At 64.6% G+C, this 98,268-nt stretch carries 92 protein-coding genes, 2 tRNA genes, 2 pseudogenes and 1 riboswitch; of the genes and pseudogenes, 40 read left to right on the forward strand and 56 right to left on the reverse strand.

All coding sequences use genetic code 11. The features are described 5' to 3' along the window. Positions 1-383: 383 nt before the first annotated feature. Positions 384-836, reverse strand: coding sequence for a hypothetical protein (locus tag AB4Z51_RS18485; RefSeq protein WP_441497761.1), 453 nt, complete (start codon positions 834-836; stop codon positions 384-386). Positions 837-1,203: 367 nt separating this feature from the next. On the opposite strand from AB4Z51_RS18485, the gene AB4Z51_RS18490 reads away from it, so the two are divergent. Then, entirely contained in the window at positions 1,204-2,022 is an 819-nt protein-coding gene (locus AB4Z51_RS18490; protein WP_441497762.1) for a hypothetical protein, read from the forward strand. 92 nt (positions 2,023-2,114) lie between these two features. Here the strand turns inward: AB4Z51_RS18490 and AB4Z51_RS18495 are convergent, their stop codons facing one another. After that, positions 2,115-2,459: a DUF3892 domain-containing protein gene (locus AB4Z51_RS18495; protein WP_441497763.1), complete on the reverse strand. Its 345-nt coding sequence runs from the start codon at positions 2,457-2,459 to the stop codon at positions 2,115-2,117. A gap of 523 nt (positions 2,460-2,982) precedes the next feature. Beyond that, entirely contained in the window at positions 2,983-3,636 is a 654-nt protein-coding gene (locus AB4Z51_RS18500; protein WP_441497764.1) for a helix-turn-helix domain-containing protein, read from the reverse strand. Between the two features lie 136 nt (positions 3,637-3,772). Here AB4Z51_RS18500 and AB4Z51_RS18505 point away from each other — a divergent pair. The 3 genes and pseudogenes from AB4Z51_RS18505 to AB4Z51_RS18515 form a co-directional block, all read left to right on the forward strand. After that, positions 3,773-4,675, forward strand: a pseudogene (locus tag AB4Z51_RS18505) (YifB family Mg chelatase-like AAA ATPase); the annotation flags it as partial. A 110-nt stretch (positions 4,676-4,785) separates the two neighbouring features. Then, positions 4,786-5,259: a hypothetical protein gene (locus AB4Z51_RS18510; protein WP_135213977.1), complete on the forward strand. Its 474-nt coding sequence runs from the start codon at positions 4,786-4,788 to the stop codon at positions 5,257-5,259. A 119-nt stretch (positions 5,260-5,378) separates the two neighbouring features. After that, positions 5,379-7,613: a PAS domain-containing hybrid sensor histidine kinase/response regulator gene (locus AB4Z51_RS18515; RefSeq protein WP_135213976.1), complete on the forward strand. Its 2,235-nt coding sequence runs from the start codon at positions 5,379-5,381 to the stop codon at positions 7,611-7,613. Positions 7,614-7,888: 275 nt separating this feature from the next. Here AB4Z51_RS18515 and coaA read toward each other — a convergent pair whose 3' ends face one another. The 7 genes from coaA to hisB all read right to left on the reverse strand — a co-directional run bounded on the left by coaA (position 7,889) and on the right by hisB (position 12,624). After that, a complete protein-coding gene (gene coaA / locus AB4Z51_RS18520) occupies positions 7,889-8,845 on the reverse strand; it encodes a type I pantothenate kinase (RefSeq protein ID WP_028150152.1) in 957 nt (318 codons plus the stop codon). Positions 8,846-8,870: 25 nt separating this feature from the next. Further along, entirely contained in the window at positions 8,871-9,191 is a 321-nt protein-coding gene (locus AB4Z51_RS18525) for a phosphoribosyl-ATP diphosphatase (RefSeq protein WP_028150153.1), read from the reverse strand. Positions 9,192-9,269: 78 nt separating this feature from the next. Next, complete coding sequence (gene hisF / locus AB4Z51_RS18530) at positions 9,270-10,043, reverse strand: imidazole glycerol phosphate synthase subunit HisF (protein WP_028150154.1); 774 nt, start codon at positions 10,041-10,043, stop codon at positions 9,270-9,272. Between the two features lie 10 nt (positions 10,044-10,053). Next, entirely contained in the window at positions 10,054-10,791 is a 738-nt protein-coding gene (gene hisA / locus AB4Z51_RS18535; protein WP_441497783.1) for a 1-(5-phosphoribosyl)-5-[(5-phosphoribosylamino)methylideneamino]imidazole-4-carboxamide isomerase, read from the reverse strand. Then, positions 10,788-11,438 carry an imidazole glycerol phosphate synthase subunit HisH gene (gene hisH / locus AB4Z51_RS18540; RefSeq protein ID WP_028150156.1) on the reverse strand — a complete coding sequence of 217 codons (651 nt, stop codon included), beginning with the start codon at positions 11,436-11,438 and terminating at the stop codon, positions 10,788-10,790. The genes hisA and hisH overlap by 4 nt, the downstream gene beginning before the upstream one ends. Next, on the reverse strand, positions 11,435-11,965 hold the full coding sequence (locus tag AB4Z51_RS18545) for a DUF2628 domain-containing protein (protein ID WP_028150157.1): 531 nt from the start codon (positions 11,963-11,965) through the stop codon (positions 11,435-11,437). The genes hisH and AB4Z51_RS18545 overlap by 4 nt, the downstream gene beginning before the upstream one ends. Positions 11,966-12,030: 65 nt before the next feature. Continuing rightward, positions 12,031-12,624, reverse strand: coding sequence for an imidazoleglycerol-phosphate dehydratase HisB (gene hisB / locus AB4Z51_RS18550; RefSeq protein WP_028150158.1), 594 nt, complete (start codon positions 12,622-12,624; stop codon positions 12,031-12,033). Positions 12,625-12,814: 190 nt separating this feature from the next. Here hisB and hslV point away from each other — a divergent pair, with 190 nt between their 5' ends. The 5 genes from hslV to AB4Z51_RS18575 are packed head-to-tail and all read left to right on the forward strand — an operon-like array spanning position 12,815 to position 16,999. After that, positions 12,815-13,375, forward strand: a complete 561-nt coding sequence (gene hslV / locus AB4Z51_RS18555; protein WP_028150159.1) for an ATP-dependent protease subunit HslV — start codon at positions 12,815-12,817, stop codon at positions 13,373-13,375. Between the two features lie 17 nt (positions 13,376-13,392). Continuing rightward, entirely contained in the window at positions 13,393-13,878 is a 486-nt protein-coding gene (locus AB4Z51_RS18560) for a GNAT family N-acetyltransferase (RefSeq protein WP_441497765.1), read from the forward strand. Beyond that, positions 13,875-14,492 (forward strand): DUF2585 domain-containing protein, encoded by a 618-nt coding sequence (locus AB4Z51_RS18565; RefSeq protein WP_135213973.1) that lies wholly within the window; start codon positions 13,875-13,877, stop codon positions 14,490-14,492. Before AB4Z51_RS18560 ends, AB4Z51_RS18565 begins: the two co-directional genes overlap by 4 nt. A gap of 49 nt (positions 14,493-14,541) precedes the next feature. After that, positions 14,542-15,846, forward strand: coding sequence for an ATP-dependent protease ATPase subunit HslU (gene hslU / locus AB4Z51_RS18570; RefSeq protein ID WP_063980271.1), 1,305 nt, complete (start codon positions 14,542-14,544; stop codon positions 15,844-15,846). A 28-nt stretch (positions 15,847-15,874) separates the two neighbouring features. Continuing rightward, positions 15,875-16,999 (forward strand): hypothetical protein, encoded by a 1,125-nt coding sequence (locus tag AB4Z51_RS18575; protein ID WP_135213972.1) that lies wholly within the window; start codon positions 15,875-15,877, stop codon positions 16,997-16,999. On the opposite strand, the gene AB4Z51_RS18580 is transcribed toward AB4Z51_RS18575, so the two are convergent. Genes AB4Z51_RS18580 through AB4Z51_RS18590 form a run of 3 tightly spaced genes read right to left on the reverse strand, consistent with a single transcriptional unit; the run spans position 16,996 to position 19,821 of the window. Next, positions 16,996-17,586 (reverse strand): Smr/MutS family protein, encoded by a 591-nt coding sequence (locus AB4Z51_RS18580; RefSeq protein WP_135213971.1) that lies wholly within the window; start codon positions 17,584-17,586, stop codon positions 16,996-16,998. The genes AB4Z51_RS18575 and AB4Z51_RS18580 overlap by 4 nt on opposite strands. Next, on the reverse strand, positions 17,583-19,136 hold the full coding sequence (mltA, locus tag AB4Z51_RS18585) for a murein transglycosylase A (RefSeq protein ID WP_166347141.1): 1,554 nt from the start codon (positions 19,134-19,136) through the stop codon (positions 17,583-17,585). The genes AB4Z51_RS18580 and mltA overlap by 4 nt, the downstream gene beginning before the upstream one ends. After that, positions 19,114-19,821: a Tim44/TimA family putative adaptor protein gene (locus AB4Z51_RS18590; RefSeq protein ID WP_063980275.1), complete on the reverse strand. Its 708-nt coding sequence runs from the start codon at positions 19,819-19,821 to the stop codon at positions 19,114-19,116. The genes mltA and AB4Z51_RS18590 overlap by 23 nt, the downstream gene beginning before the upstream one ends. 413 nt (positions 19,822-20,234) lie before the next feature. On the opposite strand from AB4Z51_RS18590, the gene secB reads away from it, so the two are divergent. Beyond that, positions 20,235-20,720 (forward strand): protein-export chaperone SecB, encoded by a 486-nt coding sequence (secB, locus tag AB4Z51_RS18595; protein WP_028150166.1) that lies wholly within the window; start codon positions 20,235-20,237, stop codon positions 20,718-20,720. On the opposite strand, the gene dnaQ is transcribed toward secB, so the two are convergent. From dnaQ to AB4Z51_RS18615, 4 genes are read right to left on the reverse strand one after another with little or no spacing between them, the layout of a single operon-like run. Next, the gene (gene dnaQ / locus AB4Z51_RS18600) at positions 20,717-21,433 is read right to left on the reverse strand and encodes a DNA polymerase III subunit epsilon (protein ID WP_441497766.1); all 717 of its coding nucleotides are present in this window, start codon (positions 21,431-21,433) and stop codon (positions 20,717-20,719) included. The genes secB and dnaQ overlap by 4 nt on opposite strands. Positions 21,434-21,460: 27 nt before the next feature. Further along, positions 21,461-22,060, reverse strand: coding sequence for a dephospho-CoA kinase (gene coaE / locus AB4Z51_RS18605; RefSeq protein WP_028150168.1), 600 nt, complete (start codon positions 22,058-22,060; stop codon positions 21,461-21,463). Between the two features lie 23 nt (positions 22,061-22,083). Further along, positions 22,084-22,692 (reverse strand): Maf family protein, encoded by a 609-nt coding sequence (locus AB4Z51_RS18610; protein WP_135213970.1) that lies wholly within the window; start codon positions 22,690-22,692, stop codon positions 22,084-22,086. A gap of 8 nt (positions 22,693-22,700) precedes the next feature. Next, the gene (locus tag AB4Z51_RS18615) at positions 22,701-23,540 is read right to left on the reverse strand and encodes a pyruvate, water dikinase regulatory protein (RefSeq protein WP_028150170.1); all 840 of its coding nucleotides are present in this window, start codon (positions 23,538-23,540) and stop codon (positions 22,701-22,703) included. A 459-nt stretch (positions 23,541-23,999) separates the two neighbouring features. On the opposite strand from AB4Z51_RS18615, the gene hemJ reads away from it, so the two are divergent. The 7 genes from hemJ to AB4Z51_RS18650 all read left to right on the forward strand — a co-directional run bounded on the left by hemJ (position 24,000) and on the right by AB4Z51_RS18650 (position 33,000). After that, the gene (hemJ, locus tag AB4Z51_RS18620; RefSeq protein ID WP_028150172.1) at positions 24,000-24,434 is read left to right on the forward strand and encodes a protoporphyrinogen oxidase HemJ; all 435 of its coding nucleotides are present in this window, start codon (positions 24,000-24,002) and stop codon (positions 24,432-24,434) included. A 247-nt stretch (positions 24,435-24,681) separates the two neighbouring features. Then, entirely contained in the window at positions 24,682-25,947 is a 1,266-nt protein-coding gene (gene rho / locus AB4Z51_RS18625) for a transcription termination factor Rho (protein ID WP_441497767.1), read from the forward strand. A gap of 317 nt (positions 25,948-26,264) precedes the next feature. Then, positions 26,265-27,623 carry a tRNA uridine-5-carboxymethylaminomethyl(34) synthesis GTPase MnmE gene (mnmE, locus tag AB4Z51_RS18630; RefSeq protein WP_441497768.1) on the forward strand — a complete coding sequence of 453 codons (1,359 nt, stop codon included), beginning with the start codon at positions 26,265-26,267 and terminating at the stop codon, positions 27,621-27,623. Between the two features lie 806 nt (positions 27,624-28,429). Beyond that, a complete protein-coding gene (gene mnmG / locus AB4Z51_RS18635; protein ID WP_441497769.1) occupies positions 28,430-30,310 on the forward strand; it encodes a tRNA uridine-5-carboxymethylaminomethyl(34) synthesis enzyme MnmG in 1,881 nt (626 codons plus the stop codon). 9 nt (positions 30,311-30,319) lie between these two features. Then, the gene (gene rsmG / locus AB4Z51_RS18640; RefSeq protein ID WP_135213966.1) at positions 30,320-31,090 is read left to right on the forward strand and encodes a 16S rRNA (guanine(527)-N(7))-methyltransferase RsmG; all 771 of its coding nucleotides are present in this window, start codon (positions 30,320-30,322) and stop codon (positions 31,088-31,090) included. 30 nt (positions 31,091-31,120) lie between these two features. Continuing rightward, positions 31,121-31,975: a ParA family protein gene (locus AB4Z51_RS18645; protein ID WP_441497770.1), complete on the forward strand. Its 855-nt coding sequence runs from the start codon at positions 31,121-31,123 to the stop codon at positions 31,973-31,975. A gap of 137 nt (positions 31,976-32,112) precedes the next feature. Next, positions 32,113-33,000 carry a ParB/RepB/Spo0J family partition protein gene (locus tag AB4Z51_RS18650; RefSeq protein WP_167767939.1) on the forward strand — a complete coding sequence of 296 codons (888 nt, stop codon included), beginning with the start codon at positions 32,113-32,115 and terminating at the stop codon, positions 32,998-33,000. Between the two features lie 128 nt (positions 33,001-33,128). On the opposite strand, the gene holA is transcribed toward AB4Z51_RS18650, so the two are convergent. The 3 genes from holA to leuS all read right to left on the reverse strand — a co-directional run bounded on the left by holA (position 33,129) and on the right by leuS (position 37,430). Then, positions 33,129-34,157 (reverse strand): DNA polymerase III subunit delta, encoded by a 1,029-nt coding sequence (gene holA / locus AB4Z51_RS18655; RefSeq protein WP_135214099.1) that lies wholly within the window; start codon positions 34,155-34,157, stop codon positions 33,129-33,131. 110 nt (positions 34,158-34,267) lie between these two features. After that, complete coding sequence (lptE, locus tag AB4Z51_RS18660) at positions 34,268-34,819, reverse strand: LPS assembly lipoprotein LptE (protein ID WP_135213964.1); 552 nt, start codon at positions 34,817-34,819, stop codon at positions 34,268-34,270. Then, complete coding sequence (leuS, locus tag AB4Z51_RS18665; protein WP_441497771.1) at positions 34,806-37,430, reverse strand: leucine--tRNA ligase; 2,625 nt, start codon at positions 37,428-37,430, stop codon at positions 34,806-34,808. The genes lptE and leuS overlap by 14 nt, the downstream gene beginning before the upstream one ends. A 191-nt stretch (positions 37,431-37,621) precedes the next feature. Here leuS and AB4Z51_RS18670 point away from each other — a divergent pair. Continuing rightward, positions 37,622-38,667 (forward strand): annotated as a pseudogene (locus AB4Z51_RS18670) (GGDEF domain-containing protein). Here the strand turns inward: AB4Z51_RS18670 and AB4Z51_RS18675 are convergent. Next, on the reverse strand, positions 38,664-40,367 hold the full coding sequence (locus tag AB4Z51_RS18675; RefSeq protein WP_441497772.1) for a diguanylate cyclase domain-containing protein: 1,704 nt from the start codon (positions 40,365-40,367) through the stop codon (positions 38,664-38,666). The pseudogene AB4Z51_RS18670 and the gene AB4Z51_RS18675 sit on opposite strands and share 4 nt — an antisense overlap. Before the next feature lie 109 nt (positions 40,368-40,476). Between AB4Z51_RS18675 and AB4Z51_RS18680 the strand changes: the two genes are divergently transcribed. Continuing rightward, positions 40,477-41,166 carry a YggS family pyridoxal phosphate-dependent enzyme gene (locus AB4Z51_RS18680; RefSeq protein WP_135213961.1) on the forward strand — a complete coding sequence of 230 codons (690 nt, stop codon included), beginning with the start codon at positions 40,477-40,479 and terminating at the stop codon, positions 41,164-41,166. A 30-nt stretch (positions 41,167-41,196) separates the two neighbouring features. Here the strand turns inward: AB4Z51_RS18680 and AB4Z51_RS18685 are convergent, their stop codons facing one another. Both AB4Z51_RS18685 and AB4Z51_RS18690 read right to left on the reverse strand, forming a co-directional pair. Next, a complete protein-coding gene (locus AB4Z51_RS18685) occupies positions 41,197-41,982 on the reverse strand; it encodes a 2-keto-4-pentenoate hydratase (protein WP_135213960.1) in 786 nt (261 codons plus the stop codon). Positions 41,983-41,988: 6 nt separating this feature from the next. Continuing rightward, the gene (locus AB4Z51_RS18690; RefSeq protein WP_167767937.1) at positions 41,989-42,558 is read right to left on the reverse strand and encodes a L,D-transpeptidase family protein; all 570 of its coding nucleotides are present in this window, start codon (positions 42,556-42,558) and stop codon (positions 41,989-41,991) included. Positions 42,559-42,762: 204 nt separating this feature from the next. Here AB4Z51_RS18690 and AB4Z51_RS18695 point away from each other — a divergent pair, with 204 nt between their 5' ends. Together AB4Z51_RS18695 and AB4Z51_RS18700 are read left to right on the forward strand one after the other, a co-directional pair. Continuing rightward, a complete protein-coding gene (locus AB4Z51_RS18695; RefSeq protein ID WP_007598630.1) occupies positions 42,763-43,449 on the forward strand; it encodes a response regulator transcription factor in 687 nt (228 codons plus the stop codon). A 59-nt stretch (positions 43,450-43,508) separates the two neighbouring features. Further along, positions 43,509-43,955: a cyclic nucleotide-binding domain-containing protein gene (locus AB4Z51_RS18700; protein WP_135213958.1), complete on the forward strand. Its 447-nt coding sequence runs from the start codon at positions 43,509-43,511 to the stop codon at positions 43,953-43,955. A gap of 14 nt (positions 43,956-43,969) precedes the next feature. On the opposite strand, the gene xth is transcribed toward AB4Z51_RS18700, so the two are convergent. The 13 genes from xth to AB4Z51_RS18765 form a co-directional block, all read right to left on the reverse strand. Continuing rightward, a complete protein-coding gene (gene xth / locus AB4Z51_RS18705) occupies positions 43,970-44,785 on the reverse strand; it encodes an exodeoxyribonuclease III (RefSeq protein WP_135213957.1) in 816 nt (271 codons plus the stop codon). 201 nt (positions 44,786-44,986) lie between these two features. Further along, positions 44,987-45,730, reverse strand: coding sequence for an outer membrane lipoprotein carrier protein LolA (locus AB4Z51_RS18710; protein ID WP_441497773.1), 744 nt, complete (start codon positions 45,728-45,730; stop codon positions 44,987-44,989). A gap of 150 nt (positions 45,731-45,880) precedes the next feature. Continuing rightward, on the reverse strand, positions 45,881-48,364 hold the full coding sequence (locus AB4Z51_RS18715; RefSeq protein WP_085403073.1) for a DNA translocase FtsK: 2,484 nt from the start codon (positions 48,362-48,364) through the stop codon (positions 45,881-45,883). Between the two features lie 9 nt (positions 48,365-48,373). After that, positions 48,374-49,588: an aminotransferase class I/II-fold pyridoxal phosphate-dependent enzyme gene (locus AB4Z51_RS18720; protein WP_167767936.1), complete on the reverse strand. Its 1,215-nt coding sequence runs from the start codon at positions 49,586-49,588 to the stop codon at positions 48,374-48,376. 321 nt (positions 49,589-49,909) lie between these two features. Continuing rightward, positions 49,910-50,314 (reverse strand): GFA family protein, encoded by a 405-nt coding sequence (locus tag AB4Z51_RS18725; RefSeq protein WP_135213955.1) that lies wholly within the window; start codon positions 50,312-50,314, stop codon positions 49,910-49,912. 137 nt (positions 50,315-50,451) lie between these two features. Continuing rightward, the gene (locus AB4Z51_RS18730; protein WP_135213954.1) at positions 50,452-52,050 is read right to left on the reverse strand and encodes a caspase family protein; all 1,599 of its coding nucleotides are present in this window, start codon (positions 52,048-52,050) and stop codon (positions 50,452-50,454) included. A 217-nt stretch (positions 52,051-52,267) separates the two neighbouring features. After that, positions 52,268-53,716, reverse strand: coding sequence for an ammonium transporter (locus AB4Z51_RS18735; RefSeq protein ID WP_085403070.1), 1,449 nt, complete (start codon positions 53,714-53,716; stop codon positions 52,268-52,270). 37 nt (positions 53,717-53,753) lie between these two features. After that, complete coding sequence (locus AB4Z51_RS18740; protein WP_008142813.1) at positions 53,754-54,092, reverse strand: P-II family nitrogen regulator; 339 nt, start codon at positions 54,090-54,092, stop codon at positions 53,754-53,756. A gap of 392 nt (positions 54,093-54,484) precedes the next feature. Further along, the gene (locus AB4Z51_RS18745) at positions 54,485-55,087 is read right to left on the reverse strand and encodes an ATP-dependent Clp protease proteolytic subunit (RefSeq protein ID WP_441497774.1); all 603 of its coding nucleotides are present in this window, start codon (positions 55,085-55,087) and stop codon (positions 54,485-54,487) included. 42 nt (positions 55,088-55,129) lie between these two features. Then, positions 55,130-55,486 (reverse strand): SRPBCC family protein, encoded by a 357-nt coding sequence (locus AB4Z51_RS18750; protein ID WP_135213952.1) that lies wholly within the window; start codon positions 55,484-55,486, stop codon positions 55,130-55,132. Between the two features lie 12 nt (positions 55,487-55,498). Further along, positions 55,499-55,813, reverse strand: coding sequence for an ArsR/SmtB family transcription factor (locus AB4Z51_RS18755; RefSeq protein ID WP_014490770.1), 315 nt, complete (start codon positions 55,811-55,813; stop codon positions 55,499-55,501). A 43-nt stretch (positions 55,814-55,856) separates the two neighbouring features. Then, a complete protein-coding gene (locus AB4Z51_RS18760; RefSeq protein ID WP_441497775.1) occupies positions 55,857-57,158 on the reverse strand; it encodes an ammonium transporter in 1,302 nt (433 codons plus the stop codon). 133 nt (positions 57,159-57,291) lie between these two features. Then, positions 57,292-57,630 (reverse strand): P-II family nitrogen regulator, encoded by a 339-nt coding sequence (locus tag AB4Z51_RS18765; RefSeq protein ID WP_008142802.1) that lies wholly within the window; start codon positions 57,628-57,630, stop codon positions 57,292-57,294. Positions 57,631-57,869: 239 nt separating this feature from the next. Here AB4Z51_RS18765 and AB4Z51_RS18770 point away from each other — a divergent pair, with 239 nt between their 5' ends. Next, complete coding sequence (locus AB4Z51_RS18770) at positions 57,870-58,781, forward strand: DUF4339 domain-containing protein (RefSeq protein ID WP_135213950.1); 912 nt, start codon at positions 57,870-57,872, stop codon at positions 58,779-58,781. A gap of 37 nt (positions 58,782-58,818) precedes the next feature. Here the strand turns inward: AB4Z51_RS18770 and tesB are convergent, their stop codons facing one another. Next, a complete protein-coding gene (tesB, locus tag AB4Z51_RS18775) occupies positions 58,819-59,682 on the reverse strand; it encodes an acyl-CoA thioesterase II (protein ID WP_441497776.1) in 864 nt (287 codons plus the stop codon). A 216-nt stretch (positions 59,683-59,898) separates the two neighbouring features. Between tesB and AB4Z51_RS18780 the strand changes: the two genes are divergently transcribed. Continuing rightward, positions 59,899-61,119 carry a ubiquinone biosynthesis hydroxylase gene (locus AB4Z51_RS18780; protein WP_441497777.1) on the forward strand — a complete coding sequence of 407 codons (1,221 nt, stop codon included), beginning with the start codon at positions 59,899-59,901 and terminating at the stop codon, positions 61,117-61,119. Between the two features lie 31 nt (positions 61,120-61,150). On the opposite strand, the gene AB4Z51_RS18785 is transcribed toward AB4Z51_RS18780, so the two are convergent. Further along, positions 61,151-61,348 (reverse strand): Trm112 family protein, encoded by a 198-nt coding sequence (locus AB4Z51_RS18785; RefSeq protein WP_011083431.1) that lies wholly within the window; start codon positions 61,346-61,348, stop codon positions 61,151-61,153. A 122-nt stretch (positions 61,349-61,470) separates the two neighbouring features. Next, positions 61,471-62,001 (reverse strand): TetR/AcrR family transcriptional regulator, encoded by a 531-nt coding sequence (locus AB4Z51_RS18790; RefSeq protein ID WP_135213948.1) that lies wholly within the window; start codon positions 61,999-62,001, stop codon positions 61,471-61,473. 105 nt (positions 62,002-62,106) lie between these two features. Here AB4Z51_RS18790 and AB4Z51_RS18795 point away from each other — a divergent pair, with 105 nt between their 5' ends. The 3 genes from AB4Z51_RS18795 (at position 62,107) to AB4Z51_RS18805 (ending at position 63,594) form a co-directional block, all read left to right on the forward strand. Then, positions 62,107-62,457 carry a hypothetical protein gene (locus AB4Z51_RS18795; RefSeq protein ID WP_085403062.1) on the forward strand — a complete coding sequence of 117 codons (351 nt, stop codon included), beginning with the start codon at positions 62,107-62,109 and terminating at the stop codon, positions 62,455-62,457. 220 nt (positions 62,458-62,677) lie between these two features. Next, entirely contained in the window at positions 62,678-62,956 is a 279-nt protein-coding gene (locus AB4Z51_RS18800) for a PepSY domain-containing protein (protein WP_135213946.1), read from the forward strand. Between the two features lie 44 nt (positions 62,957-63,000). After that, complete coding sequence (locus AB4Z51_RS18805) at positions 63,001-63,594, forward strand: cytochrome b/b6 domain-containing protein (protein WP_193560868.1); 594 nt, start codon at positions 63,001-63,003, stop codon at positions 63,592-63,594. Between the two features lie 189 nt (positions 63,595-63,783). On the opposite strand, the gene AB4Z51_RS18810 is transcribed toward AB4Z51_RS18805, so the two are convergent. Together AB4Z51_RS18810 and trxA are read right to left on the reverse strand one after the other, a co-directional pair. Next, positions 63,784-64,461 (reverse strand): LON peptidase substrate-binding domain-containing protein, encoded by a 678-nt coding sequence (locus tag AB4Z51_RS18810; protein ID WP_135213945.1) that lies wholly within the window; start codon positions 64,459-64,461, stop codon positions 63,784-63,786. A gap of 104 nt (positions 64,462-64,565) precedes the next feature. Next, positions 64,566-65,489 (reverse strand): thioredoxin, encoded by a 924-nt coding sequence (trxA, locus tag AB4Z51_RS18815; RefSeq protein ID WP_167767935.1) that lies wholly within the window; start codon positions 65,487-65,489, stop codon positions 64,566-64,568. 274 nt (positions 65,490-65,763) lie between these two features. On the opposite strand from trxA, the gene AB4Z51_RS18820 reads away from it, so the two are divergent. From AB4Z51_RS18820 to AB4Z51_RS18835, 4 genes are all read left to right on the forward strand, one after another. Further along, positions 65,764-65,838 (forward strand) — tRNA-Gly (locus AB4Z51_RS18820). Between the two features lie 76 nt (positions 65,839-65,914). Further along, entirely contained in the window at positions 65,915-66,901 is a 987-nt protein-coding gene (locus AB4Z51_RS18825) for an NAD-dependent epimerase/dehydratase family protein (protein WP_167767934.1), read from the forward strand. A 379-nt stretch (positions 66,902-67,280) separates the two neighbouring features. Then, positions 67,281-68,561, forward strand: a complete 1,281-nt coding sequence (locus AB4Z51_RS18830) for a PQQ-dependent sugar dehydrogenase (RefSeq protein ID WP_085403055.1) — start codon at positions 67,281-67,283, stop codon at positions 68,559-68,561. Positions 68,562-68,763: 202 nt separating this feature from the next. Beyond that, entirely contained in the window at positions 68,764-69,357 is a 594-nt protein-coding gene (locus tag AB4Z51_RS18835) for a c-type cytochrome (protein ID WP_135213942.1), read from the forward strand. A gap of 209 nt (positions 69,358-69,566) precedes the next feature. Here AB4Z51_RS18835 and panE read toward each other — a convergent pair whose 3' ends face one another. The 4 genes from panE to AB4Z51_RS18855 all read right to left on the reverse strand — a co-directional run bounded on the left by panE (position 69,567) and on the right by AB4Z51_RS18855 (position 73,364). Then, entirely contained in the window at positions 69,567-70,490 is a 924-nt protein-coding gene (gene panE, locus AB4Z51_RS18840; protein WP_135213941.1) for a 2-dehydropantoate 2-reductase, read from the reverse strand. Positions 70,491-70,613: 123 nt separating this feature from the next. After that, positions 70,614-71,222, reverse strand: a complete 609-nt coding sequence (locus AB4Z51_RS18845) for a 2-hydroxychromene-2-carboxylate isomerase (protein WP_135213940.1) — start codon at positions 71,220-71,222, stop codon at positions 70,614-70,616. 107 nt (positions 71,223-71,329) lie between these two features. Further along, entirely contained in the window at positions 71,330-72,679 is a 1,350-nt protein-coding gene (locus tag AB4Z51_RS18850) for an MATE family efflux transporter (protein ID WP_244623065.1), read from the reverse strand. 88 nt (positions 72,680-72,767) lie between these two features. After that, on the reverse strand, positions 72,768-73,364 hold the full coding sequence (locus AB4Z51_RS18855) for a DUF2239 family protein (protein ID WP_135213938.1): 597 nt from the start codon (positions 73,362-73,364) through the stop codon (positions 72,768-72,770). Positions 73,365-73,509: 145 nt separating this feature from the next. Between AB4Z51_RS18855 and AB4Z51_RS18860 the strand changes: the two genes are divergently transcribed. Then, complete coding sequence (locus AB4Z51_RS18860; protein WP_135213937.1) at positions 73,510-74,175, forward strand: glutathione S-transferase family protein; 666 nt, start codon at positions 73,510-73,512, stop codon at positions 74,173-74,175. Between the two features lie 32 nt (positions 74,176-74,207). On the opposite strand, the gene AB4Z51_RS18865 is transcribed toward AB4Z51_RS18860, so the two are convergent. Then, complete coding sequence (locus AB4Z51_RS18865; RefSeq protein ID WP_063980311.1) at positions 74,208-75,503, reverse strand: MFS transporter; 1,296 nt, start codon at positions 75,501-75,503, stop codon at positions 74,208-74,210. 87 nt (positions 75,504-75,590) lie between these two features. After that, positions 75,591-77,342 carry a gamma-glutamyltransferase gene (ggt, locus tag AB4Z51_RS18870; protein ID WP_441497778.1) on the reverse strand — a complete coding sequence of 584 codons (1,752 nt, stop codon included), beginning with the start codon at positions 77,340-77,342 and terminating at the stop codon, positions 75,591-75,593. A gap of 100 nt (positions 77,343-77,442) precedes the next feature. Between ggt and AB4Z51_RS18875 the strand changes: the two genes are divergently transcribed. After that, positions 77,443-78,828, forward strand: coding sequence for an MFS transporter (locus AB4Z51_RS18875; protein WP_135213935.1), 1,386 nt, complete (start codon positions 77,443-77,445; stop codon positions 78,826-78,828). 101 nt (positions 78,829-78,929) lie between these two features. On the opposite strand, the gene purH is transcribed toward AB4Z51_RS18875, so the two are convergent. The 3 genes from purH to AB4Z51_RS18890 form a co-directional block, all read right to left on the reverse strand. Next, on the reverse strand, positions 78,930-80,522 hold the full coding sequence (gene purH / locus AB4Z51_RS18880; protein WP_135213934.1) for a bifunctional phosphoribosylaminoimidazolecarboxamide formyltransferase/IMP cyclohydrolase: 1,593 nt from the start codon (positions 80,520-80,522) through the stop codon (positions 78,930-78,932). A gap of 25 nt (positions 80,523-80,547) precedes the next feature. Further along, a riboswitch (ZMP/ZTP riboswitch) is annotated at positions 80,548-80,629 on the reverse strand. Positions 80,630-80,688: 59 nt separating this feature from the next. Then, complete coding sequence (locus AB4Z51_RS18885; protein WP_354179003.1) at positions 80,689-82,407, reverse strand: heparinase II/III family protein; 1,719 nt, start codon at positions 82,405-82,407, stop codon at positions 80,689-80,691. 155 nt (positions 82,408-82,562) lie between these two features. Next, positions 82,563-83,909, reverse strand: coding sequence for an RsmB/NOP family class I SAM-dependent RNA methyltransferase (locus tag AB4Z51_RS18890; RefSeq protein WP_135213932.1), 1,347 nt, complete (start codon positions 83,907-83,909; stop codon positions 82,563-82,565). Between the two features lie 187 nt (positions 83,910-84,096). On the opposite strand from AB4Z51_RS18890, the gene AB4Z51_RS18895 reads away from it, so the two are divergent. Together AB4Z51_RS18895 and AB4Z51_RS18900 are read left to right on the forward strand one after the other, a co-directional pair. Continuing rightward, positions 84,097-84,294, forward strand: coding sequence for a DUF1674 domain-containing protein (locus tag AB4Z51_RS18895; protein ID WP_028151091.1), 198 nt, complete (start codon positions 84,097-84,099; stop codon positions 84,292-84,294). Between the two features lie 69 nt (positions 84,295-84,363). Further along, on the forward strand, positions 84,364-84,951 hold the full coding sequence (locus tag AB4Z51_RS18900) for a thermonuclease family protein (RefSeq protein ID WP_135213931.1): 588 nt from the start codon (positions 84,364-84,366) through the stop codon (positions 84,949-84,951). A gap of 54 nt (positions 84,952-85,005) precedes the next feature. On the opposite strand, the gene AB4Z51_RS18905 is transcribed toward AB4Z51_RS18900, so the two are convergent. Continuing rightward, positions 85,006-85,521 (reverse strand): L,D-transpeptidase, encoded by a 516-nt coding sequence (locus AB4Z51_RS18905; protein ID WP_135213930.1) that lies wholly within the window; start codon positions 85,519-85,521, stop codon positions 85,006-85,008. A 411-nt stretch (positions 85,522-85,932) separates the two neighbouring features. Next, a complete protein-coding gene (gene acs, locus AB4Z51_RS18910; protein WP_441497779.1) occupies positions 85,933-87,879 on the reverse strand; it encodes an acetate--CoA ligase in 1,947 nt (648 codons plus the stop codon). Positions 87,880-88,301: 422 nt separating this feature from the next. Between acs and AB4Z51_RS18915 the strand changes: the two genes are divergently transcribed. After that, positions 88,302-89,471 carry a DNA topoisomerase IB gene (locus AB4Z51_RS18915; protein WP_135213929.1) on the forward strand — a complete coding sequence of 390 codons (1,170 nt, stop codon included), beginning with the start codon at positions 88,302-88,304 and terminating at the stop codon, positions 89,469-89,471. 109 nt (positions 89,472-89,580) lie between these two features. Here AB4Z51_RS18915 and AB4Z51_RS18920 read toward each other — a convergent pair whose 3' ends face one another. Next, positions 89,581-90,036, reverse strand: coding sequence for an SRPBCC family protein (locus tag AB4Z51_RS18920; RefSeq protein ID WP_063980321.1), 456 nt, complete (start codon positions 90,034-90,036; stop codon positions 89,581-89,583). A 102-nt stretch (positions 90,037-90,138) separates the two neighbouring features. Here AB4Z51_RS18920 and AB4Z51_RS18925 point away from each other — a divergent pair, with 102 nt between their 5' ends. Continuing rightward, positions 90,139-91,233, forward strand: a complete 1,095-nt coding sequence (locus AB4Z51_RS18925) for an adenylate/guanylate cyclase domain-containing protein (RefSeq protein ID WP_167767952.1) — start codon at positions 90,139-90,141, stop codon at positions 91,231-91,233. An 88-nt stretch (positions 91,234-91,321) separates the two neighbouring features. Here AB4Z51_RS18925 and AB4Z51_RS18930 read toward each other — a convergent pair whose 3' ends face one another. The 3 genes from AB4Z51_RS18930 to tsaD form a co-directional block, all read right to left on the reverse strand. Continuing rightward, positions 91,322-91,735, reverse strand: coding sequence for an EVE domain-containing protein (locus AB4Z51_RS18930; RefSeq protein WP_135214095.1), 414 nt, complete (start codon positions 91,733-91,735; stop codon positions 91,322-91,324). 116 nt (positions 91,736-91,851) lie between these two features. Next, positions 91,852-92,832: an NAD(P)H-dependent glycerol-3-phosphate dehydrogenase gene (locus AB4Z51_RS18935; RefSeq protein ID WP_135213927.1), complete on the reverse strand. Its 981-nt coding sequence runs from the start codon at positions 92,830-92,832 to the stop codon at positions 91,852-91,854. Positions 92,833-92,834: 2 nt separating this feature from the next. Further along, positions 92,835-93,908, reverse strand: coding sequence for a tRNA (adenosine(37)-N6)-threonylcarbamoyltransferase complex transferase subunit TsaD (gene tsaD, locus AB4Z51_RS18940; RefSeq protein WP_135213926.1), 1,074 nt, complete (start codon positions 93,906-93,908; stop codon positions 92,835-92,837). A gap of 151 nt (positions 93,909-94,059) precedes the next feature. Here tsaD and AB4Z51_RS18945 point away from each other — a divergent pair, with 151 nt between their 5' ends. The 4 genes from AB4Z51_RS18945 (at position 94,060) to AB4Z51_RS18960 (ending at position 98,111) form a co-directional block, all read left to right on the forward strand. Beyond that, complete coding sequence (locus AB4Z51_RS18945) at positions 94,060-94,821, forward strand: uroporphyrinogen-III synthase (RefSeq protein WP_135213925.1); 762 nt, start codon at positions 94,060-94,062, stop codon at positions 94,819-94,821. Between the two features lie 65 nt (positions 94,822-94,886). Beyond that, entirely contained in the window at positions 94,887-96,122 is a 1,236-nt protein-coding gene (locus tag AB4Z51_RS18950) for a hypothetical protein (RefSeq protein ID WP_441497780.1), read from the forward strand. A gap of 37 nt (positions 96,123-96,159) precedes the next feature. Next, entirely contained in the window at positions 96,160-97,935 is a 1,776-nt protein-coding gene (locus AB4Z51_RS18955) for a heme biosynthesis HemY N-terminal domain-containing protein (protein ID WP_441497781.1), read from the forward strand. Between the two features lie 100 nt (positions 97,936-98,035). Then, a tRNA-Thr gene (locus AB4Z51_RS18960) sits at positions 98,036-98,111 on the forward strand. Positions 98,112-98,268 lie beyond the last annotated feature (157 nt).

Genomic DNA, 98,268 nt, shown 5'->3' on the forward strand with positions numbered 1-98,268 from the left:
CAAATACTAGGAGTGCATTTTGCACCCTTGGAGCGCTGGGCACAAATGGCCGTAGCGGGGGAATTTAGAAAGCAAAAACAATAGCCTAGCCGATAATAGGTCCGCTTCGGCCATATATGTGCTTACGACCGATGGGCTAGCGTCGGGCGAAGCGTAAACTCCCTGCCAAATCTCCCTGTCGGCCCCTAGGAAGCCCGTGGATGCGTTTGGCGCAAAGCCCAACCGATCCAGCGGTTAGGCGTAAGGGCTACCTACGGACTCCGCTGGGGCCCATAGGGGCCATCGGTGCGAGAGTGCCATGCGGGGCTCTGTTCCACGGGGCAGGGGCCCCAAGAGTTAGCTAAGGGGCCCCACCGGGTAAACCGCTCGCGCCTGACAGCGGCTTAGCCCTTCTTGACACAAGCATCCACGACAAAGGCGCACTGTTCCCCCGCAGTCAGCAATCCGCCTGTAGGACCCTGATAGTTGACTACGGCCACCGCACCATTGGTCATGACAACGTTGACGGTGCAGAACCGCCGCGTTGAAACGGCGGTGCCAAAGCCTGTCGAGTTAGCGCTGCCGTACACTTGGTTGCCGACGCGCGTTGCCTGTCCGGTGGAGCTTATGTCGGCGCTAGCAACCGTTGAGCTGTAGCCGTTACCCGAAGCGTAGGACCAAACCTCGGTTTGACCTTCAGCCGCCTTGCTGGCGGGGGGACCCATGCAGGCGAGGATTTGTTCTTTCGAAAATCCAACCATCTGAGCGCGCGCGTCTTGCGCAACCTGGGCACGCTGTATGGCGCATCCGGCGAGAACCATTGCGCAGCTCAGTATGGTGATATTCCGATTTCTCATGGTCGCCCCCAGTCCCCGACGACATGTAAAAGCAACTGATCCGCGAAGGCAAGGCGCTAGACACTTTTCCGGGTTTGCGTCGGCGCTCTGGCAGCATGAGACAGCGTAATCGCTTTGTTCTGTTGGGCCCGACCGGCAGCGGCAAAGCCGCCAGCACCTCGGCAGCGGCCTTCGGGCTTTAGTCCGCTTTTTGAAATAGGAGCCCCTGTCGAACCTGCCGAGGGCCCCATGGCACCGAGGGGGCCCCTTAGTCCACCTTCTGTCCTCCGTCTAGGAAGCGTTGACAAGAGGCGCGACGGACCGGTGAGAGCCTCGACGAACGGAGCGCGAGTGGGTAGGACGACGCAACCGCTGGAGGAGCCCGCTCGTGTCCCGCTACAGCCAACTCTACATCGACCAAACTGCGCCGTTGCCCGACAGCGCCCGCGCTCGACATCGGCTGGGGAAGCTCATGGAGAACGTGATGCCGGATGGCCACACGATCCACCTCAGCAACTTCCTTGAGAGCGAGCTGGGGATAAAGGTTGGAGCCACCTATCCATTCCATTGGCTCAGGCTGACCGAGAAATGCGCTACCCGAGACTTGCTCGACATAGTCACTTTGACAGCCAGGTATCTCAAGCTAGTTAGCGGGGCGACGCGTTGGCTTGATGAGACGCGCCGCATCTTCTCCGAAGAACGACTGGCCTATGAGATTGACGAAACCGCCGTTGTCCACCCAGCCGTTGACAGGGAGTTCTGGAGGAACCGGCAGGCGACCGTCGCGGGACTTCAAATGCCGCGATACGCGAACAGCCGCGCCGCCTTCGAACGTGTTTCAGATGAACTCGCAGCGGACCCTCCGAACGGCAAGGACGCTTGGAGGGCGACCTTTACAGCCGTTGAGGGGCTCTTCCGGTTGATGTTTCCGTCTGCGACGCAGCTTAACGCGGGAGCAGTCGAGACCCTTTTGGCGCCAGTCGTGCAAAGGCAGTACGCTAACGACCCGGTAGCGCTGCGCGCTGCAACCAAGCAACTTGCCTCATTGAAGGACTGGGTGGACGCATCCCACAACTATCGCCACGAGCCGGGCAGCGAAGAGCCCGTGCAGCCACCGATCGACCTCGCGGTCTTGGCCATCAGCAACGGGACATCGTTTCTACGGTGGCTGATCGTTCTAGATCAAATGTCATCCCCGAGGCCGTGAACTTAACACTGCATCCACTGTGAACGGAGAAGCTCATTTCAATCAAGGCTGCGCCGGTCTCGCAGTCGATGAGCAAAACCGGCGCGTTGCGCTTACGCCTTGGGGCACTCGGGGAGTGACAGCAGGTTGTTCGGCTGCTCCCCATCGGCCGCCGTCTTCAGATACTTGTTACCGAAGCGGCTGAGGGCGACGACAACCCAGACAGGGTCAGCATTGGGCGGCTTGACCCAGAAGTCCCATTGCCTCGTCTCAATCAGGATAATCGCGTCTTCCTGAGTGATACGCCAACCACCACCAGCTGTCCCACCTACGTGGGTGATGCGTTCGTGCGGGTTGTAGCGGTCGCTCTTGTTGATACAGCTAATTTGGGCGGTCTGCGTTTTGACAGTGACGTTCATAATATAATGACCTGTGTCTTGCGAGACAGGCTTGACCACCGGCTGTATCTCCGATTCTATCGGAGTTGCGTAACGACCAATGTCCCGCTTCACCTGTCTCACGGGTTAAGTAGCGGACAAGAACTGCCGAAGCCGTTGAACCTTGCCGGGTTTGGCGGCTTCATTCGTTCAAGTTCCGAACAGGTTGGAGGCTTCGTCCGATTCCGTCAAGCCTTAGTCGCCAGTATCCGGGGTTACCCCTACATATGGGGGATAAGTCGAATAACTCCTTCCTCGGCGTGCGTTAACCCCGCCGTGGGCAGCACAAAGCCGTCCCGGATTTGGTGACGACTGCCCGCCATCGCGAGTTGGGCTGAGGCCGGTGCCCTTTAGGCCCAATATTTGAAGCTGGGGGGTGGGGGACAAATCGAGGAGGGGCCCCTATCCGCAGAAGGGACCCGTAAATTTCCCAGGCTTTTCCATTGACGAAATCACCTGCTCCCAAGCCGGCTTGTTTTAGGTGAGTGAAAGAGCGAAAGCCCCCCTGACAGAGCCAGGAGGGCCCGAGATTTCACTATTGGGGCTAAACGCAAGGCTGGGAAGCATCTCCGCCGAACCGGATCGCCACCTCGATAGTGACGCAAGTTTCGTGGACGGACTGCTCGGCAGCGAGCGCCTTCCGTGCGAGAGCAAGATATTCAGCGCCCGTCATGCCTTGGGCCGGGCTCTGAGCCTGCGCCGCGTCAACGCGGTCCGAGGCGCCATCCGCGTGATTAGGACCTCCGGAGCCGCCCTCACGCAACCAGCTTTCGCTCACCCGATAGAGCTTTGCGAAATCCGCAAGCTTTCCGTCCCTCGGCATCCGGTTGTGGTACTCTAATCCCCAGACACTCTCTTTACTCCTGCCCACGGCAGAGGCCGCTTCAGCGATCGACAGACCACGCTGCTCGCGAGCCTTCTTGAGGCGCTGACCGAGGGTCTCCCCGTCATCGCCTTCGGCCACTGCCCATTTTCCAAGACACTCGCGGATCTCCGCCGACTGAAACTCTGACTGCTGTGCGAGATGTTCGCTGGCTTCCTTTTTCGACATGGGGCGAGGAAGACGCACGAAGACGACATCGGTGTCGCCCTCCTTCCGCAAAATGCCCTCGTACTGGGGCCGATTTGAAAACCGACAATGCATGGTGCCGTTACGGCGAGAAATGCCTGAGAAAAGGTAGGTCCGCTCAATTGCCATGAAACACTCCTGTTTAAATCGTGTGACTATACGCGCGTTCGTAACACTAGTTTCACGTATTTGCAACGAATTGTTTGCGATTACTTCAGTGCTAATTAATGGGAAGCGCTTCGCAGGTTGACATTCAAGAAATGACATGCTCATGATCGGCGCGCCCGGTGCCGGCAAGTCGATGCTGGCGGCGCGCCTGCCCTCGATCCTGCCACCGCTGTCGCCGGGCGAATTGCTCGAAGTCTCCATGATCGCCTCCGTTGCCGGCGAGATCGAGGGCGGCGCGTTGACCGCGCGGCGGCCGTTCCGCTCGCCGCATCACTCCGCCAGCATGGCCGCGCTCACCGGCGGCGGCATTCGCGCAAAACCCGGCGAGATCTCGCTCGCGCATCAGGGCGTGCTGTTCCTCGACGAGCTGCCCGAATTCGATCCGCGCGTGCTGGATTCGCTGCGCCAGCCGCTGGAGAACGGTGAGGTCTCCGTCTCCCGCGCCAATCATCGCGTGACTTATCCTGCGCGCTTCATGCTGGTCGCGGCGATGAATCCGTGCCGCTGCGGCCATGCGTTCGAGCCCGGCTATGCCTGCAAGCGCGGCCGCATCGACCGCTGCACCGGCGACTACCAGGCGCGCATCTCCGGTCCGCTGATGGACCGCATCGATTTGCGCATCGAGGTTCCCGCGGTGACCGCCGCGGATCTGATCCTGCCGCCGGCGGCGGAGGGCTCGGCGGAAGTCGCCGCGCGCGTGGCAGCCGCGCGCGACATCCAGCTCGCGCGTTACGCGGATGCGGGCCTGCCGCATGTTCGCACCAATGCCGAGGCACCGGCCTCAGTGTTGGAAGACGTCGCCAAGCCGGATGCGCAAGGCGCCAAATTGCTGCGCGACGCTGCCGAGACCATGCGGCTGTCGGCGCGCGGCTATCATCGCGTCCTGCGGGTGGCGCGCACGCTCGCCGATCTCGACGGCGCCGACAAGATCGGCCGGCTGCATCTCGCCGAGGCGCTGTCCTACCGCGCACTCGCGGAGGATGTGCGGCAGATGGCCTGATCATTCCGCGCATCAACCCGGCGGTAACGAGTTTCCTTTACGCTCTGCAAACCATAAGGCCCAAGCGCTCCCCTATGAGTTCCACACAGGGCCCGGGCGAGTAGAGTGTCATGTTGCGTTTCAAGATCCTGGCCTCGGTTGTTCCCCTGCTGGCGGCCGCGGTGTTCGCCCGCGGCGAGATCGGATCGGTCTCGCATCCCTGCATCGCACTGGGCGAGACTTCAGTCGAGCTGACATCCCTGTTCTGGACGGCCGGCGTCCATGTCGCCTTCACCGACGATCTGTCGCGAGCCACGGTGCGGGTTCAGATCACCGACGATCCGGACGCGGCGGACTTCGCGGTCGTGGACGACGGTCTCGGCTCCGACACGGATTCCTGTCAGGCCAATCCGGCGACGCGCCTCGTCACGATTGCCACGGAGCCGGTCGACGGCGGCCCGGTGATTTACCTGTCCACCGACGGGCCAGCCGATTACCGCATCTATGTGCGCTCGAAGACCTTTTCGCAGCGCGAGGCCGCGGCGCTGATCGTCGGTGCCAATGGCGGCCACCGCCCGCTCCCGCTCCAGGCCGCCTCGCTCTGAAGCGTTAACACCTCGTCAACCCTGTTTGGAGGCCGAACCAAAGCCTCAAGCTGTTCGCAAGGTCGGCGAGACATCGTCGCAATTGGCGACGCAGGGTTTCGGAGCAAGAGTCGGGGTCGATGGCGATGGATCGGACGTTCCGGATCAAGGTGCGCATGCGCCGCTTCAGGCGACAGCATCCCCGCATCGCGTTCGCGATCCGCTCCTTCATGATCTTCTCGGCGACGTTCGGCGGCGCCTATGGCTTCGTCTCCGGCAGCCGCTCCGAGAACTCCGGCTACGATCCCAATACGTTTGCRGTCGGCGCAAGCTTCCTGTTCGCGCTCGCCTGCCTTGGCCTTGCCACGCTCAGCATGCGGCTGCGCTTCGTCAACAAGCGGATGCGTAAGCTGGCCGCCCACAACGAGACGCTGATCGACCGCAATTGGGAACTGAAGGAGGCGGAAGAACGCGCGCGCAGCCTGTTCGAACAGCAGGGCGACCTGATCGTGCTGCGCGACCACCAGGGCCGCATCACCTTCGCCAACGACGCCTATTGCGCGCTCGCAGGACAGGCGCGCAGCGTGCTGGTCGGCACGCGTTTCGATTTCGACGTGCTCGAGCAGGGCGACAGCGCCCGCGAAAGCAACGGCACGCGCATTCACGACCAGAGGATCACCACCCCGCACGGCGCGCGCTGGATCGCCTGGCGCGAGGGCTATGTCCGTCTCGATGCCGGCCAGCCCGCCGAACTGCAGAGCGTCGGACGCGACGTCACCGACCGCACCGAGACCGAGCGCGCGCTGTCGGACGCGCGCGACCAGGCCGATGCCGCCAACCGCGCCAAGTCGCGCTTCCTGGCGATGGCCTCGCATGAGATCCGCACGCCGCTCAACGGCATCATCGGCATGGGCGGCCTGTTGCTCGACACCACGCTGACGCCGGAGCAGACGACCTATGCCAGGGCGGTGAAAACCTCCGGCGAAGCGCTGATGGCGCTGATCGAGGAGCTGCTCGACTATTCCAAGATCGAGGCCGGCAAGCTCGATCTCGACCAACGCCCGTTCGCGCTCTCGACCATGATCGAGGAGATCACCGAGCTGCTCGCGCCGCGCGCGCAGGCAAAGACGCTCGAGATCGCCGCCTATGTCGACGAGCGCCTGCCGCTCGAGGTCGTCGGCGATGCCGCGCGGTTGCGCCAGGTGCTGCTCAACCTCGCTGGCAACGCCATCAAGTTCACCGCGACCGGCGGCGTCGCGCTGATCGTCGAACCCGGCATCTGGCCGAACGAGATCAGTTTTCTGGTGCGCGACACCGGCATCGGCATCGCCCCCGAGGTGCGAACGCGCATCTTCCGCGAGTTCGAGCAGGCCGACGAGCGCGTCGCCCGCACCTATGGCGGCACCGGGCTCGGCCTTGCCATCAGCGAGCGCATCGTCAAGCGCATGGGCGGCCGCATCACCCTGGAGAGCGAGCCGGGCAAGGGCTCGACCTTCGAGGTCGCGATTCCGCTTGCGCCATCGCAATCCGGCGCGGGACAGACGGCGTTCCCAAGCCCTGACCTCACCGGCAAGTCGATCCTCCTGATCGCCGACGGCATCGAGGCCTCGCTGATCGCGCGGCGGCTGGAGCGCTGGGGCGGACAGATCTGCCTCGTCTCGGATGGAGCCGTCGCAGAGGCGCTGCTGCCGGAGCGCTCATGGCATGCGGTGCTGGTCGATCGTGCGATCTGCGCCGCCATCGCCGACCATCTCGGCGAGGTCGCGCGCAAGCATGCGACGCAGCGGCTGGTGCTGCTGACGTCGAGCTCGCGTCACGAGACATTTTCAGCTTCCTTCACCGGCTTCCTGATCAAGCCGCTGCGCGCGGCTTCGCTCGCGGCGCGTCTCGCGCTGACGCCGGAGGTCGCCTCGCCCGAACTGGCGCCGGAGCCGCCGGCCGCCTCCCCCGCCGGCGTCGTAGCGGCAAAGGGCCTGTCGATCCTCGTCGCCGAAGACAACGAGATCAACGCGCTGCTGATGCGCTCGCTGCTGACCAAGCTCGGCCACCGCGTCGTCATCGCCGTTCATGGCGAGGCGGCGCTGGAATCCTGGCTCGCCGCGTCATCCGCCGGCACGCCCTACGATCTCGTGCTGATGGATATCCAGATGCCGCAACTCGACGGCATCGAGGCGACAAAACGCATCCGCACGCATGAGGCAGCCAAAGGCGGCCACCACACGCCGATCCTCGCGCTCACCGCCAATACGCTGGTGGAGGATCGCTATGCCTGTTTCGAGGCGGGCATGAACGGGTTTCTGATCAAGCCGCTCGATCGCGACAAGCTGGACGAGGCGCTGGCCGGGCTGGCGGCGGCGCGGCATCTGGCGGTGTAGGAAGGTCTCTCCTCCGTCATTGCGAGGAGCCCTTGCGACGAAGCAATCCAGAATCCCTCCGCGGAAAGATTCTGGATTGCTTCGCTGCGCTCGCAATGATGATGTGGCTGCAGGCGTGCGCCAATCACCAATGCCGTAGGGTGGGCAAAGCCAACGGGTCGCGCGAATGCGCGCCCGATGACAGGCTCCGCGTGCCCACCATTCACATTCGACAATGCAGATAGACGGTGGGCACAGCGCGCTTCGCGCCTTTGCCCACCCGACGATACCGCGGCCTATAGCCGTCGCAGCGCCACGCTCGCCACCGTGTGGTCGGCGCCCTTCTTCAGGATCAGCGTCGCGCGGGGGCGGGTCGGAAGGATGTTGTCCTCGAGATTGGCGAGGTTGGTGCGTTCCCAGATCGCGATGGCGGTGGCGGTGGCTTCCTCGTCCGACAACAGCGCGTAGCGGTTGAAGTAGGATTTTGGATTGGTGAACGCGGTGTCACGCAGCGCCAGGAAGCGCTTGATGTACCATTGCCGCAGCGCCGCCTCGTCGGCGTCGATATAGACCGAGAAATCGAAGAAGTCGGAGACCACGGGCACCGCCTTGCCGTCGCGCGGCAGCTTGCCGGTCTGCAGCACGTTGACGCCCTCGACGATCAGGATGTCGGGCTGGTCGATCTCGGCCCACTGGTTCGGCACGATGTCGTAGGTCAGATGCGAATAGACCGGCGCGCGCACGTGGCGGCGGCCGGCCTTGATGTCGGAGAGGAAGCTGAGCAGCAGCGGCAGGTCGTAGCTCTCCGGAAAACCCTTCTTCTGCATGATGCCCTGCCGCTCCAGCACGGCGTTGGGATACAGAAATCCGTCGGTGGTGATCAGCTCGACCTTCGGACGCGGCGACCAGCGCGCCAGCAGCGCCTGAAGCACGCGGGCCGTGGTGGATTTTCCGACCGCGACCGAACCGGCGACGCCGATGATGTAGGGCATCTTGCGGTCGCGGATGTTGAGGAACTGGCGCTCCGCGTAATACAGGCGCTGCATCGCATCGACATAGATCGACAGGAGGCGCGACAGCGGCAGGTAGATGTCCTCGACCTCCTGCAAGTCCAGGCGATCGTGCAGCGAGCGCAGCCGGTCGAACTCGCCGGGCTCCAGCGTCATCGGCGTGTCGTCGCGCAGTCGCGACCACTGCTCGCGCGTATAGACGCGGTACGGATTATACTGCTGCTCGGGTGCGCGGATATCCATGACGCGACCTTTCCGTTGGGATCTACTAACCCTTGCGGGACGCCTTTTCTTCCAATCCGGACATATTCGTCCGCTTGTCCAGCGCGGCCTCGACCTCCTCCAGCTTTACGCCGCGGGCCTTGAGCAGCACAAGGAAGTGATAGAGCAGGTCGGCACTTTCAGCGATCAGATGCGCGCGATCGTTTTCGACTGCTGCGATTACGGTTTCGACTGCCTCCTCGCCGAACTTCTTGGCGCAATGCTCGGCGCCCTTGTCCAGGAGCTTGCGGGTATAGGACGCCTCGCCGCCGGCCGCCGCGCGGGCGTCGATGGTGTCGGCCAGATCGTGGATCGTGAAACGCGACATCGGAATTACTCAGAAACACACAAGGCCACGGAGGCCATTCTCCGCAGGCCTATGTAGCATTTTTATGATCGGGAGTCGTCAGGCATCGAGGCGCATGGCCAGTCCGCGCCGGGCCATGTGCTCCTTGGCTTCGCGAATGGTGAATTCCCCGAAATGGAAGATCGAGGCAGCCAGCACAGCCGTGGCGTGGCCGTCGCGGATACCGTCGACGAGATGATCGAGATTGCCGACGCCGCCCGAGGCGATCACGGGAACGGGAACGCTGTCGGCGATCGCCCGGGTCAGCGGGATGTCGAAGCCCTGCCGGGTGCCGTCGCGGTCCATGGAGGTGAGCAGGATTTCACCAGCACCGAGCGAGACCACTTCCTGGGCATATTCGATGGCATCGATGCCGGTCGAGTTGCGCCCGCCATGGGTGAAGATCTCCCAGCGATCGCCGCCCGGACGCTTGACCCGCTTGGCGTCGATCGCGACCACCACGCATTGTTCGCCGAATTTCTCGGCAGCTTCCTTGACGAACTCGCGCCGCGACACCGCGGCGCTGTTGATCGAGACCTTGTCGGCGCCGGCGCGCAGGAGCGTCTTGATGTCGTCAACCTTGCGCACGCCGCCACCGACGGTCACGGGCATGAAGCAGGCCTCCGCCGTACGCCGGACCACGTCCAGCATGATGCCGCGGTTCTCGTGGGTCGCGGTGATGTCGAGGAAGGTGAGCTCGTCGGCGCCGGCGGCGTCATAGGCGATCGCGGCTTCGACGGGATCGCCGGCATCGCGCAGGTCGACGAAGTTGACGCCCTTGACGACCCGGCCGTCCTTGACGTCGAGGCAGGGGATCACGCGCACCTTGAACATGTGTCAGCTCCTAGGCGGTGCGCGCGTTGCGGATCAAGGTGAGGGCGGCGGCGGGATCGAGCCGGCCGTCGTAAAGCGCGCGGCCGGCGATCGCGCCGGCGAGCTTCCTGGCGCGCGGCGTCAGCATCGCCTTGACGTCCTCGATCGAGGCGAGGCCACCGGAGGCGATCACGGGGATGGAGATGCTGTCTGCCAGCGCAATGGTCGCATCGAGATTCAGGCCCTTCAGAAGACCATCGCGCGCGATGTCGGTGAAGATGATGGCGGCGACGCCGGCGTCCTCGAAACGCTGCGCGATCTCCAGCACCGTCACCTGCGAGGTCTCGGCCCAGCCTTCGACCGCGACCTTGCCGTCACGGGCATCAAGCCCGACCGCGACGCGGCCGGGGAATTTTTTTGCAGCCGCCTTCACCAGTTCAGGGTCGCGCACCGCGGCGGTGCCGATGATGACGCGGGTGATGCCCTTGTCGAGCCAGGCTTCGACGGTCGCGAGATCGCGAATGCCGCCGCCGAGCTGTACCGGGATCTTGATCGTCTTGAGCATCCCCTCGATCGCCTGCGCATTCACCGGCTTGCCGGCAAAGGCGCCGTCGAGATCGACGACGTGGAGATACTCGAAGCCTTGTTCGACAAAGCTCTGCGCCTGGGCTGCGGGATTGAGGTTGAATACGGTCGCGCGCGCCATGTCGCCTTGCTCGAGGCRCACGCACTGGCCGTTCTTGAGGTCAACAGCGGGAAAGAGAATCACGGTTTCCATCGCAAAAAGTTCGAGATCAGGGCCAAGCCGAAACGCTGGCTCTTCTCGGGGTGGAATTGGGTGCCGATGGCGGTGTCCTTCGCGACGATCGCGGTGACGGGTCCACCGTAATCGGCGCGCGCGAGCACGTCCGCCTCGTTGGCGGCGTTGAGGTGGTAGGAGTGCACGAAATAGGCGTGCTGGCCCTTGGGGCCGAGCGGCAGCCTGTCCAGCACCGGATGCTCGCGCAGCAGGTCGAGCGTGTTCCAGCCCATGTGCGGGATCTTCAGGCTCTCGTCGCGCGGCATGATCTTCTCGACGTCGCCGCCGACCCAGTTCAGGCCCTCGGTGATGACGTGTTCCTTGCCGCGGCTCGCCATCAGCTGCATGCCGACGCAAATACCAAAGAAGGGCCGCGCCTTGACACGCACCGCTTCAGTGATCGCCTCGACCATGCCGTTGACGGCATCGAGCCCGCGCCGGCAATCGGCGAAGGCGCCGACGCCCGGCAGCACCAGACGGTCGGCGCCGTAGGCCTGATCCGGATCGCTGGTGACGAAGACCTTTTGCGGAATCTCCAGGCTGCGCGCGGCGCGCTCGAACGCCTTGGCGGCGGAATGCAGATTGCCTGAACCGTAATCGATGATCGCGACGCTCATCTTGACCCTCCCGGTTCTGGAAACAATCCAATGATGCCGCCCGACGGCAGCGGTGGCGGATTCGAGAATTGCTGACCCGGCACATTGCGGGTTGGCGGCGGGCCGCCGCGATCGACGGCCCATTGATCGTTGACGATGCCGCGCTGCTTCTGGCTCCAGCGCTCGAAGAACCGCCGCTCGGCGGTGTCCTCGTCGTCGGAGATGACGACGTCGAGCTGGCGCCACTTGCCGCGCGACAGCGTCCAGCGGCGCAGGCTCGAGGCCTCGAAACCCATCAGCACCGCGATGATCATATTGGCCAAGAAGATCGAGCTGCGGCCAACGCCGAGGCTATGCAGCCCTGCATCGAATGCAGCCAGGAAAATCACCCAGCCGATCAGCGCCAGCCAGAGCCTGTTCCAGAGCAGCCAGAACGGGCCGAGAACCATCGCCCAGAAATGAAAACCGTCGCGCACGAAGACGAACTTGTCAGTCGCGCGCAGATCGGCTCCGGCAGGGGAGGGAGCATGAACTGTGTAGACAGGCATGGTGATGCCCCGTTCCTAGGAATTCAGTGATACCGCAAGCGGCGCGTGCCGCGGGCCGAAAGACGTCAACCGCCGAGCGAGCCCTTGGTGGACGGGATTTCGCCCACAGCCTTCGGATCGATCGCGACGGCAGTGCGCAGCGCCCGCGCCAGGCCCTTGAAGCAGGACTCGGCGATATGGTGGCTGTTATCGCCATATAGGGTCTCGACGTGGAGAGTCACGCCGGCGTTCATGGCGAAGGCCTGGAACCACTCGCGCACCAGCTCGGTATCGAACTCGCCGATCTTGTCGCGGGGGAAGTCGGCCTTGAACACCAGGAACGGACGGCCCGAGATGTCGATGACCACGCGCGACAGCGTCTCGTCCATGGGCATGTGCACGCCGGCATAGCGGGTGATGCCCGCCATGTTGCCGAGCGCCTGCTTGACCGCCTGGCCGAGCGCGATGCCGGTGTCTTCGGTGGTATGGTGATGATCAATGTGCAAATCGCCGACCGCCTTGACCGTGAGGTCGATGCGGGAATGGCGGGCGAGGAGATCGAGCATATGGTCGAAAAAGCCGATGCCGGTCGCGATATTGGACACGCCGGTGCCATCGAGGTTCACGGTGACCTCGATGTCGGTTTCCTTGGTCTTGCGCTTGATCGTCGCGGTGCGCATTGAAAAGCGGTTTCCATTCTGGTTTTGGACCGAAAACGGCGGTCTTTTAACAGTCAAATGACGCCTTCGCTACTGCGGGAACGGCTGGCCGGGCCTCTACTTCTGCCTATGGTGAGCGAAATGGGCCCGGAGCGGCCCGTTGTACGGTCGGTCCCGACCGCCTAAATCAGGTCCGACAACGAGGTATTTGATGCAGGACTCCCAGAACAGCGCGCCGGGCTGGCACGGCACCACGATTTTGACGGTCCGCAAGGGCGGCAAGGTGGTGATCGGCGGCGACGGCCAGGTCTCGATCGGCCAGACCGTGATCAAGTCCAACGCCAAGAAGGTGCGAAAACTCGGCAAGGGCGACGTCATCGGCGGCTTTGCCGGCGCCACGGCTGACGCCTTCACGCTCTTTGAGCGGCTCGAATCCAAGCTCGAGCAGTATCCGGGGCAGCTGACCCGGGCCGCGGTGGAGCTCGCCAAGGACTGGCGGACCGACCGCTATCTGCGCCGCCTGGAGGCCATGATGATCGTGGCCGACAAGGACGTCTCCCTGGTGCTGACAGGCACCGGCGACGTGCTGGAGCCCGAGGCCGGGGTCATGGCGATCGGCTCCGGCGGCAATTACGCCCTGGCCGCCGCGCGGGCCCTGATCGACACCGACAAGGATGCCGAGACCATCGTCCGCCGCTCCCTCGATATCGCCGCCGACATCTGCGTCTACACCAACCGCAATCTGACCATCGAAAGCCTGGCGACCGGCTAGGCCAGACCGAACAGGACATGGCGCCCGCCTACACCTTCCGCCCGATGAGCACGGCCGATTTGCCGCTGATCCGGCGGTGGCTGGGCGAGGCGCATGTGCGGGAATGGTGGGGCGATCCGGACGAGCAGTTTGCGCTCGTGGGCGGCGATCTCGATGAGCGGGCGATGGACCAGTTCATCGTGTTGGCCGGCACCCACCCGTTCGGCTATCTTCAATGCTATCGCCTGACAGCCTGGAATACCGGCTTTGGGCCGCAACCGGAGGGCACCCGTGGGATCGACCAGTTCATCGGCGAAAGCGACATGATCGCGCGCGGCCACGGCTCCGCGTTCATCCGCCAGTTCGTCGACGGCCAGTTGCGGCAGGGCCTGCCACGCATCGTCACCGATCCCGATCCGCTCAACGCACGTGCCGTGCGCGCCTATGAGAAGGGCGGCTTCGTCCGCGACCGCATGGTTGAGACGCCGGACGGGACGGCGCTGCTGATGGTGCGCGAGCCGTGACGCTGATGAGCACGCACGAGAGCAAGGTCGCCGTACCGCCGTTCGCCTGGGTCGGCATCGCACTGCTGCTGCTGGCGCTGCAGGCCTCGATCCTGTTCGCGATGGGACGGGTGCCGATCTGCACCTGCGGCTATGTAAAGCTCTGGCATGGCGTGGTGAACAGCTCCGAAAATTCGCAGCACATCACGGACTGGTACACCTTCTCTCACATCCTGCATGGCTTCCTGTTCTACGGCTTGACCTGGCTGCTGTTCGCGCGCCTGCCCTTCCTACAACTGTCCTGGCCGGCACGGCTGATCGTCGCCATGCTGATCGAAGGCACCTGGGAGATCGTCGAGAACTCGCCCTTCATCATCGAACGCTACCGTGCCGGCACGATCTCGCTGGATTATTTCGGCGACAGCATCGTCAATTCGATTTCTGACAATCTGGCCATGATGATGGGGTTCCTCGCCGCGCGCGTGCTGCCAGTCTCGGTGACCGTCCTGCTCGGGCTCGCCTTCGAGATCATGCTCGCGCTTCACATTCGCGACAATCTGACGCTCAATATCCTGATGCTGATCCATCCGATCGACGCCGTGAAACAGTGGCAATCGGGCCCGCCCATCATCTGACGTAAAATGCGGCTTGTCCCGACCCGCATCTGATCCTAGCTAAGGTCCCATGACAGACTTCTCTCCCCGCGAAATCGTCTCCGAACTCGACCGTTTCATCGTCGGCCAGGCCGATGCCAAGCGCGCGGTCTCGATCGCGCTGCGCAACCGCTGGCGGCGGCAGCAGCTCTCCGGCTCCTTGCGCGAAGAGGTACTCCCGAAGAACATCTTGATGATCGGCCCCACCGGCGTCGGCAAGACGGAGATCGCGCGACGGCTCGCCAAGCTCGCGAACGCGCCGTTCCTGAAGGTGGAAGCGACGAAATTCACCGAGGTCGGCTATGTCGGCCGCGACGTCGAGCAGATCGTGCGCGATCTCGTCGAGGTCGCGATCGCCCAGGTGCGTGAGCGCAAGCGCAAGGACGTGCAGGCACGCGCGCAGCTCGCCGCCGAGGAGCGCGTGCTCGACGCGCTGGTCGGCGCCAATTCCAGCCAGGCAACGCGCGAATCGTTCCGCAAGAAGCTGCGCGCCGGCGAGCTCAACGACAAGGAAATCGAGATCGAGACGCAGTCCTCGGGCGGCGGCATGCCGATGTTCGAGATCCCGGGCATGCCTGGCGCGCAGATGGGCGCGGTGTCGCTCGGCGACATCTTCGGCAAGCTGGGTGGCCGCAGCAAGACGCGGCGCCTGACGGTGGAGAACTCGCACGAGATCCTCGTCAATGAGGAATCCGACAAGCTGCTGGATACCGACCAGCTCACGCTGGAGGCGATCAGCGCGGTCGAGAACAACGGCATCGTGTTCCTGGACGAGATCGACAAGATCTGCGCGCGCGACGGCCGGGTCGGCGGCGACGTCTCGCGCGAGGGCGTGCAGCGTGACCTGTTGCCGCTGATCGAAGGCACCACGGTCTCGACCAAGCACGGCGCGGTGAAGACCGATCACATCCTGTTCATCGCGTCCGGCGCCTTCCACGTCGCGAAGCCGTCCGACCTGTTGCCCGAATTGCAGGGCCGCCTGCCGATCCGCGTCGAACTGCAGGCACTGACCCGCGACGACATGCGGCGCATCCTGACCGAGCCCGAGGCCTCGCTGATCAAGCAATATATCGCGTTGCTGCAGACCGAGGGCGTGACGCTCGACATCACCGCCGACGCCATCGACGCGCTGGCCGACGTCGCGGTCGCCGTCAATTCCACCGTCGAGAACATCGGCGCGCGGCGGCTCCAGACCGTGATGGAACGGGTGCTGGACGAAATCTCCTTCACCGCCCCCGACCGCAGCGGCGAGACCGTCAAGGTCGATGCGGATTTCGTGCAGAAGCACGTCGGCGACCTCGCCAAGAACGCCGATCTGAGCCGGTTCATTTTGTAATTCCGCGCGGCCACGCTATGGATGCGGCGTGACCGCAAATATCCTGCAAAATCCCTGGCGTCTCCTGCTCGCGATCAACGCCGCGGTCATCGTCGGCGTGTTCGTCCACAAGATCCAGCTGCCGCCTTACGTCCCCTACATCCACCTCCTCGTCGACTATCATTTCGGCTTCATCAAGCGCGCACTGATCGGCGCCATCGTCGCGCTGTTCACGGACAAGGTGCCGGTTTGGCTGGTGTTCGCGCTCGGCGGAGCGACGTGGCTGGTGACGCTGGGGCTGTACGCAAGGCTATTCCAGAAAACGTTCGGCTTCACCGCGAGAACGCTGCCGCTGTTCGTCTTCATCGCGGGCTCGCCGTTCTTTCTCAAGAACTTCATGCACACGCTCGGCCATTTCGACATCTATGGCTGCGCACTGGCGATCATCCTGCTGCTGATGCCGGCAGGCTCGTTGCTGTTCGTCGCAACGGCCGCGCTGTTCGCGATCGTCCTCGTGCTGATCCACCACATTCATCTGCTGATGTATGTGCCGACGATCGTCACCATCGTCGTGATCAGGCACTACCTCGCTTACAGCGCCACCAGAGCGAATGTCGCGTTCGGTTTGGTCGCGCTGCTTGGCGTGAGCGCGCTGTTCTTCGCCGCGCAATTCCTGGGAACGATGCCGATCCCGGAAGCGGATTTCGTTGCGTATCTGAAGACCCGGATGGCCGATCCGGCGCGGACCGACCTGCTGCAATTCGCCTACATCTGGTACCAGCCGCTGGCGAAGGAGGTTTCGGATACCTGGGGCCGCCTGCCGCACAACATCCTCGGCGTGCCGGTGTTCGCCCTGCTGATCTGGCTGCACACGCCACTCTGGCGCTATTTCGCCGGCCTGATCGGCGCGCTCGCGGATGACATGCACCGGCGCCTCGTCGTCGCGGCGCTGATCGGCATCAGCCTCGCCTATCTCGTGATGTTCGCGATGGTGTTCGACTATTCGCGCTGGATCTCGAACTGGGCGGTCTGCCTGTTCCTGATCCTGCATGCGGTGAAGATGCTGCCGGCCAAATACAATGCACCGCTGATCGCGTCGGAGGATCAGAAGACAAATATCTTCGGCCTGATCCTCACGCTGATCCCGCGCGTCGGAATCGTCCGGCCGTTCTAATACCTCGCCCGGCGTATCCGCACATAGAGCGCGCCCTCGCCGCCGTGGCCGATATGCGCCTCCTCGAAGCCGACGACGAAGGCGCGGAATTCCGGCAGGCTCAGCCATTCCGGCACCTGGCGGCGGAGCACGCCGCTTTCGCCGCCGCTCCGTCCCTTGCCGGTGATGACGAGCACGAAGGTCAGGCCGTCGTGATGGGCGCGGTGCAGGAAGCCGGTCAGGGCCCGGTGGGCGCGTATCTGGGTCATGCCGTGCAGATCGAGCCGCGCCTCGATCTCACTACGGCCGCGCGACAATTTTGTGCGCTCGCGCTTGCCCAGCGGTGCCAGCGGCGGCATGGCCGGCTTTGCCACCCGCACAGCCGTCGCGGCAGCGATCGGCCGTGGCGATGGCGCAGATCGCGTGGCCGGCGCTGCCGGTGAAGGCTCAGTGCGCGGCGGGGCATGCGCCTTTGCCACGCGATGCTTCCGCAGCGGCTTGACCTGTTTTGCGACCGCATCCCACAGCGCGCGCTCCTCCTCGCTCAGCGCACGGCGGCGCGGCGAGGGACGAGGCTCCAGCACGGGCGGACGGGACGATCGCTTCATTGCTGCCGATGGGGACGATTCTTGACTGGCCGCCGCGGCTCCTGAACGGGCTCTATCACGGGACGCGGCACCGGCAACGGGACCGGATTGGCAACGGCGACGGTCTCACCCTTACCTTGCGCCACGGCTGCGGACGGAGCCGCCGGCTTGGTCTGATCCTTGGCCGAATCCTTGGCAGGATCGGTCTGCGGAAACAGCTTTGCGATCTTCTCCGAGGGACGCGGGTCCGGCACCGGCAACTTCGCGGCGCGCACCGTGGGATCGAGGCCCTTCGGCACCAACATGACGAAGTGCATGGGATGGCGCAGCCGTCCCGAGACGCGGCCGGCATCCGCGCCGGCGCCGAAATAGAGATCGGCGCGCGCGGGACCGATGATGGCCGAGCCGGTGTCCTGCGCGATCATCAGCCGGTGGAACGGCGTCTTGGAGCGTTCGGAATCGATCGGAAGCTCGCCCTCGATGAAGAACGGCGTGCCGTAGACGTGCAGCGCCTTGTCGACCGCGATCGAGCGGCCGGCAGTCAGCGGAATGCCCTGCGCACCCACTGCTTCTTCCTTGTCGGACAGATTGACCTCGCGGAAGAAGATGTAGGAGCGGTTCTGGCGGCGCAGATCCTTGGCGCCATCGGGGTTCTGCGCCATCCACTCCCTGATCTTCTGCATCGACATCTCCTCCTTCGGAATGATGCCGCGCTCGATCAGGACACGACCGACGGCCGTGTAGGGATAGCCGTTATAGGCGTCGTAATTCAGCCGGACCGTGCCGCCGTCGTCGAACTTGATCCGCGCCGAGCCCTGGATCTGGGCGAACAGCAGATCGGTCGGGTCCTTCAGCCAGGCGATCTCCAGCCCGCGGCCGGCGATCTTGCCGTCCTCGATCTCGCCGCGATCGTAATAGGGCACCAGCTTGCGGCGGCCGATCTTGCGATAGACCGGGCCCTTGTTGGGCAGGCTGACCGAGTCCTGCTTGTAGCCGCGCACAAACAGGTTCGACGGGCGACGATAGACCGGCACGTTGAAGGCGTCGGTCTGCGTCCGCGATCCCTCCAGCACCGGTTCGTAATAGCCGGTGACGAAACCGTCGGGTTCGCCGAGGCGCGAGATCCGCAGCGGCGCGAAATTCTCCTCGAAGAAGGTCCTGGCTTTGGCGTCGTCGGTGAGCTCGAGCGACTTGGCGGCCCGGCAGGGCTCGCTCAGCGAGCCGCCAAGCGCCTTCGGTTCGGCCGCACCGGTCTGCGCGTTGATCGTCCGGCAGCTCGCGCGGAACGTCTTGTAGGCGGCCAGATGGTCGTCGTCGCTCCAGCCTTTCACGTCCGTCCAGGTCAGCGGCAGATATTGCGCACCGGGGATTTCGAACGGCAAAGGGAGCTGCGGATAGGGCAAGGCGCGCGGCGGGGCGGCGGCAAGTGCCGGGAGATGATGGTGATGGCTGCGGTAGTGACGCCGCGCCGCTTCGGCGCCGAGCGAAAACGACGACAGCACGACGGCACCTGCGCAAAGCGCCGTCGCGCTGTTCTTCAGGAAATTCTTAATTCGCGCTTCCGGTGCCAACCAGCTTCCAGTTTGGATCGCGAGAGGTGATATCGCGGGCGAAGGTCCAGATGTCGGTGATGTCGGCGACCGTGTCCGCACTACCGTCGACGATATTGCCGCTCTTGTCGCGGGTGGCCGAGATCATCTGCGAGACGAATCGTATGGTGAGCTGAGCCGTGCGGTCCCGCAGCTCGGCGCCGACGAGCTCGGCCTTGTCGATCGAGACGAAACGCGTCTCGGTCTTCTGCTCATACTTCTCGCGTTCCTTGATGGCGGCGTCGAAGCTGTCATAGACCTCCGACGACAGCAGGTCGCGCAACGCGCGGCGGTCGCCATTGGCAAAGGCCAGCACGATCATCTCATAAGCGCCGCGGGCGCCCGAGATGAAATGGCGCGGGTCGAAGGTGGAATCCTTGTCGACGATGGCATCGAGACCCTGGGCGAGCGCGGTGCCCGGCTCGGTCAGGCCCTTCCAGCGGTCGGAGGGCGGAGCCGGCTCGGCGGTCGGCGCCAGCGGGGCCTGGTCGATCACCTTGCCCGGCATGGTCACGACGTTCTTGTCCTGGGCACCCCCCAGCGCATTGCGGGCGGCGGTGCGGTCGAACGGCGGCCGCTCGTTACCCGTCCGCTGTCCCAGCACGCTGCGCAGCCTCAGAAAGATGAAGACCGCCAGCGCCAGGAAGATGATGGTGTAGATGTCCACGTCGTATTCGCTTTCTGGTCTTCGCTGAAAGGGGCCGTCTCGGGTCGTCGCCGGGAAAATCAATCCGGCCAGTAGACCGTTCCATACGGGAACGGCAAGTCTACATCACCATTTTAGGTCCGCGCGTCTGGTCCTCGGGATGTAGGCACGAAATCTTGCCCGGCCAATGGCGCCTTTTGGCACAGCGCCGAGTGTAGCGCGTTTTATGCTTAAGGGGAAACCCGATCCTGCCCGGAAATCGCGCATCTTCAATCGTTTAACGCGCGATTTCGTCAGGAGGGCCGGGTGAACGTCACAATTGCGGGGGCGGCGCGGATACCCGATCCGGGGCCGTTCGTCCTTGTGGAGTGAGGCGGCCCTATGTTAGCCAACCGCCGCGAAATTCAGCCCAAATCGGGTAAGGAGAGACTCTCATGACCAACGGCAACGGCACCCCTCCCGAGGCGGCCCAGGCTGCCCAGCTCAACGTTCTGGCGCAGTATATCAAGGACCTTTCGTTCGAGAATCCGAACGCGCCGACCTCGCTCCAGCAGCAGGGCCAGCCGCCCCAGATCAACATCCAGATCAATGTCAGCGCCATCAATCTCAGCGAAACCGAGTTCGAGGTGACGCTGTCGGTCGAGGGCAAGGCCGAGACCGCCGGTAAGATCATGTTCTCGTTCGAGCTCGCCTATGCCGGCGTGTTCCGCATCACCAACGTGCCGAAGGAGAATTTGCATCCGCTGGTCATGATCGAGTGCCCGCGTCTGCTGTTCCCGTTCGCCCGCGAGATCATCGCGACCGCCGTGCGCGACGGCGGGTTCCCGCCCCTGATGCTGGATCCGGTCGACTTCGTCGGTCTCTATCGTCAGAACATGGAGCGGCAAATGGCCGCTCAGCAGACGAGCGGTCAGGCCTAAACAGCCGGAGGGGCGGCTGGAGCGGGCAGGAACTCGTTCCAGATCGCCTTGTCGCCGAGCGTTGCGATGAAGGCCCGATGGGCCTCGCGCTCGGCATCGGAAATCCGCGGCGCGAGCGGCACGGTCCGCTGCCGCCGCGGCACATCGCCAGCCGCATTGGCGCGAATGTCCTCGCCTTCCGAAGCGAGGAGCAATTGCGATTGCCGCGCCCCGACCAGATCGACATAAACTTCGGCCAAGAGTTCGGCGTCGAGCAGCGCGCCGTGCTTGGTGCGGTGTGAATTGTCGATCGAATAGCGCGAGCAGAGATCGTCGAGCCGGTTCGACACGCCCGGATGCTTGCGCCGCGCCAACAGCAGCGTATCGACAAGCCGCTCGCGCGGGATCGCGACACGTTTGACCTTGTCGAGCTCGGCGTTGATGAAGCCGATGTCGAACGAAGCGTTGTGGATCACCAGCGGCGCATCGCCGATGAACTCCAGAAACGGGTCGACGACCTCGTGGAACAGCGGCTTGGTCGACAGGAACTCGGCCGACAGCCCGTGCACCGCAAAGGCTTCCGCCGGCATGTCCCGTTCGGGATTGATGTAGACGTGATACGTCTGGYCCGTCGGCATGCGGTTGAAAATCTCGACGCAGCCGATTTCGACCAGGCGATCGCCGCGGAGCGGATCGAGGCCAGTGGTTTCGGTGTCGAGAACGATTTCACGCATGATCAAGAGGCCGTGTGAACCGGCGAATCAGGCTCGCCGCTGCGGCATCTTAACGACCTCGGCCAGAATGTGCGTGATTTGGGCGCGCACGGGTTCAAGTCCGTGTGACGTATCCACTACGAAATCGGCCCGCTTGCGCTTCTCGGCATCCGGCGTCTGCTTGGCGATGATCGCATCGAGCTTGGCCTCGTCCATCGTGCCGCGCTCCAGCACACGCTTGCGCTGGAGTTCCGGCGAGGTCGACACCACGACGACCGCGTCGACCCGCTTCTCGCCGCCGGTTTCGAACAGCAGCGGGATATCCAGGACCACGACGGGCGCCTTGGCTGCTTCCGCGTCGGCGAAGAATTTTTGCCGGGAGGCGCCGAGCATCGGATGAACGATCTGCTCGAGCTGCTTGATCGCGGCCGGATCATGCACGACGCGCGCGGACAATTTTGGACGGTCGACCTTGCCGTTCGCGGTGGTGCCGGGAAAGGCGGCCTCGATCGCCGGCGCGGCCTCGCCCTCATAGAGCTGGTGGACGGCGGCATCGGCGTCATAGACGGGAACGCCGGCCTCCGCGAACAATTTCGCGGTGGTGGATTTTCCCATCCCGATCGAGCCGGTCAGTCCAAGGATCCGCATCAGCAGGCAGCCGTTTCTGTCGTTCACACTGCAACTAGCCGTTCGCGCCGCAGGAACGCAAGCAACGGCAGCAGCGGCAGGCCGAGAATGGTGAAATGGTCACCCTCGATGCGCTCGAACAGATGGCTGCCGAGGCCTTCGAGCTGATAGGCGCCGACGCTGGTCGTCACCGCATCGCCGGCGGCGTCGAGATAGGCTGAAAGCTCCGTCTCGGTCATCGGCCGCATGGTCATGCGGGCCACCGAAACATCCTCGAAAACGATCTTGCCATCTCGCGCCACGGCCACCGCGGAATTCAGCGCGTGGCTTTTGCCGGCGAGGTCGAGCAATTGCGTCATCGCCTGTGCGCGGCCTGCGGGCTTGTTGAAGAGACGCTCGCCGAGAGCCAGGGTCTGGTCGGCACCAATCACATAGCTCCCCGGATGACTGGCCGAGACCGCCTTAGCCTTCTCACGCGCCAGCAGCAGGGCGATGTCATGGGGGCCCGAAAGTTTCGAGGCGGCCTGAATGCCGCGCTCGTCGATATCGGCCGTAATCGCCTTGAACTCCAGTCCGGCACTCGCCAGCAGCATCTTTCGCGCGCTGCTCTGCGAGGCCAGTATCAACGGAGTTTCGCCGCGCCAGAGAGACATCGCCGAAACTATCCCGTGGGCCGGTTGCGCTGGCGATCACTGTAGAGCTTCATGATCGCCGCGGCGGTTTCCTCGATCGATCGCCGCGTGACGTCGAGCAGCGGCCAGTCGTGCTTGGCGCTCAGCTTGCGCGCGAACGCGACCTCGTCGGCGACCGCCTGCCTGTCGGTATAGGTGTCGCCGCTGGTATCGGCACCCATCGAGAGCAGGCGGTTCTGGCGCACCTGGATCAAGCGTTCCGGCGTCGCATGCAGGCTCACCACCAGCGGCCGCGTCAGGGTCTCCAATTGTGCCGGCACCGGAATGCCCGGAACCAGCGGCACGTTGGCGGTGCGGATGCCGCGATTGGCCAGATAGATCGACGTCGGTGTCTTGGAGGTGCGTGAGACGCCGACGAGCACCACGTCGGCATCATCGAGGCCTTCAACATGCTGGCCGTCGTCGTGGATCATCGTGTAGTTCAGCGCGTCGATGCGCTTGAAATATTCCGCATTGAGGACGTGCTGCGCGCCGACGCGGCCCGTGGTCGCGGCGCCGAGATAGGCTTCGAACAACTGCATCACCGGCCCGATGATCGACAGGCTCGGAACGTTGATCTGCTTGCACTTGTCCTCGAGCCGGGAGACCAGATCCTTCTCCAGCAGCGTGAACAGCACGATCCCCGGCGCCTCCTCGATCTCGTCGAGCACGCGATCGAGCTGCTTCTGGCTGCGCACCAGGGGATAGACATGCTCGACCGGGGTGACGTTGGCGTACTGCGCCGCGACGGCGCGCGCGACGGTGATCAGCGTCTCTCCGGTGGAGTCGGAGACCAGGTGGAGATGGAAATAATTGTTCGAGGTCGGCACAAAAGCCCTTTGTATGGAGGCGGTGTGGTTTGTGGATTTCTGTGGACCTTAACCCCTCGGAAAGGGTTGCGCGACACCAGGGGCGGGACAAGTGCCAATTTTCTTCACACCACTGCCCATCGGAACAAGTCCGGCGACCCGTTGAGAGGAAAACGGGATTGCGCGGACAACCCCCTTGATAAGCTGCCGACAGAAACGCGCAAGCCTTTGAAGCTGGCCGACTTATCGGAAGCCGCCGGAAGCATCGGGGATATGTTGATGGATGTGAACAAGCGCACGTGAACGTGCGGACGGAATTGTGTGAGTCCTATTCACGGTCACATAGACTCAAACCTTAAGAATCTAAGATTCTAGATTAGAGGAAGGCGCTACGGACGGATAAGTGTGTAGGGTGAGACCTTAACGAGTTCTTACTATCCCCAGCGTTCCCTGCGCTGGACAGAAAGCCGGGCGCAGAAAATGTTCGAAGACGTCTACCTCTGGATCAAGGCGCTGCATGTGATCGCCGTCATCTCCTGGATGGCGGGCATGCTGTATCTGCCGCGGCTGTTCGTTTATCACTCCGAGGCCGAGATCGGCTCGAAGCAGTCGGAAACCTTCAAAGTAATGGAACGCCGGCTGCTCAAGGCGATCATCAACCCCGCCATGATCGTCACATGGCTTGCCGGGCTCTATCTCGCCTGGTCCGGCCACTGGTTCTCTTTCGGCTGGCTGCACGTAAAACTGGCACTGGTCCTGGCGATGTCTGGGGTCCACGGCTTTTTTTCACGCTGGTGCAAGGATTTCGCCGCCGACCGGCGTCCGCGTAGCCAGAAATTCTATCGAATTATCAATGAGGTGCCGACTGCTCTGATGATTTTGATCGTCATCATGGTGATCGTGAAGCCGTTCTAGGCAAGGCTTGCGATGAATCGCTCAGCGCTTCGGCTTGCGGAGTGGAAAGCGATTTTCTATATTGGCGATATCCCACCCAACGCAGGCGGATGTGGTTTTGTCTGAGCTTTCCAGAGGCCGGACACCGCATCAGGTTTGAAGCCTCACCGGCGCTCTCCTTRCCAGACCTGCGGACCTTACCTTCTCGCGTCCGCATTTCAGAGCCTCCTCGCACCCCCTCCCAAGGTTACCCCACAGGACCACCCCAATGCGGGAAATTAAACTCCAGGACCTCAAGTCGAAGACGCCGGCCGAGCTTGTCTCGTTCGCGGAAGAGAATGGGGTCGAGAATGCCAGCACCATGCGGAAGCAGGAGCTGCTGTTCGCCATCCTCAAGCAGCTCGCGATTGCTGAAACCGACATCGTTGGCGAGGGCGTCGTCGAGGTGCTCTCCGACGGCTTCGGATTCCTCCGCTCGCCGGACGCCAATTATCTGCCGGGACCGGACGACATCTACGTTTCGCCCTCGCAGATCCGCCGCTTCGGTCTGCGCACCGGCGACACCATCGAAGGCCACATTCGCAGCCCGAAAGAGGGAGAACGCTATTTTGCGCTGCTGAAGGTCAACACGCTCAATTTCGAAGACCCGGAAAAGGCCAAGCACAAGGTCAATTTCGACAACCTCACGCCGCTGTTTCCGAATCAGCGTTTCCGTATGGAAATCGACGACCCGACGCGAAAAGACCTTTCTGCAAGGGTGATCGATATCGTCGCACCGATCGGCAAGGGCCAGCGCGCGCTGATCGTCGCGCCGCCGCGCACGGGTAAAACCGTGCTGATGCAGAACATCGCGCATTCGATCGCGCACAATCACCCCGAATGCTATCTGATCGTGCTGCTGATCGACGAACGTCCGGAAGAAGTCACGGACATGCAGCGCTCGGTGAAGGGCGAGGTCGTTTCGTCGACCTTCGACGAGCCGGCGGTTCGTCACGTTCAGGTCGCCGAGATGGTGATCGAAAAAGCAAAACGTCTGGTCGAGCATGGCCGCGACGTCGTCATCCTGCTCGATTCGATCACGCGCCTGGGCCGCGCCTACAACACCGTGGTGCCGTCATCCGGCAAGGTCTTGACCGGTGGTGTCGACGCCAACGCGCTCCAGCGCCCGAAGCGCTTCTTTGGTGCCGCCCGCAATATCGAGGAGGGCGKCTCGCTGACGATCATTGCAACCGCGCTGGTCGATACTGGCAGCCGCATGGACGAAGTCATCTTCGAAGAGTTCAAGGGCACCGGTAACTCCGAACTGATCCTGGACCGCAAGGTCTCGGACAAGCGCACCTTCCCGGCGATCGACATCTCGCGCTCCGGCACCCGCAAGGAGGAGCTCATCACCGATCCGCAGGTGCTCAAGAAAATGTACGTGCTCCGCCGCATCCTGAACCCGATGGGCACCATGGATGGGATCGACTTCCTGCTCGACAAACTGCGGTCGACCAAGAGCAATTCAGAGTTCTTCGACTCGATGAACACCTGAGCGCGATGCAGCATGAGATCAGAGGGCGCCTTTGGGCGCCCTTTTTCTTTTTGTGCGGCTTTGCTGCGGAAGAAATGCAGCATGGGGACGGGACGAAAGGAAAATCGGCTCTTCCGGAAGTTGTTGATATCTTTACGTAATGCTGGATGCTGGCTGACCATTTGGTGCCCGGGCGAGGCTGCCTCTGCAGCAAAATGCTGCGCCTTATGTTGCATCGCAATAGAGCCGTTGCTGCGGGCCAGACCGCAGCAAAAGGGGGCGTCGGCATCGCGAGAACGGGCCGTTTGCCTTTTCCCCGCCAGCCGGACAAATAGGCCATGCATCCGCGAGACCAGACCATCTTTGCGCTGTCGTCCGGCCGTGCGCCGAGCGCGATCGCCGTGGTGCGGGTCTCCGGATCGCAAGCGGGGCTCGCGCTCACGACGCTGGCGGGGAGGCAGCCGGCGCCGAGACAGGCTAGCCGCCGGCTGCTCCGCGATGGCGCGGGCCAGCCGATCGACGACGCGGTCGTGCTCTGGTTTCCGGGGCCGGCCAGCGCGACCGGCGAGGACGTCGCCGAATTTCACGTCCATGGCGGCCGCGCGGTGCTCGCGGCACTCATCTCCGCTATTTCTTTTATTCCGAATATGCGCGCGGCCGAGCCCGGCGAGTTCACGCGGCGCGCGTTCGAGAACGGCAAGCTCGATCTCACCGAAGCCGAAGGTCTCGACGATCTCATCCATGCCGATACCGATCGTCAGCGCCGCCAGGCGCTGCGCCAGTTGCAGGGCCTGCTCGGCGATCGCGCGCGCGACTGGCGCGAGCGCATCATCGAGGCGTCGGCGCTGATCGAGGCCGGCATCGATTTTTCCGACGAGGGCGATGTGCCGGCCGAGCTGAGGGCGCCGGCGGTGAAAGCGATCAAAGCGCTGCATGACGAGATCACAAAAGTGCTTGCAGCACAGGGACATTCTGAACGCCTGCGCGACGGCCTGGTGGTCGCGATCGCCGGCGAGCCGAATGTCGGCAAGTCGACGCTGATCAATCAGCTCGCGCGCCGCGAGGTCGCGATCGTCTCGCCCTATGCCGGCACCACGCGCGACGTGATCGAGGTGCAGCTCGATCTCGACGGCTACCCGGTCACGGTGATCGACACGGCTGGCATCCGGGAGACCGACGATCCCGTGGAGCAGGAAGGCGTGCGCCGAGCGCGAGCGCGAGCCGACGCCGCCGACCTCGTGCTGTGGCTGGTGGAGGATGGCCGCGCCGTCGATCCGGGCGGGATGCAATCGCTGGTGAAGTCCGGCCCCGGGCGTGATCAATCGAGCGGCTCGGTCTGGATCGTCCGCAACAAGATCGATCTGGGCGAGGCGGGGGAGGTCGGGCCGCGCGGCGAGTTCGGGATCTCGGCGAGCCGGGGAGACGGCGTTCCCGACCTGATCGACGCGCTCGTGAAATTCGCCGCCGAGTTTKTCGGGACCACCGAGGGCGCATTGGTGACCCGGGCCCGCCAGCGAGATCTGCTGCGCCGGGCATGGGACAGCTTGCGCCGGAGCCTGGAGCTTGTAGAAGACGGCGAAGAGCTTGCCGCCGAAGAGCTGCGCGCTGCGGCCTATGCCTTGGGTCGGCTGTTGGGCCGGGTCGACGTCGAGGACGTCCTCGAGGCCATCTTCCAGAAATTTTGCATCGGAAAGTAGGACTAGTTCTTCATTGTAGAACTAGCGCTTGTTCCAGTCCTTGCGTTTCACGTGAAACGGCAGTGGGATGGGTTCCGGTCCGTTTCACGTGGAACGCGTGATTGTAGTTTCGTAGCCCGGATGAAGCGAAGCGCAATCCGGGACGGCTCCGCAGCCGGAACACCTTTCCCGGATTTCGCTGCGCTCCATCCGGGCTACAAGCTTCCCGCTGTTTCACTGAAACAGGTGGTGGGCGGTTCCGGCCTGTTTCACGTGAAACGCGAGCGGCCCTCATTACGGCTTCTGGGCCCGCAGACTTGGGCGGGAGATTCGATTTCACTGCTCAAGCGGTCTTGGCTATGAACGACGCTCGTGCCCCAAACTCGTCATTGCGAGGAGCTCTTGCGACGAAGCAATCCAGACTGCCTCCACGGAAGGATTCTGGACCCTTGATGATGGTTGGCAGGAAGAACGCCACGCCGTAACTTGCAGCATTCAGGCATCGTCGGCAACAAGCACCTTTTCCTGGGCTGCCCCTCTCCCCAACCCTCCCCCCTTCGCTCCGCCCGCAATGACGGAGCAGACCCATCGCTTGTGCCCTCTCTACTCCGCCCAGAGCCGCGCGAGATCTCGCCGGGAGCTCTCTCCCGGTTAGACCCATCTTGTTTCACGTGAAACAGCAGTCCGCTCAGTGCCGGTTCTACTGTGCATGGGGTTGTTTTCGCGAAAATGCACATAGCCTCCCTGGCCGCCCCGTTTCACGTGAAACAACCGCCTCACCCAGTTTCTACTTCCGGCTTCTCCGCCTCTGCGATAGAAGTCCGCCCATGCGAACAGAGCGAGAGAGTTTCGACGTCATCGTGATTGGCGGCGGCCACGCCGGCTGTGAAGCCGCGGCTGCTTCCGCCCGGATGGGTGCGACGACCGCTCTGGTGACGCACCGTTTCTCCACGGTCGGCGCGATGTCCTGCAACCCCGCCATCGGCGGTCTCGGCAAGGGCCATCTGGTCCGCGAGGTCGACGCCCTCGATGGCCTGATGGGCCGGGTCGGCGATGCCGGTGGCATCCAGTTCCGCGTCCTCAATCGCCGCAAGGGTCCGGCTGTTCGTGGTCCGCGTGCCCAGGCCGACCGGAAGCTTTATGCCGCAGCCATGCAGGCCGCGATCCGGGACACCGAAGGTCTTTCCGTCATCGAGGGCGAGGCGGACGAGCTGATCGTGGTCGAGGGCCGGGTGACCGGACTACGGTTGGCGGACGGCCGCGAGCTTCGGGCAGGGGCTGTCGTCGTCACCACCGGCACCTTCCTCCGCGGTCTGATCCATCTCGGCGAGAAGAACTGGCCCGCCGGCCGGGTCGGCGAGGCTCCCGCGATGGGCCTTTCCGCCTCCTTTGAGCGCGCTGGTTTCACCCTTGGACGGCTCAAGACCGGTACTCCGCCGCGTCTGGACGGCACCACGATCGACTGGTCAGCGGTCGAGATGCAGCCCGGAGACGAGCCGCCGGAGCCGTTCTCGGTGATGACCGAACGGATCACGACGCCGCAGATCCAGTGTGGGATCACCCGAACGACCTCCGCGACCCACGAGGTGATCCGGGCCAACGTTCATCGCTCTCCGATGTACTCGGGCCAGATCAAGAGCTCCGGACCACGCTACTGTCCCTCGATCGAGGACAAGATCGTCCGCTTCGGCGACCGCGACGGCCATCAGATCTTCCTGGAGCCGGAAGGGCTCGACGATAGCACCGTCTATCCCAACGGCATCTCGACCTCGCTGCCGGAGGAGGTCCAGCTCGCGATCCTCGCCAGCATTCCTGGCCTGGAGCAGGTGAAGATGGTTCGCCCGGGCTACGCCATCGAGTACGACCACATCGACCCCCGCGAGCTCGATCCGACCCTCCAGACCAAGCGTCTGCGTGGTCTCTTCCTGGCTGGGCAGATCAACGGCACCACCGGATACGAGGAAGCTGCCGGGCAGGGTATCGTGGCCGGCCTGAACGCAGCTTTGGCCGCGAGCGGCGCCGCCCTGACCGTGTTCGACCGTGCCGATGGCTATCTCGGTGTGATGATCGACGACCTCGTCACCCGCGGGATCAGCGAACCCTATCGGATGTTCACCTCCCGCGCCGAGTACCGGCTGACCCTGCGCGCCGACAACGCCGATCAGCGCCTCACCGAGAAGGGGATTGCGCTCGGATGCGTCGGGAGCGCCCGGACGCTGCATCACCGCGCCAAGATGGACGCCCTGAATGCGGCCAGGGCGCTGTCGAAGTCCCTGACCATCACTCCGAACGAGGCGATCAAGCACGGCCTGTCCCTGAACCGGGACGGCCAGCGCCGTTCGGCGTTCGAGTTGATGGCCTATCCGGACATCGGCTGGAGCCAGGTCCGGGCCATCTGGCCGGAGCTGTCGGCGATCGACCCGGTCATTGCCACCCATCTGGAGATCGACGCGAAGTACGACGTCTATCTCGAGCGCCAGAGCGCCGACGTCGAAGCTTTCAGGCGAGACGAGGGGATGGTGCTGTCGGACGTCGATTACCAGCAGGTCCCCGGTCTTTCCAATGAAGTGCGGGCCAAGCTTGAGAAGGCGCGGCCGTTCACCGTCGGCCAGGCTGGCAGGATCGACGGCATGACGCCGGCGGCGCTCGGCATCCTCGCGGCCTACCTCCGGCGCGAGGCACGGAAGACCTCAAAGGCGATCGCATAGGCGTTTCACGTGAAACAGCGCGGGCCGGGCGGCAGATCGTCATCAGGGAAACCATCGGCAGGTGAGGGCGCGAGCCGTCAATCCGAGCCGACGCCGATCAAACCGAAGATCGACAAGGCCAGCGCCAACGATCGGTCGCTGGACTCCATCATCGCGGCGGACAAGCTCGCGGCGCTCAGGCTCGCCCCCGTTTCACGTGAAACCGAGGAGCGACTCGACCGCTACATCGCGCTGCTCCGCGAGTGGCAGGCCAAGACCAATCTGGTCGCGCCCTCGACCCTGCCGCAGCTCTGGACCCGGCACATCGCCGACTCGCTCCAGCTCGTCGATCTCGCCCCTTCGGCAAAGCGCTGGGCCGACCTCGGCAGCGGCGGCGGCTTTCCCGGAATTGTCCTCGCCTGTGCCATGGCCGGAACGCCGGGMGCCAGCGTCCATCTCGTCGAGCGAATCGCCAAGAAGGCAGCCTTTTTGCGCGAAGCAGTTCGCGTCACCGCATCTCCGGGGCTCGTACATCTCGCGGAGATCGGGGATAATGTGGATAGAATCACCGGCCCCGTGGATTGCGTCACCGCGCGTGCGCTGGCTCCGCTACATCAACTCATCGGCTTTGCGGAGCCGCTGATGCGCCAGGGTGCAAAAGCGCTGTTTCCGAAGGGTCAAGATGTAGAGGCTGAATTGACCGAAGCCGCTAAATATTGGAATATTCAGCCGCAGCTTCACCAAAGCCGTACCGGCGACGGTTGGATCGTCGAGCTGACGTCCGTCGAGCAGCGCGGCTGACGCGTTCAGGGGTCGAGTGGGGAATTTGCGATGAGCGTGATTGACGAACCGCAGCAGCAACAGACCGGCGAAGTGCCGCAGGGCCACCCGCGCATCCTGGCGCTGGCGAATCAGAAGGGCGGCGTGGGAAAAACAACCACGGCGATCAATCTTGGCACGGCACTCGCTGCGATCGGCGAGYGCGTCCTGATCGTCGATCTCGATCCGCAGGGCAACGCCTCGACCGGCCTCGGCATCGATCGCCGCAACCGCTCCTGCTCGACCTATGACGTGTTGATCGGCGAATCGAGCTTGCGCGAGGCGGTGGTCTCGACCGCGGTGCCGCGGCTGCACATCGCACCCTCGACCATGGATCTCTCCGGCCTCGAGCTCGAGCTCGGCACCACGCCCGGGCGCGCGTTCAAGCTGCGCGATGCCATCGGCGCGCTCAACAACAACGTCTCGCCGGACGCCGATTACACCTATGTGCTGATCGACTGCCCGCCCTCGCTCAACCTGCTCACGGTGAACGCGATGGCGGCCTCCGATGCGATCCTGGTGCCGCTACAGTGCGAGTTCTTCGCGCTCGAAGGTCTGTCGCAATTGCTCCAGACGGTGGAGCAGGTGCGCTCGACGCTCAATCCGAACCTGTCGATCCACGGCATCGTGCTGACCATGTTCGACTCGCGCAACAACCTCTCGAACCAGGTCGTCGCCGACGTCCGTCAGTTCATGGGCGAGAAGGTCTACAAGACCATGATCCCGCGCAACGTGCGCATCTCGGAAGCGCCGTCCTACGGCAAGCCGGTGCTAGTCTACGATCTCAAATGCGTCGGCAGCGAAGCTTACTTGCGGCTCGCCACCGAAGTGATCCAGCGCGAGCGCGAGCTGCGCACCACGCATTGACGCTGCCGTAGGGTGGGCAAAGGCGTCTTCGCCGTGCCCACCATCTTCTGCACACAACTGGTGGGCACGCTTCGCTTTGCCCACCCTACGATAATTCAGTTCTGGAGTGTTGCACCGTGAATCCAAGGGAGCTGGCGATGGCCGACGAAGCGCGTTCGCGACTGGGCCGGGGTCTTGCGAGTCTGATCGGTGACGTCGGCGGCGAGGCTCAGCATGTCGATCGTCCGCGCGCGCAGCGCAAGGTGCCGATCGAATTCATCAAGCCCAATCCGCGCAACCCGCGCCGCGCCTTTTCGGAAACGGAGCTCAAGGAGCTCTCTGATTCGATCAGGCAGCACGGCGTGATCCAGCCGATCGTCGTGCGTCCGGTGAAGGGCGCGCAGGATCGCTTTGAGATCATCGCCGGCGAACGGCGCTGGCGCGCATCGCAAATGGCCGGCCTGCACGAAGTGCCGATCGTGCCGGTCGACATCAGCGACAGCGATGCGCTGGAGTTCGCGATCGTCGAGAACGTGCAGCGCGAAGACCTCAACCCGATGGAAGAGGCGCTCGGCTATCACGCGCTCGCCAACGAGTTCAAACGCAGCCAGGACGACATCGCAAAGGTCGTCGGCAAGAGCCGCAGCCACATCGCCAACATGATGCGGCTGACGAAACTGCCGGCCGAAGTGCAGGCCTTGATCACGAGCGGCGAGCTGACCGCCGGCCACGCCCGCGCGCTGATCGGCGTGCCCGATCCGCTCACATCAGCCAGGCGCATCGTCGCGGAAGGCCTCAACGTGCGCCAGGCCGAAGCGCTCGCGCATGAAGAGGGTGTGCCGGAGCGCAAGCCGCAGAAGGCGCGCAGCACCGGGGGCAAGGAAAAAGACCCTGACACGATCGATCTCGAAAAGCGCGTCAGCGATGCGCTTGGCCTCAAAGTCACGGTCAATCACCGCGACCCCGGCGGCTCCGTCCAGATCAACTACCGCAACCTCGATCAGCTCGACGAGGTGATGAAGCGGCTGGCGAAGGGCGCGCTGTAGACCTAGCCCTCAGTGTCGTCCCCGCGGTCGTTGCGAGCGAAGCGAAGCAATCCAGATTCTTTCCGCGGAGGGACTCTGGATTGCTTCGTCGCTTGCGCTCCTCGCAATGACGCGGAGAGAGTGGGGCCTTACCCCCGCCGCTTCGCGTTCGCGGCGATGGCCATCAGCGTGCGCTGGGCTATGGCGGCGGCTAGCGTCGATTGCTTGCGGGTGTCGAGCGCAGCGGTCGCGAGCTGCTCGATGATTGCGGCGAGCCGCGCCACGCTGAAATTGCGCAGCGCCGTTTCGACCGCCGGCTTTCGCGAAAAATGCAGGCGCGGATAGCCGCCCTCGAGCACGGCGGACGCAGGCTGGCCGTCGGCGATCGCGAGCGCAGATTTGTGCAGCCACGCGGCTTGGCGCTGCGCGGCGGAGATGATCACGCCGGGATAGGTGCCGGCGATCATGGCCTTTGCAAATTCGGTCTCGACGATGTCGGGCCGGCCGGCGAAGGCGCCGTCGACGATGGGATCGAGTTTCAGCTCGGACGCATCGGCAACGACGGACATCACATCATCCAGCGTGATCTCGCCCTTGCCATGCGCATAGAGCGTCAGCTTGCGCAGCTCATTGCGCGAGGCCTGGCGGTCGCCGCCGAGGAATGACATCAGCGCCGCGCGGGCATCCTGCGCGATGCGCAGATTGGCGATGCGGAGCTCGTCGTCCATCAGCTTGGCAAGGTCGCGCTCGGTGTCGGGATAGCAGCCGATCGCCACGGCCGTCTTGGCCTTCTCGCAGGCCTTGCGCAGGGGCGATTCCGGGCGCAGCTCGCCGGCTTCGATCACGATGCGGCAATCCTTCACGCCCATCTCCGCCAGCGTATCGATACCGCTGGCAAAGCTGCGCGAGCCGGCGCGGACGCGGATGGCGCGGCGGCCGCCGAACAACGGCACCGTCATGGCTTCATCAACGAGCCGCGACGGCTCGGCGGAGAGTTCGTCGCCGTCGAGCTTGACGAGGGAGAAGGGATCGTTGGGGTCGTCGACGGCCGAGGCTATAAGTGCATCGGCGCGCTCGCGCACGAGGCCGGCATCGGGACCGTAGAGCAGGATGATCGGTCGGCCCCCGTCGGGACGGGCGAGGAAGGCGTCGATCTCTTTTCCGCGCAGCGCGACCATCGGGCCCAACTGTCATTCCGGGGCGCGCAAAGTGCGAACCCGGAAATCTCGATCAATAATCTCTGGATTCCGGATCCGCCCTGCGGGCGCTCCGGAATGACGGGGATGACTTAAGTGCCGGCGATGAAGAACGAGGCGAGGCGAGTGTTGATGTTCTCGGCGATCTCGTTGGCGGCACGATCCTCGGCATCGCGAAGGGCCCGGTTGCGGGCAAAGCGCTGGTAGGAGCCGGGCATGTCATAGGACACGCGCGCGAACGTCGTGCCGGTCATGACCGACTTGCCGCTGACGACCTCGATCAAATTGTACTGGGCGTCGATGCCGTAGTTTTCACTGTTCGGCAGGCCGGTATTGGGATCGACGATCAGCGACGTTTTGCTGCTCGCGAAGCGAATCTCCAGGCGATGGGTCGGCGGCATGCCCGTGGCCGTGCCGTAGAGCTTGAAGGCCAGGGCGTTGCGGACCTCGACGCCGACGCGGGCCTCGCGGGAGGCATTGGCCTTGTTGATCGGCGGAAGGTCGATCCCCATCAGCTTCTCGCGCAGGCCGGGGGTGCCGTCACCACGCTCGGCATACATCGGCTGGAAGCAGCCAGCCGTCAGCGCCGCCAATGCGGCGACCGCCAGCAAGCGGGCAGCGATCCGGATCCTAGCCGACAACATTCACGATCCTCTTGGGGACGATGATCACCTTGCGGACGGGCTTGCCGTCCAGGGCCAGTTTTACCGCATCGAGGGCCAAAACGGCAGCCTCGATTTCCGGATTCTGGGCCACTGTTGCAACTGTGACCTCACCCCGCTTCTTGCCATTGACCTGGACCACCAGGGTCACGGCGTCTTCAACCAGCAAATCGCGTTCGATTTGGGGCCAATCGGCCTCGGAAACCAGCCCGCTATGGCCCAGAACCTGCCAACACTCCTCGGCCAGATGCGGCATCATCGGGGAGAACAGCTGAACCAGGATCTGGCTGGCCTCCCGGACCGCCCAGGCGAGGTCAGGAGTGGGCTGGCCGGGGCGCTGGAGCACCTCGGAGAACGCATTGGCGAATTCACGGATATGGGCAAGGCAGACGTTGAAGTGCAGCCGCTCGATCCCGGTGGTGACCTTGTCCAGCGCGCCATGGGCGGCCTTGCGCAAGGCGGTCGCATCCGGGCCAAACGAGCCCGGACGGTCCGCCGGCGCGGCCTGGCTGAGCTCCACTGCATCGTCCACCAGCCGCCACAGCCGCTGCACGAAGCGCGAGGCGCCTTGGACGCGCTCGTCGCTCCAGATCACGTCGCGGTCGGGCGGGGAGTCCGACAGCATGAACCAGCGGGCGACGTCGGCGCCGTAGGTCTCGATGATGTCGTCGGGGTCGACCGTGTTCTTCTTCGACTTCGACATCTTCTCGATCGGACCGATCTGGACGTCTTCGCCTGACGTCAGCAGCGTCGCGCGCCGGCCGTTGCCGCCGACCTCGATCTTCACCTCGGCCGGCTGCACATAGGTGCCGTCGGCCTTCTGGTACGTCTCGTGCACCACCATGCCCTGCGTGAACATGCCGGCGAACGGCTCGTCCAGCGCAATGTGCCCGGTCGCCTTCAYCGCGCGGGTGAAGAAGCGGCTGTAGAGCAGATGCAGGATCGCGTGCTCGACGCCGCCGATATACTGGTCGACCGGCAGCATCCGGTTGGCGACGGCTGGCGTCGTCGGCGCGTTCTCGTTCCAGGGATCGGTGAAACGCGCAAAATACCAGGACGAATCCACGAAGGTGTCCATGGTGTCGGTTTCGCGCTGGGCCTTGCCGCCGCATTTCGGGCAGGTGACGTGCTTCCAGGTCGGGTGATGATCGAGCGCGTTGCCCGGTCTGTCGAAGGTCGCGTCATCAGGCAGCGTCACCGGCAGGTCGGCGTCCGGCACCGGCACCACATCGCACTTTGGACAATGGATGACGGGAATCGGGCAGCCCCAATAGCGCTGCCGTGAAATACCCCAGTCGCGCAGGCGGAAATTGACCTGGCGCTCGCCGACCRGCGCGTTGCCGCGCAGTTCGCCTTCCAGGCGCTTTGCGACCTCGTCCTTGGCCTGCTCGATGGTCATGCCGTCGAGGAAGCGCGAATTGATCATGCGGCCATCACCGTCATAGGCGGTGTCGGTGATGACGAAGGTCTTCGGGTCCTGGCCCTCGGGGCAAACGACCGGCGTGTTGCCGAGATTGTACTTGTTGACGAAGTCCAGGTCGCGCTGGTCGTGCGCGGGGCAGCCGAAGATCGCGCCCGTGCCGTATTCCATCAGCACGAAGTTGGCGACATAGACCGGCAGCTTCCAGCTCGGATCGAACGGGTGCACCGCGCGGATGCCGGTGTCAAAACCCTGCTTTTCCGCGGTGTCGATGATCTCTTGCGCGGTGCCGATCTTCTTGATGTCGGCGATGAACTGGGCAAGCTTCGGGTTCTTCGCGGCTGCTGCCTGCGCCAGCGGATGATCCGACGAAATCGCCATGAACTTGGCGCCGAACAGGGTGTCCGGGCGCGTCGTAAAGATCTTCAGCTCGCTCTCGCCGGCGGGCGTCGTCGCCTGATCCAGTGCGAAGCGGACCAGCAGGCCCTCGGAGCGGCCGATCCAGTTGCGCTGCATCAGCCGTACCTTGTCGGGCCAGCGGTCGAGCCCATCCAGCGCGGACAGCAGTTCCTGCGAGTACTTCGTGATCTTGAAGACCCACTGGCTCATTTCCCGTTGTTCGACAACGGCACCCGAGCGCCAGCCGCGGCCGTCGATCACCTGCTCGTTGGCGAGCACGGTCATGTCGACCGGATCCCAGTTGAGCTTGCGCTTCTCACGCTCGGCGAGGCCGGCGGCGAGCATGTCCAAAAACATCTTCTGCTGATGCTTGTAGTAGCTGGGGTCGCAGGTCGCGAATTCGCGCGACCAGTCCAGCGACAGCCCGATCGAGCGGAGCTGTTTCTTCATCGCGGCGATGTTGTCGTAGGTCCAGGCCTTCGGCGCGACCTTGCGCTCGATGGCGGCGTTCTCGGCCGGCAGGCCGAACGCGTCCCAGCCCATCGGGTGCAGCACGTTGAACCCCTTGGCGCGCATGAAGCGGGCCAGCACGTCGCCGAGCGTGTAATTGCGGACATGGCCGATATGGATGCGCCCGGACGGGTAGGGGAACATCTCCAGCACGTAGTATTTCGGCCGCGAGTCGTCGTTCTTGGAGACGAAGATCGCCTGCTGGTCCCAGGCGGCTTGCCAGCGCGGTTCGGCGTCGCGGGCGTTGTAGCGTTCGGAGGTCATGGAATCGTTGGGTTTTCGTGGATTCGGCCGTCTAAAGACGGCGGACTAGGCCATAGAAGTCCTTAGGGGGTCAATGGGTTGCCGCTGGCGGCGGCCCCCCGCAAGGCTGCTCCGCTAAAGTACGGACGGCCCATTGGGATCGGATTAAGGGGTCGGTGCGAGGTTGGCAGCTGACAGCACCCCGCCAGGCGATGGAATCAGGCTTCGACGATCTCGATTACGACTATGCCGCGTCCGTCGCCGGACGGGGGTGCGGAGCATGGCCGAGCAGCGGATTCCGCCGACGCCGACCAATTTTGCCGTCTGGTTCCACTATTTCGCAGGCAGCCATGACGACCTGCGCAATGCCATCGATCTCCTGATCGACCACAACCGTCCCTTCGACGCCAGGACCAACCAGGAACTGTTCGAGACCTATGTCGCGCCCCGGGCGGGCGCCGTCGCCTCCGAGACGTCCGATCGGCTGCATGCCCTCATGGGGACGGCGAAGGAGTTTCTGGCGACGGCCATGGCCGACAATCGTTCCCAGATGCAGGCGATCAGCGAGGTCGCTGATCGGGGCAGGGCCGGTGTCGATCCGAAGGCGCTGGTCGCCCAGCTCATGAATGAGCTGGCGCGGGCCGCCACCAGGGCGACCCGGCTCGAGGCCGGCTTCGCGGAAAAGACCCGCGAGCTCGACGTGATCCGCGACTCGCTCTCCAAGTCCGAAGAGCGCGCCCGGACCGATACGCTGACGGGGCTGGCAAACCGGCGCGCGCTCGATGAATTCCTGCGCAAGGCACAGACCACCGCGGATTGGGGCGAGCCGCTCGGCGTGCTGATGCTCGACATCGACCACTTCAAGACCTTCAACGACAATTTCGGCCACGGTGTCGGCGACCAGGTGCTGCGCCTGATTGCGAAAGTGCTGCGCGAAAAAGTTCGCGAGCAGGATCTGTCGGCCCGCTATGGCGGCGAGGAGCTGATTGCCGTGCTGCCGGATGCCGATCTCGCCACTTGCGCCGAGATCGCCGAGCGCATCAGGCGCGCGATCGCCGAATGCACGATCACGCGCCGTTCGACCGGGGAGACCCTGCCCGGCATCAGCGTGTCGATCGGCGTGGCGCAGTACCGGACCGGCGAGGCGATCACCGATCTCATCGAGCGCTGCGACCGCGCGCTCTATCTCGCCAAGGGCGGCGGCCGCAATCGCGTGGTGACGGAGGTCGAGCTCGATCGCGCCGCGGCTGCAGGCTAGGCGCTCGCCGCGAGCATCATGGCGGCCGCGCCGTTCTCGATCACCTGGATGCCGTGCTCCATGACATTGTTGCGACCGCGGTGTTTTGCGGCGTAGAGCGCGGCGTCGGCGGCTTCGATGAGATCGCCGGGGCGCAGCGTCTCGTTCGGCTTCGTTGCGGCAACGCCGATCGAGACGGTGACGATCATGTGGGCGGAGGTGATGTGCGGCAGGCACAGCTTCAGCACGGCCGCGCGCACCTGTTCGCCGATCTCGACGGCGCGGTTCACATCGGTGTTCGGCAGCAGCAGGCAGAACTCCTCGCCGCCATAGCGGGCCGCAAAGCCCATCGTGTCGGCGGCGATGCCGGACAAGGATTCGCCGAGCCGGGTCAGGCAGGAATCGCCTTCGAGATGGCCATAGGTGTCGTTGAACAGCTTGAAGTGATCGACGTCGATCATCAGCAGCGCGAGCTCGCTGCAATATTGCTGCGCGCGCATCCATTCGAAGTCGAGCCGGCTCTGGAAGCCGCGGCGATTGGCCAGCCCCGACAGCATGTCGATCGAGGCCATCACGGTCAGGCGGTCGTTGCTCGCGATCAGCTCGCGCTCGCGCTGGCTGAGCTGCGCGGCCATCGCGTTGAAGGCGCGGGCCAGCGGCACGAACTCGGCCGGCAGCCGGTTGCGCGCGGCGCGGGCCGAGAGATCGCCTTCGCCGAGGCGTTTGGCCATGTCGGCCAGCATCTCAATCGGCTTGATCACGAGCTTCTCGGCGGCGATCAGCGCGCCGAGCAGCACGAACAGGACGACGAACGCGAGCTGCAGATAGGCAGTGCGGATGTCGCGGCTGACCGCCGCGGACACCTTGTCCTCGTCGATGCTGGCAATCAGGCGGGCATTGGTGCCGGCGATGCGGATATAGCTCACCGCGCGGCGGGAGCCGTCGGCGGCGAGGAAAGAGAGTGAGCCCTCGTCCTGGTCCGAACGCAGCGCCCTGTCGGCGATCGCCGACATCAGCGGCATGTTGTCGAGCGGACGGCCGATCGCGCTGTGCTGGTCAGCCGGCGCGGCGAGCACCGTGCCGGCGCTGTCGACCAGCACGGCGGTGATGCCGGCGCGGCCGCCGAGATTGCTCATGACCTTCGACATCCAGTCGAGGTTCACGGTGGCGAGCACGACGGCATCCGCGACACCGCTGAAGGCCGACACCGGATAAACCGCCATGACGGTCGGCGACGGCACGGGCCGCGACAGGATGAAGTCGCTCAGCACGAAGCGGCCGGTTTCCTGCGCCTGCTGGAAGTATGGCCGGTCGCTGAGGTCGAGGCCGACATACATGTTGTTGGTGGCGCACTGGATGCGTCCGTCCTGGCCGGCGATCAACAGCGTGCGGATCCAGGGAAGGTTCGACGGCAGGCTCGCGCGCAGCACGTCGCAGCTCTTGCTGATGCCGCCGGCGGAGGCGCGGATGAAGGCTTCAGATTTCAGGATGGTTTCGACCGACGAGATCACTTCGCGCTGCGCATCGGCGCTGTGTCTTGCAATGGTGGTGAATTCAGTCGCGGCCTGCGCGATCTGCCGCGCGCGCGTGTCCTCGAGCGAACGGATGCGCTCGAACATCAAAGGCGTCACCAGAATCACCGCGAGCAACGCAAGCCGTGCCCGGATTCCGAGAACCTGCTTGAGTTTCACTCGTTTGCGGTTGAAACTGACGTTTGCCATCTTCGCTGCCCACCCCATCGGCCAAGGTAAAGCGAAGGGTTCAAAAACTCTTTCTTGAACTCGGTAAAATTAGAACTAGCTCCGCAACAATCCAGTCCGAACCGACGTCATGACCGAAACCAACGCCGCGCCGGTAACCGGCCATTCACCAAACGCGCTCGCCGCGGTCGAAGCCGAAATTGTCCGCGCCTGCAAGGAAGCGCGGCGCGATCGCGCCTCCGTGACGCTGATCGCGGTGTCCAAGACGTTCGCCGCGGATGCAATTATCCCGGTCATCGACGCCGGACAGCGCGTATTCGGCGAAAATCGGGTGCAGGAGGCCAAAGGCAAGTGGCCGGCGTTAACGTCCGCTTATTCCGGCATCGCGCTGCATCTGATCGGGCCGCTGCAGTCCAACAAGGCGAAGGAGGCGGTGGCGCTGTTCGATGCCATCCATTCGGTCGACCGCCCGAGCATTTGCCAGGCGTTAGCCAAGGAAATCGAATCCCAGAACAGGCACCCGGAGCTGTTCGTCCAGATCAACATCGGCGAGGAGCCGCAGAAGGCCGGCATCGCTCCCGGCGAGGCCGATGCCTTCATCGCGAGCTGCCGCGACAGCTATGGGCTGACGATCTCCGGCCTGATGTGCATCCCGCCGGTCGACGAGCCGGCGGCGGCGCATTTCGCGCTGACCGCCAAGATCGCCGCGCGCAATGGCTTGAAGAATCTCTCGATGGGCATGAGCGCGGACTTCGCCACCGCAATCATGCTCGGCGCCACCCATGTGCGCGTCGGGAGCGCGATCTTCGGGCACCGGTGACTCCGGCAGCGCTCGCAACGACGGCGGTGGTTACGCAAACCCCACCGACACCTGCCCCAGCACACCAAAATCCACCGCGAAATGATCGCCGGCCTGGATCGGCAGCGGCGGATGGCACGTGCCTGTCGTCACCGCCTCCCCTGCCCTCAAGGTGATGCCGAGCCCGCGCAGCTCGTTGGCAAGCCAGGCCAAGGCAACACGGGGATCGCCGAGCACGTTCTTGCCGTGGCCGAGATAGCGCTGGCCGCGCAGCGTGATCTGCGGCCGCTCCTCGACGAGATCCATGGCGCGCCAGTTCGCAGTCGTCGCTGCGCCCAGCACGAACAGATGCGCGCAGGCATTGTCGGCGATGAGCTGTGCCTCGCCGGCGCTGGCGAAATCGCCAAAGCGCGAGTCGGGAATCTCGATCGCGGGATGCAAGGTGTCCACGGCGGCGAGCACGTCGTCGACACTGTACGGCGTCGCGCGCGGCGGCAGATCGCGGCGCATGACGAAGGCGAACTCCGGCTCGCCGACGCGCATCTCGTTGCCCTTCATCGACGCCGAGCCGCCGTCGGCGATCACGGTGTCGCTCATGATGCGGCCGGCCAGCGGTCCCGCGACGTTGATGTGCTTCTGTCCGGCCTCGCTTGTCGCCGCGATCTTCCAACCGAACAGCTTTCCAAGCGATTGGTTTTCGAGGACGGCCTGGATGGCATAGCCATCGGCGCGGCTCTGCGGCCGCAACCGCGGCTCCAGCGCGTCAAACTTGGTGCCGTCGCGCCAATGTTTGACCAGGACCTGCGATGCGGCGGCGATCTGATCCTTGTCGAGCATGTGCCCTCACCCGATGATGATTCTTGTTCTTGGTCCCAGGCGCCGCAGCAATTGCAGCATCGCCGCTTTGGTCATCGAGACGCAGCCCGCGGTCGGCCCGAAATTGTCGCGCGCCAGATGCAAAAACACCGCACTGCCGCGGCCGGCGATACGCGGTCTGGTGTTGTGGTCGATTTCGATGATGAAGTCATAGAGATGGTCGGTCCGCTTGAGACGGTCACCGCCCTGCTCCGGTCCGAGCCGGATCGCCTGATTGTAGTGGCGATCTCCGGCGTCCTCGCACCAGGCGTCCGTGTCGCCGATGGTCCGGGCCGGAAGAAAGGTCCGCGGACGGCTGTGGCGGTCGCCCCGCCACCATAATTGCCTGGGACGGAAGCTGCCCCTCGGGGTGCCGCCATCGCCCTCGCGCTTGTTTGCCAGGATTCCGCCCCGCCCCAGCGCCACCGGGATCGTCAGCGCGCCGGCCGTCAGCCAGCCCCGGCGCGGATTCCCGGCAGCAGGTTTAACGCGGATCGCTCGAAGCGGTCCGGAGCTTCGATTCCTTGGGTAACTAGCTGAATCCGCTTTGCTTTTCATGTGAACGTGCGATGTCGAATTCATTACAGGACATTCATCAAAACGGCCTGAGATTCTGAGTTAGAGTGCTTCTGGCTTGTGAATCGGTAACAGCCCACTACTTCAACACGAACAACAATAATAACGGCGACCCCCCTAACTTTCCCTCGCGGCTGGGTGCAGCATGCATGCGCGCCGAGCCGGACTCCAAAAGGATGACCCCCTATGGCCAATGCCCGCAAGATCCTCATCGTGGATGACGATACCGATCTGCGCGATACGTTGGTGGAGCAATTATCGCTGCACGAAGAATTTGAGGCCTCCGCCGTCGATACCGGCGCCAAGGGTGCGAGCGCCGCGAAGGCCAATGCCCCCGATCTGGTCCTGATGGATGTCGGCCTGCCCGACACCGATGGCCGCGAGGTGGTTCGTTCCTTGCGCAAGGGCGGCTTCAAGGCCCCGATCATCATGCTCACCGGGCATGACACCGATTCCGACACGATTTTGGGGCTGGAATCCGGCGCCAACGACTACGTCGCAAAACCCTTCCGTTTCGCCGTGCTGCTGGCCCGCATCCGCGCCCAGCTCCGCCAGCACGAGGCGAGCGAGGACGCGGTGTTCTCGGTCGGCCCCTACTCCTTCCGCCCGGGCTCGAAGATGCTGACCGCGGCCAATGCCCGCAAGGTCCGGCTCACCGAGAAGGAAACCGCCATCCTCCGCTTCCTCTACCGGGCCGGCCAGATGCCGGTCTCGCGCGAGACCCTGCTCCAGGAGGTCTGGGGCTATAATTCCGGCGTCACCACCCACACGCTGGAAACCCACATCTACCGCCTCCGCCAGAAGATCGAGAAGGACGCCGCCAATCCGGAGATCCTGGTCACGGAAGCCGGTGGCTACAAGCTGGTGCCGTGATACGCTTTAGGGGCGTGCGAATCGTTTTAGATCGCATGCCCTTTGAGCCCCGGACCTGAATGTCAATCGACGACGACGTAGCGCTTCTTGAGCGTGTCCCGACACTGCGCTTGTTGGGAGAGGCGTCGTTGCGCATGCTGGCGATCGGCTCCGAGCAGCGTAATTTCGTCCGCGGCGACGTCCTGTTCAATCTCGGCGACGAAGCCGATGCCGGATACGTGGTTCAACGCGGCGCCTTTCGGGTCGACGACGGCGCCGGCGCGGAGATGATCGCAGGTCCCGGCGCGCTGATCGGCGAGCTCGCGCTGGTGGTGCCGATGAAGCGGCCGTCGAGCGCGGTCGCGCTGGAGCACGCCTCCGTCATCCGCGTCGCGCGCAGCTTGTTTCAACGCGTGCTCGAGAGTGACCCCGCGGCTGCGGTGCGCCTGCGTGACGAATTCGCGGTGCGCTCCAGCCAGATCGCGAGCGATATCCTGATGGCGGGCGCGAAGCTGACGTCGTCGTAGCCCGGACGGCGCCGTCAAAGCTCCAGCGTCACCGTCACCGGCACGTGGTCCGACGGGCGCTCCCAGCTCCGCGCGTCGCGCAGGATCTTGAAATCGCTGACCGCGTCCTTCAATGCGCGCGAGACCCAGATGTGGTCGAGCCTGCGGCCGCGATCACCGACGGTCCAGTCGGCGGAGCGATAGCTCCACCACGTATAGACCTTCTCCGACATCGGAAAACGCTCGCGCGCGACGTCGACCCACTCACCGGCTGCCAGCGCGGCTTGCAGCTTCTCGGTCTCCACAGGTGTATGCGAAACCACTTTCAGAAGCTGCTTGTGCGACCAGACGTCGTTCTCGTGCGGCGCGACGTTGAGGTCGCCGACCAGGATGTGGCGATCCTGCCCGCGCGGATGCAGCGGCTCGCAGGCCTTCATCTCGTCGAGGAAGCGAAGCTTGTGGTCGAATTTCTCGTTCAGCGCGGGATCGGGAATGTCGCCGCCGGCGGGCACGTAGAAATTATGCAGCACCAGCGGCTTTGCGATGCTGGCCTTCTCGCCGAACGAGACCGAGATGTGGCGCGAATCCACCTTGTCGCAGAAGGTGCGGATGTCTTTCGATTCGAACGGAATCTTCGAGACGATGGCGACGCCGTGATAACCCTTCTGCCCGTTCAGCGCGACATGCTCATAGCCGAGCCGCTTGAAGCGCTTCAGCGGAAAGGCATCGTCGATGCACTTGGTCTCCTGGAGGCACAGCACGTCCGGCCGCGCGCTCTTGAGAAACTTCGCGACCAGGTCGATGCGCAGCCGCACCGAGTTGATGTTCCAGGTTGTCAGGGAAAGACGCATGAGGGATGCGTCTTAGCAAGCTCTCGTAGGGCGGGCAAAGGCGCAAAGCGCCGTGCCCACGTCTTTTAGGGGATGGGTGCAAGGTTCGTAGCAAGCCCTCGTAGGGTGGGCAAAGCGAAGCGTGCCCACCATGCCTGCCGCAAGGAGAGATGGTGGGCACGGCGCTAATGCGCCTTTGCCCACCCTACGGCAGTAGAGCTTTCAACCCGGCGATGGGCCGTAATTGGTGAAATCGATCTTGAACATGGCAGGATCGAGCTTCTTGCCCGCATCGAGATTGTAGACCGCGATCGTGGTGTCGTAGCCCTGCGGGTCGGTGACGGTCCACTGCTTCAACTGACCGTCCTTGGCGCCGAACATCAGCAGCAGGCGGCTGGTGCCGACCAGCGCCTGCTTCTCCTCGATGGTGACGCTGACGAAGACGTCGTCGGMGGAGACGTTGACGACATTCGTGTCCTTCATCAGGTCGATGCGATCGGACAGCAGGAAGCGCAGCGGCGTCTGCGACAGCGGATAGACATCCTGGGTCGCGAGCTTGCGGTCGCGTACCACCAGCGACGATCCGTCGGCGACGATGTCGATCGGGCTTGGCGCGTCATATTCGAAGCGCACCTTGCCGGGCTTCTGGATGTAGAAGTCGCCCTGCGTCTTGCTGCCGTCGGGGCCGACCTGGACGAAATTTCCAACCAGCGTCGACAGCGAGGACAGATAGGCGCTGACCTTGGCCGCCTGCGCCTTCTGGTTGGCGTCGAAGGTCTGGAAGATGCTGGTCGGCACGTTGCGGCGCGGATCCGGGATGACCGGGTTCGGCGGCGTCTGGGTCGCGCCGGTGACGGCGGGGCCTCCGCCATCGCGGCCCTTCGGCGCGGGCTTCGGCACAGGCACGGTCTGCGCGAACGACGCCGCGGTCACCATCGCGGCGGTGACGAGAAGCACGCCGGCCATGCGCGCGCTTCGCGCAGCGATGGTGGCAGCGAATCGAATGTCCGGATGTCTGATCAACGCGTCGTCCTGTGTGGCTGGGCGCCCTTTTAGCGTGATTTCGCTACTGCAGATATCGATTTTGCGTGAAATTATGTTCAGAGGCGGCTCGCCTCACATGTGGCTGTCTTCTTCCTCGACCAGAATCTCGCGCTTTCCGGCGTGGTTGGCGGGTCCGACGATGCCTTCCAGTTCCATGCGCTCCATCAAGGAGGCGGCACGGTTATAGCCGATCTGGAGCCGGCGCTGGATATAGCTGGTCGAGGCCTTGCGGTCGCGTTTGACGATGGCCACGGCCTGTTGGAAGAGATCGCCGCCGCCATCCGCGCCCATGCCGCTGGCGTCGAACACGGCGCCACCGTCCTCGTCCTCGGTCGGCTCTTCGGCCGTGACGGCCTCGAGGTATTCGGGCTGGCCCTGCGTCTTGAGGTGACGCACCACCTTCTCGACTTCCTCGTCCGACGCGAAAGGTCCGTGCACGCGGCTGATGCGGCCGCCGCCCGCCATGTAGAGCATGTCGCCCTGCCCGAGCAGCTGCTCGGCGCCCATCTCGCCCAGGATGGTGCGGCTGTCGATCTTGGACGTCACCTGGAAGGCGATCCGGGTCGGGAAGTTCGCCTTGATGGTGCCGGTGATGACGTCCACGGACGGACGCTGCGTCGCGAGGATCACATGCAGGCCGGCGGCGCGCGCCATCTGCGCGAGGCGCTGCACCGCGCCTTCGATGTCCTTGCCGGCGACCATCATCAGGTCGGCCATTTCGTCGACGATGATGACGATGTAGGGCAGCGGGTCGAGCGAGAGCTTCTCTTCCTCGTAGATCGCCTTGCCGGTTTCCTTGTCGAAGCCGGTGTGCACCGTGCGCGTCGGTTCCTCGCCCTTGGCCTTCAATTCGAGCAGGCGCGTATTGTAGCCGTCGATGTTGCGCACACCGAGCTTGGCCATGTTCTTGTAGCGCTCTTCCATCTCGCGCACGGCCCATTTCAGCGCGACCACCGCCTTCTTCGGATCGGTCACGACGGGCGTCAGCAGATGGGGAATGCCGTCATAGACGGAGAGTTCGAGCATCTTCGGATCGACCATGATCAGGCGGCACTGGTCCGGGCGCAGCCGGTAGACCAGGCTGAGGATCATGGTGTTGATGGCGACCGACTTGCCGGACCCGGTGGTGCCGGCGATCAGCATGTGCGGCGTGCGCGCGAGGTCGATGATCACGGGGTCGCCGCCGATGGTCTTGCCGAGGCAGAGCGGCAGCTTCGCAACCGAATCGACAGTCTCCTTGGCGACCAGCAGCTCGCGCAGATAGACCTTTTCGCGATGCGCATTCGGTAGCTCGATGCCGATGGCGTTACGGCCGGGTACGACGGCGACGCGTGCCGACAGCGCGCTCATCGAACGGGCGATATCGTCGGCGAGACCGATCACGCGCGATGACTTGATGCCGGGCGCCGGCTCGAGCTCGTACAGTGTGACCACGGGACCCGGATTGGCTTTCACGATCTCGCCGCGCACGCCGAAATCCTGCAGCACGCCTTCGAGCGAACGCGAATTGGCTTCCAGCTCAGCCTTGCTGAGCGGCTGGCGATCGCCCGCCTTGGGCGCGGCCAGCACGGACACGGACGGAAGCTCGAACTTGTCGGAGGATTTCTTGGAAGCGGCCTTCGGTGCAGCCTTCTTGCGCGGGGCGCGCGCGGCGGGCTCCTGCTCTTCCTCCTCCTCCTCGTCTTCCTCTTCTTCGTGCTCGTCCTCGTCAATTTCGTCTTCGGACTGCGGCGAGATCGACGGCGCGGCGCGGCCGGCGCCGAGATTCGGCTCCTGGCGGCTGAACGCAACGGCTTTGGTCTTCGGTCCGCTCGAGACCAGCGAGCGGTAAGCGGTGCCGAGCAGCCAGATCAGCCGCGCCTTCGTGCTCATCAATGCGTGGAACAGCCACCCCAGCGACACCGAGCCGCGATCGCTCTCCTCGTCTTCGTCGAGCGGCTTGTCGTCGTCCTCGATCTCCGCGAACTCGTCGTCATGCGCGCGCGCGCCGAGGCCGCAGGCGATCAGGAAGGTCGCGCCCATCGCGGCGAACAGGATCGTGCCCAGCACCATGCGATAGATCGTGCCCGCCGGTCCGAAAATCACCGCGGGCGCGCGTACGAGCGCATCGCCGACCACGCCGCCGAGGCCGGTCGGCAGCGGCCAGGCGCCGCCATGCGGCCAGCAGCTGGCAAAGCCCGCAGCGATCACGGTGCAGAGAATCCAGGAACCGAGCCGCAGCGCCTCGCGGTCGAACGGGCGATGGGTCATCATGCGCCAGCCCCAGACCGCGACCGTCAGGACCAGCATGATCGCGCCGAGCCCGAGGATCTGCATCGCAAGGTCGGCGCCAATCGCGCCGGCATAGCCGAGAATGTTGCGGATCGGCCGTGAGGTCGCGTGGCTGAGGCTTGGATCCTGCACCGACCAGGTCATCAGCGCGGCCGAGGCGACGCCGGACAATGCAATCAGGCCGAAACCGGTGAGCTCGCGCATACGCCGCGCCAGCCCCTCGCGGATCGACGGTGGCAGATGGCCGACTAGTGGAATGACACGTTCGATTGCCGACATGCTCATGGGCCCCGCCTAACCCAGAGTCTCGACCAGGCGGTGCAGCGCCTGCGCCGTGGTCTCGCCATCCTGCACCAGCGCAAGGCGAATGAAACCTGCGCCCGGATTGAAGCCGTCGGGCTGGAGCCGCGCCAGATAGCTGCCGGGCACCACGCGTACGCCTGCTTCCTTGAAGAGCTTGAGTGTGATCGACACGTCGTCGCCGAGCGCGGACGTGTTGAGCCAGACGCAGAAGCCTGCGTCAGGTCGGCGATAGCCGTAACGATCGCCGATGATCTGGTCGGCGAGATCGAACTTGATCCGGTAGAGCCTGCGGTTCTCCTCGACATGCGCCTCGTCGCCATAGGCAACGGTCGCGACATGCTGGAGCGGTACCGGCACCTGCGGCGCTGCGATGTTGCGCAGCTCGAGGAACATGCCGATGAATCGCTTGTCGCCGGCGGCGAAACCGACGCGCAGGCCCGGCAGGTTGGAGCGCTTCGACAGCGACTGGAACGCAACCACGCGGGTGAAATCAGGACCGGCGCATTCGAGCGCGCTGCCCGGGGCCTCGCGGGTGTAGATCTCGGAATAGCACTCGTCGCTGAGGATCACGAAGCCGTAGCGGTCGGCGAGCTGCTTCAACCGCCTGAAATAGTCGGGCTTGGCGACCGAGCCCTGCGGATTGGCGGGCGAGGCCAGATAGAACGCCACCGTGCGCGCCAGCGTCGCTTCGTCGATGGCATCGAGATCGGGCAGAAAGCCGTTTTCCACGGTGGTCGGCAGGTAGACCGGCTCGCAGGCCGCGGCTCGGGCGCCGGCGCCATAGACCGGATAGAACGGGTTCGGCATCAGGATGGCGGGCTTGCCGGGGCGCGGGCCGACATAGCGCGCGGCCGCGATCGCGGCGAGGAACAGCCCCTCGCGGCTGCCATTGAGGACGAGAATCTCGTTCTCGGGGTCGAGCGGCCGCGGCAGCTTGAAGCGCGACGACAGCCAGGCGCCGGCGGCGTTCCGGAACGGGTCGGTGCCCTTGTTCGCGGGGTAACGGCCGAAATCGGCGATGTGCTTGGCCAGCACCGGGCCGACGAAGTCAGGCACGGGATGCTGGGGCTCGCCGACTGCAAGCGTAATCAAGGGTTTACCCGGCTGATGGGGTGCCAGCAGCTCGTTCAGCCGGACGAAGGGCGAGCGTTCGCTATCGGAGCTTCCACTGTCCTGCGGCGCACGGGATGAAGCGGTTATAGCCATTCTGGACGCCAGCACTCTTGGAACAGCCGGTCGCACCAAGGCGCCGGCGGGAAGCGGTTCACTTCACCATAGATAGGGCGAGGTTAAGACGCGATTAACCATCGGCTTTCCGCGCCATCAAGAGTCATTTCCGTGACCTGGATTTGAGGTCCGGCCCGTTCAGAGCGGGAATAATGAGGCCGCGTACAATGGATGCGGGGTGGGCCTGGGTCTCGTCATGGCCGGGCTTGTCCCGGCCATCCACGGCCTTCCTGCCACGCCCCAGGAACGTTCATGCCCAGGGCAAGCCCGGGCATGACGAGTTTCCGGATATGGGCGCGCCTAGTGCCCCGGCAATTTCTCGAACGTCGCCATCCCCGCAGGGATCGCATGGAACTCCTGCTTGTCGCAGGTGTAGATCGCCATCTGCGGATGGAACTGCTTTGGCTCGTCCAGGGTGCCGACCTTCAGGATCGCCGCTGGCAGTCCCGGAACCTTGGTCACCAGATGGGTGCCGCATTCGGCGCAGAATTCGCGCGTGACGGCGCGTTCGAGATCGTTGCGCGTGAATTGCTTGGGCTGCCCGGTGATGTAGCTGAAGCCGGCCGCCGGCATCGCGATGAAGGTGTTGGGCGCGCCGCCCGAGATGTACTGGCACTCGCGGCAATGACACTGGGCCTGCATCATCGGATCGCCTTCGGCCACGTAGCGCACTTCGCCGCAATAGCATCCGCCTTCCAAACGCATGACGACCTCCCGATTTGTTTTTCGTTGTGGTCGATATTTCTGCGCCGGCAATCTGAAATGGCAATCTATTTCTTTTGCGCAACGGTCAAAAAGAACATGGCGTTCTCAATGGGAAGGCTGCGGAGAATGCCTTACGCCTATCGCTTGGCGATGCCGCAGCCGTTGAAAGCTCGACTTCTCCAGCATCCGCTGCTCATGCATTCCGCTTCCTGCCGCACGCAGAAGGTTGAGCCACAATTGGGCTGGCCGCCAAAACTGACGCAAGCCACCGCGCAATTTCTGCGCATCGTGGAGCAGCTCATCCCGTTGCCGCCCGGCGCGGCCTGTCCGCCGTCGCGCCGATCGGAAGGCGCAGCAGCCGCATTGTCATTGCGCTTTGCGGCGCGCTTCGGGTCGGGCTGCCTCCGCTCGGATTCTCCGCTTGGCGCTGATACCTTTGAAAAGTCGTAGCGACACGGCCAATAGGTTTCCGTGCGGACCCCAGCCCCTTTGGAAGCCTTCAGTTCGAGCACGATCTTGTATCGATAGGACGAGCCCGCGGCGCGATTCAGCGGATCCTTGTCGCCAATGATACCGTTGACGGAGATAGTGCTGTTGCCGTCCGCTTCGATCTTGCCGTCATAACTCACAGAGCCGGGCTTGCCCTCGTCCCCGAGCACCGTGTGCAGCACTCCTTCCTTGATGCGAAAGACATATTGGCGATGGGCTTCCGGAAAAGGCGGTTTGCTCTCGCAGCTTTCGTTGGCGATCCAGGTTCCGTCGAAAGTCGTCGGGCGCTTTGCGCTGTCGATGGATTTCGACAGCAGCTCGATGCGGTATTTCGCCAGGTCTGCAAAGGCGCAGGACGGGAAGCGAAGCAGATGATCCTTGAAGGCCGTGATGGTCCCGAGCGCGTCCGCACCGCGCCAATGGTCGGCGGCCTCTGCGCAAGGGTCAGTCCGAGGTGAAGATGGTGTCAGCGCCGCGGGTTCGGCTTTGCCATTGAGGTAAAACTCGCCGAAGAACGACAACGACAGCTCCGGGACCTGTGATCCCTTGGTGCGCTTGTAGACGCCGGCGCCGATGGTCTGGAACACTGTATTGATGTTGTCCCTGTCGCTGATGTGCTCCAGGAACGAGCTGGTATAGGGACTGTTGCGGCCGTTGCCGTCGTCGGCCGTGCGACCGGCCTGGGTCGCATAGGAGATGATGGTGCCCTCCGGGCTCTCCATCTTGGCCAGCCCGCGGCTGACGGTTACGCCGCGCCCCTGCCCGATGTTTCGCCGGAGCTCGTCCGCGAAGGGATTGTCGCGGCAGGCGTCGAGCACAAGGATGCGCAGGTTCTTGGCCTGCTGCAAATCCGCCAGGATCTCGTCGGCGCGCACCAGGCGCCGCAGATCAACCTCGTCGCGCACGACGGCATCGACGGGCACCAGATAGTTGACGCCTGCGAATTGCAGCGCGTGTCCGCTGTAATAGAACAGGGCGACGTCGGCGCCGCGGGCCTCGCGCGCAAAGCGAAGAACGGTGTCCTGCATGGCGGCCTGATCAAGATCGGTCGCGACCAGGGGCTCGAATCCCGATCGCTTCAGCGCCGCGCCGATGTCGGCCGCATCATTGGTCGGATTGGCGAGCGTGGGAACGTTCCGGTAGGCGCCGTTGCCAATCACCAGCGCAACGCGCTTGTCGGCCTTGGCGTCGAGGGCAGACAGGGCAAGCGACAGCAAACACAAAGCCACGAAACGCAACAGGCTCATGAGACCGTGCTCCGGACGGGAGCATGATATTCACCAGTTTCGGGACAATGCAATTTGGGCTTGGTGCAGGCGTGGCCGCTGCGACGATGCGGCGCGCCAAAAAGAAAGGGGCTCCAGCTTGCGCTGGAGCCCCTCAACGGTCGGGACATTGCCGGGTATGTGCCCCAAACCGTAGTTGTGGGCACGGCCCCCGCGGAGGCCGCGCCCGGGAGGAGAGTTACATGTTGTAGGCGCGCTCGGTGTGCTCGGTGATATCGAGGCCTTCACGCTCGGTCTCGACATTGGCGCGGAGGCCAACGATCACATCGACGACCTTGTAGAGGATCGCCGAACCGATGCCCGACCACACCAGCGTGGTGCAGACGCCCCAGAGCTGGGAGATCATCTGCGCCGCGAAGTCGTAATCGGCAACCTTCGGCGGGATCGCGGTGTAGTCGATGATGCCCGCACCACCCAGCGCCGGATTGACGAGGATGCCGGTGCCGAGGGCGCCGACGATGCCGCCGACGCAGTGCACGCCGAACACATCGAGGCTGTCATCGTAGCCGAGCGCGTTCTTCACGACGGTGCAGAAGAACAGGCAGACCACGCCGACCACGAGGCCGAGGACGATCGCACCCATCACGCCGGCGAAGCCGGCGGCAGGCGTGACGGCCACGAGGCCCGCGACAGCGCCGGAGATGACGCCGAGCACCGACGGGTGACCCTTCACGATCCACTCCGCGAACATCCACGACAGCGCGGCGGCCGCTGTGGCGACGAAGGAGTTGGTCATGGCGAGGGCTGCGCCGCCGTTGGCCTCGAGGTTGGAGCCGGCGTTGAAGCCGAACCAGCCGACCCAGAGCAGCGAGGCGCCGATCATCGACATGGTCAGCGAATGCGGAGCCATCAGCTCCTTGCCGTAGCCGACGCGCTTGCCGATCAGCAGAGCGCCGACGAGACCTGCGATGCCGGCGTTGATGTGCACCACGGTGCCGCCAGCGAAGTCGATCGCGCCCTTCTTGAAGATCCAGCCGGCGTCGGCGTTGATCTCGTCGAGCTTGGCCTGCGCCGCGGTCTTCGCAGCCGCATCAGTGGCAGCAGCGAGTGCCTTGGCAGCGTCCTGGATCATGTCCGGGCCGGGCCAGTACCAGACCATGTGCGCGATCGGGAAGTAGATCAGCGTGACCCAGAGCGGGATGAAGAGCGCGATTGCCGCGAACTTCATGCGCTCGGCGAAGGCGCCGACGATGAGGGCCGGCGTGATCGCCGCGAAGGTCATCTGGAAGCACATATAGATGAGCTCCGAGATGTTGGCGTCGACCGAGAAGGTCGCGGCCTTCGAGTCGGTGGTGACGCCCATCATGAAGGCCTTGGAGAAGCCGCCGATGAAGTCGGAGCCGCCGGTGAAGGTGAGGCTGTAGCCGTACACGGCCCAGATCACGGTGACGACGCAGACGGTGTAGAACACCTGCATCAGCACGGAGAGCATGTTCTTGGAACGGACGAGGCCGCCGTAGAACAGCGCGAGGCCGGGGATCGTCATCAACAGCACGAGCACTGTCGATGTCAGCATCCAGGCGTTGTCTCCCTTGTTGACCGTTGGCTCGGCATAGGCCGCGGTCGCAGCGAACATGCCGACTGCGAGAGCCGCCAATCCCGCGCCATAGGGACGCTTAAACGTCATTTTATTCACTCCTGATTGGTAAAGGTTGAGCGCGAAATCAAAGGGCCGCGGCATCGGCCTCGCCGGTGCGGATGCGAACCGCATGGTCGAGGTTGATGACGAAGATCTTGCCGTCGCCGATCTGCCCGGTTTTCGCGGCGGACGTGATGGCGTCGATGGTCTTGTCGACCTGGTCGGAGGCGACAGCGACCTCGATCTTGATCTTGGGCAGGAAGCTCACGGCGTATTCAGCACCGCGATAGATTTCCGTATGGCCTTTCTGGCGGCCATATCCCTTGACTTCCGTCACCGTGAGACCGTGAACGCCGATGGCGGTCAGGGCGTCACGGACTTCTTCCAGCTTGAATGGCTTGATAATCGCCATAACAATTTTCATGGGTCCTATCCCCGCTTGGCCCGGTCCGGACGTGGCCGGGCGTTTCTCGACTGGTTCGCCACGAGGGAGAAGTTCACTACGCGGGCACAGCCAGCACCCTTAGAATCAAATGCCGTGCCAGATCGGGCGCGTTGCCTAACGGACTATGAAAACGGGTGTTTTCGCGTTTGACGCGTGCTGCGGTGCAGTGCGCTATTACGTCGCGCTCAAAACGTGGTCACGCCTGATCAAAAAGCGGGCACGACAGGCTGTCGACACAATTGCTGCTCACGTGTCGGGCAGCACGAAGGTATTTAATTACAGAAGGGGACTGACAAAGGACCCCGCCGCCCTGCGAAATATCGAACCGGCCCTCGGCCTGCTCACTGGATGCGCGAAACCGGCCTGAATCGTCAGGCGGCCTCGCGCTCCGCAAAGACCCGGTCGATCAATCCCCATTCGACCCCTTGCTGCGCGGTCATGAAGTGGTCGCGGTCCAGGGTCCGTTCCACCTCCGCGTCGGTGCGCCCGCAATGCTGCGCGTAGAGCCGGGTGATGCGCCGCTTGGTCTCCTGCATTTCGTTGGCATGGATCAGGATGTCGGACGCCTGGCCCTGGAAGCCGCCGAGCGGCTGATGCACGTGAAGGCTCGCATTGGGCAGCGCGGCGCGGTGACCCGGCTCGCCGGCCATCAGCAGCAACGAGCCCATCGAGCGCGCGGTGCCCATGCACAGCGTATGAACCGGCGCCTTGATGAACTGCATGGTGTCGTACATGGCGAGACCAGAGGTGACCACGCCGCCATAGGAGTTGATGTAGAGATTGATAGGCCTGTTCGGATTCTCCGCCTCCAGGAACAACAATTGCGCGCACACCAGTCCGGACATCGCATCATTGACCTCGCCGTTGAGGAAGATGATGCGTTCGCGCAGGAGTCGCGAATAGATGTCGAAGGATCGCTCGCCGCGGGCGGATTGTTCGACGACCATAGGGACGAGCTGAAGCATGTCGCGCATTGGCGACCTCCATGTTTGCAGGTGACGAAGTCTTGTTGGTGTTTAAGCCGCCGCGCGCATCAGGCAGCAATTGCTGTTGGCCGGCTGCGGCAGCTTTGTTTGCTCTTCGCAGGCTTGCTGGATGATGCGGAAGCGTGTGCCGCCGTCCTCGTTCGGCTCGATCCGGAAGATGACGTGGCTCTCGCGAAACGGCGGCTCTGAATCGCGAAGTCGGTAGCGCACCTCTTCGCCTGCGATCGTTGATTCAGGCTCGGCGCCTGCAAGGTCGCAATCCGGCAACCAGCGCTCGCGCAAGGCCGGAATGGTCACGGCGCGCCAGACCTTTGCTGGCGGCGCATCGAAATCAAATTCAAGTACCAGGGCTTCGTCGGGACGATCAGGCTTCGCGGCGTCGCTCATTGATCCCAGTCCTTATTGATCCATGTCCTTGAGGAGATCGGCGAGTGCTTCCATGCGCTTCGGCCAGTAGGCACGGTAGCGCGCAAGCCATGTGCCGATGGCCACGATTCCGTCCGGGTCGACTTCGTAATTCACGAAGCGGCCCTGTCGCTGTTCGCGCACGAGGCCTGCCGCGCGCAGCACCGAAAGATGCTGCGACATCGCCGGCTGGCTGATCTCCAAACCGTCGCGCAAAGCGCTGGCATTCAGGCTTCCGCCGGCGAGCTTCTCAAAGACTTTTCGGCGCGTCGGGTCGGCCAGTGCCTTGAAGATGTCGGCTTCGATCATGCCAACACATAAGCATTTACTTATGTGTCGCGCAAGCCCCCGATTACTGAAGCGCTTCTCCGTGCTGCGAGATATCCAGTCCCTCCAGCTCGTGCTCACGGGATACGCGCAGGGGCACGAACAGGGAGACCAGCTTGAGCAGGACGAAACTCACGCCGGCCGCCCAGACGAAGGTGACGGCGACCCCGTAGAGCTGGATCAGCAATTGCTGCGGATGGCCCTCGATCAGGCCGGCGGTGCCGCCGATCGCGCTGGTCGCGAACACGCCGGCCAGCAGCGTGCCGGTCAGGCCGCCGATGCCGTGGACGCCGAACACGTCGAGGGAATCGTCATAGTTGAAGCGGTGCTTGAGCCAGGTGCAGGCCCAGTAACAGACCGCGCCGGCGACGATGCCGATGACGATGCCATGCCAGGGCGCGACGAAGCCCGAAGTCGGCGTGATCGTGCCGAGCCCGGCGACCGCGCCGGAGATCATGCCGAGCACCGAAGGCTTGCGCCGGGTCGACCATTCGATCGCGCCCCAGGTCAGCGCGCCGGAGCAGGCCGCAAGATGCGTCGCGATGATCGCCAGCACCGCGCGCGAATTGGCTGCGCCCGCCGAGCCGCCGTTGAAGCCGAACCAGCCGACCCACAACAGGCCGGTGCCCATCACCGCGAGCGACAGATCGAACGGCGACAGATTTTCGGTGCCGTAGCCGTGGCGGCGGCCCATCACCTTGGCGGCGACGAGGCCGGCGGTGCCGGCCGACAGATGCACGACGAGGCCGCCGGCGAAATCCAGCACGCCCATGCTGGCGAGGAAGCCGCCGCCCCACACCCAATGCGCCAGCGGAATGTAGACGAAGATGAACCAGGCGACCGAGAACACCAGATAGGCGGAGAATCGCATCCGGTCGGCGACCGAGCCCGCGACCAGCGCCACGGTGATGATGGCAAAGGTCATCTGGTACAGCATGAACAGCGCTTCCGGGATCGTCTTCGCCGCCGGGTTGACGCTGTCCATCGTCATGCCCGCGAGGAACCAGCGGTCGAGCGTTCCGATCCACGGCCCGTCGCCGACGAAGCAGAGCGAATAGCCGAACGCCACCCAGAGGATCGAGATCATCGTCACCGCGGCGAGGCTCTGCGCCATGGTGGCGAGCACGTTCTTCTTGCGCACCATGCCGGAATAGAACAGCGCCAAGCCGGGGATCGTCATCATCAGCACCAGCGCGGTGGCGACGATCATCCAGGCGGTGTCGGCGGTGTTGATCTCGGAATTCGCGGCCTGCGCAGGCGCGGCAATGATCGACATAAATCCGGCCGGCGCAGCCATAGCAGCTGCGCGGCGCAACAATCCCGCCATGTCATTCCCCCCGGCATCAATTGGCGTCGCACGCTGTGGCGTCGTTGCCCGGTGCGATCGAAGAAGGATCAAAGCGTTTTCGAGCGAAGTGGATACCGGTTCGCGTGAAGAAAACGCGTCAAAACAAAAAGCTTTAAAGCGCGTCGCTGTCGGTTTCGCCGGTGCGGATGCGCAGCGCGTGGTCGATCGGCGTGACGAAGATCTTGCCGTCGCCGATCTGCCCGGTGCGCGCCGTCGCGGTGATCACGGCGACCGCCTTGTCGGCGACGTCGGAGGCGACCGCGATCTCGATCCGCAGCTTCGGCAGGAAGTTCACGACATATTCCGCGCCACGATAGATCTCGGTATGGCCCTTCTGGCGGCCGTAGCCTTTCACCTCGGTCACGGTCATGCCGTGGACGCCGATCGCGGTCAGCGCCTGGCGGACTTCATCGAGCTTGAAGGGTTTGATGATCGCGACGACGAGTTTCATGGTCAGGCCTATTCCCCGGGGATGCGCCACGCCGTATGTCCCCGGCGCAGCGTCAATCTGGCATCTTTCCGGGCAAATGGCATAAAAAACTTGCAGACTGAAGCGGAAAAACGTTTGGCCATGTGAACCGCCGCCTCTGTACAGGGCATCCGTTCATCCTTCACAATGCGTTTTTGGCATGGATGCGGTGAACCGAAGCGTCCCGGCCGGTACAAAAGTATGTTTGAGGGGGACGCTTCATGGCGAGTTGGTTCTACGCATCCGAGGGCAAGCAACAGGGACCCTATCCGGAAGGGCAATTCCGCGACCTGGTCGCGCAGGGAGTTGTGCGCCCGGATACGCTGGTGTGGTCCGAGGGCATGGCCGGCTGGCAGAAGGCCGCCGAAATCCCCGGCCTGATCGGCGGCGGCGGTGCGCCCCCGATGATGCCGGCCGGCGGTCCGCCGATGATGGGCTCCGGTGGTTACGCTGGCGCCGGCTACGCTGGTGGCGGCAGCGGCAGCGGCGGAGCGCTGGCGGTCGATTTCGGCATCCTCGAGTTCACCTGGCGCAGCATCGTGATGCTGATCGGCATGTGCCTCATCATTCCGGTGCCGTGGGTGTTCGTCTGGTACACGAAATGGATCGTGTCCTGCGTGAAGGTGCCCGGCCGGCCCAATCTCAGCTTCACCGGCAATGCGATGACGCTGGTGCCCTGGTTCTTCGGCTTCATCGTTCTGGCGATCGCGATCGGCGTCATCGGCAGTGCGCTGCTCAGCAATCTGCTGTTCATCGCGCAGATCGTGCTCTACTGGCTGCTGATCAAATGGATGGTCGCGAACCTCGCCTCCAACGGGCAGCCGCTCGGGCTCAGCTTCTCCGGCTCAGCTTGGGCCTATATCGGCTGGAATCTGTTGTTCGCGATCTCGATCATCACGATCATCGGCTGGGCCTGGGTCGCCGCGGCGCAGATGCGCTGGTTCTGCCGCAGCATCGAAGGCACGCGCCGCGAGATCGTGTTCAAGGGCAGCGGTCTCGGCATTCTCTGGCGCGGCATCGTCGCCGCGATCCTGTCCAGCCTCATCATCCCGATCCCGTGGGTGTATCGCTGGATCATGAACTGGTTTGCATCGCAGACCGAGCTCGCGCCGCGCGGGTCGCTCGGAGCTTGATCGCAAATCCCAGGCGCGACGAACTCGCGCCTGGGCTCTAGGACTTGCGCTCGCGCACAGAACCTTCTTGCGCGACGGAGGCGACCAGCGTGCCGTCGGGCTTGAAGATCGAGCCGCGGGTCAAGCCGCGGCCGCCGCGTGCGTTCGGCGAATCCTGCGCGTAGAGCAGCCATTCGTCGGCGCGGAACGGGCGGTGAAACCACATCGCGTGGTCGAGGCTCGCGGGCATCATGCGCTTGTCGAACAGCGTGCGGCCGTAGCGCGCCATGATCGCGTCGAGCAGCGAAAAGTCCGAGGCATAGGCCAGCGCGCACATGTGCAGCGCCGGATCGTCGGGCAACTTCGCCGCGGTCCTGATCCAGACGTGAATGCGGCCGTCCTCGATCTTCTCGCCGAAATAACGGCCGAGCTCGACCGGGCGCAGCTCGATCGGACGATCGGACTCGTAGTAGCGGCGGATGAACTCCGGCATCTCCTTGAACATCGGCTGCTTCGCCACCTCCTCCGCCGTGAGCTTTTCCGGCGGCGGCACGTCGGGGATCTTGTCCTGATGATCGAACGCGCTCTCCTCGTCGGCGTGGAACGACACCATGATCGAGAAGATCGCGTTGCCGTGCTGGATCGCGGTGACGCGACGGGTCGAATAGCTCTTGCCGTCGCGCAGGCGCTCGACCTGGTAGATGATCGGGATCTGCGGATCGCCCGGCAGGATGAAATAGCAATGCAGCGAATGCGGCAGCCGGCCCTCGACCGTGCGGCAGGCCGCAACCATCGCCTGCCCGATCACCTGGCCGCCGAACACCCGCTGCCAGCTCGTCTTCGGGCTGTTGCCGCGGAACAGATTCACCTCGAGCTGTTCGAGGTCGAGAATCGAGATCAGGTCGATCAGGCCTTTGGACATGATGGTGCTTTCGAAGCATCTCGTCATTCCCGGGCATCGCGACAGCGATGACCCCGGAATCCCGAGCCGATAACCTCTGGATTCCGGGTTCGCGCTTGTGCGCGGCCCGGAACGACGGAATGAGGCAGTTCCGCCCTTGTTTCACCGCACTGTTTCGCCCACCTCAAGTCTGCTAGCAAGGCCTGGAAAAGCCGAAGTGTGAGCCAGGAATTTGGTATGCCGGTACAGGGTAGCATTGTCATTGGTGGCGGCGCGTTTGCCGGCCTCGCGCTGGCCCTGGCGTTGCGCCAGGGGCTCGGGCCCGAGATTCCCGTCATCGTCGCCGATCCCGCGCTCGCGACCCGTCCGAGCCGCGACCCGCGCGCGACCGCGATCGTAGCCGCCTGCCGCCGCCTGTTCGAGGCCATCGGTGCCTGGGACGCCGTCAGGGGCGAGGCGCAGCCGATCCTCGACATGGTCGTCACCGATTCAAAGCTGGAAGACGCCACCCGTCCGGTTTTTCTGAACTTTGCCGGCGATGTCGCGCCGGGCGAACCGTTTGCGCATATGGTCGAGAACCGCCGTTTGATCGACGCGCTGGTGGTGCGGGCCGAGGCCGAGGGCATCGATCTCCGCGCCACGACGGTCGCGTCCTATGACGCGCGCCCGGAAGGCGTCGACGTGACGCTTGGCGACGGCAGCGTGATTGCGGCAAGCCTGCTGGTCGCCGCCGATGGCGCGCGGTCGAAACTGCGCGAGCGCGCCGGCATCGTCACCCATGGCTGGGAGTACGATCAATCCGGCATCGTCGTCACCGTCGGCCATGAGCGCGATCACGACGGCCGCGCCGAGGAGCACTTCCTGCCCGCGGGTCCCTTCGCGATTCTGCCGCTCTCCGGAAAACGATCCTCGCTGGTGTGGACCGAGCGCCGCAGCGAGGCCGCGCGCATCATCGCGTTGAGCGACGAGGAGTTCCACGGCGAGCTCGAGCGCCGGTTCGGCCTGCATCTCGGCGAGGTCAAGGCGCTCGACAAGCCGCGTGCGTTCCCGCTGTCCTATTTCGTGGCGCGCTCCTTCATCGCCGAGCGTCTCGCGCTGGTCGGCGATTCCGCGCATGTCATCCATCCGATCGCGGGCCAGGGCCTCAACATGGGGCTGAAGGATGTCGCAGCACTGGCCGAAGTCGTGGTCGATGCCGCGCGGCTCGGCATGGATMTCGGCGGCGTCGACGTGCTCGAACATTATCAGCGCTGGCGCCRCTTCGACACCATGGCGATGGGCGTTGCCACCAACTCGCTGAACTTCCTGTTCTCCAACCAGTCGACGCTGCTGCGCACGGTGCGCGACATCGGCCTCGGCCTCGTCGACCGCGCCCCGCCGCTGAAGAACCTCTTCATCCGCCAGGCCGCCGGTTTGACCGGTGAGATCCCGCGGTTGCTGAAGGGTGAGGCGTTGTAGGAGTTCGCGCTCCATCCGGGCTACAAGAACCTCAATCGATCTTGCGCGCCTCTTCCGGCAGCATGATCGGGATGCCGTCGCGGATCGGGTAGGCCAGCTTGGCGCTGCGCGAGATCAGCTCCTGCTTTGCGGAATCGAACTCCAGCGGACCCTTGGTCAGCGGGCAGACCAGGATCTCCAGCAATTTGGGATCGACGCTGGTTTCGGGGCGTTCGGTGGGCGCGTTCATTGGAGTCTCCGAAGATCGCTTGCCTCTAGCACAGAAAATCGCGGCCGCCCATTGCGCCACCAGAGCGTTTTCGAGCGAAGTGGGTACCGGCTCGCATAAAGAAAACGCGTCAAAACAAGAATCTAGGCAGAGACCATCCGCATGATCTCGTCGACCAGGCCCGGGAGCCGTGCCGCCGGCACCGGCGTGCCCGACAAGGCAAAGCCCAGGAATGTCCAGTACAGGATCTGCGCGCGCGCCTGCGCCTTCGCCGGCTCAAGCCCCCGCATCGCAAGCAGCGTCTCGATATAGTCGATCCTGCGGCGGTCGATCGCGCGGACCGCGCCTTGCGCGGCCGTATCGAACGCCGCCCAGCTGCGCACGGCGCGCTCCAGGTCGAGCCGGGCGCCAAAGGATCTCCGCAGCAGCGCCTTCAGCGGCTCGTCGCCGGCGGCCTCGACATCGGCGATGATCTGTTCGGCCGCGATCTCGCGCCAGCGCTTCAGGACTTCAGCGTGGAACGCGCCGAGATCGGCGAAATGCCAATAGAAGCTGCCGCGCGAGACGCCCATGGCCCTTGCGAGCGGGTCGGCTTTCAGGGCCGTGAAGCCGTTCTTGGCCAGCGCCTTCAGGCCCTGTTTGATCCAGTCGTCGGCGGAGAGTTGTTCGGTCATGACCGGTTCCGGAATTGGCCATACACTAGTGTATTGACAGGCGGCGGGCCAGCGCCTATCTCACCATACACAACTGTATGGACGAAGCTTCAGGGAGCTGTGCCGATGCGTGATCTCTTGCTCCAGTGCTCCGGCGTCGTGGCCATTGCCGTAGCCCTCATCCATGGCGTTCTCGGCGAGACCAAGGTCTTTGCCCGCGCCCGCATCGAGCCGGAACGGCTCCGCACCCTGATTCGCCTGGTCTGGCAGGCCTCGACCGTCGCCTGGATCGGCGGCGGCGTGCTCCTGATCGCGGCGCCCTGGATGGAATCGGAGCTGGCGCGCCGCTGGATCGTCGTCACCATGGTCTGTGTGTTCGGCTTCTCGGCTGTCGCCAACGCGTGGGCCACGCGCGGCCGGCATTTCGGCTGGATGGCGCTCAGTGCCGTCGTTGCGATGGCGGTTGCCGGCTATTGAGGTGCCGCGCACAGAATGCCGGCCGTCAAACCGTGAGGCGTAAGGCCGCAGCGGCCGTTCAAATGCATGCTGCCTACGGAGCCAACTGATCTTTTCCGGATCGTTAGAATAACTCTAAAGCCATCTGCGTCCAAACCGGATTGACTTCATCATCTCCTTTGCTTCCTTCGGTCCCGCTTCGCGGCTCCGCGCAGCGCCCACGACAGAGGAGGAGACGTTCGTGAAGGTCATTCGTGTAGTTGCCATTGCACTGACGATCGGAATTGGCATGGGATCGGCGGCCATGGCCGACGGGTTCAAGGACTGCACCAAGCTCGACAAGGCGTCGTGGAAGCCGGCCGCCGAAGCCGAAGCCAAGGCCAAGGCGCTGGGTTACGAAGTGCGGCGCTCCAAGATCGAAGGCTCGTGCTATGAGGTCTACGGCGTCAAGGAAGGCAAGCTCTACGAGCTGTTCTACAGCCCGGAAGATCTTAGCCTGAAGAAGACGGTTGCCAAGTAGGGTTTCAAGCAAGGTATTGAGCAAGGCTTGAGGATAGTCACGGCTTGATCGAAGAAGCGGTGCCAGAAACGCGCGGGGGGGCCGACAGGACCCCCGCGGATCGAACCGCCTCGCGGACGATCTCGGTCTGGGACCTCCCGCTACGCCTCTGGCACTGGGCCCTCGCGGCTTGCGTTCTGGCCGCCTGGTTCACCCCGACCGTCTATGACGGGCTTCACCGCATCCTCGGCTATACGGTGCTCGGGCTCCTGGCCTTCCGCCTCGCCTGGGGTTTCCTGGGAAGCCGCTATTCACGCTTCCGCATGGTCGGCGTCAGGCTTCGTGCCGCGCCAGGTTATCTCTGGAACCTGCGCCGCGGCATGACGGGCCGCTACATCGGTCTCAACCCCGCCGGGACGTTGATGCTGGTGGCGCTGCTGTTGTCGCTCGCCGTCTCGACCATCACCGGCGCGATGTCGGTGACCGTGACCTTCTTCGGCGTCTGGTGGGTCGAGGACACCCACCATTATTCATCGGATGCGGTCATTGTCCTGGTCGTGCTGCACGTCGCGGGCGTGGTGATGATGGGGATCCTCCAGCGCGAGAACCTGATCCGCGCGATGATCACGGGACGCAAGCGCATCCGCAGTCACCTCTGAACGTTCGTTGCCGGTCACAGCACAAATTGTTCACGATCGGCAGCCGGCAATCCGACGTCCTCTCCCGCAAATGCTCGGCAATTCGAATTGCGCAGGCAGCGTTACCAGCCGATGCCTGCCTCTGACGTCGCCAGAATGCTGCGGCGAGGTGCCGGAGCAGCCGTCCGCGCTGCCTGAGCATTCAGCCCCTCACTGCAACGGCGGATCGCCGCTGGTGCGCTTCTTGGCGAGATCCATCTCGGTCACCGCGATCAGGATTTCGGCGCGGGTCTTCAAATCCGGCGCCTCCAGCATGGCCTGCTTTTCCGCGGGGCCATAGGGCGACATCATCGCCAGTGCGTTGACGAGCGCCTCATTGGGCGCGCTCTCGACGCCTTCCCAGTCGACCTTGAGATTGTTGGCCTTCAGGAAATCCGCCAGCACGGTCAACAGCGCCTCGCGATCGACCTCGTCCTCGCCCATGCGCGCGGTGAAGTCGTCGACGAAGGTGAAGAAGTCCACCTTGCACTGGCGGTAGGCGGTCAGCACTTCAAGCTCCTTGACCACCTTGAAGCGCGAGACGCCGGTGAGCTCGAGGAGGTAGCGGCCGTCGCCGGATTCGGCCAGCTGGGTGATGCGGCCGACGCAGCCGACGCGGAACAGCGCCGGCCTGTCGGAATTCTTCGGCGAGTGCGCGACGTCGGGCTGGATCATGCCGATCAGGCGATGGCCGTCGCGCAAGGAATCGTCGACCATCGAAAGGTAACGCGGCTCGAAGATGTTGAGCGGCATCTGGCCGCGCGGCAGCAAAAGCGCGCCCGGCAGCGGAAATACCGGAATGATCTCCGGCAGGTCGGCGGGGCCGCGATATTCGATGTTGATCGGCATCTGGACCCCGCTAGACTCGCTAGAGCATGATCCGGACCCGGAGGGCCGCGTTAGCGCAAAGTGTGAAGCGGCTTTCCGACAAGATCATGCTCCAACAATAACCCTTACGAAAACAGGATCGTCGACAAGCGCTTTCGTCCCTCGATGGTAGCATCATCCGTGCCACCCCAGGCCTCGAAGAATTGCACGAGCTGCTTGCGGGCGCCGTCGTCGTTCCACTTGCGGTCGCGCTTGATGATCGCCAGCAACTGCTCGGTGGCCGCCGCCCGGTTGCCTTGCGCATTCAGCGCGGTCGCAAGGTCGAAGCGAGCCTGATGATCGAGCGGGTTTGCGGCGACTTTCTGTTCCAGCTCGGCCACCGGCCCCAGCTGCTCCGCCTGCTCGGCGAGATCGATCGCGGTCTGCACGGCTTTCACGGCGGGGTCGTTGCGCTTCGATTCCGGCACCATCGCCAGCGTCTGCTTGGCCTGCTCCATCGCGCCGGAGACGGCGTAGCATTTCGCGAGTCCGGCAAGGGCCGCGATGTTGGTCGAATCGTGCTGCAGCACCTCGGCATAGATCTGCGCGGCGGCGGCGGCGTCCCCCTCGGCGAGCACCGCCTCGGCCTCTTGCAGGATCTCGGCGATATTGGGCTCGCCCGGCGCCGTCACGCCCTTGGTCACCTTTTCGATGAAGGCGTTGACCTGGCTCTCCGGCACTGCGCCCATGAAGCCGTCGGCCGGCTGGCCGTTGACGAAGGCGATCACGGCCGGGATCGACTGGATGCCCATCTGGCCCGGGATCGCCGGATGCTGGTCGATGTTCATCTTGACCAGCTTGACCTTGCCCTTGGCCGCCTTGACCGCCTTTTCCAGCACGGGCGTGAGCTGCTTGCAGGGGCCGCACCACTCCGCCCAGAAGTCGATCAGAACCGGCTGGCGCTTCGATTCCTCGATGACGTCCTTCACGAAGGTCTGGGTGGTGGTGTCCTTGATCAGATCGGCCGCGGCCGCGCCCGCCGCTCCGTTACCCTGGTCGATGATCGTCACGGGATCCCCTCGTCTGATGTCTGGAATGGCGGCTCTTTAGCACGTCGCCAAATCATATGCTTCGTTGTCGGCTCCTAGATTGGGCCGAATGGGCCGAATTTCAATCCATCAGGGCCGATTCGCCGGTTCCGGGACGTTTTCGGGCRATTTGGCCGCGTTCGGGGTCCATATGGCCCTTCAATTGCGAATCTATGCTGCCGGTAGCTGTTGCATTCGCCGTCCGCTTTTGGCATACGACAGCCGTTGCCGGCGCGTCATGCGACCGACACAGGATGCGGGTGTAGCTCAGTGGTAGAGCACGACCTTGCCAAGGTCGGGGTCGAGGGTTCGAGCCCCTTCGCCCGCTCCAATTTTTCCCAAAGCATCCAGCCAAACCGGGTCGGGCCGTGGTTTTCCACGCCGCTGGCGGCTGTATTGGGTCTCAAATGACAATACTGGTCACGGGCAGCGCGGGCCACCTTGGGGAGGCCGTTCTCCGTATGCTCCGGGGACGCAGTTTCCCCGCGCGTGGAATCGATCTGAAGCCATCGCCCTTCACCGATGCCGTCGGCTCGATCGTCGATTCCGACTTCGTGCGGCGCCGGATGGAGGGCGTCACCGCCGTGATCCACACCGCGACGCTGCACAAGCCGCATGTGGCGACCCACGGCAAACAGGATTTTGTCGACACCGACGTCACCGGCACGCTCAATCTGCTCGAGGCAGCGGTCGCCGCCGGCGTGAAGAGCTTCGTCTTTACCAGCACCACCAGCGCGTTCGGCTCGCAGCTCCGGCCGGAGGCAGGGCAGGCTGCGGTGTGGGTCACCGAGGATCTGGCGCCGGTGCCGAAGAACATCTACGGCACGACGAAGCTGATGGCCGAGACGCTGTGCGAGCTGTTCTTTCGCGAGCGCGGCCTGCCCGTCGTGATCTTGAGGACCTCGCGCTTCTTCCCTGAGGACGATGACGATCCGGCGATGCGCTCGGCTTACCCGCTGGACAACGTACAGGCCAATGAGCTGCTCTATAGACGGCTGGATATAGCGGACGCGGTGAGCGCCCATCTCCTCGCCGTCGAGCGCGCGCCGAAGATCGGTTTTGCCCGTTACATCATCTCCGCGACGAGCCCGTTCGAGCCCCGTCATCTCGCGGCGCTCGCGCGCGACGCGGCCGGTGTCGTGCGCGAGCTCTACCCGGATTGCGCGCAGCTCTATGCGGCGCGCGGATGGCGGCTATTCCCCGAGATCGACCGCGTCTATGTCAACGACCGTGCGCGGCACGAGCTGGGCTGGCGGCCCGAATTCGACTTCGCGCATGTCCTGAACAGCCTGTGCGAGGGCACGGATTTTCGCAGCACGCTGGCACGCGAGATCGGGTCGAAAGGCTATCACGACACGGTATTCGACGACGGACCCTATCCCGTCGCCTCGTAATCGCCGTCTTTGCCGTTTTGCTCGATGCATCAAATGTCTGTCCGGCGTCACTGGGAGCAGACCGGGCTAAGCCGTTCTACTGTGCATGGGGTTGTTTTCGCAATTTTGTGCGACCGCCCCTCCTGCTGCCTGCAAATCAGTCACGCGTTATTTTGATTCCGCGTTGCAGCGAGACCGTTGTCGGCGCCGTGCAAATCTTCGTGGCATTCAGTCTCAATTTCTATTGAGTCTGACTGCAGTGCTCCCGACGCGCTTCTCACCGTCCGCAGATGTGCTAACCTTTTTGCGTCTGTCGTCCTGACAGACTCCGAACTTCGCCTCTCGACTAGCAAAACAAAATAACGTGCAGCCCTGACGGCTGCCTTAGGGGAGTGACGTGATGAAATTCCATCAATCCGTCTTTCAATCCGTCCTGGCGCTTGCAGCGGTTGCCCTTCTCGCGGGGACAAGCGCAGTCAGCGCGCAACAGCAGGACAAGAACCGCCAGCTGAAGAAATACGAGTCCGGCACCAAGGAGTTCTGGACCCATCCGCCGGATGACTGGTTCCTCGGCGACGAGACCGAGGCGCAGAAGGGCCTCGCGCCGCCGTCGGGCCCGCCGACCGGCGCGTCGGAGGCCGAGCTCGCCGCGATGATGAAGAAGATCAAGCTGCCGGCCGGCTTCAAGATCGAAGTCTATGCGCCCGGCGTTCTCGCCGCGCGGCAGATGGCCTGGGGTGACAAGGGCACGCTGTTCGTTGGCTCGTTCGGCCTCGGCAACGTCTATGCCATCAAGGACAACAACGGAAAGAAAGAGGTCAAGACCATCCTGAAGGGGCTGAACATGCCCACCGGTCTCGCCTTCAAGGATGGCGCGCTCTACGTCATCGCGGTCGACAAGCTGATCCGTTACGACAACGCCGAAGCCAATCTCGACAAGCTCGGTGACGGCAAGGTCGTCTATGATGACATGCCCTCCTATGCCGCGCATGGCTGGAAGTACATCGCGGTCGACAAGGAAGGCTGGTTCTACCTGCCGTTCGGACCGCCCTTCAACGTCGGCGTGCCCCCGACCAGTGTCTCGCAGATCCGCCGCGTCGATCCCAAGACCGGCAACGCCGAAATCTATGCGCTCGGCGTTCGCAACTCGGTCGGCGGCGACGTCGATCCGCGCACCGGCAAATATTGGTTCACCGAGAACGCGCGCGACTGGATCAGCGACGATCTGCCCTCAGACAAGCTGAACATGATCTCGAAGATCGGCGAGCATTTCGGCTATCCCTACTGCCACCAGGGCGACCTGCTGGATACGAAGTTCGCGATGGGTCACAAGTGCTCCGAGTTCACGCCGCCCGTGCTGAACCTCGGCGCGCATGTCGCTCCGCTCGGTATGAAGTTCTATACCGGCGATCAATTCCCCGCCGAGTACAAGAATAACATCCTGATCGCCGAGCACGGCTCCTGGAATCGTCACAAGTACCAGGGCGGCAATATCACGCGCGTGATCGTCGGCCCCGACGGCAAGAACGCCAAGAAGGAGGTGTTCGCCTCCGGTTGGATCGAGGGTGACCAGGGCTATCTCGGCCGTCCCAACGACATCATCCTCGCCAAGGACGGCTCGATCCTCGTTGCCGACGATTGGGCCGGCGCGATCTACCGCATCAGCTACAGCAAGAAGTAGCGTAAGACGACACGAGGCTGCGACCGGACGACGGTCGCAGCCTCTTTTGTTTGTGACAGGCTTGCAGCGGAACGCGTTCGTCATGCCCGGACTTGATCCGGGCATCCATCAAACGAGAAACCTCTTTGCAAACGGGATGGATTGCCGGGCCTACGCCAAGCAGGCGGGTCAAGCCCGGCAATGACAGCCGGAGAAATCAGCCATGCGAGTCGTTCGGTTTGGAATTCTGTCTGTGACGCTATCGCTCGCAGCACTTGCAATCGTCCGTGCTCAGGCCGCCGATAATGCCGCGATCCAGGAGAAGGCCGCCGTCTGCTCCGGCTGTCACGGCGAGAACGGCATCTCGCAGACGGAGAACATCCCCTCGCTGGCCGGCCAGCCCGATCAATTCATCCAGTGGCAGCTCGTGTTCTTCCGCGCGGGCTCGCGCAAGAACGACCAGATGCAGCCGATCGCCGAGGAGATCACCAACGAGGACATCCGCAATTTCGGCGCCTATTTCGCGCAGATGACGCCGCCGAAGGCCGCGGAAGACGCGGATCCGGACCTGTCGAAAAAAGGCGCGCAAGTTGCCGTGGGCCGCCGCTGCGCCTCGTGCCACACGGATAGCTTTGCCGGCACCAAGGCGGTTGCCCGGCTCGCGGGCCAGCGCGAGGAATACCTGGTCAAGGCGCTGCACGACTACAAAAGCAGCCAGCGCGTCGGCGGCGGCGGCGCTGCGATGGCCGATGTCGCCTATCACATGAGCGATGAGGAAATCACCGCCGTCTCGCACTATCTCGCGTATTTCAAGTAACGCGGAGTCGTTGCGGCAAACGCCGCTGTCGTCCCGGGGCGCGACGAAGTCGCGAGCTACGATGCGCAATTGCGCATCTGAGGACCCATAGCCGCAGGATCAAGTTTGGCGAAGACTCGTGGTGACCAGCTCGCGTCATAACCACTCCCTGTGGTTATGGGTCCCGGGCTCGCGCTCTGCGCGCCCCGGGACGACAGCAAAGTTTGGAGCTACCCCGCCCGCTGCCTCTCATACGCCTTCAGATGCGTATACGCGATGCGCAGCTTCGGCACCGGCACCTTGGCGGCGTCGGCGCGCGCGATGAGGTCGCCAATGACGTGATCGGCCTCGACCGGCAGGCCCGCCTTGATGTCGCGGAACATGGATGCCGTCATCGGCGATCCCTCGGTGGTGAGGTTGCCCTTCACGCGCTCGAAGAACGGGCCGCCCGGCGTGTAGCCCGACGCGGTGGCGATCGCGCTGGTCTCGTCCAGCATGCCGAGCAAAAAGTCTCGGCCGCCGGGGGCCGCGAGGATGTTGCCGACGGAGGTGCGCATCAGGCTGGTGCTTGCGGCGAGCGAAGACAGGAACACCCACTTCTCCCACATGTCCTGCATGATGTTCTGGCTGGCGGCGGCGCCATTGATGCCGCTCTTGAAGGCCTCGTCGATCGCCTTTACCCGGTCCGAGAGTTTGCCGTCGCGCTCGCCGTAACTGAGCGACTGCATCGGCTGGAGCTGCACCACTTCGCGCTTCTCGTTCAGGGTTGCCGCGATGGCGCAGAGGCCGCCGAGCACGCGCTCCTTGCCGAATTTTTCGTCGAGCGTGTCGAGATGCTTCATGCCGTTGAGCATGGGAATGATCGCCGTATCAGGGCCGACCGCGGCCGCGAACGACTTGATGGCGTCGTCGAGGTCGAACGCCTTGCAGCTCAAGAGCACGACGTCGAACTTTCCCTTGAGCGCGTCGGCCTGAACGGTCGGCGGATTCTTCAGCGTCACGTCGCCGCTCGGGCTCTTGATGACGAGGCCGGCGCTCGCGAGCTCGCCGGCGCGCCGCGGCCGGACCAGGAAGGTGACGTCGCGGCCGGCCTGTAACAGCCTGCCACCAAAGTAGCCGCCGATGGCGCCGGCGCCGACCACGAGGATACGCATGGGAGAACTCCGTTCTTATTCTTGGCTTTATACTTGGCTTTATTTTTGGCGGATGGCGATTAGGAAGTAGCGAATAGCAGGCGCGATTTCCACTCGCTATTCGCTACGCGCCATTCGCGCGCTTCACTTTCCCGACACCATCTCCTCGACCTCGCGCAGCTGCTCCTTGCCGAAGAACATCTCGTTACCGACGAAGAAGGTGGGCGAGCCGAACGCACCGCGGGCAACGGCGTCCTCGGTGTTCTTGATCAGCTTGCCCTTGACCTCGGGCTCCTGGGCGCGCGCGAACAGTTTATGGGCATCGAGGCCGGAGGATGCCAGTGCCTTCGCCGCGACTTCCGGGTCGTCCATCTTCTTCGGCTCGCGCCACATGTGGTGGAAGGCGGCCTCGACATATTTTTCGAACACGCCCTCGGCCTGTGCCGCGATCGCGGTACGCATCAGGTTCAGCGTGTTGACCGGGAAGAACGGATTCATGACATAGGGCGGGACCTTGAAGCGCTTGACGAAGCGCTCGGTCTCGACCGCCTGGAATTCGCGCTTGTTCTTGATGCCGGCGAGCGTCTCGGCCGGCGACTTGTTGTTGGTCGACTTGAAGATGCCGCCGAGCAGGATCGGCACGTACTCGAATTTGACGCCGACGCGCTGCTCGATCGCCGGGATCGCAAGATGACTGAGATAGGCGTTCGGGCTGCCGAAATCGAACAGGAATTGCGGGGCTGTGCGGGTCAAAATCGTTCTCCCTGACCTGGCTTTTGATCTGGCTTTTCATCCATTGTGGCGCAGCGCGCGCCACGGGTCCACCGTTTAATGATGGTCATAATATCTTGATGATCCGGTCAGATCAGACGCCGGATCGCGCGCCTGCGCCACACCGTGAGGTAATAGCCCATCTGCAAAACGAACATGGCGCAGAACACGATCGGATAGGCGGCCCACACACCTTTCAGGCCGATCGTGCGGCTCAGGATCACAGCGGCCGGCAGCTCGATTGCGACAATGGCGAAGATCGACAGCAGCATTGGCGTCAAGGCGACGCCGGCCGCGCGCATGGCTCCGGAAAACACGGTGGCCAGGCCGAACGGCACCGAGCTCCACAGCGCGATGTGAAGCAGTCCCCCGGCGAGGTCGAGTACGGCACTGTCGGTGATGAAGAGTCCGAGCACGGCCGGCGGCGCCAGATAGATCAGCCCCACCAGCCCGCCGGTCAGGACGATGTTGAACATGAGGCCGGTGCGCACGATGCCATCGAGCAGCGTCCTGTTGCCGCCGCCGATAGCCTGTGCGCCGAGGATCGAGACCGCGATCGAAATCGACATTGCCGTGAACTGCGTGTAGCCCATCACCTGGTTGACCGCGCCATACGCGGCGGTGGCATCCGATCCAAAGCCGTTGACGAGCCCGAGCAGCACGAGCTCTGCGATCGCCATCACCACCATGCCGACTGCGCTCGGCAGTCCGATGCCGAGGATCTTTCCGAGCACGGCACGATTGAGCCGCAGATGACGCAGCAGCGCGGCATCCGGTGCCAGTGCATGCTTCGTCCGCAGCAGATAGAGGGCCAGCGCGAGCAGCGTCAGCGCGTTGGCAATCGCTGCCGCCCAGGCTGGGCTGGTGATTCCCGCGGCAGGCAATCCGAACGCGCCGCGGATCAGTATCGGCGTCAGGATCAGTCCGATGGTGGTCGACAAGGCCAGCGCCAGCAGCGGCGTCACGGCGTCACCGACGCCGCGGATCATCGCCGTCATCAGCAGGAAGACGAAGCCGAGCGGCATGGTGAGCAGCATGATGCGCGCATAGGCACTGGCCTGGTCGAGGATGTCCGCTGGCGTCGCGAGCATCGTCATTAGTTGCCGGCTGAAGAAGCCGCCGACCAAAGCAACCGAAAGCGAGAGCAGCAGGCCGATCGCGAGCGTCGTGCCGACGACGATCCTGATCCTGCCATGCTCGCCAGCGCCAAAGGCCTGGCCGATCAGCACAGTGGCGCCGGTGCTCAGGCCCATGACGAAGGCGAACAGRAAGAACATCACCGGGAAGAACGCCGACACCGCTGCGAGTGCGTCGACGCCGATCATCTGGCCGAGATAGACGTTGCTGACGGTCCCGAACAGCGATTGCAGCGCGTTGCTCAGCACCAGCGGTGCGAGGAAGCGGAGGAATGTCGTCCAGAGCGGTTTTGGCGCGGACATGGATAGGCCTTTCATCAGGGCGTGCGAAGCCGTTGCCGCGCGATGCACGCGCGGCTTGGCCGTCGATGGGGTGAGAGAAGTGCTGCGCCTAAGCGCGGTCGCTGTAGGCGAGCTTGACGATGTGGTCGCGGACGTCGACCGGCCAGTCGGCGATCAGTCCGGTGAAGCGCCGCCGGTCATCCGCGAACAGSGCGCGSGAMGCTTCCTCGAACTGCGGCAGATTACCCGCCATGGTCGACATGAAGTGATAGGCCGCATCACGCGCCTGCCGCTCGCGGTCCTTGTCGCCGCTTGCGCGTCTCGCCTCGTCGACGAGTTTCCGCAGCGCGACCGAGGCGCCGCCCGGCTGGGCTCCGAGCCACTCCCAGTGCCGCGGCAGCAGCGTCACCTCGCGCGCGACCACGCCGAGCTTCGGCCGGCCGCGCCCGCGGGGCTCGCTCGGTGGCGCGGTCTCCTCGACCGGCGGCGGGACAAGCTTCGCCACCCGCGCCAGCACCTCGCGATCCCCGCCGCGCAGATCGAAGTCGATCGATCGGCCCGTGTGGTCCTCGAAGATGATGATGGGCTCGTCCGGCGGTGGCGTGATCCGCTTGACGACCAGCGCGACCTCTCCTGCTGGCCCGGACGCCAGGCGGCGATGGCCCTGGAACGCCGTGAAAGTCCGTTGCATTGAAATCATTGCCATATTGATGACGTTGGCCCTTTAATATCCGGGTAAATTGCGGTCGTCAATATACCCGGATGAAATTATCCGTGGGGATGGCTCGACATTGCGTTCCCGGGCTGGCACGAACGCGCGACCGACCACGCCTAGCCTGGGGACCTCAACGATGCTGACCGTTCACCACCTCAACAATTCCCGCTCACAGCGGGTGCTGTGGCTGCTCGAGGAGTTGGGCGTGCCCTACGAGATCGTGTGCTATCAGCGCCAGCCGGACATGCGCGCGCCGAAGGAGCTGCGCGCCATCCATCCGCTCGGCAAGTCGCCCGTCATCACCGACAACGGCAACACCATCGCCGAGTCCGGCGCGATCATCGAATACCTCATCGCCACCTACGGCAACGGCCGGCTGATTCCGCCGCCGAACACGCCGGAGCGGCTGCGCTTCACCTATTGGTTGCACTATGCGGAGGGCTCGGCGATGCAGCCGCTGCTGCTCAAGCTGCTGTTCACGCTGATGCCGAAGCGCGCACCCGCACTGCTTCGCCCGCTGGTGCGCAAGGTCTCGAACCAGGCGCTCACCGCGCTGGTCAATCCGCAGCTCAAGCAGCACATGGATTATTGGGAAGGCGAGCTCGGCAAGAGCGAGTGGTTTGCCGGCAACGAGTTCACCGCCGCCGATATCCAGATGAGCTTCCCGCTCGAAGCCGCGCAAGCGCGTGGCGGGCTCGAGCTCGGCCATCCCAAGGCGATGGCATTCCTGGAACGCATCCATGCGCGCCCGGCGTATGCCAGAGCGCTGGAAAAAGGCGGGCCGTACCAGGTGGGGCGGTAAATTACTTCACCGCCCCGGGTGACAACGCCGGACTAATCCGCGTGCAGCACGCGCCCGCGCGTCTCCGGCAGCGCGAAGGCGGCAATGAAGAACAGCACGTAAGCCACCACCGCGAACATCGCGATCGCATTGGCGAGCGACGTCGTCGCCGAGAGCGCGCCGACCAGGAACGGAAACAGCGCGCCGATGCCGCGGCCGAAATTGTAGCAGAAGCCCTGGCCGGAGCCGCGCAGCCGCGTCGGATAGAGCTCGGTCAGGAACGCGCCGATCCCCGAGAAATAGCCCGAGGCGAAGAAGCCCAGCGGGAAGCCGAGCACCCACAGGATCTCGTTGGTCAGCGGCAGCTGCGTGTAGAGCAGCACCACGGCCATGGCGCCGATCGAGAAGATCAGGAACAGATTGCGCCTGCCGATGCGATCCGCGAGCCAGGCTCCGACGAGATAGCCGATGAAAGAGCCGATGATCAGCGTCGAGAGATAGCCGGTCGAACCGACGATCGACAGGTGCCGCTCCTTGGTCAGGAACTGCGGCACCCAGAAGGTGACGGCGTAGTAGCCGCCCTGGCAGCCTGTCGCCATCAGCGAGGCCAGGATCGTGGTCTTCAGGATCGGGCCGGAGAAAATTTCCCAGAGCGCCGGACGATCGCCGCTCGCGGCCTGTTTTGCGCGGGCCTCGGCCGCGATCTCGGGCTCGGTGACGGAGCGGCGGATGTAGAACACCAGCAGCGCCGGCAGTGCACCGATCACGAACATCCAGCGCCACGCCGTCTCCGGCGGCAAAGCCGAGAACAGGATCGCCTGCGACAGCACGGCGAGACCCCAGCCGACCGCCCAGCCCGACTGCACCGAACCGACTGCGCGTCCGCGATATTGCGGACGGATCGCCTCGCCCATCAGCACGGCGCCCGCCGCCCACTCGCCGCCGAAGCCGAGGCCGAGCACGGCGCGTGCGATCAGGAGCTGGTCGAAATTCTGCACGACCGCGCAGACCAGCGAGAAGAACGAGAACCAGATGATGGTGATCTGGAGCGTCCTGACACGTCCGATATGATCGGAGAGATAGCCGCCGAGCCAGCCGCCGATCGCGGAGGCCAGCAGCGTCACGGTGCCGGCGAGTCCGGCCGAGGCCGCATCGACCTTCCACAGCGCGATGATGGTGCCGATCACCAGCGGATAGATCATGAAGTCCATGCCGTCGAGCGCCCAGCCCGCCGCGCAGGCCCAGAACGTCCGTCGCTCCGGCGCGTTCATGTCGCGATAGAAGGCGAGGAGGCTGGTGTCTTCGATCTCCGCGCGCTCAATGCGCTGGGTCGGATCGGCTGTGCTCATGTGCGTTTCCCCGGCGGTCCCTTAAAGCTGCGCGGTGGTAGCACGCACGGCAGCCCGCGCAAGCTGCCGTGCCATGCAACGGCGAGACTACTGTCCCGCGGCTTCCGCGCCGCGGGTACGCGGATCGGGCGCGCCGAGTGGCCCGTTCGGCGTCACCAGAATCGAATTGGCCGAGGTCTGTCCCATCGGCTCGACGATGAGGTGATCCATCGCCCTCAGCTCGAACAGCACATCGCCGGAAAAGCCGCTCTCGACGCGCACCTCGTCCGGCAGCCATTGGTGATGCAGCCGTGGCGCAGCGACGGCGGCGGCCACATCCATCTTGTAGTCGAGCACGTTGACGACGACCTGGAGCACGGTCGAGATGATGCGGCTGCCGCCGGGTGAGCCCGTCACCAGCACCGGCTTGCCGTTCTTGAGCACGATGGTAGGGGACATCGAGGACAACGGCCGCTTGCCGGGTCCGGGCAGATTGGGCTCGAAACCGACGAGGCCGTAGGCGTTGGAAGCGCCGACCGCGGCGGTGAAATCGTCGAGCTCGTTGTTGAGCAGCACGCCGGTTCCGTCGGCAACGAGGCCGACGCCATAGCTGAAATTCAGCGTGGTGGTGTTGCTGACGGCATTGCCGCCGGCGTCGACGACGGAAAAGTGCGTGGTGTTGGTGCCCTCGCGCGGCGCGGGAGGGGCGGAGACGAGCTGCCTCGACGGCGTGGCGCGCTCCGTGGAGATGCCGGCGCGCAGCTTGGCGGCGTAGTCCTTTGCCGTGAGCGTCTCGATCGGTGCATTGACGAAGGCGGGATCGCCGAGATAGCGCGCACGATCCGCATAGGCGCGCTTCATGGCTTCGATCAGCAGATGCAGCGAAGCTGGCGACCCCTGTTTCAGATCGGCCAGCTGAAAGCCCTCGAGGATGTTGAGCGTCTCCACCAGCACCACGCCGCCGGAGGACGGCAGCGGCATCGAGACAATGTCGTAGCCGCGATATGTGCCGCGCACCGGGGCACGGACCACGGCCTGATAGGATTTCAGATCGGCCGGCGTCATGATGCCGCCGGCGTCAGTCACGGCCTTGGCGAGCTTGTCCGCGACCGGCCCCTCATAGAAACCGCGCGGCCCCTGTGCAGCGACGGCCGACAGCGTTTCGGCGAGATCACTCTGCACCAGCCTGTCGCCTTCGCCGAGCGGTGTGCCGTCGGGGCGCGAGAAGATCCTGGCCGACGACGGCCAGCGCGCCAGCCGCCGGTGCCAACCCGGCAGCGTGTCGGCAAGGTCGTCGGTGACAACAAAACCGTCGCGGGCGAGCCCAATCGCGGGCTCGAGCAGCTGTGCCAGCGTGAACCGGCCCGAGCCGTATTTTTCCAAGGCCAGCACAAGACCGGCGACGGTGCCGGGCACGCCGACGCCGAGCGCGGAATCCCGCGACTTCGCCGCATCGGGCTTGCCGTCAGCGCCGAGGAAGATCTGCGGGGTGGTCGCAGCCGGCGCGGTCTCGCGATAGTCGATCGTGATGTCCTCGTTGCGCTCGGCCGAATGGATCACCATGAATCCGCCGCCGCCGATGTTGCCGGCGCGCGGATACGTCACGGCCATCGCAAAGCCGGTGGCGACCGCGGCATCGACCGCGTTGCCGCCGCGGCGCAGGATGTCGGCGCCGACTTGCGCCGATATCTTTTCCTGCGCCACCACCATGCCGTGCTCGGACGGAACGGCGTGCACCGCGTCGAGCGCGGGTGGGACATAGGCTCGCCGCGCATCCTGTGCGGTGGCAGACGAAAAACCAAACGCCAGAGTGGCAATGAAGGCGAAAAATGTCCGCCGTGTCGGATATGACGACATCATCAAGCTTCCGTCGCGGCCTCAGGCCAGTTCCCACGCGTCGCTTCAATGCTATACGCTTTGCCCCAACAGAGGCAAAACTGTTCGTGATGGGGACTGGAATATGACGACGATCGCCTCGGATGCGCGCTTGGCCGGCGCGCAGCGGACCTATCCGCCGCGCGCCGCCGTTATCAGCTGGATCTTCTTCGATTGGGCCGCGCAGCCTTATTTCACGCTGATCACGACCTTTGTTTTCGCACCCTATTTCGCCACCAGCATTGCGCCAGATGCCGCCACCGGCCAGTCGTTGTGGGGCTTTGCGATGGCAGCCGCGGGCCTCGCGATCGCGCTGATGTCGCCGGTGCTCGGCGCCATTGCCGATGCCTCGGGCCGCAGGAAGCCGTGGATCGCGGGATTCGGCACACTGCTGGTGCTGGCGGCCTGCACGCTGTGGATCGGCAAGCCCGGCGATCCCACCATCATTGCGCCGCTGCTCACCGCGGTCGCGCTCGCCAGCGTCGGCGCGGAATTCGCCACCGTCTTCAACAACGCGATGATGCCGACCCTGGTGCCGCCTGAGCGGATCGGCCGGCTCTCCGGCACCGGCTGGGCCACGGGTTACATCGGCGGCATCGTCAGCCTCGTCATCGTGCTCGGCTTCCTCGCCGCCAATCCCGAGACCGGCCGCACGCTGCTCGGCTTCAAGCCGCTGTTCGGGCTCGATCCGGTCAGCCATCAGGGCGATCGCATCGTGGGACCGCTGACCGGGCTGTGGTTCATCATCTTCGTGACACCGTTATTCCTGTTCACGCCGGATTATCCGGCGAAGCACCCGGTGTGCGAGGCGCTGCGCGTGGGATTGTCGGATCTCAAGCAATCGATTAAGGGCCTGCCGCAGCGGAAATCGCTCGCGGCATTCCTGCTCGCCAACATGATCTACACCGACGGCCTGGTGTCGCTGTTCGCGTTCGGCGGCATCTATGCCGCCGGCACCTTCGGCTGGCACACGATCCAGATCGGCACCTTCGGCATCATGCTCGCGATTGCCGGCGCCCTTGGCGCGTGGCTCGGCGGCAAGCTCGACGATGGTCTCGGGCCGAAGCGCGTCATCGCCGGCAGCCTGCTTGTTCTGTTGCTGGCGGTGGCGGCGATTCTTCTGGTCGACAAGGACAGCGTCCTGTTCGTCAAGGTCGCGCCGCCTCTTCCGGGCGCGCCCTTGTTCTCGAGCGCTGCCGAGCGCGCTTATCTCGTTTTGGGTTGTCTCATCGGCGCTGCAGGCGGCCCGCTTCAGGCCGCCTCGCGCACTCTGCTGATCCGTCTCGCGCCGAAGGATCGCATCGCGCAGTATTTCGGCCTGTTCGCGCTGACGGGGAAGGTAACGTCCTTCATCGGCCCGCTGCTGATCGGCATGATCACCGCGGTGACGGCGAGCCAGAAGGCCGGCATGGCCGTGCTGGTGGTGTTCTTCGTCGCGGGGCTGGGGTTGTTGATGCGGGTACGGGATTAGTGGCGTAGCCCGGATGGAGCGAAGCGCAATCCGGGGCCGCTGTTGCTGAGACGTGAAACCCGGATTTCGCTGCGCTCCATCCGGGCTACGCTCGCGGTGAGTTAGTGCCTGAAGTGCCGCGTGCCCGTAAACACCATGGCGATGCCGTGCTCATCGGCGGCCTTGATCACCTCGTCGTCGCGCATGGAGCCGCCGGGCTGCACCACGGCGGTGGCGCCGGCCTCAATGCAGGCGAGCATGCCGTCGGCGAACGGGAAGAACGCATCCGACGCCACCACCGAGCCCTTGGTGAGCGGCTCTGCGAGCTTGAGCTCATTCGCCGCGTCCTGCGCCTTGCGCGCCGCGATCCGCGCTGAATCCACCCGGCTCATCTGGCCCGCGCCGATGCCGACGGTGGCGAGATCCTTGGCGTAGATGATGGTGTTGGACTTGACGTGCTTTGCCACGCGGAACGCGAATTTCAGATCGCGCATCTCGGCGTCATCAGGCGCACGTTTGGTCACGACCTTGAAGGTCATGTCGTCGACCACCGCGTTGTCGCGGCTTTGCACGAGGAGGCCGCCGGCGACCGTCTTGGCGGTGAGGCCAGGCGCGCGCGGATCGGGCAGGCTGCCGGCGAGCAGCAGGCGCAGATTCTTGCGCGCGCCGATGATGGCGATCGCCTCCTCGCTGGCGTCGGGCGCGATGATCACCTCGGTGAAGATCTTTGTGATCTCGCGCGCGGTGTCGGCGTCGAGCGCGCGGTTCATCGCGATGATGCCGCCGAACGCCGAGGTGGAATCGCATGCGAGCGCCTTGCGATAGGCGCTGACGAGATCGGAGCCTTCGGCCACGCCGCACGGATTGGCGTGCTTGACGATGACGCAGGCCGCGGTGCGCTTGGCGTCGAACTCGCCGATGCACTCGTAGGCCGCATCGGTGTCGTTGATGTTGTTGTAGGAGAGCTCCTTGCCCTGGAGCTGGCGCGCGGTCGAGACGCCCGGCCGCTTGTCGGGCGTCGCATAGAACGCGGCGGTCTGGTGCGGGTTCTCGCCATAGCGCAGCGACTGGATCAGTCTGCCGCCGAAGGCGCGGAAATCGGGCGCGTCGATTTCGAGCTGGCGGTTGAACCAGTTCGAGATCGCGGCGTCATACGCGCCGGTGCGCGCATAGGCCTTCGCGGCAAGCCGCCGGCGCAGTGTCAACGTCGTCGATCCGTTGTTGGCGGCAAGCTCGTCGAGCACGGCCTTGTAGTCCTCGGCCTCGACCACGACGGCGACGTCGTCATGGTTCTTCGCCGCGGCGCGGATCATCGCGGGGCCGCCGATGTCGATGTTCTCGATGCAATCCTCGAAGCCCGCGCCTTTGTCGACGGTCGCTTCGAACGGATACAGGTTGACGACCAGGAGATCGATCGGCGCGATGCCGTGCGCCTTCATCGCCTCCGCATGTTCCTTGTTGTCGCGGATCGCGAGCAGGCCGCCATGCACCTTCGGATGCAGCGTCTTGACGCGGCCGTCCATCATCTCGGGGAAGCCGGTGAGGTCGGAAACGTCCTTCACCTTGAGGCCGGCCGCGGCGATCGCCTTGGCGGTGCCGCCGGTCGAGACCAGCTCGACATCGTGCGCGGCAAGTGCCTTTGCGAACTCGATCAGGCCGGTCTTGTCGGAGACGGAGAGAAGAGCACGGGTGACGCGGCGGGGATGGTCAGTCATGAGCAAGATCCTCTGTCTTAAGGAGTGTCTATGCCCAGGCGCGCGGCGTCTCAGTCCCGCGCTTCCCGATGGTGCTCCATCCAAGGTCGCCAGTCGCGCGAGCGAGGGCTCGATAGCAGCTTTCGGCCGTTTTCACAACGATGAGATGGGGCCGAATCGTGCGCGTTTACAGCGGAAGTTCCGGCTCGCGCCGGGCGTTGCGGCGGGCATTGGTGACCGCAGGCGATGCAGTGGAGCGGACGAAGCTCCAGCGGATCGACGGCGCCTGCCGCGCATCCTGCCGGATCACGATCTGCGCGGTGCGGCGCGGGCCGTCATTGCCGGCCAGGAACACGCTGTCCTCGAGGTCGACCTTGTCGTCCAGCGCCTCGAAGGTCCAGACGTCGCGGTTGGGCAGCACCAGCATGACGCCACGGGCATCCGACAGCCGGCTCGCCTTCACCGCCGGATGCAGATGGAAGCGCAGCGCGAAGTCGGCGTCGGCGCCCTTGAAGCGTCCGCCCTGCGGCGGCGACAGCGTGTCCTCGCCGTCGATGCGTGCGCCGTCATTGGCGACCATCAGCACGCGGCGATGGATCGCGCCGAATTTCGCGAGGTAGCCGTCATGCGAGGTCGTGAGCAGCGTGCCGTTCTGAACGATCTCGCGATAGCTCTCGACCTCGACGGGGCCGCTGGTGACGGGTGAGCCGTGCAGGAGGCGCTTCATCGCCGACATCTCGACGAATTGGCATGAGGACGTCTCATGATAGGTCAGCGTCGAATGCGCCGCGGTGCCGCGTGCGAACGGCCGCCAATTGTCGCGTCCCGTGGTCGGCATGCCGCAATTGGTGACGATGCGGCTGATGCCGGAAGACAATTCGAACGACAGGCAGCCGGCATGGGCGTCGTGGCTGACGCCGGCCGGCGGCGGGGGGCCGGTGTCGATGATCAGCGTGGTCTGGCCGGCGTCGAGGCGCTGGAAGCCGGTATGCGGCATATTCGCCATCGGCGCGCCGTGAGTGTCGTCATAGGCGAGCAGCGTGGCGAGCAGGTCCGAGGGCGTCGCGCTCATGCCGTTGAAGAGCGCGAAATTGCCGTCGCCGTGCCGGAAGAAGCGCAGCATCGGCATCATGCGGTCGATCGCGTTGAGCAGCGCCGGCGGCGGTGCGATGTTGCGCGCGGCAAAGGTCTGCCGCAGCGGCAACAGGTCGATCAAGAGCTCGATCAGCGCGCCCGGATTGCGGGAGATGTGGCCGCCGTCGGGCAGGATCTGCCGCTGCAACTCGTCCGAGAGCTTTTTCGAGGCACTGCGGATCTGCCGCGCCTGGTTGGCAAGGCACAGCGCCGCGTAGCACAGCGCGATCAGCACCTGGAGCTTCGGCACTCCGTCGGGCATGTTGACCATGGTGTAGCGCAGAAGGCGGATCTCCCGCGCCAGCGCCCGCAGATAGCGGCGGTAGAATTTGTTGTCGGTGTCGTTGAGCACCAGCGGCGCCTGCGACAGCAGCGAGATCACGCGCCGCGCCAGCACGTCGGCACGCCGCGCGACGGCGCGGCGCTTGTTGGCAGGGTTGGCGATCCAGTCCTCGACTAGCGCGCGCGCATTGGCGCGCGTCAGCGCAGTGTCGGCGGCGCGCAGATGGCGCAGCCAGCCGAAGCCGAGCAGCGCGACCTCCCAGTCTTCCGACGGCGGTTCGAGATCGAAGATCGAGCGGCCGTGGCAATTGACGATCTTGCCGGCGAAGACGAAGCGTCCGGCATAGATCTCTGCGGCGCGGGTCGCATCCGCCGTGCGCAGGTCATGCGGCGCGATGATCAGCCGGTCGGTACGGCCGGGCCAGACCCGCGACAGCGCAACGGAACCGCCGCTCGCGCGCGCGAGCATGTTCCGCGCGAAGCGGTTCATCACCAGCGTCGAGATACGTCTGCGTTGAGCGACCGACACGCCTTGCCTTGAAGGGGGAGAGGATGAACGACGAATCCTTCTTAATCCCAAAATCGGACGTCTGACACCATCTTGAAGCGTCGCGAATCAGCGCTGGCGCAAAAACCGGTGCAAAATCAGGATTTAACGAGCCGGGCTGCGTAGAAACCGTCGAGCCCGCCGAGCTTGGGATCGGCGTTCGGCAGGTGGCTGGGCAGCGTGCGCAGGTCGCCTTCCGTGGTGATGATCTCGCTGAGCCCGGAGACCTCGGAAGCTTCGATCGGCACGCGGCGCAGGCCGCCCTCCGTGGCCAGCAGCGCCGCGATCGCCTGCTCGCCCTCTTCGGGTTCCAGCGAACAGGTGCAGTAGACCAGCGTCCCGCCCGGCTTGAGCAGCGAGACGGATTTCTTCAGCAGCCGCTGCTGGAGCGCGGTCAGGGCGGCGACGTCGGATTCCTGCCGGAGCCAGGCAACGTCGGGATGGCGCCGGATCGTTCCGGTCGATGTGCAGGGTGCATCGATCAGGATGCCGTCAAAGCCCTCGGCAGGGCCGGCCCATTCCACGGCGTCGGCGACGACAGTCTCGGCCTGGAGCGACAGCCGCGTCAGATTCTCGCGCAGACGCGCCACCCGGGCGGGTGAGCGGTCGATCGCCGTGACATGCGCGCCGGCCTGTGCCAGTTGCGCGGTCTTGCCGCCCGGGGCGGCGCAGAGATCGGCAATGGACTTGCCCTTGATGTCGCCAAATAGCCGAGCTGGCAACGCGGCGGCGGCATCTTGCACCCACCATTGCCCCTCGGTGAAGCCGGGCAGCATGGTCACGGCGCCGTGCAGCACCGTGCGCACCGATCCGGTCGGCAGTACTTCACCGTGCAGCCGGTTCGCCCATTGCGCGGCGTCCGATTTCACGGTGAGGTCGAGCGAGGGCTCGTGGCCGAGCGCCAGCGCCATGTCTCTTGCGGTCGCCTCGCCGTAATGCGCGCTCCAGCGCGCGAGCAGCCAGGGCGGCAAGTCCAGCGATTGCGTGGCAACTTCATCCACCAGCGCCTTGCCCTCGCGCGCGCAGCGGCGCAGCACGGCATTGACGAGGCCGGCATAACGAGCGGCACGCCGGTCGGATTGAACGAGGCGGACGGAGAGATCGACCGCGGCGTGATCGGGCACGTCCATCCAGAGGATCTGGGCGGCGCCGATCAGGAGCGCGCTCTGCGCGCGCGGCGCTTCGGACGGGATGCCCTTGTCGAGCAAGCGGGACAGCACATGGCCGAGCGTGCCGAGCCGACGCAGCACGGTCGCGACCAGGCGGCGCATCAGCGCGCGGTCGCGGTCGGCGAGCGTCTTCAATCCGGGATGGGCACCGCTGCCGTCGAGTTGATCGTCAAGCGTGCGGTGCTTGTGCAGCACGCCGTCGACGATGTCAGCGGCGATCCGCCGCGCCGCGAGACCGGGCACTTCGGACGGAGGAGCGAAACGTTGAGATGGCATGCGGCTTAAGGTTCTTGGCGAGCGGCAGTTCCGCCGCAATGGGCGCATGCCTCGAGAGACCTATCTCTGGCATGCGAATATGCCAAATGTAAGAATGGCCTCTCGCGTTTACAGCCCGGCATGACCATCTCAGCAATGCGTTATTGGACGTCGCACACCCCGTGATCCTGCGCTAGGAACCGCCGAGATGAGTGACCAGCCCCCCGTTCCCGATCGCAAGCCGCTCCCGCCGGCCGCCCAGCGCGCGCTGGCCGAGGCCGAAGCGCGCCGGCAGGCTGCTGCTGCCCACGCCGCGGCGGCGCCGAAGGAATTGCAGGGACCGAAGGGACCCGAGCCCACCCGCTACGGCGATTGGGAGCGCAAAGGTATCGCCTCGGACTTTTGAGGCTGTCGTTTGAGGCTGGCTTTTGAGGCCATCTTGCCGGATCGCCCGACTCAGCCCTAGCGTGCGCGGATGCCGCGTTTCGATCCCAGCCATCCATACCGGCCCTCATACAGTGGTTCGCCGTTCGGCCGTCACTTCTCGGGGCTGTTGCCGTGGATGTTCGTGGTCGCAATCGTGGTGGCCGTCGTGCTTACCTTCCGGCACGGGATGAACTGGCCCTTCCCGCATGCGATCGATGGTCAATCGCGAGATGCCCAGATCATTTTGCAGCAGGCCAATCCGGACATCCGTCAGCCGGTCGACGTCATTCGCACGATCGACGGCGATACCTTTCTCGCTCGCGTGCACCAGCGCGACGGACGCGTTCTCGTTGCGCGCGTTCGCCTGCGCGGTATCGATGCGCCGGAGATGAAAGCATCCTGCCAGGATGAATTGGACAAGGCTCAAGCGGCGACAGGCGCGCTGCGCGATCTGCTCGGCCAGGGCGGCGTGACGATCACCAATCTCGGCCCCGACAAATACGGCCGTGTTCTCGCCAATGTCGCGACAAAGCGAACTGCGGACGTATCTGCCGCGCTGCTCGCGGGCGGTTACGCGCGGAGCTACAACGGCGGCCATCGCGACGGCTGGTGCGCGCGCGGCTGGCGCTTCTGGTAACAAAGAGCCGCGTCGATGGACGCGGCTCTTTCAATTCTGTTACGAGTTTGGAGATCAGCGCGTCACGACCACCGTCGTGCCGACCGAGACGCGGCTGTAGAGATCGGTGATGTCGTCGTTGAGCATGCGGATGCAGCCATAGGAGACGAAGCCGCCGACCGAGCCCGGCACATTGGTGCCGTGGATGGCATATTCGCCGCCGGCCAGCGTCATCGCCGCAACGCCCATCGGGTTGCGCGGCGAGCCGCCTGGAATAACGTCGGGGATGCTGGGCTTGTCGCGCTTCACTTCAGCAGGCGGCGACCAGGCCGGGTTGAGATACTTGCCGTCGATGCGGGTGGTGCCGGCCCATTGCTTGCCGGACTTGCCGACGCCGACCGGATAGCGCACGGCGTGGCCGTTATCGAGGATGAGATAGAGCCGCCGCTCGTTGGTTTTGACCACGATGGTGCCCGGCGAATAGTCGGCCAGGTGTGCCCCCACCATTTCCGGCCGCGCCTCTGCGGCCGTCGACATCAAGACCCCTGCCCCAATGGTGGCGGCGAGCGCCACAGCAATCCTTACCGACATCAATTTTTCCTCTACCCCGAACGGATCGTCCAAAACTACGCAGCACCGGCAATTGCCCGCTTGCCCGGATATTCTTAACCGCGCCTGTTAACCGGATGGTTTCCACGCGCGGCCGCCAAGGGCCCGCCAGCACGCGGAACAAAGAAAATGTTCGAAATAAAGTAAATGACAAGAAAACAACACTTGGCTGGAAAGACGCGGGCGCGACGGATCGCGCCCTGACAAGTGCGTGAGGGTGTGAACGGCTGTTATTTCGGGGGGGCTCTGTGTCCCGGACGCGCTGCAGCGCCTTGGCGCTGCTGCGCAGAGCCGGGACCCGGGAGGCCACACGCTCTGCCATTGGATCGGCCCCGGCTCTGCAGCGCACCGCTGAAGAAGCGCTGCGCCGCGTCCGGGGCACGAGAGCGTGCCTTACGCCGACTTCTTGTTCTGCCGGTTCTTGACGAGATCGTCGACCACGGCCGGATCGGCGAGCGTCGAGGTATCGCCGAGGCTGCCCGGCTCGTCCTCGGCGATCTTGCGCAGGATGYGGCGCATGATCTTGCCGGAGCGGGTTTTGGGCAGACCGGGCGAGAACTGGATCTGGTCGGGCGCGGCGATCGGGCCGATCTCCTTGCGCACCCAGGTGACGAGCTCCTTGCGCAATTCGTCGCTCGGCTCGACGCCGGCCATCAGGGTGACATAGGCGTAGATGCCCTGGCCCTTGATGTCGTGCGGGTAACCGACTACGGCGGCTTCCGACACCTTCTCATGCGCGACGAGCGCGCTCTCGACTTCCGCGGTGCCCATGCGGTGGCCRGAGACGTTGATGACGTCATCGACGCGGCCGGTGATCCAGTAATAGCCGTCGGCGTCGCGCCGGCAGCCGTCGCCGGTGAAATACTTGCCCTTGTAGGTCGAGAAATAGGTCTGCTCGAAGCGGGCGTGATCGCCATAGACCGTGCGCATCTGGCCCGGCCATGACCGCGTCAGGCAGAGATTGCCTGATGTCTCGCCGTCCAGCACCTTGCCGTCGGCATCGACGATCTCAGGCACGACGCCGAAGAACGGCTGCGTCGCCGAGCCCGGCTTCAGCTTGGTCGCGCCCGGCAGCGGCGTGATCAAGATGCCGCCGGTCTCGGTCTGCCACCAGGTGTCGACGATCGGGCAGCGATCGTCGCCGACGACACGGTGATACCACTCCCAGGCTTCGGGATTGATCGGCTCGCCGACCGAGCCGAGCAGGCGAAGCGAGGCGCGCGACGTCTTCTTCACGGGCTCGTCGCCGCTCTGCATCAGTGCGCGGATCGCGGTCGGCGCGGTGTAGAAGATGTTGACCTTGTGCTTGTCGATGACGTTCCAGAAACGGGAATTGTCCGGATAATTCGGCACGCCTTCGAACATCAGCGTGGTCGCGCCGTTCGCCAGCGGCCCATAAAGGATGTAGCTGTGTCCGGTGACCCAGCCGACGTCGGCGGTGCACCAGTAGATGTCGCCGTCGTGATAGTCGAAGACGTATTGATGCGTCATCGCGGCGAACACGAGATAGCCGCCCGAGGTGTGCAGCACGCCCTTGGGCTGGCCGGTCGAGCCCGACGTATAGAGGATGAACAGCGGATCCTCGGCGTGCATGTGCTCGGCCCGGCATTCCGTCGTCACCATCTTGGCGGCGTCGTGATACCAGAGATCGCGCGACGGATTCATCTCGACCGTGCCGCCGGTGCGCTTGACAACGACGACCCAGTCGACGCCGTCGGCCTTGGCGAGCGCTGCATCGACATTGGCTTTCAGCGGCACCTTCTTGCCGCCGCGCAGGCCCTCGTCCGCCGTGATGATCACCTTGGATTGGCAGTCGTTGATGCGCTGGGCGAGGCTGTCGGGCGAGAAGCCCGCGAACACCACGGAGTGGATCGCACCGATCCGCGCGCAGGCCAGCATCGCGTAGGCCGCTTCGGGAATCATCGGCAGGTAGATGGTGACGCGGTCGCCCTTCTTGACGTTGCGGGTGCGCAGGATGTTGGCCATCCGGCAGACCTCGTCGTGCAGCTCCTTGTAGGTGATGTGCCGGGATTGCGAGGGATCGTCGCCTTCCCAGATGATCGCGGTCTGGTTGGCGCGCTTGTGCAGATGCCGGTCGATGCAATTATGGGCGACGTTGAGGATTCCGTCCTCGAACCATTTGATCGAGATGTTGCCGGGGGCGAAGGAGACGTTCTCGATCTTCGTCGGCGCGTGCATCCAGTCGATACGCTTGGCCTGCTCGGCCCAGAAGGCGTTCGGGTCCGAGATCGAGCGGGCGTACATGTCCTTGTACTTGGCTTGGTCGATCCAGGCGCGCTTGGCCCATTCCGCGGGGACGTCGTAGGTCTTCTCGGACATGCTTCCCTCCAGATACGGCAAGCCGAGCCCAGGCGACCGGCGAGCCGACGTCATCATTGAACCGATTATGCGTCCGCCTAACCGGACCCGACAAGGAGCACAAGCTGGACCTTCGGCGAGCGGGCAGCCATGCGGAAGATCAACGGCGCCTGGCGCGACTGTCGCAGATCTGAAACAGGCTTGCGCGGCTTTCCAGGTCTTTACCAAGACGCCGGAATAGGCCTGTGCAGGGCGCCCATGCGCCGCATGAGGTATTTAGAAACCGTCTGTCACTGATTCGGGACTCGCAATGCGGTTCGGAACACCCTAAATGGCCAACCCGGGTCCCGAGAGACCGTCCAAGAGACTGTCCAATAGACCCTTGGAACAAAAATCAGAACAGCGGCATTGACCGATAACAGACAGGGCTAAGGCTTAAGACTATGATGGATCAGCGGAATCTCGGGACGATGCGGCTCGCTTCGGCCGATCCTGCTGCTGTCGCGCTGGCCAAAGCCCTCGGACAATGGCCGAAACCGGCCGGTTCCGCCCGTCTCAGCCCGAAAAAGGTCTTCGACACCGCGCCTGCGACCTCGGTTGAGGCGATCGCCAAGGAGCTGGGCCTGCGGCTCGGCGACCAGAACGAGCTGACCATCCGGCGCATCAAGCGCGGCAAGGGCTATTCCTTCGTCCGTCCCAACGGCGCGCATATCCGCGACGCTCGCACCATCCGCCGGCTGCACGCCATGGCGGTGCCGCCGGCCTATCGCCAGGTGCGCTACTCGGCCGATCCGAGCTCGCATCTCCAGGCGGTGGGACGCGATGCCGCGGGCCGGCTGCAATACCGCTACCACACCGATTGGGAAAAGGTCCGCGAGCACCGCAAGGCGCACCGGCTGGAAAAGCTTGTCGGCGCGCTGCCAAAGATCCGGCGCAAGGTCTCGGCGTTCCTGTCGGGTGACGAGCCGACGCGTGAATTCGCACTCTCGGCCGTGATCGAGCTGATCGCGCGCACCGCGATCCGTCCCGGCAACGAATCGTATGCCCGCCTCAACGGCACCCGCGGTGCCACCACGATGCTGAAGTCGAACGTTACGCTCGAGGACGATTCCTTCGTGCTGACCTTCAAGGCCAAGGGCGGCAAGGCGGTGCGCAAGGAGTGCGACGCGGCCAAGCTGGTACGCGCCATCGGCATCCTGAACGGCGTTCCCGGCAAGCGCATGTTCCAGTATCGCGACGCCTACGGCATCGTGCGCGCGGTCAGCACCACGCAGGTGAACGCGTTTCTGCGCGAGATCGCCGGCATCAAGATTTCGCTGAAGGATTTTCGCACGCTGATGGCGTCCGCAGTCGTGGTGGAATCGCTGTCGCGGATCACGCCGGCGACCAGCCAGCGCGGCCGCAAGAAGCAGGTGCTGGACGCGATCCGCGCCGCAGCGGACAAGCTCTCCAACACGCCGGCGATCTGCCGCAAGAGCTACGTCCACGACACCATCGTCACCGCCTTCGAGGACGGTATCCTCGAACGCTTCGCCGCCACCATGAAGGGCCAGCGTTCGCAGGCCAGGCGCGAGCAACTCTTGCAGCAGGTGGTGGCGACCGCGGCAGTTTAAGCGGCGGTGCCGTAGGGTGGGCAAAGGCGCGAAGCGCCGTGCCCACCATTCTTCACGACATTGTTGATAGGCCGCGTGGGCACGCTTCGCTTTGCCCACCCTACGAGAGCTACATCTTGTCTGAGATACCCTTGTCCGGACCGGGATCACGGCCCGCGGCTGCGCTCGTGAGCCGGCCCAGATAATGCGCCCATCCTTTCGCGTGCGCGGCGGCCTGTTCCTCGGTCGGGAGCCCGCTATGGGTCATGCGCAGCAGCGTGCCGCCGTCGCGCTCGATCAGGTCGATCTCGATCAGGCTCGAGCCGGGCGGCACTTCCTGACCGCCCTCCCAGCCGAATGTGTAGGCCAGACGATGCACCGGCACGACCTCGCGGAAGGTGCCGCGGCCGACGCCGCCACGCGGTCCGATGCCCTTGAGGAGATAGAGCCCGCCGGGGTGCGGCTCCGTGGTCGCGTCGGAGCCCATCCAGCTCAGGATTTTCTCTGGATCGGTCAAATAGGCGAAGACGGTGGCGCGGGGGGCTGCGATCTGGGTTTCCCGTCGCACTACGAACGGCTCGGTCATCGGCGATCATCCCTGGGCTGACACTGGCCACATGGCGGCGGTGGAGCGGTGCGTCAAGGATTGCCCGTGACAAAGATGGCCGACCTTCGCCATCATCGGGCCATGCAACTCTCCCGGACCCTTGCCTGGCTCGTCGATGCCGCCTCGGATTGCCCCGGGGCCGACCGTCTGCTCGCGGAACTCGGCGCTCATCTGGTCGCCGACGGTGTGCCGCTTGCGGCAGGGAGCCTGACGTTGGAGGTGCCGCATCCGCTGATCGCGAAGCGGACCTGGCTGTGGCGCGCGGAGACCGGCCGGGTCATCGAGGCGCTCGGCTTCGCACCAAGTGGGCTGGCACCCGACCCGCCCAATGATGCCGGCCGCCGCTGGCTGCGCGACATCGCGCGCGGCGAGGTGCACGAAGAGGTGGTCGGACGACAAGATGGGCCGCAGCTCGGCTGGATCGGGCCGCGTCCGTTCACCGCAGACGAGATCGAGCAATTGCGCCAGGCTGCGCGTTTCGCCGCGACGCCGCTGGCCGTGCTCGCTGCGCGCGCCACGTTGCGCGCGACGCTCGATGCCTATCTCGGCAAGCGCAGCGCGGAGCGGGTGCTGGCGGCGCCGTTGCGGCGCGATCTCGGCGAGACCATTCAAGCCGCGCTGCTCTATGCGGATCTGCGCAACTTCACGACCTTGTCGGAGACCACACCGCCGGCCGACGTCATCGCAGCGCTCGACGCCTGGTTCGATCGCATCGCCGGTGCCGTTCATGCCTTCGGCGGCGAGGTGCTGAAATTTATCGGCGACGGCGTGCTCGCGATCTTCCCGGTGGTCGACGCGTCGCCGCGCCGCGCCTGCGACGCCGCCCTGCGTGCCGCAGGCGCAGCCGAAGCCGGCATGGCGTATCTCAACGGGGAGCGCGGCGCTCAAGGACTGCCGCCGCTTGCGTTCGGCGCGGCCCTTCATCTCGGCGAAATACTCTGGGGCAATATCGGCGCCGCCAACAGGCTCGATTTCACGGCGATCGGTCCCGCCGTCAATCTCGCCAGCCGGCTCGAGGGATTGTGCAAGCCCCTGGAACGGACCGTGCTGGTATCGGGGGCGCTGGCCGCGGAGACGGATACGCCTCTCGTCGCGCTCGGATCGCATCCGCTGCGCGGCATCGCTTCGCCATGCGAGGTGTTTACGCTGCCGGCGACGCAAGTGCGGACATCGTAGCCCGGATGGAGCGCAGCGTAATCCGGGGTCGTGCGGCATGAAGACTTTCCCGGATTGCGCTGCGCTCCATCCGGGCTACGGCAATAACTTACATCCCGCCCATCTTGCAGACGAGCTTCCACTCTTCCGTCGTCACCGGCTGCACCGACAGCCGCGAATATTTCACCAGCGCCATATTAGCGAGCTTCTTGTCCGCCTTGATCGCGGCCATCGTCACCGGCGTCTTCAAGGGCTTGTCGGCCTTGATGTCGACGCAGACGAATTTTTCGGTCTTGTCGGTCGGATCGGGATAGGCCTCCTTGATGACCTCCGCGATGCCGACGATCTCCTTGCCCTCGTTGGAATGATAGAAGAACGCCTTGTCGCCCTTCTTCATGCTCACGAGGTTTATGCGCGCGGTGTAATTGCGCACGCCGGTCCAGGCCTCGCCCTTGGCGCCCTTCGCTACCTGCTGGTCCCAGGACCACACCGACGGTTCGGATTTCACCAGCCAGTAGTTCATCGCGCGTCCTATCCGTTCGTCATGGCCGGGCTTGTCCCGGCCATCCACGTCTCTGCCACCAATTCAATATCAAGACGTGGATGCCCGCGACAAGCGCGGGCATGACGAGAAAGACGTCATTCCTCTGCCTTGAAGGGGCGCGTCAACAGTCCCGAGATCGCAGCGTCGATCGTGCTCCGGCCGCTCAGGATCGAAGCGACCGCTTCTGATACCGGCATCTCGATGTTGTGCGAAGCTGCGAGTTCGATCAACACAGGCGCGGTGAACTCGCCTTCGGCGAGCTTGCCCGCGGGCGGCTGCTCGCCGCGGCCCAGCGCAAGGCCGTGCGCGAGATTGCGCGATTGCGGGCTCGAGCAGGTCAGGATCAGATCGCCGAGGCCGGACAGGCCCGCGAGCGTCTCGCTGCGCGCGCCGAGGGCACGGCCGAGGCGCGTGAGTTCGGCAAAGCCGCGGGTCGTCAGCGCAGCCTGGGCGGAGGCACCGAGCTTGCGCCCGACCGCGATGCCAACCGCGATCGCCAGCACGTTCTTGGCCGCACCGCCGATCTCGACGCCGCGGACATCTGTCGTGTGATAGGGCCGGAAGGTCGCTGAGCCCAGCGCCTGCACCAGCGCGCTCGCCAGCGCTTCGTCCTTCGCCGCCAGCGTCACCGCGGTCGGCAAGCCGCGCGCGACGTCGTCGGCAAAGCTCGGGCCCGACAGGATCGCCGGCTGCGCGTGAGGTGCGGCTTCCGCGATGACGTCGGTCATGAATTTATGGGTGCCGTGCTCGATGCCTTTGGCGCAGGCGACGATCGGCACCGGCTTTGTCAGATGCGAGGCCAGTATGTTGACCGCGCCGCGCAAATGCTGTGCGGGCGTCGCGATCAGCACCATGTCCGCGCGCGCGGTCTCCGCAAGCTCGTGCGTCACGACGATCTCCGGCGCCAGCCGCACGCCGGGCAGCCGCGGATTGTCGCGGGTCGAGGCGATTCGCGCGGCATGTTCGCTGTTGCGCGCCCAGAGCGTCACGTTCCGTCCGGCGCGCGCCGCGACCGTCGCCAGCGCCGTGCCCCATGCGCCCGCACCAATCACCGCGACGGACCGGAACGCCGTCATAGCTAGAATCCCGCCCGCGTGTTGCCGTAACCGGCCGGCGCCGTGGCGTTGGCATCGAGCAGCCAGCGTGCGCGGGGTTGGGCTTCCATCGTGTCGATCATGCCGAGCGCCAGGCGCTCGGCGCCGGCCCAGGCAATCATCGCGCCGTTATCGGTGCAGAGCGCGGGCGGCGGCATGATCAGTTGCGTCCCGGCCTGCCGCGCGACGTCATGCAGGGCGCCGCGGATCGCCTGATTGGCCGCGACCCCGCCGGCGGCGACGAGGGCATGCGGAGCGCCGAACTGCTCGCGGAAAAGCCTCAGGCCGACGCTCAACCGGTCGGCCGTCGAGTCAAGCACTGCGGCTTGAAAACTCGCGCAGAGATCGCTGATATCCTGCGGCGCGATCTCAGTTAACCGGCTCGCCTCGTTGCGCACCGCCGTCTTCAATCCAGACAGCGAGAAATTAGCATCGGGCCGTCCCTGCATCGGGCGCGGGAAGGCGAAGCGCGTGGCATCGCCGGTTGCCGCGGCGCGTTCGACCTGCGGCCCGCCCGGATAGGGCAGGCCCAGCATCTTCGCGACCTTGTCGAAGGCTTCGCCCATCGCGTCGTCGACGGTGGTGCCGAGCCGCACATATTGGCCGACACCGGTGACGGCGACGATCTGGGTATGCCCGCCCGAGGCGAGGAACAGGCAGTAGGGAAATTCAATTCCGTCGGTGAGGCGCGGCGTCAGTGCATGCGCCTCGAGGTGGTTGACCGCGACCAGCGGCGTGTCGTGCACCATCGCGATCGCCTTTGCGGTGGTGAGGCCGACGATGACGCCGCCGATCAGCCCCGGCCCCGCCGCGGCGGCGACACCGTTGAGCTGCGCATAGTCGATGCCGGCCTCGTGCATGGCCCGGTCGATGATGCCGTCGAGGACGTCGACATGCGCGCGCGCGGCGATCTCCGGCACTACGCCGCCGAAGCGGGCATGCTCCTCGATCTGGGACCGCACGATGTTGGAGAGGATCTTGCCGCTGCCGTCGGGCGCGCGCTCGATCACGGCCGCGGCGGTCTCGTCGCAGGTGGTTTCGATGCCCAGTACCAGCATTGGCGAATTGTTATCCAATTTGCGCCCTTGCGCTCATCCGTAAAGCAGAGTTCTGGTACGTCCGGTAGCATTCCGGGGTCCACTTGCGCAATCGTCACGCGCGGCCGCCTTCGTGAATGCGTCACCGCCACGTGGTTCGGGAACACAAGCGATGTCCATTCTTGTCACACGGCCGCATCCCGACAATGAGGCGACGGCAGAAAATTTGCGGGCGCGGGGTCATGTGGTGCTGCTCGCCCCGATGCTCAAGTTCGAGCCGGTCGCCTTTCATGACGAGAGTGAGGCCGACTACGGCGCTATCATCGTCACGTCGGCCAATGCGATCCGCGCCGTCGCGCCACAATTGCAGGATCTTGGCTTAAAGAATCTTGGCCTCCTGAAGCTGCCGCTGTTTGCGGTCGGCGAGCACACGGCTGCCGCGGCGCGCGACGCCGGCTTCGCCGAGGTGATCGTCGCCGGCGGCGATGCCGCGGCCTTGCGCGACAAGGTGATGCAGAGCGCGCGCGACAAGCTGCTGAAGAAGAAAAGCACGCTGCTCTATCTCGCGGGCGCGGATCTGTCGCGCGATCTCGGCGGCGAGCTTGGCGCGGAGGGCTTCAGTGTGGTGACGCAGACCACCTATCGCATGACTCCGGTCAAGGTCCTGCCGCGCGATGTCTGCGATGGCTTTGCCGCACATGGGATCGAGGCGGTGCTGCACTACTCCCGTCGCAGCGCACGGGCCTTCCTGGATGCGGCACGGGACGAAGGCGTCGAAATCTCGGCGCTGGCGATCCCGCAATGCTGCCTGTCCGAGACGGTCGCCAGCGTGCTGCGCGATGCCGGCGCGTCGCAGGTTCTGGGGGCCGCGACGCCGGACGAAAATGCCCTATTTGATACCTTGGAGCGTGCTTTGCGGACCCGTTTGGCGTAAGAGGTCGGGCCGAATCCGACGCGATCGGGTCCGTTCAGGGCATTTGAGTGTGAGGAACCGTCACGATGGCCGATGACAAGCCTGAAGACGCAGGATTGGCTCCCGAGTCAGGCCGTGCCAAGCGCACCCCGCCCACCATCGACCTTGAGGCGACCGAAGTCTCGACCCAGTCGCAGCCAACGGCGGCCGCCGAACCGGAGGTTCAGCCGACGCCGGAGCAGGCCACGCAAGAGCAGGCCACGGTCGAAGAGTCCAAATCCGAAGAGGCCAGGCCCGACCCGGAGCCCGCGCACGCGGAGGACGCGGTTGCTTCCGCTCCCGCGTCGGCGCCGGTTTCGCCCTGGGTCATTGCGCCGTTCTCCGGCGCGGTCGCAGCCGCAATCGTGATTGCCGTCGGCTGGATGCTGGGCTGGCCCGCCGTGGAGGCGCCGCCGGCCGCGCCGCAGGTCACGAGCGCGACTGTCGACGCGCTCAGCGGACGTGTCGCCGCGGTCGAAGCCAAGGCGGGCAAGCCCGCCGCCGATCCGGCCGTGGTGGCGCGGATCGATGCACTGGAGAAATCCGCAAGTGCCTTGCGCAGTGACATCGCCAATCTGCGCGCACAGTCCGACAAGACCGCCAACGACGTGAAATCGGCACCGCGCGCTGCCGCGCCTGATCTTGCTGCTCTCAGCGACCGCATTGCGCAGCTGGAGCGCGCCAGCAAGACGGAGCGCGCCGAGCTCGCACAGCAGGGCGAGAAGATTGCCGACAACAAGGCGACGAATGACAAGCCGCTGCGCCATGTCGTGGCGGCGGCTCTGCTCGACGTCGCGGTTCGGCATGGCGATCCTTACGAATCGCAATTGGCCGCGGCGCGGTCGCTCGCGGCCAAGCCCGATATGCTGAAGCCGCTCGACACCTTTGCATCATCAGGCATTCCGACGCCGGTCGCGCTGAGCCGCGAGCTGCTCAACATCGTGCCCAAGCTCTCGCCGCCGGCGGAAGCCCCGGCCGCCGGTGCCGGCATCGTCGAGCGTCTCCAGGCGGGGGCCTCGAAACTCGTTCGTATAGAGCGCACCGACGGCGTCGGCAATGATCGCGGCGCCATCGTCGCACGGGTGACGGCGGCGGCGCTCCGCAACGATTTCGTCGAGGCGCGGCKCGAGCTGAAGACGCTGCCCGACGCCGATCGTGCACCCGCGCAGGCCTGGCTCGACAAGGCCGATGCGCGCGACGCCGCGCTCGGTGCCTCCCGCAAATTCGCCGACGATGCCATGGCGGATCTCGCCAAGCCCGATCTGGTCAAGCCTGCTCAGTAAAGGTTCGCGCAATAATCAGCGCGTAATAGGGATCGCCATGCTTCGCATCGTCCTCTTCCTCGTCCTGATCGCGCTGGCGGCGGCCGGCGCGGCCTGGGTTGCCGATCAGCCCGGCGATCTCGTCCTGACCGCGGGCGGTTTCCGCGCGTCAACGACGCTTCCGAGGTTCGTGTTTCTGCTCGGCGTCTTTGCAGCAGCGGTCGTGCTGGTCTGGAGCATCGTGACGATGATCTGGCGCGCGCCGGGACGCCTGCGCCGCCGCCGTCATGAGAAACGGCACGCGCGCGGCCGCCATGCCATCACCCACGGCCTGCTCGCGATCGGTCATGGCGATACCGCCCTCGCCCGCCGCCACGCCGATACCGCGCGGCGGCTGGCCGCGAACGATCCGCTCGCACTGCTGCTGCACGCGCAGTCGGCCCAGCTCGAAGGCAATCGCGACGAGGCCCAGCGCGTCTTCCGCGTCATGGCCGAGCGCGAGGATACCCGGCTGCTCGGCCTGCGCGGCCTGTTCATCGAGGCGCAGCGTGCCGACGATGCGGTCGGCGCCGTGATGATCGCGGAGGAGGCGATCAAGCTGTCGCCGTCCTCGACCTGGGCCTCGCACGCGGTGCTCGGCTTCCGTTGCGCGCGCGGTGACTGGAGCGGCGCACTTGCGATCCTGGATTCGAATCTGTCCGCGGGCCTGATCGACAAGGCGGCCTATCGCCGCCAGCGCGGCGTGCTGCTCACGGCCCGCGCGCTGGAATTGGAAACCATGGACCGCGACGTGGCGCGCGAGAGCGTGATGGAAGCCATCAAGCTCGCGCCGACGCTGGTGCCGGCCGCGGTGCTCGCGGCCAAGTTCGAGAGCGAAGCGCATCAGGTGCGCCGCTCCATGAAGCTGGTCGAGGCCGCGTGGCTCGCCAATCCGCATCCGGATCTTGCCGACGCCTACGCGCATGTGAAGCTCGGCGATTCCGCGCGGCAGCGCTTGCAGCGGGTCGAGACGCTCGCAGCCAAGACGCCCGCCGACAAAGCGGGCCATGTCGAGGGCCAGCTCGCGATCGCGCGCGCCGCGATCGACGCCTCCGAGTTCGCCCGCGCGCGCGCGGTGCTGGCACCCTACGTTAATGATCCGACCCAGCGCGTCGCGCTGCTGATGGCCGAGCTCGAGCGCACCGAGCACGGCGACGGCGGCCGTGCCCGCGCCTGGACCTTGCGCGCGGTGCGCGCCCGCCACGACCCGGCCTGGACCGCGGACGGCTATGTCAGCGACCGCTGGCGTCCGGTCTCGCCGGTCACCGGCCGTCTCGATGCCTTCCAGTGGCAAACGCCGGTCGCGAGCCTGCCCTCCGATAAGGGCGCCACGATCGAATCCTCGGCCTTCGAGGAAGCCATGCTGGCCGCCCCGCCGCCGAAGCGGGTGACGRCAGCCCCGAGCGAAGCCCCTGTGGAACCGCCGGTGGCTGCACCGGATCCGGTCCCCGCCGCACAGGACAATTCGCCCCCTGAGGCCAAGGAGACGACCGCGGAGGCCGCCAAGGAAGAGCCTGCGGTCACGCCGGCCGCCGAGCCGGTCAATCCAGCCCCTGAGGCGGCCGAATCATCGCCGGAGGCGGCAACGCCGGTGTTCCGGACCCGCGCCGACCTCGGCAAGCCTGCGCCGGCCCCGATCCAGGCCGTCATCCCCATCGTCCGCGCCCCCGATGATCCCGGGATCGATGACGAGGGTCCGAGCGATGAATTTGCGGAACAAATCGGTACGCCCAGAGCCCATGCAAAGGCCCAGGCCGGCGGCTGGCGCGGATTCTGGTCCCGCTGGGGCGCGTGAGGCACATTTCGAAGCCCGCTCCACCTTGCCAATTCGGGCCATGCCCGATATCAGGAGCGCGCGTATCGGGACCTGCACTGCGCGGGTTCCGGCAGGGTTCGCCGCAATAGCTCAGTTGGTAGAGCACGTCATTCGTAATGACGGGGTCGGGGGTTCGAATCCCTCTTGCGGCACCATTTACCGCTTGTCCGACCCGGAGACATGGGTAACAGAACGTACCTAAGACATAGGTGACAACCACGTGCCGTTCGGGTTGTCGAGGGGTTGCAAGGTCATTTCCTCCAGTGGTCGTTTGAACTGACGCGGAACGCCCATCCGGGGGTGGCGGAGCGT

It is taken from the genome of Bradyrhizobium sp. 2TAF36, from assembly GCF_052114925.1.
Taxonomy (GTDB): domain Bacteria; phylum Pseudomonadota; class Alphaproteobacteria; order Rhizobiales; family Xanthobacteraceae; genus Bradyrhizobium; species Bradyrhizobium barranii.

Bases quoted from the DNA above. Each gene is read 5' to 3' on its own strand.
- AB4Z51_RS18900 (WP_135213931.1), top strand. From the start codon at position 84,364: ATGCCGCGTTTCGATCCCAGCCATCCATACCGGCCCTCATACAGTGGT.
- purH (WP_135213934.1), bottom strand. From the start codon at position 80,522: ATGACTGACCATCCCCGCCGCGTCACCCGTGCTCTTCTCTCCGTCTCC.
- AB4Z51_RS18860 (WP_135213937.1), top strand. From the start codon at position 73,510: ATGCTGACCGTTCACCACCTCAACAATTCCCGCTCACAGCGGGTGCTG.
- AB4Z51_RS18915 (WP_135213929.1), top strand. From the start codon at position 88,302: ATGATGGATCAGCGGAATCTCGGGACGATGCGGCTCGCTTCGGCCGAT.
- AB4Z51_RS18725 (WP_135213955.1), bottom strand. From the start codon at position 50,314: ATGCGTTTGGAAGGCGGATGCTATTGCGGCGAAGTGCGCTACGTGGCC.
- AB4Z51_RS18580 (WP_135213971.1), bottom strand. From the start codon at position 17,586: ATGAAGCGATCGTCCCGTCCGCCCGTGCTGGAGCCTCGTCCCTCGCCG.
- panE (WP_135213941.1), bottom strand. From the start codon at position 70,490: ATGCGTATCCTCGTGGTCGGCGCCGGCGCCATCGGCGGCTACTTTGGT.
- AB4Z51_RS18690 (WP_167767937.1), bottom strand. From the start codon at position 42,558: ATGAAAAGCAAAGCGGATTCAGCTAGTTACCCAAGGAATCGAAGCTCC.
- AB4Z51_RS18935 (WP_135213927.1), bottom strand. From the start codon at position 92,832: ATGACGGCGTTCCGGTCCGTCGCGGTGATTGGTGCGGGCGCATGGGGC.
- AB4Z51_RS18545 (WP_028150157.1), bottom strand. From the start codon at position 11,965: ATGCCTGTCTACACAGTTCATGCTCCCTCCCCTGCCGGAGCCGATCTG.
- coaA (WP_028150152.1), bottom strand. From the start codon at position 8,845: ATGGATATCCGCGCACCCGAGCAGCAGTATAATCCGTACCGCGTCTAT.
- AB4Z51_RS18765 (WP_008142802.1), bottom strand. From the start codon at position 57,630: ATGAAACTCGTCGTCGCGATCATCAAACCCTTCAAGCTCGATGAAGTC.
- AB4Z51_RS18750 (WP_135213952.1), bottom strand. From the start codon at position 55,486: ATGAGCGACGCCGCGAAGCCTGATCGTCCCGACGAAGCCCTGGTACTT.
- AB4Z51_RS18865 (WP_063980311.1), bottom strand. From the start codon at position 75,503: ATGAGCACAGCCGATCCGACCCAGCGCATTGAGCGCGCGGAGATCGAA.
- AB4Z51_RS18825 (WP_167767934.1), top strand. From the start codon at position 65,915: ATGACAATACTGGTCACGGGCAGCGCGGGCCACCTTGGGGAGGCCGTT.
- ggt (WP_441497778.1), bottom strand. From the start codon at position 77,342: ATGATGTCGTCATATCCGACACGGCGGACATTTTTCGCCTTCATTGCC.
- AB4Z51_RS18755 (WP_014490770.1), bottom strand. From the start codon at position 55,813: ATGATCGAAGCCGACATCTTCAAGGCACTGGCCGACCCGACGCGCCGA.
- secB (WP_028150166.1), top strand. From the start codon at position 20,235: ATGACCAACGGCAACGGCACCCCTCCCGAGGCGGCCCAGGCTGCCCAG.
- AB4Z51_RS18895 (WP_028151091.1), top strand. From the start codon at position 84,097: ATGAGTGACCAGCCCCCCGTTCCCGATCGCAAGCCGCTCCCGCCGGCC.
- hslU (WP_063980271.1), top strand. From the start codon at position 14,542: ATGACAGACTTCTCTCCCCGCGAAATCGTCTCCGAACTCGACCGTTTC.
- AB4Z51_RS18790 (WP_135213948.1), bottom strand. From the start codon at position 62,001: ATGACCGAACAACTCTCCGCCGACGACTGGATCAAACAGGGCCTGAAG.
- holA (WP_135214099.1), bottom strand. From the start codon at position 34,157: ATGGTCGCGCTGCGCGGAAAAGAGATCGACGCCTTCCTCGCCCGTCCC.
- lptE (WP_135213964.1), bottom strand. From the start codon at position 34,819: ATGTTGTCGGCTAGGATCCGGATCGCTGCCCGCTTGCTGGCGGTCGCC.
- AB4Z51_RS18905 (WP_135213930.1), bottom strand. From the start codon at position 85,521: ATGTCGGTAAGGATTGCTGTGGCGCTCGCCGCCACCATTGGGGCAGGG.
- AB4Z51_RS18875 (WP_135213935.1), top strand. From the start codon at position 77,443: ATGACGACGATCGCCTCGGATGCGCGCTTGGCCGGCGCGCAGCGGACC.
- AB4Z51_RS18680 (WP_135213961.1), top strand. From the start codon at position 40,477: ATGACCGAAACCAACGCCGCGCCGGTAACCGGCCATTCACCAAACGCG.
- AB4Z51_RS18715 (WP_085403073.1), bottom strand. From the start codon at position 48,364: ATGAGCATGTCGGCAATCGAACGTGTCATTCCACTAGTCGGCCATCTG.
- AB4Z51_RS18510 (WP_135213977.1), top strand. From the start codon at position 4,786: ATGTTGCGTTTCAAGATCCTGGCCTCGGTTGTTCCCCTGCTGGCGGCC.
- tesB (WP_441497776.1), bottom strand. From the start codon at position 59,682: ATGTCCAAAGGCCTGATCGACCTGATCTCGATTCTCGACCTCGAACAG.
- tsaD (WP_135213926.1), bottom strand. From the start codon at position 93,908: ATGCTGGTACTGGGCATCGAAACCACCTGCGACGAGACCGCCGCGGCC.
- AB4Z51_RS18785 (WP_011083431.1), bottom strand. From the start codon at position 61,348: ATGAACGCGCCCACCGAACGCCCCGAAACCAGCGTCGATCCCAAATTG.
- AB4Z51_RS18735 (WP_085403070.1), bottom strand. From the start codon at position 53,716: ATGACGTTTAAGCGTCCCTATGGCGCGGGATTGGCGGCTCTCGCAGTC.
- AB4Z51_RS18485 (WP_441497761.1), bottom strand. From the start codon at position 836: ATGAGAAATCGGAATATCACCATACTGAGCTGCGCAATGGTTCTCGCC.
- AB4Z51_RS18835 (WP_135213942.1), top strand. From the start codon at position 68,764: ATGCGAGTCGTTCGGTTTGGAATTCTGTCTGTGACGCTATCGCTCGCA.
- AB4Z51_RS18730 (WP_135213954.1), bottom strand. From the start codon at position 52,050: ATGAGCCTGTTGCGTTTCGTGGCTTTGTGTTTGCTGTCGCTTGCCCTG.
- AB4Z51_RS18945 (WP_135213925.1), top strand. From the start codon at position 94,060: ATGTCCATTCTTGTCACACGGCCGCATCCCGACAATGAGGCGACGGCA.
- AB4Z51_RS18830 (WP_085403055.1), top strand. From the start codon at position 67,281: ATGAAATTCCATCAATCCGTCTTTCAATCCGTCCTGGCGCTTGCAGCG.
- AB4Z51_RS18685 (WP_135213960.1), bottom strand. From the start codon at position 41,982: ATGCTCGACAAGGATCAGATCGCCGCCGCATCGCAGGTCCTGGTCAAA.
- hisB (WP_028150158.1), bottom strand. From the start codon at position 12,624: ATGCGCACCGCGACGATCAAGCGCAAGACCAAGGAAACCGACATCGAG.
- AB4Z51_RS18500 (WP_441497764.1), bottom strand. From the start codon at position 3,636: ATGGCAATTGAGCGGACCTACCTTTTCTCAGGCATTTCTCGCCGTAAC.
- AB4Z51_RS18890 (WP_135213932.1), bottom strand. From the start codon at position 83,909: ATGCCATCTCAACGTTTCGCTCCTCCGTCCGAAGTGCCCGGTCTCGCG.
- mnmG (WP_441497769.1), top strand. From the start codon at position 28,430: ATGCGAACAGAGCGAGAGAGTTTCGACGTCATCGTGATTGGCGGCGGC.
- hemJ (WP_028150172.1), top strand. From the start codon at position 24,000: ATGTTCGAAGACGTCTACCTCTGGATCAAGGCGCTGCATGTGATCGCC.
- AB4Z51_RS18810 (WP_135213945.1), bottom strand. From the start codon at position 64,461: ATGCCGATCAACATCGAATATCGCGGCCCCGCCGACCTGCCGGAGATC.
- AB4Z51_RS18675 (WP_441497772.1), bottom strand. From the start codon at position 40,367: ATGGCAAACGTCAGTTTCAACCGCAAACGAGTGAAACTCAAGCAGGTT.
- AB4Z51_RS18760 (WP_441497775.1), bottom strand. From the start codon at position 57,158: ATGGCGGGATTGTTGCGCCGCGCAGCTGCTATGGCTGCGCCGGCCGGA.
- xth (WP_135213957.1), bottom strand. From the start codon at position 44,785: ATGCGTCTTTCCCTGACAACCTGGAACATCAACTCGGTGCGGCTGCGC.
- AB4Z51_RS18920 (WP_063980321.1), bottom strand. From the start codon at position 90,036: ATGACCGAGCCGTTCGTAGTGCGACGGGAAACCCAGATCGCAGCCCCC.
- AB4Z51_RS18700 (WP_135213958.1), top strand. From the start codon at position 43,509: ATGTCAATCGACGACGACGTAGCGCTTCTTGAGCGTGTCCCGACACTG.
- AB4Z51_RS18795 (WP_085403062.1), top strand. From the start codon at position 62,107: ATGCGTGATCTCTTGCTCCAGTGCTCCGGCGTCGTGGCCATTGCCGTA.
- AB4Z51_RS18930 (WP_135214095.1), bottom strand. From the start codon at position 91,735: ATGAACTACTGGCTGGTGAAATCCGAACCGTCGGTGTGGTCCTGGGAC.
- hslV (WP_028150159.1), top strand. From the start codon at position 12,815: ATGCAGGACTCCCAGAACAGCGCGCCGGGCTGGCACGGCACCACGATT.
- AB4Z51_RS18610 (WP_135213970.1), bottom strand. From the start codon at position 22,692: ATGTCTCTCTGGCGCGGCGAAACTCCGTTGATACTGGCCTCGCAGAGC.
- AB4Z51_RS18650 (WP_167767939.1), top strand. From the start codon at position 32,113: ATGGCCGACGAAGCGCGTTCGCGACTGGGCCGGGGTCTTGCGAGTCTG.
- hisH (WP_028150156.1), bottom strand. From the start codon at position 11,438: ATGAGCGTCGCGATCATCGATTACGGTTCAGGCAATCTGCATTCCGCC.
- AB4Z51_RS18720 (WP_167767936.1), bottom strand. From the start codon at position 49,588: ATGGCTATAACCGCTTCATCCCGTGCGCCGCAGGACAGTGGAAGCTCC.
- AB4Z51_RS18925 (WP_167767952.1), top strand. From the start codon at position 90,139: ATGCAACTCTCCCGGACCCTTGCCTGGCTCGTCGATGCCGCCTCGGAT.
- AB4Z51_RS18885 (WP_354179003.1), bottom strand. From the start codon at position 82,407: ATGAACCGCTTCGCGCGGAACATGCTCGCGCGCGCGAGCGGCGGTTCC.
- coaE (WP_028150168.1), bottom strand. From the start codon at position 22,060: ATGCGGATCCTTGGACTGACCGGCTCGATCGGGATGGGAAAATCCACC.
- hisF (WP_028150154.1), bottom strand. From the start codon at position 10,043: ATGTTCAAGGTGCGCGTGATCCCCTGCCTCGACGTCAAGGACGGCCGG.
- AB4Z51_RS18770 (WP_135213950.1), top strand. From the start codon at position 57,870: ATGGCGAGTTGGTTCTACGCATCCGAGGGCAAGCAACAGGGACCCTAT.
- AB4Z51_RS18740 (WP_008142813.1), bottom strand. From the start codon at position 54,092: ATGAAAATTGTTATGGCGATTATCAAGCCATTCAAGCTGGAAGAAGTC.
- AB4Z51_RS18745 (WP_441497774.1), bottom strand. From the start codon at position 55,087: ATGCGCGACATGCTTCAGCTCGTCCCTATGGTCGTCGAACAATCCGCC.
- AB4Z51_RS18560 (WP_441497765.1), top strand. From the start codon at position 13,393: ATGGCGCCCGCCTACACCTTCCGCCCGATGAGCACGGCCGATTTGCCG.
- AB4Z51_RS18525 (WP_028150153.1), bottom strand. From the start codon at position 9,191: ATGTCGCGTTTCACGATCCACGATCTGGCCGACACCATCGACGCCCGC.
- AB4Z51_RS18695 (WP_007598630.1), top strand. From the start codon at position 42,763: ATGGCCAATGCCCGCAAGATCCTCATCGTGGATGACGATACCGATCTG.